An 83,905-nucleotide genomic window follows, 5' to 3' on the forward strand; every position below is an offset into this window, starting at 1 on the left:
CGCCACTGCCATTGCTGACCGTGCGACTTGCATGTGTTAAGCATGCCGCCAGCGTTCACTCTGAGCCAGGATCAAACTCTCAGGTTCATCAACCACTCAACACAGCAAGGCATCTCAGCCCTACCGCATCCAGCGATCCTTACCCGCCCAACTCATACACTGACCATAAACTTCCATCCGGCCACCCTTCCCCCCGTTCCACCACCACCCCGCACCGCTCTCGCGACACAAAGCAGAAGCAGCAGGAAGCCAAAAGGCAACCATACTATCTTCCCTCAACAGATACACAGCTTGAATGAACAAAATCTTATTCCTGGCCAGAACCCTGACCAGAAGCACCATCGCATCACTGCGTTGATGAAGATCGGCGCCTAACGGCGGGGCGCAGCATCTAGTGGCTTTCACCACCGTGTGCAACCCCGCTTTTCAGCGCCCCGTCCGGGAACCATCGGCTCCGTTCCGGTGAGACGGCTTTTACGGGCCGGGCCTGGGGGAGTCAACGACACCCCGTCACCAAACGGACATGGCAGCCATGAGCGACACGCCGTTGACACAAACCTCTTCTCGTCACGCAGCCGAAGCGGTCAACCCGTTGACTTCATTTGCCTTCACCGGGATGGTCCGCCCCCTCACTGCCCGGACAAGTCCACAGCATGACGCCTGCGACCCGCCTCGCCCTCTCGATCTGCGCCCTTCTCGCCGCCCCCATCGCGGATGTCGCAGCATCGGAACCACCGGCCGAGGCCCAGCGCGTCCTGACCGTCCGCCGCGGCGATACGCTGGGGGAACTGCTCACCAGCGCCGGCATCGGCCAGGCCGAGGCGCATGAGGCCATCGGCGCCCTGGCCACCGTCTTCCCGCCCCGCAGCCTCGCCGTCGGGCAGGAGGTCGGCCTCCGCCTCGCCCCCGACCGGGACAATGCCCTCCTCGCGCTGGAGATCGAGCCCGCCCCGGGCCGCACCATCGCGCTCCGCCGACAGGGCGATCGCTGGGTGGTGGAGGAGCAGGTCATCCCCCGCCAGCGCCACCTCGCGCGCATCGAGGCGCCCATCATCGGCGGCGTCTACCTGACCCTGACCCGCGCCGGCATGCCCGCGCCGCTCACCCATGCCCTGATCCGCGCGCTGTCCCATGAGGTGGACTTCCAGCGCGACATCCAGCCGGGCGATCGCATCGCCGTGGCCTTCGAACGGCTGCGCGCCCCGGATGGCGACCTGCTCGGCCATGGCCAGCTGCTCCACGCCTCCCTCACCCTGTCAGGGCGTGAACTCAGCGTCTGGCGCCATGTCGAAGCCGATGGCGATGCCGCCTGGTATTACGCGGATGGCCGCCCCCTGGCAGGCGGTTTCCTGCGCACGCCGCTCGATGGCGCACGGCTCACCTCCGGCTTCGGCATGCGCCGGCATCCCGTGCTCGGCTTCTCCCGCCGGCATGAGGGCCTGGACTTCGCCGCGCCCCCCGGCACACCGATCTATGCCGCGGCAGACGGCGTGGTCGCCGCCGCCCGGATGGAGCGCGGCTATGGCCGGACCGTTCGGCTGCGCCATCCCGGCGGCATCGAGACCGTCTACGCCCACATGTCCCGCTTCGCCCGGAACCTGAAGCCCGGCGATCGCGTGCGGCAGGGGGATGTGATCGGCGCGGTCGGGTCCTCCGGCATGTCCACCGGCCCGCACCTTCATTATGAGATCCGCCTGGCCGGCCGTGCCCAGGACCCGGCCCGCGCCGCCCTGCCGGCTGGGGAGAGGCTGCGGGGCACGGAACTGGCCGCCTTCCATGACCGTCGCCGGGAATTGAACCGCCAGATGGCGCAGATCGCCTCCGGCCGGACGGAGGTCGCCCTGGCCGGCGACTGAGCCGCGGGCGACTGATCACCCCCCGGCCAGGCTTTCCGCCAGGTTCGGCTCCGTCGCCAGCCGGCTCGGCAGCAATTCCCCCCGGCGTTCCAGCAGCGGGTGGGCGACCATCGCGAAATGCGCGCCGATGCGGCGCAGGTCCCGCACCGCATCCAGCAGCAGGCCCGCGGCCGCGCCCCCTTCCGCGGCGGACCGGTCGGCGGCCTCCGCCATCCGGTGCAGGGCCAGGCGCTCTGCCTCGCGCAGCGCCTCCTTCTCCCGCACCAGGCGGCGGGCGGCCTCCGCATCCTCCCGGATGAAGACCGCGACGGCCAGGCGCAGCTGCGCCTGGAGGCGAAGGTGCAGCCCCGTGATCTCCGCCGCGATATCGGCCGGCAGCGGAAGGCCGCGCCGTGCCCATTTCTGGGCAAGGCCCAGCAGGTCGCGCTCCAGCACATCCCCCGCATGTTCCAGGCTGACGGCGAAGGCGCGGATTTCCGCGAGCCGCCGCGCATCATCCTCGCCCAGCGTCTCCTGCGGGATGCGCGCCAGGTAGCCCTGGACCTGCCGGTGCAGCCGGTCCACCTGGTCATCCAGGCGCTTGGCCACCTTGGGCCGTTCCCGGTCCCCTTCCTGGAAGGCGGCGGTGGAGGCCGCGAGCATCGCCTCCACCGTATCGGCAATCCGCAGCACCTCCCGCGCTGCATTCGCCAGCGCGACGGGTGGCGTCTCCAGCACATCGGGGTCGAGGTAGCGGGCCGCCGCGGGGTCCTCCGCCGGCGGCCGGTCCGGCACCAGGCGTTCCATGCCGCGGGCCAGCAGGCCGAGCAGCGGCCAGGCGAGGATCGCCGTGCCGAGATTGAAGGCGAGATGCGCCTGCGCGGCGAAAAGCGCGCCCGCCTGGCTCTCCACCAGCGGCAGCAGCAGCGGCATGGCGCCGAGCACCAGCACCGCGCCCACCAGACGATTGGCGATGTTGCCCAGGGCGACGCGCAGCCGGGCGCGTTCCGGCCCGGCCTCCCCCAGCGCACCCAGCAGCGGGTTCACCGCGCTGCCGATATTGGCGCCCAGCACCATGGCGATGCAGGCCTCCGCCCCCAGCAGGCCGGAGGCCGCCAGCGAGGCGATGAACAGCATGGCCGCGACGGAGGAATGCGCCGCCCAGGCCAGCAGCCCCGCCACCACCAGATTGGGCAGCGGCATGTCGGCAAACACGCCGATCAGCGCCCGCAGGGTCGGCGATGCCTCCACCGGCGCCATGCTTGCGGAGAGCAGGTGCAGCGAGATCAGCATCAGGCCGACCCCGATGAACACCCGCCCGACATCCTTCCCCCGGCTGCCGCTGCTGCGCCGGAAGGCGATGACCCCCGCCAGCACCAAGGCCGGCGCCAGGGCGGACACCTCGAATGACAGCGCGAAGACGATCAGCGCGGTGCCGATATTGGCGCCCAGCATGGCCGCCAGCGCCGGCGCCAAGGCCACCCCGGCCCCGGCCGCGAAGCTGCCGACCATCAGCGCCGTCGCGGTGGAGGATTGCAGCGCCGCGGTGGCGAACAGCCCCGCCGCCACGGCGCGGACCCGGCTGCCCAGCGCGACACCCAGCACATGGCGAAGGCGCATGCCGAAGGCCCGCTGCACCCCGGACTGCACCATGTGCAGACCCCAGAGCAGCAACGCGGCCTCGCCAGCCAGTTCCACCAGCAGCAGCGCCTGGGACAAGGCCTCACCTCTCTGTGTCATAAAACTGAAACAGAGAGACTAGGCCCAGGGGGGAGTCTAGGGGAAGGCGTTGCCTTCCCCAAACCCCATCCACCAGGAGGCAGAGCCTCCTGGACCATCATCAGTTCAAATCCGACGGTCCAGGGGCGTCACGCCCCTGGCGTGGGGGGAATCGGGGGGAGCAGCGCTCCCCCCGGGCCGCGTCACGCCGCCTGCTTCAGCACCGGCCGCACTTCCAGCCCATCCGCGCTCGCCGTCACCAGCAGCACCGCCCCATCGCCGACCGTGCCTTCCAGCAGCAGCCCCGCCAGCTTGTCCTGCAGGCTCCGCTGGATCACCCGCTTCAGCGGCCGGGCGCCATAGGCCGGGTCGTAGCCCGCCTCCGCCAGCCATTCCCGCGCGCTGGCGTCCAACTCCAGCGTGATGTTCCGGTCCTCCAGCAGCTTGCGCAGCCGGATCAGCTGGATGTCGACGATGTGCGTCATGTCGCCCCGCGCCAGGCGGCGGAACAGCACCACCTCATCCAGCCGGTTCAGGAATTCGGGCCGGAAGCGTTCACGCACCGCCCGCATCACCGCCGGCCGCGCCGCCTCGATGTCCGAGGTCTCGGGCAGTTCGGCGATCGCCTGGCTGCCGAGGTTGCTGGTCAGCACGATGATGGTGTTGCGGAAATCGACCGTCCGCCCCTGGCCATCCGTCAGGCGGCCATCATCCAGCACCTGCAGCAGGATGTTGAAGACGTCCTCATGCGCCTTCTCCACCTCGTCGAACAGGATCACCTGGTAGGGGCGCCGCCGGATCGCCTCCGTCAGCGCGCCGCCCTCGTCATAGCCGACATAGCCCGGAGGGGCACCGACCAGGCGGCTGACGGCGTGCTTCTCCATGTATTCGGACATGTCGATCCGCGTCATCGCGCGTTCGTCGTCGAACAGGAAATTCGCCAGCGACTTCACGAGTTCGGTCTTGCCGACGCCGGTCGGGCCGAGGAACAGGAAGCTGCCGATCGGCCGGTTCGGGTCCTGCAACCCGGCCCGCGCCCGCCGCACGGCCTTGGAGACCGCTTCCAGCGCCTCCTCCTGCCCCACCACCCGCTGGCGCAACGCGTCTTCCATCTTGAGGAGCTTGGCGCGTTCCCCTTCCAGCATCTTCTCCACGGGGATGCCGGTCCAGCGGCTGACGACGCCGGCGATGCCTTCCTCCGTCACCGCCTCATTCACCAGCCGCGCATCGCCGTCGCCGGTCGCGGCGATCTTCTTCTCGAGGTCCGGGATCACGCCGTATTTCAGCTCGCCCGCCTTGGCGTAGTCGCCGCGCCGTTCCGCCAGTTCCAGCTCGGTCCTCGCCTTGTCGAGTTCCTCCTTGGCCTTCTGCGTCTCGACGACCTTGCCCTTCTCGGCCTCCCAGCGCTGGGTCAGGACCTGGCTCTCTTCCTCCAGATCGGCCAGCTCCTTCTCCAGCTTCACCAGCCGGTCGCGGCTCGCGGAATCCTGTTCCTTGCGCAGGGCCTCGCGCTCGATCTTCAGGCGCATCAGGTCGCGGTCGATCGCGTCCAGCTCCTCCGGCTTGCTGTCCACCTGCATCCGCAGGCGCGACGCAGCCTCATCCACCAGATCGATCGCCTTGTCCGGCAGGAAGCGGTCCGTGATGTAGCGGTTGGACAGCGTCGCGGCCGCCACCAGCGCGCCATCGGCGATGCGCACGCCGTGGTGCAGCTCATACTTCTCCTTGATCCCGCGCAGGATGGAGATGGTGTCGGCGACGCTGGGTTCGCCGACGAAGACCGGCTGGAAGCGCCGCGCCAGCGCCGCGTCCTTCTCCACATGCTTGCGATATTCGTCGAGCGTGGTGGCGCCGACGCAATGCAACTCGCCCCGGGCCAGTGCGGGCTTGATGAGGTTGGACGCGTCCATCGCCCCATCCGCCTTGCCCGCGCCGACCAGCGTGTGCATCTCGTCGATGAAGAGGATGACGTCGCCCGCGGCGTCCTCCACCTCCTTCAGCACACCCTTCAGGCGTTCCTCGAACTCGCCGCGATACTTGGCGCCCGCGACCATGGCGCCGAGGTCGAGCGCCATGACGCGCTTGTTCTTCAGCGCCTCCGGCACGTCGCCGCGGATGATACGCAGCGCGAGCCCTTCGACGATGGCGGTCTTGCCGACGCCGGGCTCGCCGATCAGCACGGGGTTGTTCTTGGTGCGGCGCGCCAGGACCTGGATGGTGCGACGGATCTCCTCGTCACGCCCGATGACGGGGTCGAGCTTTCCCTCGCGGGCCAGCGCCGTCAGGTCGCGCGCGTATTTCTTCAGCGCCTCGAACTGCTGTTCGGCGTTCTGGCTGTCCACGGTGCGGCCCTTGCGGAGGTCGGCGACCGCCTTCTCCAGCCGCTGCGCATCGGCGCCGGCGGCGCGCAGCGCGCGGCCGGCCTGCGTCTCGCTGGCGGCCAGCGCCTGCAACAGCCGGTCTTGCGCCACGAATTCGTCGCCGGCCTTGGTCGCCAGCTGTTGCGCGGAATCCAGCACGCGCACGATGTCCGGCATGAATTGCGGCTGCTGGCCGGCGGCCCCGCCACCCGTCACCTTGGGCTGCTTCGCCAGCTCGGCCTCCACCGACTGGCGCGCCACCTTGGCATCGCCCCCGGCAGCGGCGATCAGCCCGGCGGCAGCCCCCTGCTCGTCATCCAGCAGCGCCTTCAGCAGGTGCTCCGCCGTGACGCGCTGGTGGTAGTCGCGGATCGCGATGGTCTGCGCGGCCTGCAGGAAGCCGCGCGCGCGGTCGGTGAATTTCTCGATGTCCATTCGCTTGTCCCTCTCTGGAGCGGACCGGCACCCCAAGCCCCCGATCGGGCAGCAAGGGTTTGCCTTCGCGCCTGATGTGGTATGCGCCGCCGCGGCGCTTCAAGGGGATGACCTATGCGTGTCGAACGGATCACCCGCTATCCCGTCAAGGGTCTGACCGGGGAGTTGATGGATGTCGTTGACATCGCCGCGGGCGATGGCCTGCCGCATGACCGCCGCTTCGCCTTCGCCCAGGGCGACAGCCCCTTCGACCCCGCCGCGCCCGCCTGGATGCAGAAGCGCCATTTCGCCTGCCTGATGGCCAATGCCGGCATCGCCGCCATCCGATCGGCCTATGACCCCGTCACCGGCATGCTGCTGCTGATGGCCCCCGGTTTCCCCCACCTGGCCGTGGACCTGGCCCTGCCCGGCGACCGGGACCGGGCGGCGGCCTGGATGACGGCGTATCTGGGGCCGGAGGCCCGCGGGTCGCTCCGCCTGGCGGAGGCGCCGGGCCATGCCTTCACCGACATCGCCGCCAAGGCGGTCTCGATCATCGGGCTTTCCAGCGTGAAGGCGCTGTCGGAGAAGGTGGGGATGGAGCTCGACCCGGTCCGCTTCCGCGCCAACATCCTGTTTTCCGGCGCCGCCCCCTTCGCGGAGCTGGGCTGGGTCGGCCGGGAATTCCTCGTCGGCGGGACACGGATGAAGATCTTCAAGCGCACCCAGCGCTGCCCGGCGACCGAGGTGAACCCGGAAACGGCGGAGCGCGACGCCAAGCCCCAGAAATGGCTGCGGGACCATTACGGCCACGCCGATATGGGGGTCTATGCGGAGGTCCTGGAAGGCGGCCGGATCGCGGTGGGCGATGCGATGGAGCCGGTGCAGGCGGAGCTGCTCGGGTGATTCCGGGGGAACGCCGTTCCCCCGGACCCCCATGCCAAGGGGCAGCGGCCCCTTGTGACCCCGTCAGATGACGGTCCAGGAGGCTCTGCCTCCTGGCGGTAGGGGTTTGGGGAAGGCAGCGCCTTCCCCAACCTTCTCAGCTCAGCCGACGATCTCGGCGCCCGCGAAGAAATACGCGATCTCGATGGCGGCGTTCTCCGCGCTGTCGGACCCGTGCACGGAATTCGCCTCGATGCTCTCCGCGAACAGCTTGCGGATGGTGCCCTCGGCGGCGTTGGCCGGGTTGGTGGCACCCATCAGCTCACGGTTCTTGGCCACCGCGCCCTCGCCTTCCAGCACCTGCACCACGACCGGGCCGGAGATCATGAAGGACACCAGGTCGTTGAAGAAGCCGCGCTCCTTGTGCACGCCGTAGAAGCTCTCGGCCTGGGCCTTGGTCATCTGGATGCGCTTCTGGGCGACGATGCGCAGGCCGTTCTTCTCGAACACCGCATTGATGGCGCCGGTCAGGTTGCGGCGGGTCGCGTCGGGCTTGATGATGCTGAAGGTGCGCTCGATGGCCATGGGACTGGTTCCTGTTGCGTGTGCGAAAGCTGGCGGGCGGATAAGGGGGTAAGCCCGCCAAGGCAAGCCCCGGGGCCTTCCACCGGGCTACGCGCCGGGCTTTCCAGGCTGTAGAAGCCCCCCATGACCGTCATCGCCATCCGCAGCCTCACCATCCGCTTCGGCGGCCGCACCCTGCTCGACAATGCCGATTTGATGCTGGATGCCGGCCGCAAGATCGGCCTGGTCGGCCGCAACGGCGCCGGCAAATCCACCATGCTCAAGGCCATCACCGGCGAATTGCAGCCGGATGGCGGGGAGATCCGGCTGGCCCAGCGGGCCAAGCTGGGTGTCGTCGCCCAGGAAGCCCCGGGGGGCGCCACCTCCCTCCTCGACAGCGTGCTGGAAGCGGATACCGAGCGCCACAGCCTGCTCCAGGCGCTGGAGGACCCCGCCCAGGCCCATCGCGTCGCGGAAATTCACGAAAGACTCATCGATATCCGCGCGGACAGCGCCCCGGCGCGGGCCGCCATCATCCTCTCCGGCCTCGGCTTCGATGCCGCCGCCCAGGCCCGGCCGCTCGATTCCTTCTCCGGCGGCTGGCGCATGCGCGTGGCCCTGGCCCGCGCCCTGTTCCCGGAGCCCGACCTGCTGCTGCTGGACGAACCGACCAACCACCTCGACCTCGAAGCCACCATGTGGCTGGAAGGCTGGCTGGCGAAGTTCCCGGGTGCGGCCATCGTCGTCAGCCATGACCGCGGGCTGCTGGACCGGGCGGTGGACGGCATCGCCCATCTCGACCAGCAGAAGGTCACCTTCTACCCCGGCAATTACGAGAATTTCGTCCGGGTGCGCACCGAACGCGCCGCCCAGCAGGAAAGCCAGCGCACCAAGATCGCCGCCCAGCGCGCCCATATGCAGGCCTTCGTGGACCGTTTCCGCGCCAAGGCCACCAAGGCCCGCCAGGCCCAGTCCCGCCTCAAGGCCCTGGCCAAGCTGCCCGTCATCGACGCGGTGGTGGAGGATGCCGCGAGCAGCTTCGCCTTCCCGGAACCCGAGGAACTGGCGCCGCCCATCCTCTCCATCGAACAGGCTGATGCCGGCTATGGCGGCACCCCCATCCTGAAGGGCATCGACCTCCGACTGGACCAGGAGGACCGGATCGCCCTGCTGGGGGCCAACGGCAACGGCAAGTCCACACTGGCGAAGCTGATCGCCGGGCGCCTCGCCCCCATGCGCGGCACGGTCAGGCGATCCTCCAAGCTGCGCGTCGGCTTCTTCGCCCAGCACCAGTCGGAAGACCTGGACCATTCCGGCACGCCGCTGTCCCACATGCAGGCGGCGCTGCCCATGGCCACCATCCAGCAATGCCGCGCCCAGCTCGCCCGCTTCGGCCTGAATGTCGAGCGTGCCGAAACCCGGATCGAGCGCTGCTCGGGCGGCGAGAAGGCGCGGCTGCTGCTGGCGCTCTGCACGCGCGATGCCCCTCAGCTGCTGATCCTCGACGAGCCGACCAACCACCTCGACATCGATGCGCGTGAGGCCCTGGTCCGCGCGCTGGCGGAGTACAAGGGCGCCGTCCTCCTCATCAGCCACGACCCCCATCTGGTGGAGCTGGTCGCCGATCGCCTCTGGCTCGTCGCCGATGGCAAGGTGACGAGCTACGAGGGCGACATGGACGAATACCGCGCCCTGCTGGCCGACCGCGCCCGGGGCGGCGGCGGCGGTGGCGGCGGGGAGGCGCGCACGCCATCCGACCGCGCCGCCCGCGCCCAGACCCGCGCCCAGCTCGCGCCCCTCCGCGCCCGGCTGAAGGAGGTGGAGAAGCTGATCGAGCGCCATACGCTGGAAGGCAAGCTGATCGAGAAGAAGCTCGCCGACCCCGCCACCTATGCCGCGCGCAAGGCGCAGGACATCGCCTGGGCCACCACGCGCCAGGCCTTCCTCGCCCGCCAGATCGCCGCGCTGGAACAGGAATGGCTGGAGATCTCCGAACAGCTGGAGGCCGCCTGACCATGACAATCCCGTAGATCCGCGGGCGCGACCCTTCCCGCCCCGCGGTCAGATCGCGGACCCTGCCCTCAACGAGCAACCGGGAAACGTCCTTGTCCTTCCGCCGCGTCAGCGTCGCGATCCTGGCCATTGCCGGCGTCTTCCTGCTGTCGCTGGCCGGCGTGCGCATGGCCTTCCTGGAACAGGAACGCAGCGCGGCGCTGGAGCGGGCGGAGATCGGCACGCGCGAACTGGCCCGGCTGCTGGAACAATATGCCCGCCGGACCTTCGAGACGGCGGACCTCGTCTCCAACCGCGTCGCGGACCGCGTCGCCACCCTCGGCGGCACCGCGGCGGTGGCCAGCGACGAGGGCTTCCATCACTGGCTGCGCGACCTCTCCGCCCGATCAACGGGCGACTACATCATGGTGGTGGACGAAGGCGCGCGCCCGGTCGCGCTCAGCAACCTGTTCCCCGCCCCGGATTTCGATTTCCGCGACCGCCGATGGTTCCAGGCCCACCTCGCCGGCATCGACCGCCATGTGGGTGAGGCGATCTACAGCCGCGTGACGCGGGAGATCCTTTTCACCTATTCCATCGCCCTGCGTGATGCCGATGGGCGGCTTTCCGGCGCCGTGCAGATCGCCCAGCGCCTCGGCTTCTTCCAGCAGCAGGCGGAGGCCAGCGAGATCGGCCGCGGCGCCGTGCTCGGCATGTTCGATGCGGAGGGCCGGCTCCTCGCCCGCACCGGCATGACGACCGCCATGGTAGGCCGGACCATCGCCGGCACCGACTTGGCCCGCCGCAACATGGGGAGCACCAGCGGCACGATCCGCGCGACCACCGTCTTCGAGCCGGGGGAACGCATCATCTCCTTCCGCCGCCTGCCGGACTGGCCCGTGATCGTCGCCGCCAGCGTGCCGGTGGACAGCGCCCTGGCCCCCTTCCGCGCCGCCCTCATCTGGTCCGGCAGCATCGTCGGCGCCGTCGCCGTCGCGCTGATCTTCCTCACCGGCCTCGCCCTGCGCCTGGCGCGGCGGGAGGAACGGGCGCGGGAGGATCTGGCCTGCGCCAATGCCGCGCTGCGCGATGCGGCGACGGCGCTGGAGCAGCGGGTGGCGGAGCGCACCCGCGCCTTGGCTGCGGCCCGCGACCAGTTGGCGGACAGCGAGGACCGCTTCCGCGCCATCTTCAACAGCACCTTCCAGTTCATCGGCCTGCTCACGCCGGACGGCACGATGCTGGAGGTGAACGACACCGCGCTGGCCTTCGGCGGCGTCACGCGCGCGGAGGTCGTCGGCCGCAAGGTATGGGAAACTCGCTGGTTCGACATGGGCGCGGCCGCGCAGGACCGTGCCCGCGCCGCCGTCGCCGCCGCCGCCGCCGGCACGCCCCAGCGCTATGAGGAGGTGGTCCGCGGCGGCGACCGCCTGGCCGCCATCGACTTCTCCATCCGCCCCCTGCGGGACAAGGATGGCCGCATCACCCTGCTGGTCCCCGAGGGCCATGACCTGACGGAGCTGAAGGCCGCCGAGGCCCGGCTGCGGGAGGCGCAGAAGATGGAGACGCTCGGCCAGCTCACCGGCGGCGTCGCGCATGACTTCAACAACCTGCTGATGGCGGTGCTCGGCAACCTCGCGCTGCTGAAGAAGCGCCTGCCGGATGATCCGCGCCTGGCGCGGCTGCTGGATGGCGCGTTGCAGGGGGCGGAACGCGGCGCGGCGCTGACCCAGCGCCTGCTGGCCTTCGCCCGCCGCCAGGAACTGCGCCCCGCCCCGGTGGACCTGCCGGCGCTGGTGCGCGGCATGGCGGACCTGCTGGAACGCTCCGTCAGCCCCGGCGTGCGGATCGAGACCGACCTGCCGCCCGGGCTGCCGGCCGCGATGGTCGACGCCAACCAGCTGGAACTCGCCTTGCTGAACCTGGCCGTGAACGGGCGCGACGCCATGCCGGATGGCGGCGTGCTGGCGGTGACGCTGGGGGAGGCGCAGGCCCCCTCCCCGGCTGCGCCGCCCGGCCTGGCGCCGGGCGCCTATCTCTGCCTCGGCGTGCGGGATAACGGCATCGGGATGGAGGCGGCGACGCTGGCCCGCGCCGTGGAGCCCTTCTTCACCACCAAGGGCGCCGGCCGCGGCTCCGGCCTCGGCCTGTCCATGGTGCAGGGGCTGGCCCAGCAATCCGGCGGCGGCCTGGTGCTGAGGAGCACCCCCGGCGCCGGCACGCTGGCCGAGATCTGGCTGCCCCGCGCGAACGAAGCCGCCGCGCCCCCACGCCCGCCGGAGGCGAACGCCCTGCCCCGGATGGGTCCGCGCCGCGTGCTGGTGGTGGATGACGATCCGCTGGTGGCCGCCGGCACGGCCCTGATGCTGGAGGATCTGGGCCATGGCGCGCTGGTGGCGGGCTCGGCGCAGGAGGCGATCGCCATCATCGCCCAGGACCGCGCCATCGACCTGGTGCTGACGGATTACGCGATGCCCGGGATGAACGGGCTCGACCTCGCCGGGCTGCTGCGGCGCGACCATCCCGGGCTGAAGGTGGCGCTGGCGACCGGACATGCCGAATTGCCGGCGGCGGAGACATCGTGGCTGCCACGCATCAACAAGCCCTATGGGCAGCAGGACCTGGCCCGCCTGGTCGCGCGCCTGACGGCGGCCTGAGCGGGTGCGGCGACAGCCGCTACCCCGGGAGCGGCGATCGCCGCTACCCCGGGGGCGGCTATCGCCGCTACCCCGCTTGCTCCATCACGGGATGCGGCGGCCGCACCTCCTCCTCCGCCAGCGTCCGGCGCATGAAGGTCGGCCACAAGGCCCAGACCGTCCCGGGTTCCGTCGCCTCAGCCGTCGCCGGGCCGTCGCCGGGCGCCCGCGCCGGGGACGCTGCCGGCGCTGGCAGCGCGCCCTCGCCCGCTTTTGTCGCCGCCGCCCTTCTTATCCCCGCCCTTCTTGTCCCCGCCCTTCTTGTCATGGCGTTTTCCCCGCGGATGGTCCGCGGCCCCATCCTGGCGAAAACCACCGCGCCTCCGCAACCCGGCGACGAATTCCCTGCCGCAGCCGCGATCCGGCGCTGCATCGCTGTCACAGCCGGCCCCGCCGGTGAAACTTCCTGAAATATGGCGCCATGCCTCGCCGGCGGATTGGGGCCAGGATGGAACCGTGCCCCGCCGGCATGATTGCCTGCGGGGTGGAAGACCGGGACGGCCCCCGAACAGCCGGCGACGACAGGGGAAGGGGTCACGCAGGTCCGATGCAGCTTGCCACCGACATACCCGCCCCGCGCGGCGCGCCCAGCCTCCGGCTCCGCCTGCTGGCCCTGGTGGGGCTGCTGGTGGTGGCGCTGATCGGGCTCGGCGGCCTGGCGGTCTGGCAGGCGCATGGCGAAAGCCGCCGCCAGGCCGGGGAGAGGCTGCTGGCCGCCGCCCGCGCCATGGCCCATCGCATCGACCTGGAATTCGCGCGGGCGGAAGCGCTCCTCACCGGCTTCGCCGCCCAGCCCGGCCTGGCGGAGGGCGATGCGGATGCCTTCCTGGCGGCCGCCGCGCGGCTCGGCCCGCTGCTCGACCCCTTGGCGGATGGCCGCGTCCTCGGCATCGCCAGGCTGGATGAGGGCCAGATCGCCAACACCGCCCTGGGCATCCTGCCCACCCCGACGCCCATCCCCCAGGCCTTGGCGGAGGCCCTGGCCCGCGGCGGCACCGCCATCTCGAACCTGTATCGGGGGACGCTCAGCGGCCGCCCCACCGTGGCGGTCGCCATCCCGCTCCCCGCGGCCCCCGGCCAGCCGCGCCTGGCCATCGGCCTGTCCCTGCCGGGGGAGGCGATCGCCCCCGCGCTCGGCACCGCGCCGCTGCCGCAGGGTGCCGTGGCCGGGCTGATGGACCGCCTGGGCATCGTCGTCGCCCGCAGCCGCGACCCCGCCGCCGCCATCGGCCAGCCCGCGATCCCGGCGCTGGTCGCCGCCATGGCGCAGGCGCCGGAAGGCGTCCTGGACGGCATCGCCAACCGGGACGGGGTCGTTTCCGTCATCGCCTTCGCCCGCGCCCCCGTCTCCGGCTACGGCGCCGCGGTGGCGCAGCCCGAGGCAGTGTTCGAGGCCGGGCTGCGCGAGGCCCTGATCCGCTTGCTGCTCAGCACGCTGCCCGTCGCGCTCACCGGGCTCGGCATCGCGCTCCTGCTCGCGCTCCGCCTCCGCCGCGCGCTCGCCGCCCTGCCAGGCCTTCCGGACGGCCTGGCGCCCGCCGGCGGGCCGGCCGGCCCACCTTTGGCGGAGGTGCAGGACCTTGCCCGCGCGCTCGCCGCCGCCGATGCGGCGCGCAGCGCCACCGAAGCGGCGCTGCGCGAACGCACCGCCTGGCTGGAACAGGCGCAGCGCGCCGCCGCCGTCGGCACCTGGCGGCGTGACTTCACCACCGGGGAGCTGCGCTGGTCGGATGCGATGTTCCGCCTCTATGGCCTCGATCCCGAAACCCATGGCCCGGCCACCCTCGCGCTGTGGCGCAGCCACCTGCTGCCGGAGGACCGCGCCGCCGGGATCGCCGCGCTGGAGCGCGCCAGGCAGACCGGCCGGCATGAGGCGGAGGTGCGGATCCGCCGCGCTGACGGCGCCATCCGCTGGATCCGCGCCAGCGGCGCCGTGGAATACGCGCCGGACGGCACGCCGCTTCGCCTGGTCGGCGCCAGCCACGACGTCACCGAACAGCGCCTGCTGGCGCAGGAACGCGAAGCCCGCATCGCGGAGAAGGACCTGCTGGTGCAGGAGATGCACCACCGCGTGAAGAACAGCCTCCAGCTCGTCCAGGGGCTGCTGCTGCTCCAGGCCCGCGGCGCCGCCGACCCCGCGCTGGCCGAAAAGCTGCGGGAGGCTGCCGGCCGGATCGTCTCCATCGCCGCCGTCCACCGCCGGCTCTACGAAGGCGCGCCCGGCGTGGCGCAGGACGTGGCCGAGCATCTCGGCGCGCTGGTCGAGGATCTGGGCCGCTCGCTCGGCTCCTCCGGCCGCGCCATCGACCTCGCGGCGGAACCCGGCCTGCGCCTGCCCGCGGACCGGATGGCGGCGCTCGGCCTGCTGGTGACGGAACTGGTGACCAACGCGCTGAAGCATGGTGCCGGCCGCATCGCCATCCGCTTCCAGCCGGCGCCGGCGGAGGCGGTGCTGGCGGTGACGGATGAAGGCCCGGGCTTCGCCCCGGATTTCGACCCGACCCGATCCCGCGGCCTCGGCATGCGGGTGGCCCTCGCGATGACGCGGCAGTTGCACGGGGTCCTCTCCGTCATGCCGGGGCCGGGTGGGCGGGTGGTGGTCCGCCTGCCGGCCGTGCCGGAGGGGTCGCCCCCGGATTCCCCGCTCTCCGACGCCCTGCCAACGGACGTCCAAAAACCCGAATAAGTTGTGAATATTTCGTTTACCGCTTGTTGCCTTTTGCCGATTCATCTATGGGTTGGGCGGAGGGTTTCATGGTCGTCGCCGCGGTCATCCTGGTCGCCCTGCTGCTCCTGCCCGGCGTGATCGCGGGGCTCATCGCCCGGCCACTCTTCATCACCCCCATCTTCACCACCCCGCCGATGTCGACGCATGACCTGCGCTACGTGCTGAACCAGCACAGCGCGGGGCTGTTCGACATCGTCATGCGCGCCGTGGTCGCGGAATTCGCGCTCGGCTTCCTCGCCGGCAGCGTGGCGGTGACGCTGGCGCGCATGGTGCTGCGGCAGGAACGGCTGATGCCGGTGGCCTATGCCGTCAGCATGGCGCTGGCGGGGCTGCTGGTCTTCGACCAGGCGACGGCGGTGCTGCGCTACGGCGTCTCCGAAGCCACAGTCGCGATGGCGACCTACCTGATCGGCACCAGCATGGGCATGGTGATCGCCGCCCTCTTCGCGGACAACACGGCGCAGCGGGAGACGCGTTAACCCGGCCGTTCAGCTGCCCAGGCGGCGCAGGAAGGCGCCGTGGACGAAGCCGTCCTGCACGCCATCGCCCTGCAGATCCACCAGGCGCCAGTCGCCATCCTCCCGCAGCACGCGCAGCTTCGTGCCCGGCGCCAGCTTCGCCAGCACCGTGAAGGCCGGGCCCGGGCCGCCGCGCAGGTTCAGCTCGTCCCGCACCACCACCTCGAACTGGCCAAGGTCACGTTCCGCCAGCGTCCCCGACCCCGCCGCGCCGCCCAGCGACTGGAAGCGCCGCATCGGGAAAGCCGGGCCGGGGTCCACCTTCCGCCGGGGGGCGATGTCGTCATGCCCGACCACCTCCTGGATGGTCGGATAGGCCGCGCGGAGCGCCAGGGTGATGGCTTCCACCGCGCGAAGCTGCGCCTCCGGATAGGATTCCCACGCCATCTCCGGCCCGCCATTGCGATGCCGCGCCACCACCACCTGGTCGGCGGTGAAGACCCGGCCCAGCCCGTCCCGCGTCCAGCCATCGCCGGCCCGCTTGTCGAGGAAGCCGAGATTGGCGATCTCGATGCCGATGGAATGGCCGTTCAGCCCGTTGAAGCCGCGCCAGGATGAAGGGCCGGCGTGGAAGGCCTCCGTCGTGAAGTCGACGGTCTGGATGATGGACCCGTCGCGTTCCACGAAGAGATGCGCCGACAGGCCACGATCCTTGATAGCCCGCACCGAACCCAGCGCCGACCCGCCCGCGGTGTAGTGCATGACGATGAAGCGCGGCGTGATCGGGCCGCCGACATGCGGCGTGGCGTCGAAGGGCACGCCTTCCAGCCTGTTGCGCTTGACCTGCATCGCACGTCCCCGCGCCCTATGCGCGGTCGGAACGTTAACGCCTGCGCGGCAGCCTCCGCAACCCCGGCGCGCATTGTAACGCCTCGTTTCGCGTCAGGCTTTCTTCTCCCAGCCCCGCGGCCCCTGCTGCCAATAGGCCAGCGCATGCCCTTCGGCCTTGGCCGCCTTCCAGCGACCGCGGGCCGCGGCCACCGCCACGTCGTCCCCGCCATCGAATAGGTCGAGCACGCGGTCGAAGGCATCGAGCCGCGCGCTGGTCGTGCCCTCCAGCAGGAACAGGAAGCGCGCGCCATTCGGGGCCGCCCCATCCTCGGTCGTCAGCCAGATCGGCTGCAGGTCGGCATGCCCGCTGCGCGGCGTGCCATGCGGCAGCCAGTCCGGATCCGGGCAGGTCCAGAGCGACGCATCCAGCGCCTCCAGCCGTTCCTGCGACGCCAGCCGCACCATGGCCCGCCCGCCACCCGCCAGCACCCGGCCGAGCAGCTTCGGCAGCGCCTGTTCCAGCGGCGTGCGCGTCAGGTGATAGAAGCCGTATTCCGCCATCAGCCGCGCGCCCCCGGCGCGGGGTGGTGGTCCGCTTCCTCATGGTGCATCGCCACCCAGCGGTCCAGCAGCCGCACGCCGAAGCCGGTGGCGCCGGCCGGCCCCAGCGCATGCGGGGCGTCCTGCGTATCCACCCCCGCGATGTCCAGATGCGCCCAGGGGCCCTCCCCCGCGAAGTCGCGCAGGAAGGCCGCGGCGTGGCAGGCATCGGGCAGCAGCCGCCCCACCAGGCATTGCCGGATATCGGCGATGTCGGAGGCCAAATCCTCCCGGTGCGCATCCCCGATCGGCATGGGCCAGAGGTGTTCGCCCACCGCCTCCCCCGCCGCCGCCAGCGCGGCCGCCAGCGCGCCATCATTGCCGAACAGGCCCGCGCGATGATGGCCGAGCGCCGTCACGATCGCCCCCGTCAGCGTGGCCAGGTCCACCACCGCCCGCGGCGCGAAGCGGCTGACGGCGTGGTGCAGCGCATCCGCCAGCACCAGCCGGCCTTCCGCATCCGTGTCCACCACCTCCACCGTGCGGCCCGAGGCCGTGCGCAGCACGTCGCCGGGGCGGTAGGAGGCCGCGCCCGTCGCATTCTCCGCGATCGCCAGCACCGCGACGGCCGGGCAGGGCGACCCGCGCCGCGCCAGCGCCAGCATCGCCCCGGCACAGGCGGCGGCGCCCGCCATGTCGGCGCGCATCGCCTCCATCCCCGCCGCCCCCTTGATGGAGATGCCGCCGGTGTCGAAGACGATGCCCTTGCCCACGAAGGCCACCGGCGGCGCGTCCAGCGTGCCGCGCCAGCGCAGCGTCACCAGCCGGGGCGGGGAGGCACTGCCCTGCCCCACGGCCAGCAGCGCGCCATAGCCTTCCCGCGCCAGGCGCTTCCGGCCCCAGACCTCCACCTCGATCCCCTGCCGGGACAGCAGCCGCAGCCGGCGCACGAAATCCCGCGTGGTCAGGATATTGGCGGGCTCCGAGACCCAGTCCCGCGCCGCCAGGCAGGCCCGCGTCGCGGCCGAGGCGTCGCGCCACGCCGCCCGCGCCGCGCGGGCATCATCCACCAGCACGGTCAGCGCGCGGGGCGGGGCTTCCTCCGCCGGGATCCGGCGATAGGCGTCGAAGCGCCAGGCGCCGAGTGCCATGCCCGCGGCCATCGCCGCGGCCTCCGCCGCGCCCAGGCCGCGCGCATCCAGCAGCACGGCGGGCACGCCCTTCAGCGCCAGCGCGGCCGCCGCGCCGGCCTGTTCCCAATCCAGCAGCCGCGCCGGCGTGCCGATGCCGACCAGCAGGGGCCCGGGCGCCAGGTCCAGCACCACGCCGTGGCCCGCCGTGAACAGCGCGGCAGAGGCCGCATCGCGCAGTTCCTCCGGCAGCGCGGCGCCCGCCAGGGCCGGCAGGACGCGGCGCGCCCCGGCCGGCGCGGTCTTCCGGAAGCGGACGACCAGCATCGCCGGCCCTCAGCCCTCGCCCATCTCCGCCACCAGGCGGTCCAGCATCCGGACCCCATAGGCCGTCGCGCCCTTCGGCACCGTCGGCTGGTCCTTGCTGCTCCAGGCCGTGCCCGCGATGTCGAGGTGCGCCCAGGGCATCGGCCCGTCCTTGGTGTTCACGAAGCGCTGGATGAACTGCGCCGCGGTGATGGACCCGCCCGGCCGCCCGCCGACATTCTTCATATCCGCGATGTCGGACCGGATCTGCTTGTCATAGGCATCGCCGAGCGGCATGCGCCACGCCTTCTCCCCCACCGCCTGGCCGGCGGCCAGGATGCGGGCGGCGAGGTCGTCGTCGTTGCTGAACAGGCCGGCATGTTCGTGGCCGAGCGCGATGATGATGGCGCCCGTCAGCGTCGCGAGGTCGATCATGCAGCGGGGCTGGAAGCGTTCCTGCGCGTACCAGATGACGTCGGCCAGCACGAGCCGCCCCTCGGCATCGGTGTTGATCACCTCCACCGTCTGGCCGCTATAGGTCTTCACCACGTCGCCCGGCCGCTGCGCGGTGCCCGACGGCATGTTCTCCACCAGCCCGACCAGCCCGACCACGTCGCATTTGGCGCGCCGTCCCGCCAGCGCCGCCATCAGGCCGACGACGGTGCCCGCGCCCGCCATGTCCCACTTCATGTCCTCCATCCCGCCGGCCGGCTTGATGGAGATGCCGCCGGTGTCGAAGGTGACGCCCTTGCCGATGAAGGCCATGGGCTTCGTCCCCTTGCGGTTCTTCGGCGCGCCCTTCCACTGCATGACCACCAGGCGGGGTTCGTGCTGGCTGCCCTGCGCCACCCCGATCATCGCCCCGAAGCCGAGTTTCTGCAGATCCTTCAGCCCCATCACCTCGACCTCGACGCCGAGCTTTTCCAGCCCCTTGCAGCGTTCGGCGAATTCGATGGGGTGCAGGATGTTGGGCGGCTCGCTCACCAGCTCCCGCGTCAGGAAGACGCCATCGGCCACGGCGCGCATCGGCGCGAAGGCCTGCTTGGCGGCGTTGGGCTCCGCCGTCGCGATCGCCAGGCGTTCCAGCTTCGGCTTGTCCTCCTCCTTCTCCCGCGTCCGGTAGCGGTCGAAGCGCCAGGCGCGCAGCAGGGCACCCAGGCCGAGGCTCGCCGCCAGCGGGGCCGCCAGCGCATCGGCCACCACCGTCGCCTCCCGGTCCTGGGCCAGCGCCGGGATCAGCGCGCCGCCCGCGGCTTCCGCCGCCGCGCCGTCCAGTTCCGACTCCCGGCCGAGGCCGACCGCCACCACCTTGGTGAAGCCCCCGAGCGCCCAGAGCGTGGTCGCCTGGCCCTTGCGGCCCTTGAAGCCCGCGGCCTCCAGCGCGCGCGTCAGCGCCCCGCCCGCCTCCTTGTCCGCCTGCGCGAACAGACCCGCAGGCGCCGCCCCCTCCGCCAGCGGCACGACCAGCGCGCCGGACTTGGGAAGGGCGGCTTTGACGAAGGCGATGTCGGGCATGGGGTGCGGCGTCCGTCTGGTTTGCGCAGAGACTAACATCGCCGGCAGGCGCGGTCACAACGGGGCATGTCGCCGCCCGGCCGCACCGTCCAGAAACGCGCGAAACACGCCGCTTCTTCCCCGGCCGCCCCGCCGGCGCTACACGTCGCGCGATGCGGAACGAGGATCTTCTCGCTTTGGCCGTGCGTCTGACCGTGGCCGCTTCCGCCGCGATCAACGCCATCCGCGCCGCCGGCTTCGCCGTGGAACACAAGCGCGACCATTCCCCCGTCACCGTCGCCGACCGCATCGCGGAGGCCCTGATCGTGGAGGGGCTGCGCGACGCCACCCCCGGCATCCCCGTGGTGGCGGAGGAAGCGGTCGCCGCCGGCGACGCCGACGCGCCATCCCGCCGCTTCTGGCTGGTCGATCCCCTCGACGGCACGGCCGAATTCGCGGAGGGCCATGACAGCTTCGCCGTGAATATCGGCCTGGTGGAGGATGGCCGCCCCCTCCTCGGCGCCGTCGCCCTGCCCGCGAGCGGGGAGGTCTTCGCCGGCATCGTGGGTGTCGGCGCCTGGAAGCGGGACGCATCCGGCGAACGGCCCATCGCCGCCCGCCGCATCCCCGCCAGCGGCGCCACCGCCATGGTCAGCCGGCGGCACGACCATGATCCGCGCATCCTGGCCTTCCTGGCGGAACGCCGTGTCGTCGCCGTCACCAGCATCGGATCGGCCGAGAAATTCTGCCGCCTGGCGGAAGGCGCGGCGGACTACTACCCCCGCCGCGGCCCGACCAGCGAATGGGACACGGCGGCGCCGGAAGCCGTGCTGATCGCCGCCGGCGGCCGCATGGCGGACTGGTCCGGCGCGGCGCTGCGCTACGGCAAGCCCGGCTGGCGCAACCCGCCCTTCATCGCCGAGGGCCTCGGGGCGTGATAGATCGCGGCGCATGACGCGCCTGATCACCGATGTCGCCGAAGCCGCCGGCCTGCTGCGGGACGGTGCGCTGGTCGCCTTCGCGACCGAGACCGTCTACGGCCTGGGCGCCGATGCCCGGAACGCCCGCGCCGTGGCCGCGATCTTCGAGGCCAAGGGCCGCCCCCACTTCAACCCGCTGATCTCCCATTTCGACAGCGCCGAGGCCGCCTTCGCGGAGGTTGTCGCGGACCCCCGCGCGGCACTGCTGGCCCGCCATTTCTGGCCCGGGCCGCTGACCCTGGTGCTGCCCCGCCGCCCGGAATCGCGGATCGACCTGCTGGCCGGCGCGGGGCTCGACACCCTGGCCATCCGCGTGCCCTCCCACCCCCAGGCGCGCGACCTGCTGCGCCGGGCCGGCATCCCCATCGCCGCCCCCTCCGCCAACCGGTCCGGGGAGGTCAGCCCGACCACCGCCGCCCATGTGCTGGCCGGCCTGTCCGGCCGCATCGCCGCGGTGCTGGAAGGCGGCGCCTGCGATGTCGGCGTGGAGAGCACGGTGCTCGACCTTTCCTCCCCCACCGGCGCCGTGCTGCTGCGCCCCGGCGGCGTCACGGCGGCAGCGATCGAGACGCTGATCGGCCCCATCGGCCGCCCCATCCCCGCCTCGGCCGCCGCCGCCACCCGGACGCTGCGCAGCCCCGGCCTGATGCTGTCCCACTACGCGCCGCGCCTTCCCGTGCGGCTCGATGCCACGACGGTCGGCGGGGAGGAGGCGCTGCTCGCCTTCGGCCCCGCGCCCCTGCCCGGCGCGGGCGCGGTGTGGAACCTCTCCCCCTCCGGGGACATGGCGGAGGCCGCCGCGCGGCTTTTCGCCGGGCTGCGCTGGCTGGATGCGGAAGGGGCGCGCCTCGGCCTCACCGCCATCGCCGCCATGCCCATCCCCGCCACGGGGCTGGGCGAGGCGATCGGCGACCGCCTGGCCCGCGCCGCCGCGCCGCGGGAGTAGCCCGGACCACCGCGCCCATTTTGCGCGCAGCACGCTTGCCATTCGGGCATCGCCCCGGCGCCACCTGACGATTCGCCTGCGAATCGGGCTGGCCTCCGTTTTGCTTGAAGTCCCTCGGCGCCGCTTCCCGGCGCCGAGAGGGACACGCCATGACCCCCGTCATCCCGGCAGAACCCAGCCCCTTCGCCTTCGCCCCCGCGCGCAGCGCGCTGGTCGTCATCGACATGCAGCGCGATTTCCTCGAAGCTGGTGGCTTCGGCGAAAGCCTCGGCAACGACGTCTCCCTCCTCGCCTCCGCCATCGCCCCCTGCCAGGCCGTGCTCGCCGCCGCCCGCGCCGCTGACATGCTGGTGATCCACACGCGGGAAGGCCACCGCGCCGACCTGTCGGACGCCCCGCCCGCCAAGGTGCAGCGCGGCCCGCCCGGCCAGCGGATCGGCGATCCCGGCCCGATGGGCCGCATCCTCATCCGGGGCGAACCCGGCCACGGCATCATCGATGCCCTCGCCCCCATCGCCGGCGAACCCGTCATCGACAAGCCCGGCAAGGGCGCCTTCTACGCGACAGACCTCGAACCCATGCTCCGCAACGCGGGGATCGAGGCGCTGTTCGTCGCCGGCGTCACCACGGAAGTCTGCGTCCACACCACGGTGCGGGAGGCGAATGACCGGGGCTTCCGCTGCCTCGTCATCGCCGATGCCTGCGCCTCCTATTTTCCGGAATTCCACGCCACGGCGCTGCGCATGATCAGCGCGCAAGGGGGCCCAGGGGGAGGAATTTTCGGCTGGGTCGCCGACAGCACGCGCGTCGCCGCCGCGCTCCACCCGCATCGCGAAGGAAAAGCCGCATGAGCACGACTACGGCAAGGCCGCTGCTCTGGTCGCCCGGCGACTGGAACGCGCTGTTCGGCTTCGGCACCAACATCCTGGTGAACCTGCTGGTGCTGACGGGGCTGCTGCGCTTCGTGCTGCAGATGCCCGACGACATCGTCTTCGGCCGCATCCTGCCGGCGGCGGGGCTGATGATGGCGATGTCCACCATCTACTATGCCTGGCTCGCCTATCGCCTGGCGTTGCAGACCGGGCGGTCCGATGTCTGCGCGCTGCCCTCGGGCATCTCCGTCCCCCACATGTTCGTCGTTGTCTTCGTCATCATGCTGCCGATCTCGGCGCGCACGAACGACCCGATCAAGGGCTGGGAAGCGGGCCTCACCTGGGTCTTCGTGCAAAGCTTCATCCTGATGGCCGGCGCCTTCCTCGCGCCCTGGGTCAGGAAGGTCACGCCGCGGGCCGCGCTGCTCGGCACGCTGGCCGGCGTCTCCATCACCTTCATCTCCATGCGCCCGGCGCTGGAGATGTTCATGACGCCGGTGATCGGCATCGTCTGCTTCGCCATCGTCCTCGCCGCCTGGTTCGGCGCGCTGCGCTATCCCCGCGGCATCCCGGCGGGGCTCGTCGCCATCGCCTTCGGCATGCTCATCGCCTGGGGCGCGGCGGCCCTCGGCCTCGGCTTCGGCGGACGCAGCCTCGACAAGCTGCTGGGCGGGCTCACCAATATCGGCTTCTCCGTGCCGATCCCCGCCATCGACCACGTCTTCGGCGGGTTCGAGTTCATCGGCATCATCCTCGTCACCGCCATTCCCTTCGGGATCTATGACCTGGTGGAGGCGATGGACAATGTCGAAAGCGCGGAGGCGGCGGGCGACCATTTCCCGACCACGCGCGTGCTGACCGCCGATGGCGTGGTCTCCCTCGTCGGCTCGCTGATGGGCAACCCCTTCGTCAACGCCGTCTATATCGGCCACCCCGGCTGGAAATCGATGGGCGGGCGCATCGGCTATTCCGCCGCCACGGGTGTCGCGGTGCTGGCGGTGACGTGGCTCGGCATCATCTCCCTGCTGCTGGACCTCATCCCCGTCGTCGCGATCGCGCCCATCCTGCTCTACATCGGCATGCTGATCGGCGCGCAGGCCTTCCAGGAAACGCCGAAATCCCACGCCCCCGCCGTGGTGCTCGGCCTGGTGCCGCACCTCGCCGCCTGGGCGAAGACGCTGATCGATGGCGCGCTCGGCGCGGCGGGCACCAATGCGGCGACCGTCGGCATGGACAAGCTCGGCCAGGTCGGCGTGCTCTATCCCGGCCTGGAAGTGCTGGGCGAGGGTTCGATCCTGTCGGGCCTCATCCTCGCCGCCATCGCCGCCTTCATCATCGACAAGGAATGGCTGAAGGCGAGCTACTTCGCCGGCGCCGGCGCGGTGCTGACCTTCTTCGGCTTCATGCACGGCCCGGCCGTCGGCATCGCCGTCACGCCCGGCGTTGCGGTCGCCTATGCGCTGGTCGCCGGCTTCCTCTACGCCGTCAGTCGCCAGGCGGAGATCGAGGCCCTGCTGCGCGCGAAGCTCGACCGCAAGCCGGCGCCGGCGGAGTAGCCGCGCCCTACGGCGCCACCGCGGGCGTCGGCTCCCGCGGTGGCGCATGCAGCGGAAAGCTGAGGGACCAGGAAGTGCCAGGCCCCTCGCCCCGCGTCACCTCGCCCATCACCTGCTGCACCAGGCGCCGGACCAGCCCCACGCCATGGCGCTTGCTGCCGGTCTTCTCCACGAAGCCCACGCCGTCATCCGCCACCGTCAGCACGCCGTCCCGCCCATCCGCCGATCGCACCAGCACGACGGAGACGGTGCCGATGCCGTCGGGGAAGGCATGCTCGAAGCTGTTGGAGACGATCTCCGCCACCGCCATGCCCAACGCCGTCACCGTGTCCAGATCCACCAGCAGCGGCTCCGCCCGGCAGGCCAGCGCGATGCCGCCCCCGCCATTGCCCTGCAACCCCGGCAGCCGGCCGCAGAGGGAGCGCATGTATTCGCCGAGGTCGATGGTGCGATCCAGCCCGGTGCCCAGCAACTGCTCATAGACTTCCGACAGCGTCATCACGCGCCGGCTGATGGCGCGCACCGAGGCCTGCTCCTGCTCCCCGCCCCCGATCTTCATGTGGGTGAACAGCATGGCCTGGATGAGCTGGAGGTTGTTGCGCACGCGGTGCTTCAGCTCCTCCGCCATCATCGCCCGTTCGGCGAGGAGCTTGTCCTTCTCCTCCACCAGCGCCTCCATCAGGCGCACGGTGCGGCGCAGCATGTCGTTGCGATTGGCCGTCGCCACCGCCTCCGCCAGCACATTGGCGAAGCCGGTCAGGAAATCGATGTCGTGGCGATCGTAGGTGTGCTGCACGGGGCTGTCGATCTCCAGCACCCCATAGGCATCACCCTCCTTGCTCTTGATGATGACATCGATGGTGGAGATGATGCCGTGCTGCCCATAGAAGGCCGGCAGCACCACGTCATTCGCCTCCCGCAGATTGCCGAGGATGACGGGCTGGCCCGTGACATAGGCGCGCCCCTGGGGCGATGTCTCATTGGCGGCGGAGACGACGCGCCCCACCACCCCCTCATGCCACCCCCACCCCGCCTCGATCAGCAGGTCGTCCTCCGCCGCGCGATAGCGGCAGATCTTGCAGAAGGGCACGCCGAGGCCCTCGGCGCAGACCCGCGCCGCCTCGGTCAGGATCCTGCTGAGCTGCGGTTCGCTGAAGGCATAGCTGCCGAACTGCGCCAGCGACGCCTGCTGTCGCAGCAGCCGGTCGACATGCCGCTGCGTTACAGGCGCTGTCATGGCAATGGTTTCCATCATGCAATTCGCGGTTGAATCAATTCCGGCGGAGAAGTATACACTCGCCCTCAAGCCGCGGCCGTACCAGTCGTTCGCCCAGTACCGATCAGTTGATGATCTTGTCTCGCCAGAAGGATTCCCGGGCGATGCTGAAGATCATGATAGTCGAAAATGACGCGATGATCGCCGATTATTTGGAAGATGTGCTCAACGACGCGGGATACGAGGTCTGCGGGATCGCGCCGGATGTGGAATCGGCCATCGCCCTGGGGCGCGCCTGCCAGCCCGACCTCGGCATCATCGATTTGCGCCTGTCGGATGGGCGATTCGGGACGGAGGTGGCGGCCGCGCTGTGCCCGGGCAACGCGTTCGGCGCGCTCTATTCCACCGGCAATCCTGACCATCCCGTGCTGCAGGGCGCCATGGGCGTCGCCTGCCTGTCCAAGCCCTATACGCCGGATGCGCTGGTCGCGGCCCTCACCCTGGTCCGGGCGCGGATGATGGGGGAGGCGACGCCGGCCTCCCTGCCCAACGGCTTCCGCCTGCTCCACTGAACCGTCGGCGCGGCACCCAAGGGGCGCCGCGCCGACGCCACGCCTACTGGTACAGGCCCTTCGACGCCAGCCAGTCCTGGATCACGCCCGCGGCCTGGTCGCCGTTGCGGTCCATCATCACCATGTGGCTGTTGCCGCGGATGCCACGCTCCGGCAGGTCCACCACATCCACGCTGCCGCCCGCGGCGCGCACCGCCTCCGCGAAGCGGATGCCGTTGGCGCGGATCGCGGGCCAGCGGCTGTCCTGCGCGATGTAGTCGCCGAACACCATCAGCACGGGGATGTCGCGCAGCGCCGCCACCTTGGCGGGGTCGCCCACCGTCGCGGGTTCCACCAGCACCAGCGCGCGGACCTTGTCCGGCCTTTCCTGCGCCGCGCGCCAGCCGAACAGCCCGGCCTGGCTATGCGCCACCACCACGGAAGGCCCGACGCGGTCCAGCAGCGCCAGGTAGGCTTCCAGCGACAATTCATCCGTCGTGGTGAAGCGCGGCACGATCTGCCGCATGAAGTTCATGTAGCTCTCGCGGTCGGCCGGGAACTGGTTGCCCGGCAGCACCTCGCCCCGCGCGAAGCTGCCGGGGCCGTTGCCGATGCGGAAACGCTCGAAGGGATTGTCCACCGTCAGCAGCAGGTGGGACCCGCCAGTCTGCTCCGGGATCATCGTCCAGCCGGACCGCCCGCGCTCCACCGCATCGCTGACATAGACGGGCCAGCCGCGGCGCAGGAAGAAGTGCTGCCAGCCCTCCCGCCCGTCCGGCGTCGTCTCATAGGTCACGCCGGTCAGCCCGCCGCCATGCCACATCAGGATCGGCGCCCGGCCGCGCGGGTTCGCGGGGATCATGTACTGCGCATACATCGACCCCATCAGGTAGGTGCCGTTGGGATCGACGCGCGCGGGCACGCCGCCCGGGCTGAACAGCACCTCCCGCACCGGCTGGCCGGAGATCACGACCTCCCGCCCGCCGACATGGAAGCTGCCCCAGCTCTGCAACGACACGGGCGGCTGCTGCGTCCCCTGGGCCGCCGCGGCCCCCGCCATCCCGACGGCCATCGCCGCCGCCATCACGATCTTCTTCATGAAACGCTTCCCCCTCACTCGGCCGCGCAGACGAAGCTGGCGGCCCGGTTCACATCACCCTCCCCGCGATAGCGCGGGAAGGTCGGCGCGGCGCAGAGCGGCAGGCTCCGCCCCCGTGTCGGCGTCGCGGTGCCATCCACCACCACCTGTCCCTGCGGCGGCACGCCGTTCTCCACCCAATTGTCCAGCGCGGCCAGGCTGCCCCATTGCGGCGCGAAGCGCCCGCCGCCATGGGCAAGCCCCGGCAGCAGGAAGAAGCGGGCGAAGGCATCGGCGCGCTCCGCGCCCATTGCCTCCGTAATCCGCCGGTGGAAGCGCGCATTCTCCCAGGGGCTGACGGAGGGATCGTCATTCCCCTGCAGCAGGATCAGCTTGCCGCCACGTTGCGCGAAGGCGGAGAGATCGGCTTTCGACGCATCGAACAGCGCCGAGATCTCGAGGATCCGGTCGCGCTGCGGCCCGGGCGCCGTCACGTCGAGCGTCCGCATGTCGAGGTCCCGTCCGCCATTCACGAAGTAGCGGAAGAACTGGTAGGCGCGGTCCACGTGATGCGCGTTGGGCCCCGATCGCGGCGGCGATGTCAGCGCGGCCTGGCTGCCGAGCTGCATCGCGATCCCCTCCAGGCTGTTGTAGCCGAGGTAGTCGTTCAACCCGTTCACGAAGGCATAGGGCAGCGTGTAGCCCTGGTGGTAGACGCGCATGGTGCGGTCGATCTGCGGCCCTGTCAGGCAATGCGCGGGATGCCCCGCCTCGCCCCCCTTGCAGCGCAGCGCCTCCAGCGCCGCGGCGGAACCGGCGCGGCAGGCGGCGGGATTGCTGACCAGCCCATCCGCCACGCCATCCAGCCCGTCGCAGCGCGAAAGCGATTCCTGCGCGATCCGCGTCACCATCGCCGGCGGAATCCACCCCGCAGCGTCGTCGTCATAGACCGCGCGCGCCAGCATCGCGCCCCAGAGCCGCAGCCCCATATAGCTGCTGACGGGGTACCAGGAGATGATGCCGTCATAGGCTTCCGGCCAGCGCATCGCCGCCGTCAGCCCTTCCCGCCCGCCGGTCGATCCCCCGTTGAAATAGACCCGCGCCGGCGCCTGCCCGTATCGGGCGCTGGCCACTTCCCGCACCGCATCCAGCGTCTTGCGGATATGGGCGTAGCCGAAATTGTGCAGCGCCTCCGCATTCAGCGCGAAGGAGGCATCGTCCGCGCTTTCCGCCTGGTGGCCGCTATCGCCCGCGAAGGTCAGGAACCCCCGCGCCAGCGGCGTCGCCGCGCTGTCCAGCCCATGCACTTCCGGCCCCGTGGTGACGGGGATGCGGCCATTGTAGCCGCCGCCGCCGAATTGCAGCGCCTTGCGGTTCCAATGCGTCGGCAGGTTGGCCTGGAAGCGGATCTCTGGCGCCTGGGGGTCGACCGGCGCGATGGCGCCCATCACGCGGCAGTATTCGCCGTTCTGGTTGCCGGCCTCCCCCGCCGCCACCAGCCGCGCGGCGGTGACGCTGGCGCCGGAGGTCGGGAGCGTGATGGCGGAGGCCGCGATGCGCAGCCCCGTCAGCGCCGCGCAGGCCTCCGCCGGCGGGCGCGGCTGCGCCATGGCGGGCAGTGCGGTGGCGACAAGCGCCGCCACCACGAGGGCGTTCTTCATCGGCGTTCCTTCCCCTGCGCCCCGCCGTGCGTCGGGGTCGCACCGCGCCCGGCCTTGATGGCCGGGTCGCGACAATCACACCCCGGCGGGGTGCCTCAGTCCACCGTGATGTTGGCCTGCCGGACGACGGTTGCCCAGCGTTCCCTTTCCCAGCGGATCAGCTCGGCGAAGCCGCGGCCGTCCAGCGTGCTGGGCTCGGCCCCTTCCTCCCGCAGGCGGCGGATCACCTCCGGATTGCCCAGCGCGTCGCGCATCGCGGCGAAGAGTCGCGCCCGGACCGGCTCCGGCGTCCCCCGCGGCACCAGCAGCCCGTACCAGGCCGTCGCCTTGTAGCCCGGGATCGTCTCCGCCACCGTCGGGATGGCGGGCAGGATCGTCATGCGCGCATCGCCCGTCACCGCCAGCGGCCGCAGCGAATTGCTGGTCAGCAGGCCGACGACGGAAGGCAGCGTCGTGATCATGAAGTGCAGGTGGCCGGCGACCACGTCGGTCAGCGCCGGCGCGGCGCCGCGGAAGGGCACGTGCTCCGCCTCCAGCCCCGCCATCTGCAGCATCAGCGCCGCCGCCAGGTGGCTGGCCGACCCGTTGGAGGCGCTGCCATAGGTGATGTTGCCGCGCGCCGCGCGGATTTCCGCCAGCAGTTCCGGCAGGTTCGTCGCGCGCGACTTCGGCCCCACCACCACGATCAGCGGCGCATCCGCCACCAGCCCGATCGGCTCCAGCGCCGTCTCCGGGTTCACGCGCATGTTGCGGAAGAGCGAGACATTGACGCTCATCGGCCCGTGATTGCCCATCAGCATCGTGTAGCCGTCGGGCCGCGCGCTCGCCGCCGCCTCGGTCGCGATGTTGCCGCCCGCGCCGGGCCGGTTCTCCACCACCACGGGCTGGCCGAGCGAGGGGCTCATCGCATTGGCGACGGTGCGGGCGATGAGGTCCGTGCCGCCGCCGGGCGCGAAGGCCAGCAGGATGCGGATCGGGCGGCTGGGGAAGGGCCCTTCCTGCGCCAGCGCAGGCCCCGCGAAGGGGGCGGCCATCGCGGTGCCCAGCAGCGTGCGGCGATCGATCATGGTGACAGGTTTCCTTTTTCTTGTGTGTGAGGCGTCGAAATCGTCAATCGGCCGCAGCCGCCAGGCGGGCATGGCCCGGCCAGACCGCGGACGGGATCAGCAGCGTGCCCTCGAAGATGCGCCGCGCCGTGCGCAGCGTGCCGGCCCAGGCGACGGCGTCGCCCTCCATCCCGATCGGCACTTCCATGATGCCGGAGGGATGCGCGATCCGCACCACGTCGCCGGCACCCGGCACCGTCGCGACCGTGCCCGCCAGCCGCGCCGCGGCGGCCAGGGTGATGCCGCCCGTCACCGCCATGGCGCGGTGGCAGGCATGCGGCGTGAAGTAGCGCGCGGCGAGGTCCGCGCCCGCCGATGAAGGCCCGACCAGCGCCGGCTTCGGCACCACGCTGTCGGCGACGTCGCCAAGCCCCATGCGCCGCCCCGCTTCCAGCCGCAGCGCTTCGAGGCGCCCGCGCAGCACCGCGTCATCCTCCAGCGCCTCCGGCCGGTCATCGGCGGACACGCCCAGCGACGCCGCCGCCACCAGCATCATGGGCATGGCGCCATCGATCAGCGTGACGGGAACGCCCTCGATCACATCGGTGCGAGCCCCCGTCGGGAACATCGTGCCGGTCTTGCTGCCCGCCACGTCGCGGAAGCGCAGCACGATCGGCGCCGCCGTGCCGGCCACGCCGGGGATCGCGGCATCGCCCGCATAGGTCACGCGCCCGCCCGGCGTCTTCACCGCGGCATCCACCAGCGCGCCGGTATTGACGTTGCGGATGCGCACCACCGTCTCCTCGCCCGTCGCGCGCACCAGCCCGGCCTCGATCGCGAAGGGCCCGACGCCGGCCAGCATGTTCCCGCAATTGGGCTTCGTATCCACCAGCGCCCGGCCGACATCGACCTGCGCGAAGAGGTAGTCCACATCGATGCCCGGCAGGGTGGAACGGGCGATGATCGCGACCTTGCTCGTCAGCGTCTGCGCGCCGCCGATGCCGTCCACCTGCATCGGGTGCGGCGACCCCATGGCGGCCAGCAGCACCGCATCGCGCGTGGCGGCATCCGCCGGCAGGTCATCCGCCAGGAAGTAGGGGCCGCGGCTGGTGCCGCCGCGCATCAGGACGCAGGGGATGCGGGTCTGCATGGATGTTCCGGCCGTTTCCGCCGCGCGTGATACAGGCGCCGATCACCGCGGAGTAGTGCAAAGATCGGCAGTACTCTTGCGCGTGGCGCAACAACGGCACAGGCTGCCCCCACCATGGCCATCGCCCTCGACCAGCTCCGCACCTTCGTCGCCGTCGCGGAGGCCGGCGGCCTGACCCCCGCGGCGGAGACGCTGCATCTTTCCCTGCCCGCGATTTCCAGACGGTTGACGGCGCTGGAGGAGGAGCTGGGCGTCGCCCTCCTCACCCGCTCCACCCGCCGCGTCTCCCTCACCCAGACCGGGCGGGAATTCCTGCCCCGCGCCCGCCGCCTGCTCGACGAGTTGGAGGAAAGCCTCCTCGGCATCCGGGAAACCGCTGCCCAGCGGCGGGGGCTCGTCGTCCTCGCCTGCATCCCGACCGCCGCCTACTACTTCCTGCCCGCGACGCTCGCCGCCTTCGCCCGCCGCTTCCCCGCCGTCCGCGTCCGCGCCATGGACCTCTCGGCGGAAGGCGTGACCGATGCGGTCGCGACCGGCGCGGCGGAATTCGGCGTCGGCATGGAGGGTGCGGCCCATCCCGAGGTCGAGTTCCGCCCGATGCGGCGCGACCCCTTCGTCCTGGCCTGCCGCCGGGACCATCGCCTGGCCCGCCGCCGCGCCGTCCGCTGGGCCGACCTGGAGGGGGAGCGCCTGGTCGGCGTCTCCCGCCGTTCCGGCAACCGGCTGATCCTGGACCGCGCCCTGCTGCCGCGCGGTATCAGCCCCCACTGGCATTATGAGGCCGAGCACCTCTCCACCAGCCTCGGCCTGGTGGAGGCCGGCCTCGGCCTCGCCGTCGTCCCGCGCCTCGCCCTGCCACGGGACCCCCACCCCGTGCTGGTCGCCCGCACGCTGACCGACCCGACGGTGGACCGCGCCACGGGGCTGCTGCTGAAGCGCGGCGTGGAGCCGGGGCCGGCGGCGCGCGCCCTGATCGACCTGCTGGCGAAGGGCATGCGGGGGGGTTGATCCCGCGCCCCCCGCGCGCTCCCCTGGGCGTCATGCCGGATCACCGCCCCCAGACCCTGCGCCCCACCGTCGCGCAGCTCTTCCTCACCTATCTCAAGATCGGCCTGGTCGGCTTCGGCGGCGTCAATGCCTGGGCGCGCCGCGTGCTGGTGGAGGAGAAGCGCTGGCTGACGGAGCAGGAATATGCGGAGGTGCTGGGCCTCGGCCAGGTCCTGCCCGGCCCCAATGCGCTGAATGTCGCCATCCAGCTCGGCGACCGTTTCCGCGGCGGCGCCGGCGCCTTCGCCACCACGCTCGGCCTGTTCGGCGGCCCTATCCTCGTCCTCATGGGCCTCGCCGCGCTGCATGACCGCTACGGGGAGGTGCCGCTGGTGAAGGCGGTGCTGGCCGGCACGGCGGCGACGGCGGCGGGCATGATCCTCGGCACCGCGCTCAAGATGGCGACGAAGCTCAAGCCCGCCCTGCCCATCATCGCGGTCGGCCTTGCCGCCCTGGCAGGGGGCGCGGTCCTGCGGCTGCCGCTGCCCTATATCGTCCTCGGCCTCGCCCCCTTCGGCATCGCCGCCGCCTGGTGGACGCTCAGGGCGCGCGCATGAGCGACGATGGCGACGTCCTCCTCCAGCTCGCCATCGGCTTCGCCGCGATCTCCATGATCGCGGTGGGCGGCGGCATCGCCGTGGTGCCGGAGATGAACCGCCTGGTGGTGGATGTGCATGGGTGGATGAGCGACGCGCGCTTCGCCCAGCTCTTCGCCCTCGCCCAGGCGGCGCCGGGGCCGAATGTGCTGGTGGTGGGGCTGATCGGCTGGCAGGTGGCCGGGCTGCCGGGGATGCTGGTGGCGACCCTGGCCGTGACCGGCCCTTCGGGCTTCTTCGCCTTCGGCTTCTCCAAGCTGCGCGGGAAGCTCGCCGGCGCGCGCTGGCTCCGCATCATCGAGAAGGGGCTGGTCCCCATCGCGGTCGGCCTGATCTTCTCCTCCGGTATCATCCTCGCGCAGGGCGCGGCGCGGCCCGCGGGCCCGGGCACGGCGATCAGCCTGCTGACCTTGGGGCTGACGGTCTTCTCCACCCTCTTCGTCTGGCTGACCGATCGCAGCCCGCTCTGGGTGCTGGCGGTCGGCGCCGTGGCGGGCGCGCTGCTTCTGTAGCCGTCCCCACGGCGACAGCCCCGCGGCGCAGCGCTATACCGGGAAAATGCCCGACGCCCCCACCCCGGCCGGCCTGCTGGACCGGTTGCATGCCCTCCTCGGTCCGCGCGGCCTGCTGACCGACCCGGCCGACATCGCCCCGCATCTGTCGGACTGGCGCGCCCTGTACCAGGGCCGGGCGCTGGCCGTGGCGCGCCCCGCCGATACGGCGGAGGTCGCGGCGGTGGTGCGCCTGGCGCAGGAAACCGGCACGCCCATCACCGTCCAGGGGGGCAACACCTCCATGGTCGGCGGCGCGGTGCCGGATGAAAGCGGCCGCCATCTGGTGCTGTCGCTCGCCCGCCTCAACCGCATCCGGGATTGCGATCCCGTGGACATGACCATGACGGCGGAAGCCGGCGTGGTGCTGAAGACCGCGCAGAATGCCGCGCAGGAGGCAGGCTGCCTCTTCCCACTCAGCCTGGGCGCGGAAGGCACGGCCACGATCGGCGGCGTGCTCTCCACCAATGCCGGCGGCAACACCACGGTCCGCTACGGCAATGCCCGCGAATTGATGCTGGGGCTGGAGGTGGTGCTGCCCGACGGCCAGATCTGGAACGGGCTGCGCCGCCTGCGGAAGGACAATACCGGCTACGCGCTGCGGCATCTGTTCGTGGGGGCGGAGGGGACGCTCGGCATCGTCACCGCCGCCGTGCTGCGCATGTTCCCCCGCCCGCGCGACACCGCCCTTGCCTTGTGCGCGGTGGCGGATGAGGAAGCGGCGCTCGGCCTGTTCCGCCGCTTCCGGGACCGGGACGACAGCGCGGTGCGCGCCTTCGAATACATGTCCGGCTCCGGTGTCGATTTCTGCGTGAAGCACATCGAGGGCATCGCCCAGCCCCTGTCCGACCGCGCCGCCCACTACGTCCTGGTGGACCTCGCCTCCCCCCGCCCCGATGCGGGGCTGCGCGACATGGCGGAGGCGGTGCTGGCCGAGGCGATGGAGGAGGGCATCGTGCTGGACGCGGTGCTCGCCGAAAGCGAGGCCCAGGCCCAGAAGCTCTGGCGCATCCGGGAGGAGCATCCCGAGGCCCAGAAGCGGGAGGGCGCGTCGGTCAAGAACGACGTCTCCGTGCCCGTGTCCAAGGTGCCGGAGATGATCCGCCGCTGCTCCGCCGCCCTGGTGGAATTGATCCCCGGCAGCCGCCCGGTGCCCTTCGGCCATATCGGGGACGGCAACATCCACATGAACCTGGAACAGCCCCCGGGGATGGACCCGGCGGTCTTCCTGGCCCGCAGCCACGACATCATGGATTGCGTCAACGCCATCGTCCGCGACCTCGATGGCAGCTTCAGCGCGGAACACGGCATCGGCCGGCTGAAGACGGACATGATGGAGGAATGGCGCGGGGGGGCGGAGCTGGATGCGATGAAGCGCATCAAGGCGGCGCTGGACCCGGCCGGCTTGATGAATCCGGGGAAGGTGCTGCCCTGACGCTGGGGGCAGCGTGGGGCAGGTGGGGAAGGCGCTGCCTTCCCCACACCCCATCCGCCAGGGGGGAGACCCCCCTGGACCATCCTCCATTGATCCCGGTCCAGGGTCCGGCTGGACCCTGGTGGGGGGTGCAGGGGGGCGGAGCCCCCCTGCGTGCCACGATCGGTGCAGGGGGAGCAGCGCTCCCCCTGCTACTTCTGGCCGCCTGCGCCCCGCCCAGCCCCGCCCGCCCGCCGGAAGCCGGCCTCGCCGCCACCGCGACCGTCGCGGAAATCCGCTCCGGCCAGGCACCGAACTGCAACGCTTCCGGCGCCGCCATCCATCTCGGCGGCGGCCACTTCGTCACCGCGGCGCATGTCGTCGATGGCTCCGTCCAGCGCCTGCGCGGCTTCTGCCCGCCGGACCGGCAAGGCCAGCCTGCCATCACCCTCGGCGTCCGCGGCACGGAGGCCCCGGCCCGCATCCTCCGCGCCGGGCGGGACCGGATCGATGCCGGGATCGGCCAGCGCTATCTCGGGGGGGAGGACCTGGCCATCATCGCCCCCACGCGCCCTTTGCCAGCCCTGCCCGCCGCCACCCCCTGCGCCGCGCCGCCGCCGCCCGGCACGCCGGCCCTGCTGGTCACGCCCCGCCGGTCCATCCGCACCCGGCTGCTCGCCCCCTGGTCCGACCCCGACCGCGCCTTCGGCAGCTACCTGGAGATCCCGGAGACGCTGGCACCGGGCGAATCCGGCGGCGCGGTCTTCGTCGCGGCCTCCGGCTGCCTGGCCGGAATCGTCAGCCACCGGGATTCCGATGGCGGCCCGCCCAGCACGCGCCTGGTCCCCGCATCAACCATCGCGCGATTCATGCAGCCGTGAGGGGCCCCGCTTTGCCGCCGCCCCCGAAGGGCTGGTAGAAGGGGCGGGATGACCCGGATCGACCGCTACATCCTGCGCCAGTTGGTGGGCGGCCTCCTGGCCGTCACCATCGGCCTTGCCGCGCTGGTGTGGCTGACGCAGTCCTTGCGCTTCATCGAACTGGTGCTGGACCGGGGCCTGTCGCTCGGCGTCTTCATCCAGCTGACGGGGCTGATGCTGCCGGGCTTCTTCGCCGTGATCCTGCCCATCACCACCTTCGTCGTGGTGCTGTTCGTCTATGTGCGGATGAACAGCGACCGCGAACTGGTGGTGATGCGCGCCGCCGGCCTGTCCCAGCTTCGCCTGGCCAGGCCGGGCATCATGCTAGCGATGATGGCGGTGGGGGTCGGCTACCTGCTGAACCTCTGGCTGGTGCCGCTGTCCCACACCGCCTTCCGCATCTGGCAGTTCGAGATCCGCAACCAGATGGCCGCGATCCTGGTGCAGGAAGGCGTCTTCTCCTCCGTCGGCGGGGATTTGACCGTCTATGCGCGGCTGCGCGACCGGGACGGCACGCTGCGCGGCATCCTGGTGCATGATGCCCGCGAACGCGGCGCGCCCGTCACCATCCTGGCGGAACAGGGCCGCATCACCGTCGGCCCCAACGGCCCGCGCGTCACCTTGCAGAACGGCGTCCGCCAGCAGATGGAGCGCGTGCCCAACCCGGCGCCCGGCGCCCAGCCCATGCGGCTTTCCGTCCTGTCCTTCAACGAGAACAGCATCGACCTGGCCCGCGCCACGCGGCAGGAGGAAGCGCGCTTCCGCGACAGTCGCGAACGTAGCATCCCCGAATTGCTGAACCCCGACCCGGCGGAGGCCCTGCGCCCCCGCGATGTCGCCCGCTTCGTGGGGGAAGCGCATCAGCGCATGTCCGCCCCCCTCACGGCGCTGTCCTTCGCGCTGGTCGGCCTGTCGGTCGCGCTCACCGGCCAGTTCCGGCGCCATGGCGGCGGCCTGCGGCTGGCCACCGGCATCGGCCTGGTGGTCGGGCTGCTGGCGGTGGGGCTGACCATCGGCAACCTGGCGACGCGCGACAACAGCTTCGTCTGGCTGATCTGGGCGCACGCCACCGTGCCCGGCGTGGTCGCGCTGTGGTGGATGCTGGGCGCCCCCGGCCTGCCACGGCCCCGCGCCCTGCCCATGCCCCCGCAGGCCCAGGCGGCCGACTGACGCGATGATCCTGACGCCCACCCTGACGGGCTACGTCGCCCGCGCCTTCTTCGGCATGACGCTCGCGATGCTGGGCGCGCTGACCGGGCTGGTCGCGCTGTTCGACTTCATCGAATTGCTGCGCCGCGCCGCGACCCGCCCCGATGTCGGCTTCGGCATCGCGCTGGAGATCGCGAGCCTGCGGCTGCCCTTCGTCTCGCTCCAGATCCTGCCCTTCTCCATCCTGCTGGGCGGCATCGTCGCCTTCTGGCGGCTCACGCGCTCCTCGGAACTCATCGTGGCGCGCGCGGCCGGCATCTCCGCCTGGGGGTTCCTGACCGGGCCGCTGGTGGTGGCCCTGCTGCTCGGCATGGTCGCGACCGGCGCGATCTCCCCCATCTCCTCCGCCCTTCTGTCGCGGGCCGAAAGGCTGGACCAGACCTTCCTCCGCACCGGCGGCGGCATGACGGCGCTGGCCGGCGGGCGCCTCTGGCTGCGCCAGGCGGATCGGGAGCTGGAGGCGAATGGCGTCGCCATCATCTCCGGCCGCCCCGTCGCGATGCGGAACCCCGGGGAGCCCATTCCCCGCGCCGGCGCGCGGTTCGAGCTGCAGGAGGTCTCGGTCTGGCGCCTGACCGCCGGCGACCAGCCCCTGTCCCGCATCGAGGCCCCCCGCGCCCGCCTGACCAGCGGCGCCTGGGTGATCGAGGAGGCGGTGGCCTTCGGCGCCGATCGCATCGCCAAGCCCGTCGGCACCATCAGCCTGCCGACGGAACTGACCCCCGACCGGATCCAGGACAGCTTCGCCTCCCCGGAAACGCTGGATTTCTGGGCGCTCCCCGGTTTCATCGCGGTGCTGGAGGAGGCGGGCTTCTCCGCCGTGCGCCACCGCATCCAGTTCCAGTCGCTGCTCGCCCTGCCGGTGCTGGCGCTGGCCATGGCGCTGCTCGCCGCCGGCTTCTCCATGCGCCAGACGCGGCGCGGCGGCGTCGCGCAGATGATCGGCGGCGGCGTTGCCGCCGGATTCGCCCTGTTCGTCGTGGACAAGGTCAGCAATGAATTCGGGGAGGCAGGATCCCTGCCGGTGGTCCTCGCCGCCTGGGCGCCCACCGTCGCGGGATTGCTGCTGGCCCTGGCACTTCTGCTGCACCTGGAGGATGGTTGATGCGCCAGCCCGGCGGCCGATCGGGAAAGCTGCCCCCGCCGCTGCGGGCGCCCGGCGGGACGCCCGCGGGCCTGCGCCCGCGCCGCGCGCCCACCCTGGCGCCCGCCCCGCTGCCAGCCCCCGTCATGCCGGCACCCCCGCCGCGCACCCGCCCCCGCCTGCTGCTCGGCACCGCGCTCGCCAGCCTGTGTCTGCTGGTGCTGCCCGCCATCCCCGCCGCCCCCCAGGGCATGGGCAGCTTCGGACGGTCCGCCAACAGCAACGAACCCGTGACCTTCACGGCGGAGGAGGTCGAATACGACCAGGCCGCCAACACCGTCACCGCCCGCGGCCGGGTGGAAGCCTGGCAGGGCGACCGCGTGCTGCGGGCGGATGAATTCACCTACAACCGGGAAACCGGCGTCGCCGTCGCCACCGGCAATGTCGCGCTGATCGAGCCGGACGGGCAGACCCTCTTCGCCGACCGCGCGGAGCTGACCGGCGGGATGCGGGATGCCGCGATCGAGGGCATCCGCGGCCTGCTCGCCTCCAACGCCCGCCTGGCCGCCGCCGGCGCGCGGCGCACTGGCGGCACGGTCACGGATCTGGCGCGCGTGGTCTATTCCTCCTGCGATCTGTGCGCGGAGGACCCGACCCGCCCGCCGCTCTGGCAGCTCCGCGCCCGGGTCGCCACGCTGGACAGCGTGGACCAGCGCGTGCGCTACCGGGATGCGGCGGTGCAGTTCGCGGGCTGGCCGGTGCTCTACACCCCCTATTTCAGCCATGCCTCGCCGGATGCGCCCCGCGCCTCGGGCTTCCTCTCCCCCACGCTCGGCACCACAAGGCTGCTCGGCGCCTTCGCGGAGATCCCCTACTACTGGGCGATCGACGACCATTCCGACGCGACCATCACCGCGACGCTGTCCGAGAAGCAGGTCCCCAACCTCGGCGGCGCCTATCGCCGGCGCTTCAACAATGGCGACCTGACGGTGGAAGGCTCCATCGGCGCGCTGGATGGGACGGAGGCCGACGGCACCGGCGGGCACCTGTTCTCCCGCGGCCGCTTCTCGCTGGATGAGAACTGGCGCGCGGGCTTCGGCCTCAACCGCGCCTCGTCGCGCGAATACCTCCGCGCCTGGCGCTTCGGCGGCCCGCGGGTGCTGACCACCAGCGCCTATCTCGAAGGCTTCTGGGGCGCGGAGGGCTACGCCCGCATCGACAGCATGATCTACCAGGGCCTGGATTCGCAGACGACGACCAGCCAGGTGCCCATGGTGCTGCCGCGCGGCTATGCGGACTACGTCTTCCCGACCGACAACCTCGGCGGCAATTTCTCGGTCGATGCCTCCGCCTACAGCATCTTCCGCACCACGGGGACGGATACGCGCCGCATCGGCAGCCGCCTGTCCTACGAACTGCCCTTCACCGGGGAAGCCGGCGATCTCTGGACCTTCCGGACCCATGCCGATGTGCTCGGCGGCTGGGTGGATGGCCTGGCGCTGGCGCCGACCTATGGCGATGCCGGCAGCGATGGCTTCTATGGCCGCGGCCATGTCCGCAGCGCGGTCGACTGGCGCATGCCCTTCCTGCGCAGCGCCGGCGACTGGGGGTCGCAGTTGATCGAGCCGCGGGTGCAGGTCGTCACCGGCCCCTCCACCGGGTCGCAGACCAGCTTCCCGAACGAGGACAGCCTCGACCTCGAATTCACCGACGCCAACCTCTTCGCCCTGAACCGCTTCCCCGGCCGGGACCGGCTGGAAGGCGGCACCCGCGTGGATGCCGCGCTGCGCGGCGCCTGGTTCTTCCCGAATGGCGGGCAGCTCGAAGCCCTCGGCGGCCGGTCCTTCCGCGCCGCGACCGACGCGACCTTCCCGCAGGGCTCGGGGCTGGAGAACCGGTCCTCCGACTGGGTCGGCCGCGTGCGCCTGGCGCCGGTGCCCTGGCTGGAACTGGTCGGCCGGTCGCGCCTGGACCGGGAGACGACGGAACCCCGCCTCTGGGACGGCAGCGCCACGATCCTCGCCGGCCCCGCCTCCCTCACTGGCGGCTACCTGCTGACCAACCCCGCGCCCAACATCACGACAAGGAAGCGGGAGGAGGTGTCGATCGGCGGCACGCTCCGCGTGACCGAGAACTGGCGCATCGGCGCCTTCGGCCGCTACGACATCGGCCTCGACCGCGCCGTCAGCGGGTCCGCCAGCGCGATCTACGAGGATGAATGCCTGATCTTCGAGACCCGCTTCGTGCGCAACCGGGCACAGGACCCGAATACGGGGCGGGACTATGCCGGCGGCACGCTGCTGCTGTTCCGCATCAGCCTGAAGACGGTCGGCGATTTCGGGTTCCGCGCATTGTGACGAAGCGCTTCCCCCCGGCAGGACGCGTCCGCGCCCTTCCCATCACCCCCCCGCACGCCTAGGAAAGCGCCATGCGTTTCACCGCCCGCGCCCTGCTGCTGCTCCCAGCCCTCGCCCTGCCGGTCATGGCGGTGCCGGGGATGCCCGCCCAGGCCCAGGCCCCGGCTGCCCCGGCGCCGGCCGGCGTGTCCAATGGCATCATCGCCGTCATCAACGGGGATATCGTCACCCTCGGCGACGTGGATGGGCGCCGCCGCCTCTTCGCGCTGAATGCCGGCCTGCCGGCATCGCCGGAGGTGCTGGAACGCCTGACGCCCCAGGTCACGCGTCTGCTGGTGGATGAACGGCTCCGCCTGCAGGACGTGCAGCGCCGCCGCATCCCGGTGACGGATACCGACATCGCCCAGGCGGTGGCGGAGCTGGAACGCCGCAACAACCTGCCCGCCGGCGGCCTGGTGGCCCAGCTGCGCCGCGCCGGGGTCGAGCCCCGCGTGCTGTACGACCAGCTTCGCGTGCAGATCGGCTGGGCACGATTGCTGCGCCAGATCCTCGGCCCGCAGGCCCAGCCCACCGATGCGGAGGTGGCGGAGCAGATCGCCCTGCAGCGCGCCCGCACCGGCCAGCAGGAATTCCTGGTCAGCGAGATCTTCATCCCCGTCGACGACCCCGGGGAGGAAGCGGAGGTCCGCCGCTTCGTGGATGAGGTCGTGTCCCAGCTTCGCCGCGGCGTCCCCTTCCCCGTTGCCGCCACCCAGTTCAGCCAGGCCCAGACCGCGCTCCAGGGCGGCGACCTCGGCTGGGTGGGGCTGGAGGCGCTGGACGACTCCGTGGCCCGCATCGTCGGCCAGATGCCCCCCGGCGCCATCAGCAACGCCATCCCCGTCCCCGGCGGCTTCCAGATCGTGGCGCTGCGCCAGCGCCGCGAAGTCGGCCGCGACCTGGCGACGATGCTGACGCTGCGCCAGGCCTTCTTCCCCTTTGCGACGCCGCTCAACCCGCAGGCGCCCACGGAACAGCAGGTGGCCGTGGTGGAACGCGCCCGCGCGCTGGCCGCCAATGCCCGCAGTTGCGAAGCGGTGGAGCAGGCCGCCCGCGCCGCCGGCAGCGGCCGCGACCCCGATCCCGGCCCGGTGCGGCTGGAAGGGGTGCAGCCCCCGGCGCTCCGCCAGCTCATCGGCGGCCTCGCCCCCGGCCGCGCCAGCCAGCCCGTGATCGCGCCCGACGGCGTCGCCATCATCATGGTCTGCACGCGGGAGACCCGGAACCAGGCGGAGGTCACGCCCGACGTGGCCCGCCAGCAGCTGCTGCGCGACCGCGTGGAACTACTCTCCCGCCAGCTCCAGCGCGACCTCCGCCGCCGCGCCCAGATCGAGATGCGCAGCTGACGGGCAAGGCAGCGTCGGCGTGAGCACGGCGCTCCCCTCGCTGCGCGACACCATCGCGCGGCACGGGCTCGATGCCCGCAAGTCGCTCGGCCAGCATTTCCTGCTGGACCAGAACCTGTGCGACCGCATCGCCACCCTGGCCGGGGACCTGACGGGGCGCCATGTGCTGGAAGTCGGGCCTGGCCCGGGCGGGCTGACCCGCGCGCTGCTGGCCTCCCCGGCCGCCGATGTCCTTGCCGTGGAACTGGACCGCCGCGCCATCGCCGCCCTGGCGGAACTTTCCTCAGTGTTCCCCGGCCGCCTGACGGTGCTGGAGGCCGATGCCACGACCATCGACGCCGTGGCACTGCTGCCGGCACCGCGGAAGATCATCGCCAACCTGCCCTACAACGTGGCGACGCCCCTGCTGGTGGGCTGGCTGCGGAATGCGCGCCACTTCGAATCCATGGCGCTGATGTTCCAGCAGGAAGTGGCGGAACGCATCTGCGCCGCACCGGACAGCGACGCCTATGGCCGCCTCGGCGTCCTCGCCCAATGGCGCTGCCAGGCGCGGTTCCTCCTCAGCCTGCCGCCCGGCGCCTTCAGCCCACCACCGAAAGTCCATTCCGCCGTGGTCGGCCTGGTGCCCCACCCCGATGACCCGGGCCCCGAGCTTTTCGCCACCATGGAACGCCTGACCGCCGCCGCCTTCGGCCAGCGCCGCAAGATGCTGCGCGGATCGCTGAAGTCGCTCGGCCAGGCGGAGGCGCTGCTGGATGCCGCCGCCATCGCCGGCGACCGCCGGGCCGAGACGCTGACCATCCCCGAATTCGACCGCCTGGCCCGGGCCCTGTTTGCCCGCGGCTGAAAAGAGGACCGTCCATGCTGCCCCCCAAGCCAACCCTCTGCTTCGCCCATGTCGCCTACCGCTTCGCCGAACGCTACGCGCAGCGCGGCGGCACGCTGCCCCATTTCGAGGTCCGCAGCTTGGACGAGCTGGAAGCGCGCATCGCGGAGGCCGATGTCCTCCTCGTCTCCGGCATGTGGCGCAACCACCTGGCGGCCAAGGCGCCACGGCTGAAATTCATCCAGTCCATCAGCGCGGGCGTGGACCAGTATGACCGCGCCGTGCTGGCCGGCGCCGGCATCCGCCTCGCCTCCGCCCAGGGCGCCAATGCGAATGCCGTGTCGGAACACGCCATCTCCCTGATCCTCGCCATCGCCCGGCGCCTGCCGGAAGCCCGCGACAACCAGGCCCGCAAGCACTGGCGCGGCATGATCGGCGACCTGACGAAGCGAGAGGATGAACTCGGCGGCAAGACCCTGCTGGTGGTCGGCATCGGCCGCATCGGCGGCCGGCTGGCGCGACTGGCCAAGGCCTTCGGCATGAATGTCATCGGCCTGCGCCAGGACCCCGCCAAGGGATCGGAAGGCGCCGACGAGATCCATGGCATGGGCGCGCTGATGGCCCAGCTTCCCCGTGCCGACTATGTGGCGCTGACCTGCGCGCTGACGCCCGAGACGCGCGGCCTGATGGGCGCCGCGCAATTCGCCGCCATGAAGCCGGCCGCCATCCTGGTGAACGTCGCCCGTGGCGCCGTCTGCGTGGAACCCGACCTCGTCGCGGCGCTGGCCTCCGGTCATCTCGGCGCCGCCGCCCTCGACGTGACGGCGGAGGAACCGCTGGCCGAGGCCTCGCCCCTCTGGTCCATGCCCAATGTCTTCATCACGCCCCATACGGGCGGGGAGACGCGGGCCTATGAGGGCAATGTCCTCGACCTGATGGAGGAGAACCTCAAGCGCCTCCACGCCGGCGAGACCACGCTGAAGAACCAGGTGGTCTGACCGGCGGGCGGGACCGTCACCCGTTCACGACGGTCCCCCCATTCGGGTGGATCACCTGCCCGCTGATGTAGGAACTATCCAGGCTGCTCGCGAGGAAGATGTAGGCCGGCGCCACCTCATCCGGCTGGCCTGGCCGCCCCATCGGCGCGCTCGCCCCATGCTCCGCCGTGCGCGCCTCGGAAAAACTCGCGGGGATCAGCGGCGTCCAGATCGGCCCGGGCGCCACGCCATTCACCCGGATCTTCCGATGTTGCAGGGCCTTCGCCAGGCTGCGCGTGAAGGCCAGGATCGCGCCCTTGGTGCTGGCATAGTCGATCAGCGTCGGATTGCCCTGATAGGCCGTGATGCTGGTCGTGTTGATGATGGCCGAGCCCTCCGCCATGTGCGGCAGCACCGCCCTCGTCACCCACATCATGCCGAGGATGTTGGTGCGGAAGGTCCGCTCCACCTGCCCGGTCGGGATCCGGGAAAAATCCTCGCAGACATGCTGCTCGGCGGCGTTGTTCACCAGCACGTCGATCCGGCCGAGTTCACCGACCACGCGCTGCACCAGCACGTCGCAGACCTGCGCATCGCCGATGTCGCCGGCGATCGCCACCGCGCGCCGCCCCTCCGCCTCGATCAGCCGCTTCGTATCCGCCGCATCCTCGCCTTCATCGAGGTAGAGGATCGCGACATCCGCCCCCTCCTTCGCGAAGCCGATCGCGACCGCGCGGCCGATGCCGCTGTCGCCGCCCGTGATGAGCGCGACCTTGCCCGTCAGCTTCCCGGACGGCTTCCAGTTCCTCATCGCGGAGTCGGGCCGCGGCTCCATCTCGGCCTCGATGCCGGGCTGGTGGGACTGGCTCTGGCGGGGCTGCGGCGTGTCGGGCATGGGGATTCTCTCCGATTATCCCCCGGCAACGGCGCCCGAGGTCCCGGAGTTCAGACCCACCGCCGAAACGTCAGTCCCGCTTCACGCCCCCCTCCTTCACACCACCATGCCGCTCCGGCTCCAGCCGCGCCTTGAGATAGGCCAGCAGCGGAAAAGCCCCCGTGCAGAGCGCGAGCAGCACGCCCCAGCCGCCCTCCCGATACCCCTTCCGGGACACGTAGCTCTTCCACACCCGGGACAGGAATCGCCGCAGATTGTCGGGCAGCGACCCGATATCCCCCTTCGCGATCAGATCCGCCGCCTTGGCGGAGGAATACTTGTCCAGCCGCCGCAGCATGTCGGAGATATCCCGGTCCACCAGGTGGATCAGCGCGCCCTCCGTGATCTTCGGGCCCTCCTTCCCCACCCAGTCCAGCCCCGGATGCACCCGCTGCGCGCGCCAGCTCTTGGCACCCCGCCGGAACAGCCGCGGCACCGACGTCGTGCCGAAACTCCCCGCCCAGCCGTAGCGCACCAGCCGATCGCCGACATAATTATCCACCGGCACCTGGTGCCAGGCATGGGTCGAGGTCCCGATCACCCGCCTGACCGCGGCCGCCAGCGGCGGGCTCACCCGCTCATCCGCATCGACCTCCAGCACCCAATCGCTGGCACAGGCGGCAATGCCGGCATTCCGCCGCTCACCCTCCAGATGCCAGCCCCCCTCGATCACCCGCGCCCCCGCGGCGCGCGCAATCGCGGCACTGGCATCGGTCGTGCGATCCAGGACGACCACGACCTCATCCGCAAAGGCGACCGACGCCAGGCAATCCGGCAACCGCTCCGCCTCGTTGCGGGCGACGATGAGGGCGGAGAGAGTCGTCATGTGGCCGCAGGGGGGTGCTGCCCCCCTGCACCCCCTGCCAGGAGGCAGCGGCCTCCTGGACCACTATTCATGGGCGGAAAGGGAGGGGGCATCAGCGGCGCACCCTTCGAACGGAGACTGTCAGGCCCCCTCCCTTTCCGCCCATCAAAGCCTGGGTTCCAAGGGCCCGCTGGCCCTTGGCGGGAGGGGTGCGGGGAGGGCGGAGCCCTCCCTGCGGTCAACACGCGCTCACGCCGTCCTGTCGCCCCCGCCCGTTGCCAGTGCGGCCTGGGCGGCGGCGAGGCGTGCGACGGGGACGCGGTAGGGTGAGCAGGAGACGTAGTCGAGGCCGACCGAGCCGCAGAAGTGGATGGAGGCCGGGTCCCCGCCGTGTTCGCCGCAGATGCCGAGCTTGAGGTCCGGCTTGGCCTTGCGGCCCTTCTCGGCCGCGATCCGCACCAGGGCGCCGACGCCTTCGATGTCGATGGAGACGAAGGGGTCCTTCGGCAGGATGCCCTTCTCGACGTAGAAGGGCAGGAACTTGCCGGCGTCGTCGCGGGACAGGCCGAAGACGGTCTGTGTCAGGTCGTTGGTGCCGAAGCTGAAGAAGTCGGCGCTTTCGGCGATGGTGTCGGCGGTCAGGGCGGCGCGGGGCAGTTCGATCATCGTCCCCACCTGGTAGACGATGTGGTAGCCGCTTTCCGCGAAGACTTCCTGCGCGACCTTGTCCACCTGCGCGCGGGTGATTTCCAGCTCTCGCTTGGTCATCACCAGCGGGATCATGATCTCGGGCACCGGCGCCGCGCCGGTTTCCTTGCCGGTCTGCACGGCCGCTTCGAAGATCGCGCGGACCTGCATCTCGTAGATCTCGGGGTAGGTGACGCCGAGGCGGCAGCCGCGGTGGCCGAGCATCGGGTTCGCTTCCGAGAGGTCCGCCACGCGCCGCTTCATCAGCGCGACATCGGCGCCGAGGCTTTCGGCGACTTCCTCGATCTCGCTTTCCTTGTGCGGCAGGAATTCGTGCAGCGGCGGGTCGAGCAGCCGGATCGTCACGGGCAGGCCCGCCATGATCCGGAACAACTCGAGAAAGTCCTTGCGCTGGAAGGGCAGGAGGCGGGAGAGCGCGTCGCGCCGTCCTTCCTCCGTCTCCGCCATGATCATGTGCCGGACGGCGCCGATGCGCTCCGGGTCGAAGAACATGTGTTCGGTGCGGCAGAGGCCGATGCCTTCCGCGCCGAACTTCCGGGCGGTCTCGGCATCCAGCGGGGTTTCGGCGTTGGCGCGCACCTTCATGCGGCGGACGCCATCGGCCCATTCCATCAGCGTCGCGAAGTCGCCGGACAGCTTGGGTTCGATCATCGCGACGGTGCCGGCGAAGACTTCGCCGGTCGCGCCATCGAGGGTGATGGTATCCCCCGCCATAAGCCGCTTGCCGCCGGCGGACATGGTCTGCTGTGCGTAGTCCACGTTGATCGTGCCGGCGCCGGCCACGCAGGGCCGGCCCATGCCGCGGGCGACGACCGCCGCGTGGCTGGTCATGCCGCCGCGGGTGGTGAGGATGCCCTTGGCGGCGTGCATCCCGTGGATGTCCTCGGGCGACGTCTCGATTCGCACCAGGATCACGGCCTCGCCCTTGGCGGCGCGGGCCTCGGCCTCATCCGCCGAGAAGACGATGACGCCGCAGGCCGCACCCGGCGATGCCGGCAGGCCCTTGGCGAGCGCCTTGCGCGGCGCCTTGGGATCGAGTGTGGGGTGCAGCAGCTGGTCCAGCGCCTTGGGATCGACTCGCTTCACCGCTTCCGTGCGGTCGATCAGGCCCTCACGCGCCATGTCCACCGCGATCTTGAGCGACGCCGCCGCGGTGCGCTTCCCGTTGCGCGTCTGCAGCATGTAGAGCTTGTTCTGCTGGACCGTGAATTCGATGTCCTGCATGTCCGTGTAGTGCTTCTCGAGCTTCGCGCGGACCTCGACGAGTTCCGCGTAGGCCTTCGGCATCACGGTTTCCATGGACTTCTCGCCCGGCTTCGCGCGGGCCTCGGCCATGGGCTGCGGCGTGCGGATGCCGGCGACGACGTCCTCGCCCTGCGCATTCACCAGGTATTCGCCGTAGAAGAAGTTCTCCCCCGTGCTGGGGTCGCGCGTGAAGCAGACGCCGGTCGCGCAATCGCTGCCCATGTTGCCGAAGACCATCGCCTGCACGTTAACGGCGGTGCCCCATTGCGCGGGGATGTCGTGGAGGCGGCGATAGGTATTGGCGCGCGGGTTCATCCACGAACCGAAGACGGCGCCGATGGCGGCCCAGAGCTGCGCGTGGGGGTCCTGCGGGAAGGGCTTGCCGGTGACTTCCGCCACCATTTCCTTGTAGCCATCCACCACGCGGTGCCAGTCCTGCGCGGTCAGCTGCGTGTCCTCGTCCACGCCCTTGTCCATCTTCACATGTTCGATGATCTCCTCGAACCGGTGATGGTCCACGCCGAGCACGACGGAGCCGAACATCTGGATGAAGCGGCGGTAGCTGTCCCAGGCGAAGCGCGCATCGCCGGAGGCGACGGCCAGGCCATCGACGGTGGCGTCGTTCAGGCCGAGGTTCAGGACCGTGTCCATCATCCCCGGCATGGAGACCCGCGCGCCGGAGCGGACGGAGACCAGCAGCGGCTTGTGGTGGTCGCCGAACTTCGCGCCGACCGCGTCCTCGACCAGCGCCAGCGCCTTGTTGACGCTGTCCAGCAGTTCCGGCGGGTAGGACTGGCCGTGGTCGTAGTAGTAGGTGCAGACCTCGGTGGTGATGGTGAAGCCGGGGGGAACCGGCAGGCCGATGCTCGCCATCTCCGCGAGGTTGGCGCCCTTGCCACCCAGGAGGTTCCGCATGTCCGCGCGGCCCTCATTGTGACCGGCGCCGAAGCTGTACACCCACTTCGTCATTGGACGGCGTTCTCCTGCAAACTGCGTGGCTGTTCGCGAAGGACTGCCACCACGCCCCGGCCGAGGCAATCCTCGTGCCGGGGAAGCGGGGGCGCCTGGACGTCAGCCCTCGATCCGGGAAAAGTCGGCCACCGCATCCATGCTGGCGCGGAGCCGTGCGAGCAAGCGTAGACGGTTGCGTCGGAGTTCCGGAACGGGATCGTTCACGGTGACGCGGTCGAAGAAGGCATCAAGTGGCCCTCGCAGCGCTGCCAAGGCCGACATGGCAGAAATGTAATTTTCAGAAGCCAGTGACGCCGCGACGGCGGGCGCGGCCTGGTCGAGCGCGGTGGCCAGCGCCTGCTCCTCCGCCACCGCCAGCAGCCCAGCGTCGATGGCGCCCTGGTGGGGGCCGTCCTTCTTCTCCTCGATGCGGAGGATGTTGGCCGCGCGCTTGTAGGCGGCCAGCAGGTTGGGCCCATCCGCGCCTTCCACCAGCGCCTTCAGCGCATCGGCGCGGGCGAGGAGGCGGACGAGGTCATCCTCGCCGCCCGCCCCGAAGGCGGCGGCCAGCAGGTCATGCCGCGCACCCTCGGCCCGCAACTGCACGCGCAGCCGGTCGGCCAGGAAATCCACCAGCCCCGCCCCGAAGGCCGCGACCATCGGCGGATGCAGGCTGCCCTTCGGCGCCTGATAGCCCGCGCGCAGCTTCTCCTGCGCCACCGCCATGCCGAATTCGGGATTGGCCGTCATGCCGACCGCCTGCGGGAAGCCGAAGAAGGCCTCCCCGATCACATCGCCGAGGCGAAGGCGCAGCCCGTTCTCCCGCAGGATGCGGATCACACCGAGCGCCGCGCGCCGCAGCGCGAAGGGATCGCCGGAGCCGGTCGGCCGTTCATCGACGGCGAAGAAGCCCGCCAGCGTGTCCAGCTTGTCCGCCAGCGCCACCGCGATCGCCACCGGCTCGTTCGGCACCGCATCGCCGGGCCCCATCGGCCGGTAATGCGCGGCGATGGCTTCCGCGACGCGCGGGTCCTCGTTCTGATGCAGCGCGTAGTAGCGACCGATCACGCCCTGCAATTCCGGGAATTCACCGACGAGGCCCGACGCCAGATCCGCCTTGGCGAGTTCCGCCGCCCGCGCGGCAAGGCCGACATCGGCGCCCACCAGCGGCGCCAGGTAGCGCGCCAGCTTCACCAGGCGTTCGACGCGCTGCCCCTGCGTGCCGAGCTTCGCGTGGAACACGACCGTGGACAGCTTCGGCAGGAAGCTTTCCAGCCGCTGCTTGCGGTCCTGGTCCCAGAAGAAGCGGGCATCGGACAGGCGCGCGCGCAGCACCCGCTCATTCCCCGCAACCAGCGTGGCGCCGCCATCCAGCGCGGCGATATTCGCCACCAGCGCGAAGAAGGGCGCCGCGCCGCCATCCGGCTTCACCAGCGAGAAATAGCGCTGGTTCACCCGCATGGTCGTGCGCATCAGTTCCGGCGGCAGGTCCATGAAGGCGTCGTCGATGCGGCCCAGCAGCGGCACCGGCCATTCCACCAGCCCGGCCACTTCCTCCAGCAGCCCCTTGTCCGGCACGATCTTCACGCCCTGCGCGGCGGCGAGGCGGTTCATGCCCTCCTCGATGATCCGCATGCGCTCCTGCGCATCCGGCACCACGAAGCGCGCCCGCAGCCCGGCCTCGTAATCGGCCAGCCCCGTCACCGCGAAGGCGCCGCCGCTTCCGGCATGGGCGGCCATGATGCGGTGGCCCTCGGTCTCGTTCCCGCTGACCAGGCCCGGCAGTTCCTCGATCGCGAAGGGCACCACCTGGCCATCCAGCACGCACAGCACCCGGTGCAGCGGCCGCACCCAGGTGAAGGGCCCGTTCCAGCGCATGGATTTCGGCCAGCCGAAGCCCCGGATCAGCCCGGGCATGGCGGCGGCCACCAGCGACGCCGCCGTCACCGTCGCGCCCGGCTTCTGCAGCACCCAGAACCCGTTCTGCTCCGCCAGCATCTCCCGCGTCGCCCCATGCTTCTTCAGGAAGCCGTCCAGCGCCGCCGGCGGCGCGGCGGTGCGCGGGCCGCGTTCCTCCTTGCCATCGGTCGTCACCTCGGCCCGCAGGGTCGCGGACAGCCCGATGCGCCGCGGCCCGTAGAAGGGCCGGGGCGCGCCTTCCAGCACCGGCGCCACGGCAGCGGCAAAGGCCTTCGCCAGGTCATCCGCCCCCCGCGCCTGCATCCGCGCGGGGATTTCTTCCGAGAACAGTTCGAGCAGCAGTTCAGGCATGGCCTAGATGGCCCTCTTCACATCGGTCTGGGCGAAATCATCGCCCTTGAACAGCAACGGCTCGCCCCGTTCCTGCGCCAGGGCGTAGGAGAAGCAGTCGCCGAAATTCAGTCGCGCAGGGTGTCGGCCCCGGCCGTAGCGACGAAACGCCTGCCGCGCGCCACGCGCCAGCGTCATCGTAACCGGCTCGATCGTGATGCCGAGGTCCCGGATGAGGTCATCGAACCGGGCATCCGCCGCCCCCTCCGCCCGACCCTCGACCACCATCGCCGCCTCCACCCAGGTCGCCGCCGTCATGGCAGCCTTGCCGGACAGGACAATGGCACGGCTGAAGTCCGCCGCTTCCGGTTCCCCCCGCAGGATCGCGACGATGGCGGAACTGTCGACGATCACGCGGGCAGGCCCGTATCCGGGTCGTAGAGCTCGGCATCGAGTTCGGCCATCGTCGGCATCGGCTCCCCCATGAGGCGCCGTATGTCGGCCGCGGCATCGAGGATGCGCCGGACCCTTTCCTCGGCCCGCTGCTCGCGCTCCACCCGCGCCAGCCGTTCCTCCAGCGCCGCGACCACGGCCTGCGTCTTGTTCTCGCCGGTCAGCGCGACGAGGCGCGAGACCAGCGCATCCGCCTTGTCGCTCTTGATGTTCAGCTGACCCATGGCGCCACCCCGATGGTAGAAAACCCCCTCAGTATGGTAGAACGCCGATGGAGCAACAAGTTCAAACCCGCTCTCCCGCCACCCAGGCCTCGCAGCATGCCTTCGCCAGCGCCCGCACCCGGCCGATATAGGCGGCGCGCTCGGTCACGCTGATGGCGCCGCGGGCGTCCAGCAGGTTGAAGCGGTGGGACGCCTTGATGCACTGGTCATAGGCCGGCAGCGCCAGCGGCGGGTCATAGGCCAGCAGGGACAGGCACTCGCGCTCTGCGTCGGCAAAATGCTGGAACAGCATCGCCGTGTCGGCACCGGAGAAATTGTGGTGGGAGTATTCGACCTCCGCCCGGTGGAACACGTCCCGGTACTTCACGCCGCGCCCGTTGAAGTCCAGTTCATAGACGTCGTCCACGTCCTGGATGAACATCGCCAGTCGTTCCAGGCCGTAGGTCATCTCGAAGCTCGGCACTTCGCAGGTGATGCCGCCGACCTGCTGGAAGTAGGTGAACTGGCCGACCTCCATCCCGTCGCACCAGATCTCCCACCCCAGCCCCCAGGCGCCGAGCGTCGGGCTCTCCCAGTCATCCTCGACGAAGCGGAAGTCGTGCTTCATCGGATCCAGGCCGAGGTCCCGGTAGCTGGCCAGCAGCAGATCCTGCGCGTCGCGCGGGCTCGGCTTCATGATGACCTGGTACTGGTAGTAGTGCTGCAGCCGGTTGGGATTCTCCCCGAACCGCCCGTCGGACGGGCGGCGCGATGGCTGGACATAGGCCGCCGACCAGGGCTTCGGCCCCAGCGCGCGGAGCGTCGTCGCGGGGTGGAAGGTGCCCGCGCCCACTTCCATGTCGTAGGGCTGCAGGATCAGGCAGCCCTGCGCGCTCCAGAACCGGTGGAGGCGCAGGATGATTTCCTGGAAGGACGGCGCTGTGTCGGACATGCGGGGGCGGGTCTTGCCGGGGGAGGTTTCGCGCGTTCATTACCCCCCGCGCGGGGAGGCCGGCAAGCAACCCCGCCTGTCCCGACGGAGCCCAGCGCCATGCACCCCACCGAAGCCCTGATCCGCCGCTACTACGCCGCCTTCAATGCCGGCGACCGCGCGGCGATGCTGGCCCTGCTGCACGACCAGGTCGCGCATGACCCCAACCAGGGGACCCGCCGCATCGGCAAACCCGCCTTCACCGAATTCCTCGCCCGCATGGACGGCGCCTATGCCGAGCAGCTGGAGGATATCGTCGTGATGGTCGATGCCACCGGCACCCGCGCCGCGGCGGAGTTCACCGTGGTGGGGACGTATCTCCGCACCGATGAGGGCCTGCCCGAGGCCCGTGGCCAGGTCTACCGCATCCCCGCCGGCGCCTTCCTGGCGGTGGAAGGCGGCCTCATCACCCGCATCACCACCTACTACAACCTGGAAGACTGGGTCCGTCAGGTCTCCGCCTGATCCACGAAACCGAGGATCAGCCGCGCCAGTTCGCCCGGCGCCTCGATCGGCACCATGTGGCCGCTGCCCTCGATGATGTGGAGCCGCGCGCCGGGGATGCCCTGCGCGATCTCGCGCGCTTCCGCCACGCTGCGCAGCGCATCCTGCGCGGCGGCCACAACCAGCGTCGGGCAGGCGATCTCGCCCAGCCGGTCATCGAAGGCCGGGCGCGGCATCAGCGTCTGCCGCAGGAAGACCGCGCCGCCCAGCCGGTCCCCCATGGCGCGCAGCCGGTCCACCAGCGCGGCATCCCCGGCGCGGTCGGGGTGCAGGCCGCGGGCAATGGCGGCGCGGCTCATGCCCCGGAAGGCCTGGCCCTCCGGCCGCCCCGCGATCGCCTGGCGCCGCGCCTGCTGGGATGCGCTCTCGCCCCGCGCGGAGGTCGCGACCAGCACCAGCGCCCGGACGCGCCCCGGCGCCATCCGCGCCACTTCCCGCGCCACGAAGCCGCCCATCGAAAACCCCACCAGCACGAAGCTCTCGGGCGCGCCCGCCAGCACCCGCGCCGCCATGCCCTCGATGGTGTCATCCTGGAACAGGTCGCCGTGATGCACCGGACCGAACGGCGCCAGCAGCGGCGCCAATTCGTCCCACATCCCCGCATCCAGCATGAAGCCGGGCAGCAGCACTACGCCCATCGATAGACCACCCCTTGCGCCCCCCCGGCGCCGGGGCGGAGGCTACCCCGCCGCCCTCAAGGAATCACGCCCATGCCCGAGATCATGGTCTTCGCCGCCACCGGCCGCACCACCGAACAGAAGCGCGGCCTGGCGCGCGACCTGACCGACGCCATGGTGAAGAATTTCGGCGTGCCGGCCGAAAGCGTCACCGTCCAGATCATCGAATCGCCCCGGGATTCCAAGGCCAAGGGCGGAATCCTGTTCTGTGATCGATGATGGCTTCTACTCCGGCACCACCATGAAATTCTCGTTGGAGGGATAGCGCCGGAACGTGTCCCGCACCCCATAGCCCAGCCGCGCCAGCCATTGCCGGAAGGGCGCGGCGTTGCGGTTATGCACCTCGATGAACATGCGCGGGCGCCAGGTGGCGATCAGCCCCTCCAGCCCCGCCAGCACGCCGAGTTCCATCCCCTCCACATCCAGCTTGATGAAGTCGATCCGCCGCCCCGCCAGCAGATCGTCGCCGCGCCGCAGCGGGATGGTGGCACCGGCGGCATCCAGCACCAGGCCGGAGCCGCCCAGATTGTTCGGCGGCACCACGGCGCGCGCCATGCCTTCCGCCTCCGCCAGGCCGAAGCCCAGAAGGCTGGCATCCACCCGCGACGCCAGGTCGTTCAGCAGCAGGTTGAGGCGCAGGATCTCGATGGCCGGCGGGTTGGGCTCGATCACCACCACGCTGGCCGGCGCCAGGAACTTCGCGGCATAGACGGCGTGGTTGCCGACATTCGCGCCGATATCGACGTAATGCGCGCCGGCCGGGAAATGCCGGGCGATGATGGCGATCTCCTCCGCCTCGTAGAACTCGCCGGCGGCATGGTGCTTCTGGATCGCGTCCCGTTCATTGGCGACGAAGAAGCGGATCTCCTGCCCCCCGATGGGGGCGGTCACCACGGACCCGTTGATGCGCTTCATCGCTACAACCCCAGCCTCGCCCAGGCCGCCCGTTCCTCCACCGCCGCCATCGCCCCTTCCGCGATCGCCGCGCCGGACAGCAGGCGCAGCGGCCAGGGCGGGCGCCGGGCGCCGATCGGCACCAGGCGCGCCTTCTCCCCGAACCGGGCGCGGAGGTCGGACGACGCTTCCCCGATCCGGTCCGCCAGGCCCAACTCCACCCCGCGCGCCCCGGTCCAGAAGCGGCCGGTGAACAGCTCCTCCTCCGGCGCCTTCAGCGCGGCGCCGCGCCGTCCGCGCACCCAATCCTTGAAGGTGACGTGCAGATCGGCCAGCAGCGCCTCCAGCCGCGCCACATCCTCCGCTTTCTCCGGGCCGAAGGGGTCGAGGAAGCTCTTCTCGCCCCCCGCCGTGTGCATCCGACGGCGCACGCCGATCCGCCCGATCGCCTCCTCCAGCCCGAAGCCCGCGCTGATGACGCCGATCGACCCCACGATGGAAGCCGGGTCCACCACGATCTCATCCGCCGCGCAGGCCAGCCAATAGCCGCCAGACGCCGCCGCATCCTCGACATAGGCGGTCACGGGCACCTTCTTCTCGTCGCCCAGGCGCCGGATGCGCTGCGCCACCAGGCTGGACTGCACGGGCGACCCGCCGGGTGAATTGATCACCAGCGCCACCGCGGCCAGGCGCTTCAGGCTGAAGGCACGCTCGATGAGGGGGGCCATGCCCTCCGCGCTGATGCCGGGGCCGGCGAAGGGAGTGCCGCCGCGGGCCGCGATCACACCGGACAGGCGCAGCACCGCCACCACGGGCGGGCGATCCAGGAAGGGGATTTTCATGGCCGTATAGATGCGCCTTGGGGAATGGCAGACAAGCGGCGGGTGAGTCCGGTGGGGAAGGCGCTGCCTTCCCCACACCCCATCCGCCAGGAGGCAGAACCCCCTGGACCATCATCAGAACAAAACCCCGCCCTTTCCCGCACGCAGCATCAGCGCGATATTGTCCGGACGAATCCCGAGGGACAGCATGGCCAAGGACGATCGCGTCATCATCGCAGGGGCAGGCCCCGTCGGCATGGTCGCCGCCGCCTACCTGGCCGGGGAAGGCATCCCCGTCACCATCGTCGAACAGGCACAGGACCTGCCCGATGATCTCCGTGCCTCCACCTTCCACCCGCCCACCCTCGATATGCTCGGCCGCTTCGGCGTGGTGCAGTCCCTGATCGACCAGGGCCTGGTCTGCCCCTTCTGGCAGTTCCGCGACCGCCACCAGGGCGTGATCGCGACCTTCGAGATGGAGCGCCTGAAGGACGACACCGCCCACCCCTACCGCCTGCAATGCGAACAATGGCGCCTGACGCGCATGCTGCGCGAACAGATGGCGGGCAACCCCGACGTCCAGTTCATCTATGACGCGAAGGCCGACAGCGTCGCGCAGGACGCCGATGGCGTCACGCTGACCATTGAACGCGCGGACGGGTCGAAGGAACCGCTGCGCGGCCGCTACCTCATCGGCGCCGATGGCGCGCGCAGCGCGGTCAGGCGTTCGGTCGGCACGGAGTTCCGCGGCCAGACCATCCCGGAGATCTTCCTGTCACTGTCGACAACCTTCCCCTTCCACGACCACATCAACGATCTCTCCAACATCGCCTATATCAGCGATCCGCAGGAATGGTTCGTGCTGCTGCGCACGGCCAGCCTGTGGCGCGTGCTGTTCCCCACCGATCCCAACGAGACGGAGGAACAGATGACCGACCCCGCGCGGATGGATGCGCGCCTCCAGGCCGTGGTGCCCAATCCCGCCGGCTACACGGTGAAGCACCGCACCGCCTATCGGGTGCATGAGCGGGTGGTGGACGAATACGTTCATGGCCGCGTCTTCCTCGCCGGCGATGCCGCGCATATCAACAACCCGCTCGGCGGCATGGGCATGAATGGCGGCATCCACGATGCCTTCAACCTGGCCTCCAAGCTGACCGAGGTCTGGAAGGGCGCCGATGCGTCGCTGATGGGCCGCTATGGCCGCCAGCGGCGCAAGGTGGCGCTCGACGTCGTGCAGCAGCAGGCGCTGCGCAACCGCCAGATCCTGAACCAGCGGGACCCGGAGCAGCGCCGCGCCTATCACGACGAATTGCGCGCCACCGTCGCCGACCCCGCCAAGCACCGCGCCTACCTGCTGCGCAGCGCGATGATCCAGTCGCTGCGGGACCTGGAGGCCGTGGCGTGATCACCACCGCCACCCCCCCCGCCCCTTCGGCCGCCAAGGGCGGCCCGCGCACAGACCAGCATCAACGGATGGCGTGCCAGCGCGTAGGCGCGCAGCCAAGCGCGCGGAGCGCGCGCCTCACGCCGCAGGCGTGCCTTCGGCACGACGCGCTTGAGGGCACAAATCCATGAGCGGCCATCCGGAAGCCGACATCTACCACCGCCAGGGCATGGGCAACACGGCGGGGATGGGCCAGCGCCCGGCCCTCGTCATCGTCGACTACGTCAACGGCTTCGCCGATCCCGCGCATTTCGGCGGCGGCAATATCGGCCCCGCGATCGCGGAGACGGTGAAGCTCCTCGCCTTCGCGCGCGCCCATCGCTGGCCCGTCGCCCATACCCGCGTGGTCTATGCGGATGACGGGTCGGATGCCGGCGTCTTCACGCTGAAGGCGCCGTCCCTGCTGAAGCTGACGGAGCATTCGCCCCTGTCGCAGATCGTCGCGGAACTCACCCCCGTCGCCGGGGAGCATATCGTCCGCAAGCAGGGGGCGTCCGGCTTCTTCGACACCAACCTGGCGTCCTGGCTGCGCTACCAGGGGGCGGATACGGTGGTGGTCGCGGGCTGCACCACCTCCGGCTGCGTGCGTGCCACCGTGGTGGACAGCATGCAGCACAATTTCCGCACCATCGTCGCCACCGATTGCGTCGGCGACCGCGCCATCGGCCCGCATGAGGCCAACCTGTTCGACATGGGCCAGAAATACGCTGACCTGATGACCCGCGCGCAGATCCAGGCCGCTTCAGGCTGAAGAAGGGCCAGGGCCGGTTCGGCCCTGCCGGGGGGTACCAATGGGTGCAGGGGGGACGGAGCCCTCCTGCCTTCACCCCGCCGGCGTCTTCTCCGCCGGCAGATGCATCCATCCCGGCACGCGCGGCGTCAGCACCGCGCCCCCGGCCGACAGCACCACCCCTTCCGCCAGCGCGTCCAGCCGCAGCATGGCCAGCCCGTGGCCGGCGCGGGCGGAGCGCATCTCCCCCACCTCCACCCCGTCCCGCATCACCGGCGTGCCGGGCGGTGGCAGGCCGCCCTCGACCGAGACGGGGATGATCCGCCGCTTCAGCAGGCCGCGATACTTGGTCCGGGCCGTCAGTTCCTGGCCCATGTAGCAGCCCTTGGTCCAGGACACGCCGCCGAGTTCGTCGAAGCCGCCTTCCAGCAGCACCGACTTCTCCGGCTCCAGGTCCCGGCTGCCATCGGTCAGCCCCAGCGACAGGCGGTGCAGGTCCCACGCCGCCTCATCCGCATCGCCCACCGGCGTGCCGCCCAGGATGCGCCACCCCGCCTCCGGCAGGCGCGGGTCGGGCCCGGCGATGGAACGAGGCGGCGGCAGCGAACCGCCCCAGGCCGCCAGCACCACGAAATCGGCGGAGACGTCGCGCAGCGCCACCCGGTTGCGAAGCCGGAAGCGCGTCAGGCGCTGGACCAGGGATGCCGCCTGTTCCCGCTCCACATCCAGCAGCAGGCGTTCGCCATCGGACAGGATGAAGAAATCCGCCAGCCACTTGCCCTGCGGCGTCAGCAGCGCGGCCCAGATGGCGGTGCCGGGCACCGCCTTGGTCACGTCGTTGGAGACGAGTCCCTGCAGGAAGGGGATCCGGTCCTCCCCCGCCACTTCAACGACTCCACGGCCCGGCAATACGGCAATCGGCATGGGTCACAAGGTGGGCGGGCGGGGGCCTGGTTGCAACCGCCAGCCTTTCCGGGGGCGGGGTGGGGCCCCACCGCGCCGCGTGCTACGCCAGCATCCGATGCGCATCCTCTTCGTCACCTCCACCCGGATCGGCGATGCCGTGCTGTCCACCGGGCTGCTCGACCATCTGCTGCGCGCCCATCCCGGTGCCCGCATCACGGTGGCCTGCGGCCCGGCGGCGGAAGGCGTCTTCGCGCGCATGCCGGGGCTGGAACGGCTGATCGTGCTGCGCAAGCGCCGCTGGTCCCTGCATTGGCTGACGCTCTGGTCGGAGGTCGCCTTCACCTGGTGGGACCTGGTGATCGACCTCCGCGCCTCGGCGCTGGCCTGGATGGTGCCCGCCCGCCGCCGCGCCACCGCCCGCGGCGGCCGCCGGCCGGGCCATCGCCTGGTCCATCTCGGCGCGCTGCTCGGCCTCGATCCGCCCCCGCTGCCCGTCGCCTGGACGGCGGCGGCGGATGAGGCGAAGGCGGCCGCGCTCCTGCCCGGCGGGCCCTGGCTTGTCCTCGGCCCCACCGCGAACTGGGACCGCAAGGTCTGGCCCGCCGACCGTTTCGTTCAGGTGGCGCAGGCGCTGACCGCCCCCGGCGCCGCGCTGGACGGCGCCCGCATCGCCATCCTCGGCGGCCCGGGCAGCCCCGAACGTGCCATGGCCGCCCCCGTCCTGGCCGCCCTGCCCGGCGCGCTGGACCTGGTCGGCACGCTGTCCCTGCCGGAGGTCGCCTCGGTATTGAAGCGGGCCGCGCTGTTCATCGGCAATGACAGCGGGCTGATGCACCTCTCGGCCGCGGCCGGGGCGCCCACCATCGGCCTGTTCGGCCGCAGCAGCGCCGCGGAATACGGCCCCTCCGGCCCCCATGCCCGCGCGGTGGAGGCCGATGGCCCGCCCTATGAATCCCCCATGACCGACCTGCCCGTCCCCCGCGTGCTGGAAGCCGCCAACGCCCTGCTGTCGCCGCCATGACGCCGCTGCGGGTCATCATGGTGACGCAGAACTTCACCCCCGACCCCGGCGGCATCGAGACCACCATGGGCGGCCTGGCGCGGGAGATCGCGAAGGCCGGCCACCCCATCACCGTCTACGCGGAACGCATCCGGTCCGGCCGGGCGGAGGATACGCCGCCCGAGATCCCGCTCCGCCGCTTCGGCGGCCCGCGCCCGCTGCGCCGCCTGGCCCGGCGCCTCGCCCTGTGGCGGGCATGCCGCGCCGACCCGCCGGACGCCATCATCGCCGACAGCTGGAAAAGCGTGGAGGCCATCCCCGCCACCACCGCGCGGCTGCTGGTCCTGGCGCATGGCATGGAATTCCCGCCCGATGCCTCCCCGGCCAAGATCGCCCGCATCCGCGCGGCCCTGGCCCGCGCCGACGCGATCGCCGCCAATTCCGGCTACACCGCCGCCCTGGTGCGCCCCCATCTCCGCCCCGGCCAGCGGCTGGAGATCGTCCAGCCCGTCATCCAGCCGCAGCCCGACCCCAGCGCCGCCGACATCACCGCGGCGGCGGCGCTGTGCCGGGCCGCGAACCCCGTCCTGCTGAGCCTGGCGCGGCTGGAACCGCGCAAGGGCTTCGACCAGGTGATCCGCGCCCTGCCCGCCCTGGCCCATGCCTTCCCCGGCATCCGCCACATCATCGCCGGCGGCGGCCCGGACCGGGACCGGCTGGCGGCGCTGGCAGCCGAATGCGGCGTCGAGGATCGCGTGGTCTTCGCCGGCCGGGTGGAGGAAGGGCTGAAGGCCGCGCTGTATCGCCGCGCCACGCTCTTCGCCATGCCGGTGCGGCGCGAAGGCGCCTCCGTGGAGGGCTTCGGCCTCACCTATCTCGAAGCCGCCTGGCACGGCCTGGCCGCCCTGGCCGGGCGGGATGGCGGCGCGGTGGATGCGGTGGCGGAGGGCGAGACCGGCCTGGTCTGCGACGGCGCCGATCCTGATGCGGTGCGCGACGCCCTGGCCGCGATGCTCGCGGACGAACCCCGCCGCGCGGCGATGGGGCAGGCGGCGGCGGCGCGGGTGCGCCGCGACTTCGTGTGGGAGGCCGTGACGCCGCGCTACGTCGCGCTATTGCGCGCGGACTAGATCTCGCTGTTGCGCGGCCCCTGAATGGCCCGGATCGCCACGGCCAGCAGCAGCAGCATGCCGATCCACCATTCCTGCCAGATGCCGTAGCTCAGCATCCCCACCACCAGCGCCGCGCCATAGGCGCCGACCGCCCCCGGCCCCAGCCGGGCCGCCGCGAAGCCCAGCGCCGCCAGCATCGCCGCCGCCAGCACAGCCCCCACCGCGCCCAGTTCCAGCCAGACCTGCAGCGCGGCGTTGTGCGTGTGCAGCGGCAGGCGCTGCGCCGGCGGCCGGGCGAACCAGATGCGCGATGCCTCGGAGGTCAGGCCGAAGCGGTCCAGCGTCTCCCGGTCGAACACCGCCGTGCCGCCGGGAATGGCGCGCGCCGATTCGCCGCCCCAGCCCAGCAGCGGCCGTTCCGCGATCCGCTGGTTGGCGAAATCCCAGATCAGGATGCGATGCGCCGCCGATGGCTGGATCGCCTCCAGCCCCGGCAGGCGCGGCAGGATCGCCGCCGTCAGCAGCGGCGCCACCAGCACCACCCCCGCGGCACCCAGGCCGATCAGCCGCCCGCCCCAGCGCCCCAGCAGCCAGGCCGCGCCCATCGCCAGGATGCCCGCGAAGGCCGCGATCTTCGCGGATTCCGCCGGCAGCATGACGGAAGCCGCCAGCCCCGCCACCACCAGCAGCCCCCGCGCCCACCACCGCAGCCTCGGCCAGGCGGCCGCCACCGGCAGCAGCACCGCGATCACGGCAACCGCCGATTTCAGCCCGAAGAACAGCCAGGGCGGCGCCTCCCGCAGCCCGCGCACCGCGGCCCGGATGGCGTTGCCGCTCAGATGATCCGCCGCCGCCAGCGCGATCCCGATGGCGAGCCCCGCCGCCAGCGTCCGCCCCGCCAGCGCCAGCCTTTCCGCGGGTTCCTGGGCCATGGCCTGCGCCGCCGCCGCCGCCAGCAGCACGAAGCCGCCGAAGCGCAGCCCCGTGCCCAGCGCGCGCATCGGGTCCGGCGCCCAGGCCGCGCTCACCATCGTCCAGGCCGCGATCGCCAGCGCCGCCCCCACCACCGGGCCGATGGGTGGCCAGGGCCAGGCCCCCGTCACCCGCCGCCCCGCCACCACCATCGCCAGCAGGCCGAGGCTCGTCACCAGCGCGATGGCGCGGAACTGCAGCACCGCCACCAGCGGCACCGCCGCCAGCATGACGACCAGCGGCAATGTCGGCCCCTTGGACAAAGGACTGCGGGCAAAGGGGGCGGCAGGCGTCACGCGGGCATCCATCGGCCGGGGGGCCGGCACAGAGCCACAACGCCCCCCACCCCGCAAGCAAGCGCACCCACCCTGCCCCGCCGCGCGGAAACATGGCAGAAGCCCCCCACCGGATAGCGGCGGCAGGACAGGGGACGACGACGAGATGGCGCATTACGAACTGGTGCTGCGCGGCGGCACCTGCGTGCTGCCCTGGGGCGAGCAGGTCACCGATGTCGGGATCCGCGCCGGCCGCATCGCCACCATCGGCGACCTCTCCCAGGCCCATGCGGAGGAGGAGATCGATTGCCGCGGCCTCCACATCCTCCCCGGCCTGATCGACAGCCATGTCCATCTCCGCGAACCCGGCGACCCGGCGGTGGAGACGATCGAGACCGGCACCAAGGCCGCCATCCTCGGCGGGCTGGTCGCGGTGTTCGACATGCCCAACACCGCGCCCTCCATCACGACGCGGGAGAAGATCGACTGGAAGCGCGAATTCATTCATGGCCGCGCCTGGTGCGACATGGGCTTCTATGTCGGCGCGCTGAAGACCAACATCGCCTCGCTGGCGGAGCTGGAGGCCCAGCCGAACATCTGCGCCGTGAAGGTCTTCGCCGGCAGCTCCACCGGCGACCTGCTGATCGAGGATGATGCGAGCCTGGAGGCCGTGATGCGCAGCGGCCGGCGCCGCATCGCCTATCACAGCGAGGATGAGTACCGCCTCCAGTCCCGCCGCCCGAACTACACCACGGGGATGCCGCACCGCATGCACGCGGAATGGCGCGACGTGGAATGCGCCTTCCTCGGCACGCGGCGCCTGATGGCGATCGCGCGGAAGACCAACCGCCCCGCCCATATCCTGCATGTCTCGACGGCGGAGGAGCTGAACTACCTCAAGGACTATCGCGACCTCTGCACGGTGGAGGTGCTGCTGAACCACCTGACCCAGACGGATGAGGCCTATGACCGCCTCAAGGGCTATGCGGTGATGAACCCGCCGATCCGCGATGCGCGGCACATGGAGGCCGCCTGGGCCGCCGTCGCCGATGGCACGGTGGACACGGTGGGATCGGACCACGCCCCGCACAGCCGGGCGTCCAAGGAGAAGCCCTGGCCGGAATGCGGGTCGGGCCTGACGGGGGTGCAGACGCTGGTGCCGCTGATGCTGGACCATGTCTCCGCCGGGCGGCTGAGCCTCTCGCGCCTGGCGGACCTGATGGCGGCGGGTCCGGCGCGGGTCTATGGCATGGTGGGCAAGGGGCGCCTCGCCGCCGGCTACGACGCCGATTTCACCGTGGTGGACATGAAGCGCAGCCGCACCATCGAGGAAAGCTGGATCGTCTCCCCCTGCGGCTGGACGCCCTTTGCCGGGCATCGCTGCACGGGCTGGCCGGTGATGACCATCCTGCGCGGCCAGGCCGTGATGCGGGAGGATGAGGTGATCGGCACCCCCGCCGGCGCCCCGGTGCGATTCGCGCCCTGACGCACCAGGCTGCGCGGCGGCGCGGCGGCTTCTGCCCACGCATCGGGCAGTCGCCGGGAGGAGGCCGCCGCCCCGGGCGCGGGCGGCGCCTCGTCGCGGTTGAGGGCATGGCAGCGGGCTGGTAAGGCCCCGCCGGGGTTGCGGCGGAGGGTCTGGTCATGGCGGAACGAGGCAGTGGCTTTCCCGACTGGGCGGCGCGCCTGAAGACAGCGCTCTCGCAGCCCGTCGCGCCGAAGGCGTCGACCGTCGCGCCGCAGGCGCCGACCGTCGCGCCGCAGGCGCCGACCGTCGCGCCGCAGGCGCCGACCGTCGCGCCGCAGGCGCCGACCGTCGCGACCCAGGCGCCGGACATGCCGCCGCCGGTGCCGGACGCCGTGCCGTTGCCTGTCTCCCCTCCGTCGGTGGCGCCCGCGCCGGCCGCCTCGCCGGGCCTGCTCTCCTTCCTCGCCCCGCCACCCCATGGAGAGGCGCCCCTCGCCTCCCCGCTGCTGGGCTCGCTCGGCACCGCCCCGCCCCCCGCCACGGCCGGCCTCCTCTCCGCCCTGGTCTCCGAGGCCCCGGAGCCCCCGCTGCAGCGCCCCGCCGCGCCCCTGCCGCCGATGCCGACCCCGCCGGCGGCGGCCCACCCGGCCTCCCCGCTGCTGGGCTCGCTCGGCACCGCCCCATCCCCCGCCGCGCCGGGGCTACTCACGGCCCTGGCCCCGGCGCCCGAGGCCCCGCTGCCGCGCCCCGCCACGCCCGTCCCGCCGATGCCGACCCCGCCGGCGGCGGCCCACCCGGCCTCCCCGCTGCTGGGCTCGCTCGGCACCGCCCCGCCCCCGCCCGCGGCGGGGCTCTTCGCGGCCCTGGCGCCGGTGGCGGACCAGCCGGTGGCCGATGCGGGGACCAACGCGCCCCGGCCATCCCAGGCCGCGGCGCCGGGCCTGCCACGGGCAGAGGGCCCAGGCATCGCCGCCCCCCTGTCGCCCTTGCTGGGTTCCCTCGGCAGCGCGCCCGAGGCACCGCGCGGCACGACGGCGCCATCCCTCGCGGCGCCCGTGCCGGCACGCCCGGCGGCCCCGCCGCCGCCCCCGCCCCCGGCACCGCCCCCGGCACCGGCACCGCTGCCGCCGCTCACCACGCTGATGGCCTCGCTCGCCGCGGAACCGCCCGCCACAGCGCCGGACGCGCCGCCGGGGGGCGCCGAGCCCGCCGGGGCGGCCGCCCAACCCGACCTTGCCCAACCCGGCATCGCCCAACCCGGCATCGCCGAGGCGGACCGTGCCGAGGCGGACCTTGCCGAGGCGGACCCTGCCGTGGCCCAGGCGGCCGAGCCGCCTCCCCCGCCCGTGGCGTCCCCCGCACCGCCGGCCTTCACCGCCTTGCTGGCCGCCCTGGCGGAGGCCGCGCCACCGCCGGCCGCGGCGCCCGGCCCGCCACCCGCCAGCGCGCCCGCCGCGCCCGAGCCGCCGCGCGCCCCGGCGCCGACACCGCCGAGCACATCCGCGAACCCGCAGGCGATCCTCGCCCGCGTCCCGGCCCTGGGCGGCGCGCGCCCCGCCGCCAGGCCCGCCCCCGCCCCCGCGCCGGCACCGGCACCGGCGCCCGTGCCCGCCCCAGCGCCGGCCCCGGCGCCCGCGATCGAGACCTGGTCCTTCGGCGAGGCCCTCGCCCCGCCACCGCCCGCCGCCAGCGCCCCAGCGGCCGAGGCTGCCGCGCCGGACGCCCCACCCACCGCCGCCACCCCGGCGCCGCCCACCCTGGCCATGATCGCCGAGGCCTGGGCCACGGTCGTGCCCGCCGCGGCACCCGAGGCACCGCCGGTCGACGCGCCCAGGCCGCCACCCGTGGCTGGGCCGGCGGAACCCGCCGGGCAGCCACCCCAGGCCGCCAGCCCGCCCCTGCCGCCCATCGCGCCGGAGGCCTGGGCGATGCTCGCCCCCCTCGCGCCCCCCGTTCCGGCGCCCCCCGTTCCGGCGCCACGCGAAGCCGTCGCGGACGCGGCGCCGCCCGCGCTGCCGGCGCCCCCCATCCCCGCGCTTCCCCTCCCGCCGCTTCCGGTCGCCCAACCCCGCGATGCGATGATTCCTGCCCTGCCCACGCCGCCCACCGCGTCGCCCGACACCGCCGAGGTCGCCCCGGCAGCGGTGCCACTCGCCACGCCGCCGGCCGCGGCGCAGGAGGCGGCGACCGCCACCCCGCCAGACCCCATTCCCGTGGCGCTCGCCCCGCCGCCGGCCGCGGCGCGAGAGGCTGCGGCCGCCACCCCGCCAGACCCCATACCGATGCCGCTCGCCCCGCCGCCGGTCCCGGTTCCCCCACCTGCCGCCCTGCCTGTCCAGGCGGCGGGCGCCGCCGCGGGCGCCGAGGTCCGGCCCCTGCCAGCGCCGGCAACCCCGGCACGATCCACCCCGCCTCGCCCCGCCCAGGCCCCCCCGGCCGCCGCCTCGCCCGGCGCGGCAGCGCCGCGGGACACCGCCGCGGCAGCGCCGCGGGACACCGCCGCGGCAGCGCCGCGGGACACCGCCGCGGCAGCGCCGCGGGACATCGCCGCGGCAGCGCCGCGGGACAACACCTCGATCGCCTCGGCCTATGCGGCGCTCACGGGTTCAACCCTGCCGCCGGCATCGGGCGCGCATGGCGCCGAGTGGCTCGGCGTCGAGCACAGCCTGCGGGATGCGCGGAATGGCTGGGCAGGGATGCTGCTCGGCATCGGCGGCGACCAGGGGATGGAGATCGCGCTGACCGCCACGCGGGTCGCGCGCGCCCGGGGCCTGACGACCCGCCTGGTCGCGACCGAATCCGTCGCGGACCGGGTCCGGCACCTCCAGTCCAAGCTGCAGGCGGAGGGGCTGCCCCCCGGCGCCGCGCGCGTCATGGCCGGCAACACCACTGGCGATCCCGGCCGTGCCGGCGGCCCCGCGCCATTCGCGCAGCATCTGCTGGCGGAGGCGCCGGCCTGGGACCTGGTGCGGGTCGCGGTGCGTGGCCTCATCCCGCAGATGCTCAACCATGCCGGCGGGCTGCTGAACGATCGGGTGCGGTGGCTCGTGCTCAGCACCCATGCGCGGGGGGAGGAAGCGCTGGCCGTCCGCATCCTGGATGCGGCGGGGTGGCGGCTGGTGGCGGAGCGCCCGGCCATCCTCGACCTCGCCGCGCCCCGCCAGGCGCAGCGCAACGGCACCCAGGTCTGGCGCGGCCCGCTGGCCTGACGCTCAGGTCCGGATTTCGCGCCGCGCCGCCGGCGTTGCGGGGGGCCGCGCGGGCGTGCCGGCCGTCGGCTGCGCGGGCGGCGCCTCCGCGGGCTGCGCGGGGGGTGTCGCAGCGGGCTGCGCGGGGGGTGTCGCAGCGGGCTGCGCGGGCGGCGCCTCAGCGGGCTGCGCGGGGGGTGCCACGGCGGGCCGCGCGGGGGTTACCGCAGCGGGCGGCGGCGCGGTGGCCGGCGGGGCCGCGTCCGATGGCGGGGCGAAGGGCGCCAGGCTGAAGGCCGGCGCAGGCGCGGGCACCGGGGCCGCCGCCGGCACCGGTCCCGGCGGGTCGGCCACCTGCCGCCCAACGCCCGGCGGCGGGGTGGTCCAGCAATCCACCCGCCCGAGGCTCGGCGTGCAGAAAGCCTGCGGCGGCGGCGGCGCGGGCGGCGGTGCGCACCAGCTCTCCCGCCGTTCCAGCCGCACGATGGAGCAATCCTGGCCCGTCATCAGGCTGGCCACATGGTCCACCGGCGTCCGGCCGGTCAGCACCACGCTCGCCCCCCCGACCACCAGCGCCGGACCCATCGCCTGTTCCGCGAAACACCCCCCCAGCAGCAACGGCAGCGCCACCGCCAGGAGGGCCGGCTTGAGGCGGAAGGGCGGCGCTGGCGGGGTCTTGCGGGTCGGCATGACGCGAAGCTGCGCCGCCGGGCTTAACGTCACCTGAACACGCCGCTATGGTCCGCCCCCTGCCGGACCAATGAGGATCGCCCGTGCCCGATATCTTCGACGAGGTCGAAGAGGACCTTCGCGCCGACCGTGCCCGCCGCCTCGCGCGGCGCTGGGGTGGCGTCGCCGTGGGCGTCGCGCTGCTGGCGCTCGCCGCGACTGGCGGCTGGCAGGGCTGGCGCTGGCACCAGGCCAGCCAGGCCGCCACCGCCGCCAGCACCTACATGACCCTGCACCGCACGGCGGAGCGGGAGGGCGCCGACCTGCCCGCCACGGCGGATGGCTTCGCCGCCCTGTCCCGCGAAGCCCCCACGGGGTACCGGACCCTCGCCCGGCTGCGCGCCGCGGCGCTGAAGGCCGAGACCGGGGACGCCGCCGGCGCGCTCGCGCTGTGGGAAGCGGTCGCGGCGGATAACGACGCCGACCGCCTCTACCGCGACCTCGCCACCCTGCTCGCCGTCGGCCATGCGCTGGATGCCGGGGACCCCGCCCAGCTTGCCGCCCGCATCGGGCCGCTGACCGTCGCCGGCAATCCCTGGCAGGCCCCGGCGCGGGAGATCGCGGCCCTGGTCGCCATCCGCCGCGGCGATACCGCCGATGCCCGCGCCCGCCTGCAGGCGCTGGCGACGGATGCCACCGTGTCCCCCACCATGCGGGAACGCGCACAACGGGTTGCCGCGGGGCTCGGAAGCTGATGAACCATTCCCACACCCGCCGCGCGGCGCTGCTCGGCGCCGCGGGCCTGCTCGCGGGCTGCGATACGCTCGACGGCATCCTCGGCACCCGCAAGCAGCCCCTGCCCGGCGAACGCCGGACGGTGATGCGCGCGGACCCGCCGCTGGCCGCCGATAGCGGCCTGGAAGGCCGCGCCATCACCCTGCCGTCGGCCCAGCCCCTGGCGGATTGGCCGCAGGCTGGCGGCCTGCCCGGCCACGCCGCGCCCCATGCCGAGATCCCCGGCACGCTGCGCCAGGCCTGGCGCAGTTCCATCGGCTACGGCTCCGCCTACCGCCAGCGCATCACCACGGGCCCGGTCATCGCCGGCGGCACCGTCTATGCCGTGGACGCCTTTGGCGAGGTCACGGCCCATGCCCTGGACACCGGCGGCCGCCGCTGGCGCCGCGACACGGCGCCGGAGGAAGACCGGGATGGCGCGGTCGGCGGCGGCGTCGCCGTCGAGGGCGGCGTCGTCTACGTCGCCACCGGCCAGGCCGAGGTCCTGGCCCTTTCGCCGGAGGACGGCGCCGTCCGCTGGCGCGTCCGCGTGCCCGCGCCGACGCGCGGCGCCCCCACCGTCGCCAATGGCCGCATCTTCGTCGTCACGGTGGAGAACCACCTGATCGGCCTGTCCGCGGAGGACGGCCGACGGCTCTGGACGCATCGCGCCGGCGCCCAGGCGACCATCCCCCTCGGCCTGCCCGCCCCGGCGGTGGAGGGGGAGACCGTCGTCGCCGGCTTCGGCACCGGGGAGATGGCGGCCGTCCGCGTCACCGATGGCCGCCTGCTGTGGCAGGAGGGCCTAGGCAATGCGGGCGCGACCAGCCTGGCCGACATCGTCGGCATCACCGGCCTGCCGGTGATCGACCGTGGCCGCGTCTTCGCCGCCGGCCTGTCCAACACCACCATCGCGGTCGACCTCCGCAGCGGTCGGCGCCTCTGGGAACGGGCCTTCGGCGGCGGCAATGGCGTCGCCTCCGCCGGCGACTGGGTCTTCGCCGTGACGGGCGCGGGGGAAGCGGTCGCCGTCGGCCGCAATGATGGCCGCATCCGCTGGGTGCTGGAACTGGAGCCCACGCCGGATGGCGGCCGCCGGCGCGATGCCGCGCGCTTCGGCCCGCCGCTGGTCGCGGGCGGCCTGGTGCTGGTCCCCTCCAGCCGGGGCGAATTGCTGCAGATCGACCCCGCCGCCGGCACCATCGCCGGCCGCGTGCCCCTCTCCGCCGGCAGCACCCTGCCGGCGGCGGTGGCGTCCGGCACCGTCGTGGTGCTGGGCGATGACGGGACGCTGATGGCGCTGCGGTAGGGCGGTTACGCCGGAACGGGCCAGCGGAACGGGCCAGCGGAACGGGACAGCGGAACGGGACAGGGGCGCTGGCCGTGCTATAGGCGCGGCCAGCATTACCTGATCGAACCCCGTCCCCATGCAGACCGTTGCCATCCTCGGCCGCCCCAACGTGGGCAAATCCTCGATCTTCAACCGCCTCGCCGGCCGGAAGATCGCGATCGTGGACGACACCCCCGGCGTCACCCGCGACCGCAAGGAAGTCGAGGCCGAGATCGGCGGCATCCCCGTCACGCTGATCGACACAGCGGGGCTGGAGGAAGCGGCGCCGGAGACGCTGGCCGGCCGCATGACCGCTTCCAGCGACGCCGCGCTCCGCCAGGCGGACCTCGTGCTCTTCGTGATCGATTGCCGCACGGGCCTGACCGCCGCCGACCGCGCCTTCGCCAATTGGCTCCGCCGCGCCGATGTCCCCGTCCTGCTCCTGGCCAACAAGGCGGAAGGCCGCCTCGGCATCCAGAACGCCATGGAGGCCTATGAACTCGGCCTCGGCGATCCCATCCCCGTCAGCGCGGAGCATGGCGACGGCTTCGGCACCCTGCATGACGAGGTGCGCGACCACCTCCAGAAGGAACCGCGCGGCCAGCGCGGGGAGCGCGAGCGCCCGCTGCGCCTCGCCATCGTCGGCCGCCCGAACGCCGGCAAATCCACCCTGCTCAACACCCTGCTGGGGGAGGAGCGGATGATCACCGGCCCCGAGCCCGGCCTGACGCGCGACGCCATCGCCGTGCAGATCAGGGACGAGGTCGGCCCCATCCGCCTGGTCGATACCGCCGGCCTCCGCAAGCAGGCCCGGATCGAGAAGGATCTGGAAAAAATGTCCACCGGCGCCTCCATCGCCGCGCTGAAGGAGGCGGAGGTGGTGATCCTGGTGATCGACGCCCTGCTCGGCATGGAGGAGCAGGACCTCCGCATCGCCCGCCTGGCGGAGCGTGAGGGCCGCGCCTGCGTCATCGCCTTCAACAAATGGGATGCGGTGGAGGATCGCGCCGCCACCCGCAAGAAGCTGGACGATGTGCTGACCTTCAGCCTGGCGCAGATGAAGGGCATCATGGTCGTGCCGATCTCGGCCGCCAATGGCCGCGGCATCGACCGCCTGCTGCCCGCGGTGAGGGAGGTGCATGACCTCTGGAACCGCCGCATCGGCACGGGCGAGTTGAACCGCTGGTTCGAGGTGATGAAGGACCGCCACCAGCCGCCGCTGGTGGAGGGCAAGCGCATCAAGCTGCGCTACGCCACCATGCCCAAGGCGCGGCCGCCGACCATCGCCGTCTTCGGCACGCGGGCGGAGATGCTGCCGGAAGACTACCGCCGCTACCTCGTGAACAGCTTCCGGGAGAAGTTCGACATGCCGGGGGTGCCGATCCGGCTGAACCTGCGCGGGACGGACAATCCCTATGCCGAGGGTGACGAGGAGTAGCGCTGGATTGATGGGGAAGGCGCTGCCTTCCCCATACCCCATCCGCCCCTTTTTGAAGATTTGGGGGGCAGAGCCCCCTGGACCATCGTCAATTGATCCCGGTCCAGGGTCCGGTTGGACCCTGGCGGGGGTGCAGGGGGCAGCGCCCCCTGCGGGCTACCGCCCCAGCACCCTTCCCGCCACCACATCCAGCTTCGCCATCAGCACCGGGTCCCGCTTCTCCGGCGCCGTGATCAGCGCGTATTCCAGCGCCCGGTCGCACCCCGCCTCGCACGGCCCCCGCTTCGCCCCGAGGCGCGGCACCACATCCGCCACCAGCGCCCGTGCCTTGTCGGCGTTGGAGAACAGCACCTTCACCACCTGGTCCACCGTCACCGCCTCATGGTCCGGGTGCCAGCAGTCGAAGTCGGTCACCATGGCGACGGTCGCGTAGCAAAGCTCCGCCTCCCGGGCCAATTTCGCCTCCGGCATGTTGGTCATGCCGATCACGCTGCACCCCCATTGCCGGTACAGCAGGCTCTCCGCCTTGGTGGAGAATTGCGGCCCCTCCATCACCAGGTAGGTGCCGCCCCGCGTCACCGGCAGGCCGAGCGACACCGCCGAGGCTTCCAGCGCATCCCCCAGCCGCGAGCAGACGGGATGGGCGACGGAGACATGGCCCACGCAGCCCGTCTCGAAGAACGACTTCTCCCGCGCGAAGGTGCGGTCGATGAACTGGTCAACGATGACGAAATGGCCCGGCGGCAACTCCTCATTCAGCGACCCCACGGCGGAGAGGGAGAGGAGCTCCGTGCACCCCGCCCGCTTCATCGCATCGATATTGGCGCGGTAGTTGAGCGCGGAGGGCGGCGTCGGGTGCCCGCGGCCATGGCGCGGCAGGAAGCGCACCTGCACATCGCCAAGCCGCCCATGCAGGATCTCGTCGGACGCCTCCCCCCAGGGGCTCTCGACCCGCTTCCATTCCCGGTCCTGCAACCCGGGAATGTCATAGAGGCCGGAGCCGCCGATCAGGCCGATGACGGGGGTGATGAGGTCGGACATGCGAAGGCTCCGCGGCTGGAATGGCGCGGCGCGGTTGTAGAGCACAAGGCGCGGCGGCGTGAACGCCACCGCGCATCATTCCTCACGCCGCCTCCCGCGCATCCCCGGCCAGCAGGCGGGCCACTTCCCCCGCCGCCCCGGCCATCGCGGTGAACAGCACGCCGGTGGTGCCGTCCTGCTGCCGCGCGACCCGCGCGGACAGTGCCCGGCCGCCGGCGATGGCCAGGCGGATGTCGGTGCCGGGCGGCAGGTCCAGCGCGGCCGCGATGGCCGCCCCGCCTTCCGACAGGTCCCGCAGCCGCGCCGTCCGCGACCCGCCCTGCCATTCCACCCGGCAGGGCAGGTCGATCGGCTTGCGCCCATGGCGGCGCCGCTCCCCGGCCGTCCGCAACGCGGCGAGGAAGCCATCCACCTCCCCGCGCAGCGCCTCGGCCCGGCCGCCGACCTCGCGGGAGGCGTCGAGCACGCCCTCGGCGGCGGCGCCGCCGGCCATGGCCGCGTCGGACAGGGATGTCATGCGCGCCAGCACCGCCTCGTTGCCTCGGGTGGCATCGTCCAGCCGGCCGGCGATGGCGCCGATGGCGCTGGACTGCGCCTCGACCCCCGCCGCGATGGTGGCGGCGGCGGCGCGGACCTCGCCAACCACCTCGGCGATGCGGGCGATACTGCCCGCCGCGGCGGCGCTCGATGCCTGCACGGCGGTGATGCGCGTCGCGACCTGCTCCGTCGCCTTGGCGGTCTGCGCCGCCAGGGCCTTCACCTCCCCTGCCACCACGGCGAAGCCGCGGCCGGCTTCCCCGGCGCGGGCGGCCTCGATGGTCGCGTTCAGCGCCAGCAGGTTGGTCTGGGCGGCGATGCTGCGGATGGTCTCCATCACCGTGCTGATCTCCGCCGCGGCGGCCGACAGGCTGGTGACCAGGCGTTCGCTGTCGGCAGCCTGCTGGACGGCCGCGGCCACCTGATCGCCGGCCCGGCGCATCCCGACCGTCACGGCGTCGGCGCTGTCGCGCAGCCCCGCCGCGGCCAGGCGCGCTTCCTCCAGCCCCGCCGCGCCGCTCACGCTGGCCTGGCGCACCGTCGCCGCTTCCTCCCGCGTGGAGGTCGCAAGCTGCGCCATGGTGTCGGCGCTGCCCCGCATCCGGTCGGCGGATTGGCCGAGCCCGCCCAGCACGCCGCCGATCACCGCCGAGAAATCGGTGGCGAAGCGTTCCGTCGCCTCCTGCCGGCGCAGCCTCGCCTCCCGGTCGGCCTGGGCGCGCGCCTCCTCCGCCCGCGCCTCCGCCAGGCGGCCGCGCAGCGTCGCCACCGCCCCGGCGACGCGGGCGATCTCCGCCGGCGGGCGGCCGAGATCGACCTGCGCCGCCAGCTCGCCCTCCGCCAGCCGCTCCACCAGCACCGCCAGCCCGGCCGCGGGGCGGGACACGCGGCGGCGGACGAACCAGACCAGCATGGCCGCCGCGCCGATGGCGACCAGCGTCAGCAGCAGCACCAGCGCGACCTGGCGGGCCCGGGCGGCGCCGGTATCGGTCCAATAGGCCTTGTTGGCATCACCCGTCGCGACGGTGAGCGCGGTGGCGAGGTCGAGCACGCGGCTCGATTCCGCGAAATAGGCGTCGAAGGACAGGGGATAGGGCCGCCCGGCCTGGGACGCCTCGACCAGCGACTGGCGCAGCGCCTGGTAGCCGACGCGGTATTCCTGCAGCACGCGGCGCAGCAGCTGGCGGAGCGATTCGGACAGCGCCGGATGCCCCTCGATCGCCTCCAGCGATTCCAGCCGGCGCGCGACGGATCCATCGAAGGTGGCCATCCGGTCCAGCGCCGCGGGCGTCAGGGGCTGGCCCAGCGCCAGCGCGACGGCGAGGTAGGTGCGGTCCCGCCCGCCATACTCACGCACACTCCAGGCGAGGTGCTGGACCTCCTCCCGCAGCGCCACGCCCGCCGGCACCATCTCCGCCACGCCTCGGGCGGTGCCGCGGCGGTTCTCGATCTCCGCGATCAGGCGCGGGACACCAGCGGCCCAGCGGTCCAGCACGCCGGGGTCGCGGTTCGCCAGGGGCCGCAGCAGCTCCGCATCCGCCGCCCGGCGCAGCGCCTCCAGGCCCTGCAGGCGGATCGCGGTGGCATCGACCAGGCTTGCAGCCTCCGGCGTCCCCACGGTGCGAAGCCCGTCCATGGCACTGGCGAAGCCGGCGCCGGCCAGGCTCCGCTGGCGGTCGATCATGCCGCGGAAGCTGGGGGCCACCGGATCGGGCAGTTGCAGCGCCACCTGCACCAGGGAGCGTTCCAGCGACATCTCGACCAGCGCCGTGCCGAGGGTCGCGATGGCGGTGGCGATGCTGCGCTGGCGTTCGGCGTCCCGCCAGTCACGCAGCCGCTCCGGCATCAGGATCGCGGCCAGGGAGAGTGTGCTGGCTGCCAGCAGCACGGCGAGGCAGGTGGCAAGGACATTGATGGAGACGCGGCGTGGCATGGGACCCTGCGGGCGGTGGGGGTCTTCCGATATGGCTGGAAAGTGAATTGGAGATTACCAGTGCCCCATGATGTTCATGCGACGACCAAACACGACAAAAGGGCCGCCCCTTGCGGGAGCGGCCCCTTGATCGGATCGGTTCGCCGGTCCCCGCCCCGTGCCGGGGGCGGCGACGGTCAGTGCTTCACGTCGGCCCAGACCTTGCGCTTCACCGCATAGGTCAGCCCGCCGAGGATGATGAGGAACAGGATGATGCGGATGCCCATGGCACGCCGCTTCTCCGCTTCCGGCTCCGCCGCCCAGGCCATGAAGGTGGTCACGTCGCGCGCCATCTGGTCCACGGTGGCCTCGGTGCGGTCGGCGTATTCGACCTGCCCGGGGTTCAGCACGTTCGGCATCGCGATCTGATGGCCGGGGAAGTAGGCGTTGTAGTTCATCCCGTCCATCAGCTGGAAGCCGGCCGGCGGGTCGCGGTAGCCGGTCAGCAGCGCGTGCATGTAGTCGGCGCCGTTGAGGCGGGCCTTCACCATCACGGACAGGTCGGGCGGATAGGCGCCGTTATTCGCCGCGCGCGCCGCCTGTTCATTGGCGAAGGGGCGGCGGAAGCGGTCGGACAGGCGGGCCGGGCGCTCGAACATCTCGCCCTGGTCGTTCGGGCCGTCCACCACCTGGAAGGTGGCGGCGATGGCGCGGACCTGCGCCTCCGTCAGCCCGATCTCCAGCAGGTTGCGGTAGCTCAGCTGCCGCATGGCGTGGCAGGCCGAGCACACTTCCTTGTAGACCTGGAAGCCGCGCTGCAGCGACCCGCGGTCATAGACCCCGAAGAAGCCTTCGAAGCTGAAGCGCGTGTCGGGCAGGGTGATCGCCGGCCCGGCCGCCTGGGCCGGGGCTGCGCCCAGGATGGTCGCCGCGCCGAGCATCAGCGCGCCGACGAGGTTGCGGAAGCTGGACATCACGCCTTCTCCATCGGCTTGGCCATCGCACCGGCGGGCAGCGGTCCACCGCCGCGCAGGACGGGCAGGGCGATGCTTTCGGGCAGCGCCAGCGGCCGCTCCAGCCGGCCGAGCAGCGGCAGGATGATCAGGAAGTAGGCGAAGTAGTAGGCCGTCGCGATCTGGGAGATCAGGACGTAGGGCTGTTCCGCCGGCTTGCCGCCCGCCCAACCCAGGACGACGAAGGCAATGCCCCACAGGAACAGCGCCCACTTCGCGATCGGGCGGAACCGCATGGACCGAACCGGGGAGGTGTCGAGCCAGGGCAGGATGAACAGCACCGCGATGGAGCCGAACATCAGCAGCACGCCGCCCAGCTTGTCCGGCACCGCGCGCAGCACCGCGTAGAAGGGCAGGAAGTACCATTCCGGCACGATATGCGCGGGCGTCACCAGCGGGTTCGCCGGGATGTAGTTGTCCGGGTGGCCGAGCATGTTCGGCGTGAAGAACACCAGGAAGGCGAAGACGATGAAGTAGACCACCAGGCCCACGCTGTCCTTCGCCGTGTAGTACGGGTGGAAGGGCAGGGTGTCCTGCGGGCCCTTCGGGTCGATGCCCAGCGGGTTGTTGGAACCCGTGATGTGCAGCGCCGCCACGTGCAGGAACACGACGCCCGCGATCACGAAGGGCATCAGGTAGTGCAGGCTGAAGAAGCGGTTCAGCGTCGGGTTGTCGACGGAGAAGCCGCCCCACAGCCAGGTCACGATGTGCTCGCCCACGATCGGGAAGGCGGAGAACAGGTTGGTGATAACGGTGGCGCCCCAGAAGGACATCTGGCCCCAGGGCAGCACGTAGCCCATGAAGGCGGTGGCCATCATCAGCAGGAAGATGACGACGCCCAGGATCCACAGCAGTTCACGCGGCGCCTTGTAGGACCCGTAGTAGAGCCCGCGCCAGATGTGGATGTACACGACGATGAAGAACATCGACGCGCCGTTCATGTGCACGTAGCGGATCAGCCAGCCGTAGTTCACGTCGCGCATGATGCGCTCGACGCTGTCGAAGGCGTAGCTGGTGTGCGGCGTGTAGTTCATCGCCAGGAAGATGCCCGTCGCGATCATGATCATCAGCGTGACCATGGCGAGCGCGCCGAAATTCCAGAAGTAGTTGAAGTTCCGGGGCGTCGGAAACGTCCCGTACTCCTTCTGCATCATGGTGAAGATCGGCAGCCGCTGGTCGACCCAGCGGATGACGGGGTTGGAGATGGTGCTGTCGTGAAGGCCGATGGCCATCTTGCCTGGCTCCTCGGGGGTTGCGGGGCTCACGGGCGGGCGCGGACCATACCGCGCCCCGGCGCCGTCAGCCGATCCGGATCTGGGTGGGAGAGGTGAAGCTGTATTCGGGAACCGCAAGGTTCGTGGGCGCCGGCCCCTTACGAATGCGGCCCGAGGTGTCGTAGTGGCTGCCGTGGCAGGGGCAGAACCAGCCATTGTAGTCGCCGCGCGGGTCGGACGACTTCTGGCCCAGCGGCACGCAGCCGAGATGCGTGCACACCCCCACCACCACCAGCCACTGGTCCCGCTGTACGCGGCCCTGGTCGGGCGCCGGGTCTTTCAGCTCGGAAAGCGGGGTCGCGCGCGCGGCCTGCACTTCCTCCGCCGTGCGGTTGCGCACGAAGACGGGCTTGCCGCGCCACATCACCGTCACCGCCTGGCCGGCCGCGATCGGCGCCAGGTCCACTTCCGTGGAGGACAGGGCCAGCACGTCCCGCGCCGGGTTCATGGAATGGATGAACGGCCACACCACCACGCCCACGCCCACCGCGGCGAAAGCACCCGTCGTCAGCATCAGAAAGTCCCGTCGCGTCTCCCCGGAGCCCTCGGCTCCATGGGCCGCTTTGGCGGGCGCCATCGTCTCGGCCATGTCGTCGTCCCCTTTCGGTCTCCGCGCGCCAAGAACGCCCGGGCCAACCGCCATCGTCGCGCAGATTTCGCGCCAGGAGATGAACGCCAGCGACCGGCACCGCCCGAACAGGGGCGCGCGCAAGCCGGGGCTGCCACCAACGACGCTGCGCCGCATATAAAGGGTGGCTTGCGATGGTGTCCATCCGGCGGCACCCCTGAAATCGCAACAGCTTCACCGGGAAAGCGTCCGGCCGCGTCACTTCCGGGCCAGGATGGGCATCCTCTTCATCCCCTGCCAATCTTCCGGTCATGGCGCGCCCGATCGGCGCACCGATCGAGGATCGTCCCAGGATGACTGACAGCCCCGCCCCGCCCGCCGTGACACCCCCCACGCACCCCATGGTCACCCCCGCCCGTGCCTGGTTCGAAAACCTGCGCGACCGCATCTGCGCGGAATTCGAGGCGATCGAGGACGAACTCGCCGCCGGCCCCCACACCACCCTCCCCCCGGGCCGTTTCGTCCGCACCGCCTGGGACCGGCCGGAGGGCGGCGGCGGCGTCATGTCCGTCATGAAGGGTCGGGTGTTCGAGAAGGTGGGCGTCAACGTCTCCACCGTCTTCGGCGAATTCTCCCCGGATTTCCGCAAGCAGATCCCCGGGGCGGAGCAGGACCCGCGTTTCCTCGCCACCGGCATCTCCCTCGTGGCCCATATGCGCAGCCCCCGCGTGCCGGCCGTGCACATGAACACCCGCTTCATCCTCACGACGAAGGCCTGGTTCGGCGGCGGCGGTGACCTGACGCCGATGGACCACGCGGCGCCCCATTCGAAGGAGGACGCGGCCACCTTCCACGCCGCCTACCAGGCCGCCTGCGACCGCCACGACCCCACCTACTACCCCCGCTTCAAGCAGTGGTGCGACGAGTACTTCTTCCTGCCCCACCGCAACGAACCCCGCGGATTGGGCGGCATCTTCTACGACTGGCTCGGCGACCGCACGCCGGGCAAGGGGGTCGAGAACGACTTCGCCTTCACCCGCGATGTCGGCCAGGCCTTCCTCGACGCCTACCCCGCCATCGTCCGCCGCCGCATGCACGAACCCTGGACGGAGGCCGAGCGCGCGCACCAGTTGATGCGCCGCGGCCGTTACGTCGAATTCAACCTGCTCTACGACCGCGGCACCATCTTCGGCCTCAAGACCGGCGGCAATGTGGAGGCGATCCTGATGTCCCTGCCGCCGGAGACCGGCTGGCCGTAACAATCCTCGACATCGCGGCGCGCCACGGCAAGATGCCCGCCATTGCCCTGGGGAAGCCGCAATGGCCGAGATCACCGTCAACGGACAGGCGCGCCGCGTCGATGTCGAGGGCGACACCCCCCTGCTCTGGGTGCTGCGCGACACGCTCGGCCTGACCGGCACCAAATACGGCTGCGGCGTCGCGCAATGCGGCGCCTGCACCGTGCTGGTGGACGGCGTCGCCACCCGGTCCTGCCAGACCCCCCTCGATGCCATCGCCGGCCGCGCGGTGACGACCATCGAGGCGATCGAGGCCGATCCCGTCGGCGCCCGGCTGGTAGCGGCCTGGGTGGCGCTCGATGTCCCCCAATGCGGCTACTGCCAGTCCGGCCAGCTGATGGCGGCCACCGCCCTGCTGAAGGAAACGCCAAAGCCGGATGAGGCCGCGATCGCCGCCGCCATGACCAATCTCTGCCGCTGCGGCACCTACAACGCCATCGCCGCCGGCATCCGCCAGGCATCGGAGGCCGCGTGATGCCGGCCCCCCTCAACCTCTCCCGCCGCGGGGCGCTCGGCCTCGCCGGCGGCCTCATCCTCGCCCTCGGCCTGCCCCAGCGCCCCGCCCGCGCCCAGGCCATGGGCGGCACCCAGCACGCCCGCAAGGTCCCGGCCTACCTCACCATCGAACCTTCCGGCCGGATCACCCTGAAAAATCCCTTCGCGGAGGGCGGCCAGGGCATCCACACGGCCGTCGCCCAATTGGTGGCGGAGGAGCTGGACGCCGACCTCGCATCCTTCACGGTGGAAACCGCCCCCGCCGGCGCCGACTACCAGGTGCTGTTCAATGGCACGCGCCGCGTCACCGGCGGCAGCTTCTCCATCCGCCACACCTACGCGCATTTCCGCATCCTCGGCGCCACCGCCCGCGCCATGCTCCTCCAGGCCGCCGCGCAGCGCCTGGCGGTCCCGGTTGCCAGCCTCTCCACCGAACCGGGCTTCGTGATCCATCCCGGCGGCCGCATCCCCTATGGGGCGCTGGCGGAAGCCGCCGCGGCGCTGCCCATCCCCGCCGATGCCGAACCCAAGGCCGCGGGCACGGGTTTCCGCCTGATCGGCAAGCCGGCACCCCGCCTCGACACCCGCGCCAAATCCACCGGCCAGGCGCGCTACGGCATCGACATGCGCGTCGATGGCATGCTGCAGGCCGCCATCCTCCACGCCCCCCGCGCCGGCGCCGACCCCGGGGAGGTGCTGAACGATGCCGCGCTCCGCGCCATGCCGGGCGTCCATTCCGTCCATCGCCTGCCCGGCGCCGTCGCGGTCCTCGCCGACAACTTCTGGCGCGCCCGCAAGGCCGTCGAAGCCGCGCAGGTCGCCTGGACCGCGGTCGGCGGCCAGGCCGTGGTGCCCGAGGATTTCTCCAGTGCCTCGATGCTGGAGACACTGCGTTCCCAGGCCGATGCCCCGGGCAACCCGGCCAGCGACACCCAGGGCGACGCGCCCGCCATCCTCCGCGTCGCCACGAAGACGATCACCGCGGATTACGACGCCCCCTACCTCGCCCACGCGCAGCTCGAACCCCCCTCCGCCACCGTCCGCTTCAACGCCGATGGCACGCTGGATGTCTGGACGCCGAACCAGGCGCCGGAGCAGTTCCGCGCCATCGCCGCCCGCGAAGCCAGCCTGGCCGAGGACCGCATCCGCATCCACACGCCACTGCTGGGCGGCTTCTTCGGCCGGCACTTCACCTACGGCACCATCCATCCGATGAACCAGGCCATCCGCCTGGCCCGCGCCACCAACCGCCCGGTGAAGGTCATCTGGACGCGGGAGGAGGAGTTTGCCCGGGACGCCTACCGCCCCATGGGATTTGCCCGCCTCCGGGCCAGCCTCGGCCCGGATGGCCGCATCGCCGCGCTGCACGCCACCACCCCCGGCGAGGGCCCCGTGGCCAAGCATTTCGGCACCGCGCGCCTCGGCAACCCGCCCCTCGATACCTCCGCGGTGGAGGGCGTGGCCTTCAAGCCCTACGCCATCCCCAACCGCCGCATCGAATGGGTGCACGTCCCCCATCCCATCAATGTCGGCTTCTGGCGCTCCGTCGGCCATTCCATGAACGACTTCTTCCTGGAGGCCTTTCTCGACGAGGTCGCGGAGGTCGCGGGGCAGGACCCGCTGGCCTTCCGCCGCGCCCATCTCGCCCATTCCCCCCGCCACCTCGCCTTGCTCGACGCCGTGGTGGACCTCGCCGGCGGCTGGCGCCGCGGGCCCTTCGCGGCGCCGGACGGCACAAGCCGGGCGCGGGGCCTCGCCATGGCCTCCCCCTTCGGGACGGAGGTCGCGACCATCGCGGAAGTGTCGCTGCGGAACGGGGAGGTCGTGGTCCACGACCTCTTCATCGCCATCGACCCCGGCAGCATCGTCAACCCCGCCATCATCCGCGCCCAGGTCGAAAGCGCCGCCGCCATCGGGCTGTCCGCCGCCTGCTTCGAGGAGATGGGCTTCGAGGATGGCCGCCCCATCCCCCGCAACTTCGACACCTACCGCATCCTGTCCCGCGCCGAGATGCCGAAGGTCCATGTCCGCATCCTCGAATCCGGCGCCCCCATGGGCGGCGTCGGCGAACCCGGCACGCCGGGCGTCCCCCCCGCCGTCGCCAATGCCATCGCGGCCCTGACCGGCCGCCGCATCCGCAGCCTGCCCTTCGCCAAGGAACGCATCGGCGCGGCGTGAGGGCGCGGAGGTCCTCGCAAAGGATGCGAATAATATGTATCATTCGTATCCTAAGCCACCGAGGGAGGCCGCACCCATGCGAGTCACGACCGCCGACTTCATCAGGAACTTCGGCACCCTCGCCGACCGCGCCCTGGCGGAGCCCCTGACCATCACCAAGAACGGGCGGGACCGCCTGGTGGTGGTATCGGCCGCCGAATACGAACGCCTCAAGCGCCGCGACCGCCAGGCCATCGCGGCCGGCGAGGTGCCGGACGCGGACGCTGCCCTCATCGCCACCTCGGAAGTCCCGGCCGGCCATGAGCACCTCGATGCCGAGCTGAAGGACTGGCGCCCCTGACCTGGCCCGCGCCGCAACCGGGCCTCGTCATCCGCTACGCCTATCTCTGGCAGCGGGAGGCGTTGCAGGGCCGGGAGGAAGGCGCCAAGGACCGCCCCTGTGCCATCATTCTTGCCGTGCGCGACGATGCAGGCCAGCACCGCGTTCTGGCGCTGCCCATCACCCACAGCCCGCCCACCGATCCGGCGGACGCGATCGAGATTCCCCCGGCCACGAAGCAGCGCCTGGGCCTGGATGACGCACGATCCTGGGTGGTGGTGACGGAGGCCAACGCCTTCACCTGGCCCGGCCCGGATCTCCGCCCGCTACCCGGGAAGGACCCCGGCTCCGTCGCCTACGGCTTCCTGCCCCCGGCCTTCTTCCGGGTCCTGCGGGATCGCTTTCTGGAGGCGCGCCGGCGGCAGATCGCAGCCCTGGTGCAGCGGACAGGACAGAACCTACCGCCGCCGCTTCGTCAGGATGGGCGGCGGCACGCCGCCGATCTCCCGCAGCTCCGCCTCCATCGCATCATGCTGACGGCGCAGCTCGGCCACATGCGCGTCGCGCTGCGCCATCTCCCCGGGGGTCTTCATCTTCCAATCCTGCGCGCGCTGGATCTCCTCCCGCTTCGCCAGGATCATCTCCTTCAGCTGTTCCCGCCGCGCGATCCGTTCCGGCGGTTCGGGCTCGGGCTCCGGCCCGGGCGGGTCGGCGGTGATGCCGTGGCCGGGGCCCGCGGTCAGCACCATGGGTTCCTCCGGCCAGAAGGCGTCGGACGCCGCCAGCCCCTCGAACAGCCGGATCAGGCGGGACCAGCGCACCGGCTGGTCGGCGAAGCCCATGCCCGCCGCCTGCAGCCCGGCGCCGCGGCCGACGCGGACGCGCCGGTTGCCCCAGCGCAGCTCCCCCTGGTCCAGGAACAGCGCCGCCACGGCGGGGCCGTGGGTTTCCGCCAGGAACGCCTCCACATCCGCCATGCGGGGCGTGCGTGACAGGCCGCGCCGCCAGTCCCGCCAATGTGCCATCACGTCCCGCGCATCCAGCAGGATCTGCAGACGCTCGAAGGCCCGGTCGTTGAACGCCTCCGCCACCCACAGCCAGCCCCAGCGCAGCAGGTAGAACAGCCCGAAACCCGCTTCCGCCACCGCCACCCGGCCGCGATGGACGATCCCCCACAGCACGGCGCCGCCCAGGACGAAGGGCGCCATCTCCGGCGGCGGATCGGCCAGCACCAGCCCGGCGAGGGACGCCGCGCCGAGCATCGCCGCCACGCCATCCACCAGCAGCAGGATCAGGGAGACGACCTTGAGGCCCCGCCGCGCGCGCCGCCGCCGCGGCGGCCGTTCGGCGGGGGCCGCCACCGGGCGCTGCCGCGGCCGCCGGCCACCGGGGCGCGGGGCCTGGTAGGTGGCCAGCGTGGCACGGGACCGGTCCAGCAGTTCCGCCACATCCGCGCGCTGGCCCGCCAGGCCGGATTGCTCCAGCCTTGCCACCAGCCTCTGCAATTCGGAAAGCGACTGGACCTGGGCCGCCATGCCTACCTCCAACGTCCCTTGTCCCTGGTCGGGATGAGTCTTCCGTGAACGTCCATACCGGCAGTCGGCGGCATCCCATCCCGTGCCCCGTCTGGCACCGCCGCCGCCGAGCCCCTATCTTCGCCCCAACAAAAGGGGAGACATCCGGAATGACGACGCGCCGCATCCTGCTCGGCACCAGCCTCGCCGCGCCTTTCATCGCCACCACCGGCGCGCTGGCGCAGGGACAGTGGCCGAACCGGCCCGTCCGCGTGATCGTCCCCTGGCCGCCCGGCGGGTCCACCGACGTGCTCTGCCGCCTGCTCTGCGAACAGCTCCAGCAGAAGACCGGCCAGTCCTTCGTGCTGGAAAACCGCCCCGGCGCCGGCGGCAATATCGGCGCCGACGCGCTGGCGAAGTCGGCGCCCGATGGCTACTCGATGGCCCCGCTGACGCTCGGCGCCTGGCACATCAACAGCTTCCTCTATTCCCGCCTGCCCTATGACCCGCAGCGGGACTTCCAGCCGATCTCGATGCACTGGGAACTGCCCAACGTCCTGGTCGTCTCCGCCCAGCACAACCCCGCCAACAACTTCCGGGAATTCCTCGCCTGGGCGCGGGCGCAGCGGCAGGGCATCTCCTACGGCTCCCCCGGCGTCGGCACCACCGCCCACCTCTCCGGCGCGCTCTTCACCACCCGCCTGCAGATCGAGGGCACGCACGTCCCCTTCCGCGGCGCCGCCCAGATCATCCCCGCCATGCTGTCAGGCGACCTCAACTGCGCGCTCGACAACCTCGCGAGCTATGTGCCGGTCATCCAGGAAGGCCGCGCCAAGGCCTTCGCGGTCACCGGGGCGGAACGCTGGCCGACGCTGCCCGACGTGCCGACCATGGCGGAGGTCGGCGTGCCCGACTTCGTCATCACCTCCTGGTGCGCCATGGCCTTCCCGGCCGGCGTCCCCGCGCCGATCGTGGAACGCGCCTCCGCCCTGATCCGGGAGGTGACGGAGCCGCCGGCCATGCAGGAACGCTTCCTGCGCGCGGGCGCCAAGGGTGTGTTCAGCACGCCGGCGGAGGTCACGGCCCGCGTCGCCCGCGAACGCCCGGTCTGGCAGGAAGTGGTGCGGATTTCGGGGGCGAGGCTCGACTGAGTCCCGGGGAAGGCGCCGCCTTCCCCGGACCCCATCCGCCAGGGGGCAGAGCCCCCTGGACCATCGTCAATTGATCCCGGTCCAGGGTCCGGCCGGACCCTGGCGGGGGGTGCAGGGGGGCAGCGCCCCCCTGCGGCTAGACATCGAGTGCAGGGGGGCAGCGCCCATACGCGCTAAAATAGGTTTCTGACTGGGTAGCTGACGTGTGGTTTTCGGCGTCGTGGCGCATTGGCGAGGCTGCGATGGGCCTTGGGGCTGGCATGCAGGATGTCGGCGATGGTGACGGTGCCGATGACGGTGCCGAGCAGGACGATCAGCGCGATCTTCTGCACGGCCCAGAGCGAGGGCGTGTAGGCGTCGTCGAGCAACGCCTCAGGGGGAAGATTCCAGGACATCCTGGCTGAGGTCGTCGCAGAGCAGGGCCAGGACGAGGTGGGCGTAGAGCCAACTCTGCGATCCACGCTCGGTGCGGGTGGGCAATCGGTC

The 83,905-nt window shown here is 71.8% G+C and carries 70 protein-coding genes and 1 rRNA gene; 38 read left to right on the forward strand and 33 right to left on the reverse strand.

The features are described 5' to 3' along the window. Positions 1-87: ribosomal RNA gene (locus tag BM041_RS26560) — 16S ribosomal RNA — on the reverse strand; the annotation flags it as partial. 566 nt (positions 88-653) lie between these two features. On the opposite strand from BM041_RS26560, the gene BM041_RS26565 reads away from it, so the two are divergent. Beyond that, complete coding sequence (locus tag BM041_RS26565) at positions 654-1,856, forward strand: M23 family metallopeptidase (RefSeq protein WP_092962949.1); 1,203 nt, start codon at positions 654-656, stop codon at positions 1,854-1,856. 15 nt (positions 1,857-1,871) lie between these two features. Here the strand turns inward: BM041_RS26565 and BM041_RS26570 are convergent, their stop codons facing one another. Next, positions 1,872-3,575 carry a Na/Pi cotransporter family protein gene (locus BM041_RS26570; protein WP_217648855.1) on the reverse strand — a complete coding sequence of 568 codons (1,704 nt, stop codon included), beginning with the start codon at positions 3,573-3,575 and terminating at the stop codon, positions 1,872-1,874. Positions 3,576-3,757: 182 nt separating this feature from the next. Continuing rightward, positions 3,758-6,349: an ATP-dependent chaperone ClpB gene (gene clpB, locus BM041_RS26575; RefSeq protein ID WP_092962951.1), complete on the reverse strand. Its 2,592-nt coding sequence runs from the start codon at positions 6,347-6,349 to the stop codon at positions 3,758-3,760. Between the two features lie 114 nt (positions 6,350-6,463). Between clpB and BM041_RS26580 the strand changes: the two genes are divergently transcribed. Continuing rightward, the gene (locus tag BM041_RS26580) at positions 6,464-7,234 is read left to right on the forward strand and encodes an MOSC domain-containing protein (RefSeq protein WP_092962952.1); all 771 of its coding nucleotides are present in this window, start codon (positions 6,464-6,466) and stop codon (positions 7,232-7,234) included. A 141-nt stretch (positions 7,235-7,375) separates the two neighbouring features. Here BM041_RS26580 and ndk read toward each other — a convergent pair whose 3' ends face one another. Further along, positions 7,376-7,798 (reverse strand): nucleoside-diphosphate kinase, encoded by a 423-nt coding sequence (gene ndk / locus BM041_RS26585; RefSeq protein WP_092962953.1) that lies wholly within the window; start codon positions 7,796-7,798, stop codon positions 7,376-7,378. A gap of 123 nt (positions 7,799-7,921) precedes the next feature. On the opposite strand from ndk, the gene BM041_RS26590 reads away from it, so the two are divergent. The 4 genes from BM041_RS26590 (at position 7,922) to BM041_RS26605 (ending at position 15,672) form a co-directional block, all read left to right on the forward strand. Then, positions 7,922-9,790 (forward strand): ABC-F family ATP-binding cassette domain-containing protein, encoded by a 1,869-nt coding sequence (locus tag BM041_RS26590; RefSeq protein ID WP_092962954.1) that lies wholly within the window; start codon positions 7,922-7,924, stop codon positions 9,788-9,790. 92 nt (positions 9,791-9,882) lie between these two features. Then, positions 9,883-12,426 (forward strand): response regulator, encoded by a 2,544-nt coding sequence (locus BM041_RS30825; protein WP_092962955.1) that lies wholly within the window; start codon positions 9,883-9,885, stop codon positions 12,424-12,426. 586 nt (positions 12,427-13,012) lie between these two features. Beyond that, positions 13,013-15,151, forward strand: coding sequence for a sensor histidine kinase (locus BM041_RS26600; protein ID WP_092962956.1), 2,139 nt, complete (start codon positions 13,013-13,015; stop codon positions 15,149-15,151). A 68-nt stretch (positions 15,152-15,219) separates the two neighbouring features. Further along, positions 15,220-15,672 carry a hypothetical protein gene (locus BM041_RS26605; protein ID WP_139226197.1) on the forward strand — a complete coding sequence of 151 codons (453 nt, stop codon included), beginning with the start codon at positions 15,220-15,222 and terminating at the stop codon, positions 15,670-15,672. Positions 15,673-15,681: 9 nt separating this feature from the next. Here the strand turns inward: BM041_RS26605 and BM041_RS26610 are convergent, their stop codons facing one another. From BM041_RS26610 to BM041_RS26625, 4 genes are all read right to left on the reverse strand, one after another. Continuing rightward, on the reverse strand, positions 15,682-16,500 hold the full coding sequence (locus BM041_RS26610) for an N-acetylmuramoyl-L-alanine amidase (protein ID WP_092962958.1): 819 nt from the start codon (positions 16,498-16,500) through the stop codon (positions 15,682-15,684). Positions 16,501-16,593: 93 nt separating this feature from the next. Continuing rightward, positions 16,594-17,043: a DNA polymerase III subunit chi gene (locus BM041_RS26615; RefSeq protein WP_092962959.1), complete on the reverse strand. Its 450-nt coding sequence runs from the start codon at positions 17,041-17,043 to the stop codon at positions 16,594-16,596. Beyond that, the gene (locus BM041_RS26620; RefSeq protein WP_092962960.1) at positions 17,043-18,479 is read right to left on the reverse strand and encodes a leucyl aminopeptidase family protein; all 1,437 of its coding nucleotides are present in this window, start codon (positions 18,477-18,479) and stop codon (positions 17,043-17,045) included. Before BM041_RS26620 ends, BM041_RS26615 begins: the two co-directional genes overlap by 1 nt. Before the next feature lie 9 nt (positions 18,480-18,488). Continuing rightward, the gene (locus BM041_RS26625) at positions 18,489-19,973 is read right to left on the reverse strand and encodes a leucyl aminopeptidase (protein ID WP_092962961.1); all 1,485 of its coding nucleotides are present in this window, start codon (positions 19,971-19,973) and stop codon (positions 18,489-18,491) included. Positions 19,974-20,125: 152 nt separating this feature from the next. On the opposite strand from BM041_RS26625, the gene cysQ reads away from it, so the two are divergent. The 4 genes from cysQ to BM041_RS26645 all read left to right on the forward strand — a co-directional run bounded on the left by cysQ (position 20,126) and on the right by BM041_RS26645 (position 24,306). After that, positions 20,126-20,890, forward strand: a complete 765-nt coding sequence (cysQ, locus tag BM041_RS26630; protein ID WP_092962962.1) for a 3'(2'),5'-bisphosphate nucleotidase CysQ — start codon at positions 20,126-20,128, stop codon at positions 20,888-20,890. 13 nt (positions 20,891-20,903) lie between these two features. Beyond that, positions 20,904-21,878 carry an L-threonylcarbamoyladenylate synthase gene (locus tag BM041_RS26635; RefSeq protein WP_092962963.1) on the forward strand — a complete coding sequence of 325 codons (975 nt, stop codon included), beginning with the start codon at positions 20,904-20,906 and terminating at the stop codon, positions 21,876-21,878. Positions 21,879-22,027: 149 nt separating this feature from the next. Then, positions 22,028-22,729, forward strand: coding sequence for a cysteine hydrolase family protein (locus BM041_RS26640; protein WP_092962964.1), 702 nt, complete (start codon positions 22,028-22,030; stop codon positions 22,727-22,729). Further along, a complete protein-coding gene (locus BM041_RS26645) occupies positions 22,726-24,306 on the forward strand; it encodes a regulator (protein ID WP_092962965.1) in 1,581 nt (526 codons plus the stop codon). Before BM041_RS26640 ends, BM041_RS26645 begins: the two co-directional genes overlap by 4 nt. Positions 24,307-24,313: 7 nt before the next feature. Here the strand turns inward: BM041_RS26645 and BM041_RS26650 are convergent, their stop codons facing one another. Then, positions 24,314-25,543: a histidine kinase dimerization/phosphoacceptor domain -containing protein gene (locus tag BM041_RS26650; RefSeq protein WP_092963011.1), complete on the reverse strand. Its 1,230-nt coding sequence runs from the start codon at positions 25,541-25,543 to the stop codon at positions 24,314-24,316. A gap of 143 nt (positions 25,544-25,686) precedes the next feature. On the opposite strand from BM041_RS26650, the gene BM041_RS26655 reads away from it, so the two are divergent. Further along, a complete protein-coding gene (locus tag BM041_RS26655) occupies positions 25,687-26,094 on the forward strand; it encodes a response regulator (RefSeq protein WP_175534191.1) in 408 nt (135 codons plus the stop codon). A gap of 43 nt (positions 26,095-26,137) precedes the next feature. On the opposite strand, the gene BM041_RS26660 is transcribed toward BM041_RS26655, so the two are convergent. The 4 genes from BM041_RS26660 to BM041_RS26675 form a co-directional block, all read right to left on the reverse strand. Beyond that, positions 26,138-27,172, reverse strand: coding sequence for an alpha/beta hydrolase family protein (locus tag BM041_RS26660; RefSeq protein ID WP_092962967.1), 1,035 nt, complete (start codon positions 27,170-27,172; stop codon positions 26,138-26,140). A 14-nt stretch (positions 27,173-27,186) separates the two neighbouring features. Next, positions 27,187-28,812 (reverse strand): tannase/feruloyl esterase family alpha/beta hydrolase, encoded by a 1,626-nt coding sequence (locus BM041_RS26665; protein WP_092962968.1) that lies wholly within the window; start codon positions 28,810-28,812, stop codon positions 27,187-27,189. Positions 28,813-28,907: 95 nt separating this feature from the next. Beyond that, positions 28,908-29,879, reverse strand: coding sequence for a Bug family tripartite tricarboxylate transporter substrate binding protein (locus BM041_RS26670; RefSeq protein ID WP_092962969.1), 972 nt, complete (start codon positions 29,877-29,879; stop codon positions 28,908-28,910). A 43-nt stretch (positions 29,880-29,922) separates the two neighbouring features. Next, the gene (locus BM041_RS26675) at positions 29,923-31,008 is read right to left on the reverse strand and encodes a 4-oxalomesaconate tautomerase (RefSeq protein ID WP_092962970.1); all 1,086 of its coding nucleotides are present in this window, start codon (positions 31,006-31,008) and stop codon (positions 29,923-29,925) included. A gap of 114 nt (positions 31,009-31,122) precedes the next feature. On the opposite strand from BM041_RS26675, the gene BM041_RS26680 reads away from it, so the two are divergent. The 11 genes from BM041_RS26680 (at position 31,123) to BM041_RS26730 (ending at position 43,395) form a co-directional block, all read left to right on the forward strand. Further along, complete coding sequence (locus tag BM041_RS26680) at positions 31,123-32,016, forward strand: LysR family transcriptional regulator (protein ID WP_092962971.1); 894 nt, start codon at positions 31,123-31,125, stop codon at positions 32,014-32,016. Positions 32,017-32,048: 32 nt separating this feature from the next. Next, on the forward strand, positions 32,049-32,612 hold the full coding sequence (locus tag BM041_RS26685) for a chromate transporter (RefSeq protein WP_092962972.1): 564 nt from the start codon (positions 32,049-32,051) through the stop codon (positions 32,610-32,612). Then, positions 32,609-33,163, forward strand: a complete 555-nt coding sequence (locus BM041_RS26690) for a chromate transporter (RefSeq protein ID WP_092962973.1) — start codon at positions 32,609-32,611, stop codon at positions 33,161-33,163. Before BM041_RS26685 ends, BM041_RS26690 begins: the two co-directional genes overlap by 4 nt. A 46-nt stretch (positions 33,164-33,209) precedes the next feature. Next, positions 33,210-34,637: an FAD-binding oxidoreductase gene (locus tag BM041_RS26695; protein WP_092962974.1), complete on the forward strand. Its 1,428-nt coding sequence runs from the start codon at positions 33,210-33,212 to the stop codon at positions 34,635-34,637. 128 nt (positions 34,638-34,765) lie between these two features. Then, entirely contained in the window at positions 34,766-35,497 is a 732-nt protein-coding gene (locus tag BM041_RS26700; RefSeq protein WP_092962975.1) for a trypsin-like peptidase domain-containing protein, read from the forward strand. 48 nt (positions 35,498-35,545) lie between these two features. Further along, positions 35,546-36,706 carry an LPS export ABC transporter permease LptF gene (gene lptF, locus BM041_RS26705; protein WP_092962976.1) on the forward strand — a complete coding sequence of 387 codons (1,161 nt, stop codon included), beginning with the start codon at positions 35,546-35,548 and terminating at the stop codon, positions 36,704-36,706. A gap of 4 nt (positions 36,707-36,710) precedes the next feature. Beyond that, the gene (lptG, locus tag BM041_RS26710) at positions 36,711-37,850 is read left to right on the forward strand and encodes an LPS export ABC transporter permease LptG (RefSeq protein WP_092962977.1); all 1,140 of its coding nucleotides are present in this window, start codon (positions 36,711-36,713) and stop codon (positions 37,848-37,850) included. Between the two features lie 125 nt (positions 37,851-37,975). Beyond that, a complete protein-coding gene (locus BM041_RS26715) occupies positions 37,976-40,186 on the forward strand; it encodes an LPS-assembly protein LptD (RefSeq protein WP_245762284.1) in 2,211 nt (736 codons plus the stop codon). Positions 40,187-40,257: 71 nt separating this feature from the next. Beyond that, positions 40,258-41,571, forward strand: a complete 1,314-nt coding sequence (locus BM041_RS26720) for a peptidylprolyl isomerase (RefSeq protein WP_092962978.1) — start codon at positions 40,258-40,260, stop codon at positions 41,569-41,571. Positions 41,572-41,590: 19 nt separating this feature from the next. Continuing rightward, entirely contained in the window at positions 41,591-42,418 is an 828-nt protein-coding gene (rsmA, locus tag BM041_RS26725) for a 16S rRNA (adenine(1518)-N(6)/adenine(1519)-N(6))-dimethyltransferase RsmA (protein WP_092962979.1), read from the forward strand. Positions 42,419-42,432: 14 nt separating this feature from the next. Continuing rightward, positions 42,433-43,395, forward strand: coding sequence for a D-2-hydroxyacid dehydrogenase (locus BM041_RS26730; protein WP_092962980.1), 963 nt, complete (start codon positions 42,433-42,435; stop codon positions 43,393-43,395). Between the two features lie 16 nt (positions 43,396-43,411). On the opposite strand, the gene BM041_RS26735 is transcribed toward BM041_RS26730, so the two are convergent. The 7 genes from BM041_RS26735 to BM041_RS26765 all read right to left on the reverse strand — a co-directional run bounded on the left by BM041_RS26735 (position 43,412) and on the right by BM041_RS26765 (position 51,875). Next, the gene (locus tag BM041_RS26735; protein ID WP_092962981.1) at positions 43,412-44,269 is read right to left on the reverse strand and encodes an SDR family oxidoreductase; all 858 of its coding nucleotides are present in this window, start codon (positions 44,267-44,269) and stop codon (positions 43,412-43,414) included. A gap of 70 nt (positions 44,270-44,339) precedes the next feature. Next, positions 44,340-45,134: a glycosyltransferase family 2 protein gene (locus BM041_RS26740; protein WP_092962982.1), complete on the reverse strand. Its 795-nt coding sequence runs from the start codon at positions 45,132-45,134 to the stop codon at positions 44,340-44,342. Positions 45,135-45,362: 228 nt separating this feature from the next. Then, on the reverse strand, positions 45,363-48,035 hold the full coding sequence (ppdK, locus tag BM041_RS26745; protein ID WP_092962983.1) for a pyruvate, phosphate dikinase: 2,673 nt from the start codon (positions 48,033-48,035) through the stop codon (positions 45,363-45,365). A 102-nt stretch (positions 48,036-48,137) separates the two neighbouring features. Further along, entirely contained in the window at positions 48,138-50,288 is a 2,151-nt protein-coding gene (glyS, locus tag BM041_RS26750) for a glycine--tRNA ligase subunit beta (protein ID WP_092962984.1), read from the reverse strand. A gap of 3 nt (positions 50,289-50,291) precedes the next feature. Further along, on the reverse strand, positions 50,292-50,681 hold the full coding sequence (locus BM041_RS26755; protein WP_092962985.1) for a type II toxin-antitoxin system VapC family toxin: 390 nt from the start codon (positions 50,679-50,681) through the stop codon (positions 50,292-50,294). Then, complete coding sequence (locus BM041_RS26760) at positions 50,678-50,944, reverse strand: type II toxin-antitoxin system VapB family antitoxin (RefSeq protein WP_092962986.1); 267 nt, start codon at positions 50,942-50,944, stop codon at positions 50,678-50,680. The genes BM041_RS26755 and BM041_RS26760 overlap by 4 nt, the downstream gene beginning before the upstream one ends. A gap of 61 nt (positions 50,945-51,005) precedes the next feature. Next, complete coding sequence (locus tag BM041_RS26765; protein WP_092962987.1) at positions 51,006-51,875, reverse strand: glycine--tRNA ligase subunit alpha; 870 nt, start codon at positions 51,873-51,875, stop codon at positions 51,006-51,008. 99 nt (positions 51,876-51,974) lie between these two features. On the opposite strand from BM041_RS26765, the gene BM041_RS26770 reads away from it, so the two are divergent. Then, positions 51,975-52,379: a ketosteroid isomerase-related protein gene (locus tag BM041_RS26770; protein WP_092962988.1), complete on the forward strand. Its 405-nt coding sequence runs from the start codon at positions 51,975-51,977 to the stop codon at positions 52,377-52,379. On the opposite strand, the gene BM041_RS26775 is transcribed toward BM041_RS26770, so the two are convergent. Continuing rightward, positions 52,364-53,056, reverse strand: coding sequence for an alpha/beta fold hydrolase (locus BM041_RS26775; protein WP_139226198.1), 693 nt, complete (start codon positions 53,054-53,056; stop codon positions 52,364-52,366). The two genes, BM041_RS26770 and BM041_RS26775, sit on opposite strands and share 16 nt — an antisense overlap. 72 nt (positions 53,057-53,128) lie before the next feature. On the opposite strand from BM041_RS26775, the gene BM041_RS26780 reads away from it, so the two are divergent. Next, positions 53,129-53,314 (forward strand): tautomerase family protein, encoded by a 186-nt coding sequence (locus BM041_RS26780; protein ID WP_092962989.1) that lies wholly within the window; start codon positions 53,129-53,131, stop codon positions 53,312-53,314. 6 nt (positions 53,315-53,320) lie between these two features. On the opposite strand, the gene BM041_RS26785 is transcribed toward BM041_RS26780, so the two are convergent. Both BM041_RS26785 and BM041_RS26790 read right to left on the reverse strand, forming a co-directional pair. After that, positions 53,321-54,010: an FkbM family methyltransferase gene (locus BM041_RS26785; RefSeq protein ID WP_092962990.1), complete on the reverse strand. Its 690-nt coding sequence runs from the start codon at positions 54,008-54,010 to the stop codon at positions 53,321-53,323. A gap of 2 nt (positions 54,011-54,012) precedes the next feature. Then, positions 54,013-54,831, reverse strand: a complete 819-nt coding sequence (locus tag BM041_RS26790) for a S49 family peptidase (protein ID WP_092962991.1) — start codon at positions 54,829-54,831, stop codon at positions 54,013-54,015. Positions 54,832-55,018: 187 nt separating this feature from the next. On the opposite strand from BM041_RS26790, the gene BM041_RS26795 reads away from it, so the two are divergent. Further along, positions 55,019-56,218: an FAD-dependent oxidoreductase gene (locus BM041_RS26795; protein ID WP_092962992.1), complete on the forward strand. Its 1,200-nt coding sequence runs from the start codon at positions 55,019-55,021 to the stop codon at positions 56,216-56,218. Positions 56,219-56,384: 166 nt separating this feature from the next. Further along, positions 56,385-57,008, forward strand: coding sequence for an isochorismatase family protein (locus BM041_RS26800; protein ID WP_092962993.1), 624 nt, complete (start codon positions 56,385-56,387; stop codon positions 57,006-57,008). A 72-nt stretch (positions 57,009-57,080) separates the two neighbouring features. On the opposite strand, the gene ygfZ is transcribed toward BM041_RS26800, so the two are convergent. Beyond that, complete coding sequence (ygfZ, locus tag BM041_RS26805; protein WP_092962994.1) at positions 57,081-57,911, reverse strand: CAF17-like 4Fe-4S cluster assembly/insertion protein YgfZ; 831 nt, start codon at positions 57,909-57,911, stop codon at positions 57,081-57,083. Positions 57,912-58,008: 97 nt separating this feature from the next. Here ygfZ and BM041_RS26810 point away from each other — a divergent pair, with 97 nt between their 5' ends. Together BM041_RS26810 and BM041_RS26815 are read left to right on the forward strand one after the other, a co-directional pair. Next, positions 58,009-58,914 carry a glycosyltransferase family 9 protein gene (locus tag BM041_RS26810; RefSeq protein ID WP_092962995.1) on the forward strand — a complete coding sequence of 302 codons (906 nt, stop codon included), beginning with the start codon at positions 58,009-58,011 and terminating at the stop codon, positions 58,912-58,914. Further along, complete coding sequence (locus tag BM041_RS26815) at positions 58,911-60,023, forward strand: glycosyltransferase family 4 protein (RefSeq protein ID WP_092962996.1); 1,113 nt, start codon at positions 58,911-58,913, stop codon at positions 60,021-60,023. The genes BM041_RS26810 and BM041_RS26815 overlap by 4 nt, the downstream gene beginning before the upstream one ends. Here BM041_RS26815 and BM041_RS26820 read toward each other — a convergent pair. Next, on the reverse strand, positions 60,020-61,273 hold the full coding sequence (locus tag BM041_RS26820; RefSeq protein ID WP_139226199.1) for an O-antigen ligase family protein: 1,254 nt from the start codon (positions 61,271-61,273) through the stop codon (positions 60,020-60,022). The genes BM041_RS26815 and BM041_RS26820 overlap by 4 nt on opposite strands. Positions 61,274-61,418: 145 nt before the next feature. On the opposite strand from BM041_RS26820, the gene BM041_RS26825 reads away from it, so the two are divergent. Then, complete coding sequence (locus BM041_RS26825) at positions 61,419-62,738, forward strand: dihydroorotase (protein ID WP_092962998.1); 1,320 nt, start codon at positions 61,419-61,421, stop codon at positions 62,736-62,738. Between the two features lie 158 nt (positions 62,739-62,896). Next, a complete protein-coding gene (locus tag BM041_RS26830; RefSeq protein ID WP_092962999.1) occupies positions 62,897-65,929 on the forward strand; it encodes a hypothetical protein in 3,033 nt (1,010 codons plus the stop codon). A 3-nt stretch (positions 65,930-65,932) separates the two neighbouring features. Here BM041_RS26830 and BM041_RS26835 read toward each other — a convergent pair whose 3' ends face one another. Continuing rightward, positions 65,933-66,598: a hypothetical protein gene (locus BM041_RS26835; RefSeq protein WP_092963000.1), complete on the reverse strand. Its 666-nt coding sequence runs from the start codon at positions 66,596-66,598 to the stop codon at positions 65,933-65,935. An 83-nt stretch (positions 66,599-66,681) separates the two neighbouring features. On the opposite strand from BM041_RS26835, the gene BM041_RS26840 reads away from it, so the two are divergent. The 3 genes from BM041_RS26840 (at position 66,682) to der (ending at position 70,119) form a co-directional block, all read left to right on the forward strand. Next, positions 66,682-67,332: a tetratricopeptide repeat protein gene (locus tag BM041_RS26840; RefSeq protein WP_092963001.1), complete on the forward strand. Its 651-nt coding sequence runs from the start codon at positions 66,682-66,684 to the stop codon at positions 67,330-67,332. Next, complete coding sequence (locus BM041_RS26845) at positions 67,332-68,660, forward strand: outer membrane protein assembly factor BamB family protein (RefSeq protein ID WP_092963002.1); 1,329 nt, start codon at positions 67,332-67,334, stop codon at positions 68,658-68,660. Before BM041_RS26840 ends, BM041_RS26845 begins: the two co-directional genes overlap by 1 nt. A gap of 118 nt (positions 68,661-68,778) precedes the next feature. Continuing rightward, the gene (gene der / locus BM041_RS26850; protein WP_092963003.1) at positions 68,779-70,119 is read left to right on the forward strand and encodes a ribosome biogenesis GTPase Der; all 1,341 of its coding nucleotides are present in this window, start codon (positions 68,779-68,781) and stop codon (positions 70,117-70,119) included. A gap of 156 nt (positions 70,120-70,275) precedes the next feature. Here der and BM041_RS26855 read toward each other — a convergent pair whose 3' ends face one another. From BM041_RS26855 to petA, 5 genes are all read right to left on the reverse strand, one after another. Then, on the reverse strand, positions 70,276-71,160 hold the full coding sequence (locus tag BM041_RS26855) for an S-methyl-5'-thioadenosine phosphorylase (protein ID WP_092963013.1): 885 nt from the start codon (positions 71,158-71,160) through the stop codon (positions 70,276-70,278). Positions 71,161-71,242: 82 nt separating this feature from the next. Next, positions 71,243-73,630, reverse strand: coding sequence for a methyl-accepting chemotaxis protein (locus tag BM041_RS26860; RefSeq protein ID WP_092963004.1), 2,388 nt, complete (start codon positions 73,628-73,630; stop codon positions 71,243-71,245). Positions 73,631-73,806: 176 nt separating this feature from the next. Then, positions 73,807-74,583 carry a cytochrome c1 gene (locus BM041_RS26865; RefSeq protein WP_175534192.1) on the reverse strand — a complete coding sequence of 259 codons (777 nt, stop codon included), beginning with the start codon at positions 74,581-74,583 and terminating at the stop codon, positions 73,807-73,809. Beyond that, a complete protein-coding gene (locus BM041_RS26870) occupies positions 74,583-75,854 on the reverse strand; it encodes a cytochrome b (RefSeq protein WP_092963005.1) in 1,272 nt (423 codons plus the stop codon). Before BM041_RS26870 ends, BM041_RS26865 begins: the two co-directional genes overlap by 1 nt. A 67-nt stretch (positions 75,855-75,921) precedes the next feature. Then, a complete protein-coding gene (gene petA, locus BM041_RS26875) occupies positions 75,922-76,539 on the reverse strand; it encodes a ubiquinol-cytochrome c reductase iron-sulfur subunit (RefSeq protein WP_456303972.1) in 618 nt (205 codons plus the stop codon). A gap of 278 nt (positions 76,540-76,817) precedes the next feature. Between petA and hemF the strand changes: the two genes are divergently transcribed. The 4 genes from hemF (at position 76,818) to BM041_RS26895 (ending at position 80,775) form a co-directional block, all read left to right on the forward strand. Next, the gene (gene hemF / locus BM041_RS26880; protein WP_092963016.1) at positions 76,818-77,723 is read left to right on the forward strand and encodes an oxygen-dependent coproporphyrinogen oxidase; all 906 of its coding nucleotides are present in this window, start codon (positions 76,818-76,820) and stop codon (positions 77,721-77,723) included. 61 nt (positions 77,724-77,784) lie between these two features. After that, complete coding sequence (locus BM041_RS26885) at positions 77,785-78,237, forward strand: (2Fe-2S)-binding protein (RefSeq protein WP_092963006.1); 453 nt, start codon at positions 77,785-77,787, stop codon at positions 78,235-78,237. Further along, the gene (locus BM041_RS26890; protein WP_092963007.1) at positions 78,237-80,435 is read left to right on the forward strand and encodes a xanthine dehydrogenase family protein molybdopterin-binding subunit; all 2,199 of its coding nucleotides are present in this window, start codon (positions 78,237-78,239) and stop codon (positions 80,433-80,435) included. The genes BM041_RS26885 and BM041_RS26890 overlap by 1 nt, the downstream gene beginning before the upstream one ends. Positions 80,436-80,511: 76 nt before the next feature. Continuing rightward, positions 80,512-80,775 (forward strand): type II toxin-antitoxin system prevent-host-death family antitoxin, encoded by a 264-nt coding sequence (locus BM041_RS26895; protein ID WP_092963008.1) that lies wholly within the window; start codon positions 80,512-80,514, stop codon positions 80,773-80,775. A 437-nt stretch (positions 80,776-81,212) separates the two neighbouring features. Here BM041_RS26895 and BM041_RS26905 read toward each other — a convergent pair whose 3' ends face one another. After that, complete coding sequence (locus BM041_RS26905) at positions 81,213-82,289, reverse strand: hypothetical protein (RefSeq protein WP_092963009.1); 1,077 nt, start codon at positions 82,287-82,289, stop codon at positions 81,213-81,215. Positions 82,290-82,438: 149 nt separating this feature from the next. On the opposite strand from BM041_RS26905, the gene BM041_RS26910 reads away from it, so the two are divergent. Then, complete coding sequence (locus BM041_RS26910) at positions 82,439-83,419, forward strand: Bug family tripartite tricarboxylate transporter substrate binding protein (protein ID WP_092963010.1); 981 nt, start codon at positions 82,439-82,441, stop codon at positions 83,417-83,419. Between the two features lie 173 nt (positions 83,420-83,592). On the opposite strand, the gene BM041_RS26915 is transcribed toward BM041_RS26910, so the two are convergent. Beyond that, complete coding sequence (locus BM041_RS26915) at positions 83,593-83,814, reverse strand: hypothetical protein (protein WP_139226097.1); 222 nt, start codon at positions 83,812-83,814, stop codon at positions 83,593-83,595. Between the last annotated feature and the right edge of the window lie 91 nt (positions 83,815-83,905).

Origin of the sequence: Falsiroseomonas stagni DSM 19981, assembly GCF_900114315.1 — a bacterium.
GTDB classification, from domain to species: Bacteria; Pseudomonadota; Alphaproteobacteria; order Acetobacterales; family Acetobacteraceae; genus Falsiroseomonas; species Falsiroseomonas stagni.

Bases quoted from the DNA above. Each gene is read 5' to 3' on its own strand.
- BM041_RS26675 (WP_092962970.1), bottom strand. From the start codon at position 31,008: ATGCAGACCCGCATCCCCTGCGTCCTGATGCGCGGCGGCACCAGCCGC.
- ndk (WP_092962953.1), bottom strand. From the start codon at position 7,798: ATGGCCATCGAGCGCACCTTCAGCATCATCAAGCCCGACGCGACCCGC.
- BM041_RS26765 (WP_092962987.1), bottom strand. From the start codon at position 51,875: ATGTCCGACACAGCGCCGTCCTTCCAGGAAATCATCCTGCGCCTCCAC.
- BM041_RS26715 (WP_245762284.1), top strand. From the start codon at position 37,976: ATGCCGGCACCCCCGCCGCGCACCCGCCCCCGCCTGCTGCTCGGCACC.
- BM041_RS26780 (WP_092962989.1), top strand. From the start codon at position 53,129: ATGCCCGAGATCATGGTCTTCGCCGCCACCGGCCGCACCACCGAACAG.
- BM041_RS26580 (WP_092962952.1), top strand. From the start codon at position 6,464: ATGCGTGTCGAACGGATCACCCGCTATCCCGTCAAGGGTCTGACCGGG.
- BM041_RS26870 (WP_092963005.1), bottom strand. From the start codon at position 75,854: ATGGCCATCGGCCTTCACGACAGCACCATCTCCAACCCCGTCATCCGC.
- BM041_RS26680 (WP_092962971.1), top strand. From the start codon at position 31,123: ATGGCCATCGCCCTCGACCAGCTCCGCACCTTCGTCGCCGTCGCGGAG.
- glyS (WP_092962984.1), bottom strand. From the start codon at position 50,288: ATGCCTGAACTGCTGCTCGAACTGTTCTCGGAAGAAATCCCCGCGCGG.
- BM041_RS26910 (WP_092963010.1), top strand. From the start codon at position 82,439: ATGACGACGCGCCGCATCCTGCTCGGCACCAGCCTCGCCGCGCCTTTC.
- BM041_RS26665 (WP_092962968.1), bottom strand. From the start codon at position 28,812: ATGAAGAACGCCCTCGTGGTGGCGGCGCTTGTCGCCACCGCACTGCCC.
- BM041_RS26895 (WP_092963008.1), top strand. From the start codon at position 80,512: ATGCGAGTCACGACCGCCGACTTCATCAGGAACTTCGGCACCCTCGCC.
- BM041_RS26600 (WP_092962956.1), top strand. From the start codon at position 13,013: ATGCAGCTTGCCACCGACATACCCGCCCCGCGCGGCGCGCCCAGCCTC.
- BM041_RS26640 (WP_092962964.1), top strand. From the start codon at position 22,028: ATGACCCCCGTCATCCCGGCAGAACCCAGCCCCTTCGCCTTCGCCCCC.
- BM041_RS26810 (WP_092962995.1), top strand. From the start codon at position 58,009: ATGCGCATCCTCTTCGTCACCTCCACCCGGATCGGCGATGCCGTGCTG.
- BM041_RS26660 (WP_092962967.1), bottom strand. From the start codon at position 27,172: ATGAAGAAGATCGTGATGGCGGCGGCGATGGCCGTCGGGATGGCGGGG.
- BM041_RS26605 (WP_139226197.1), top strand. From the start codon at position 15,220: ATGGTCGTCGCCGCGGTCATCCTGGTCGCCCTGCTGCTCCTGCCCGGC.
- BM041_RS26625 (WP_092962961.1), bottom strand. From the start codon at position 19,973: ATGCCCGACATCGCCTTCGTCAAAGCCGCCCTTCCCAAGTCCGGCGCG.
- BM041_RS26830 (WP_092962999.1), top strand. From the start codon at position 62,897: ATGGCGGAACGAGGCAGTGGCTTTCCCGACTGGGCGGCGCGCCTGAAG.
- hemF (WP_092963016.1), top strand. From the start codon at position 76,818: ATGACTGACAGCCCCGCCCCGCCCGCCGTGACACCCCCCACGCACCCC.
- BM041_RS26645 (WP_092962965.1), top strand. From the start codon at position 22,726: ATGAGCACGACTACGGCAAGGCCGCTGCTCTGGTCGCCCGGCGACTGG.
- BM041_RS26885 (WP_092963006.1), top strand. From the start codon at position 77,785: ATGGCCGAGATCACCGTCAACGGACAGGCGCGCCGCGTCGATGTCGAG.
- BM041_RS26890 (WP_092963007.1), top strand. From the start codon at position 78,237: ATGCCGGCCCCCCTCAACCTCTCCCGCCGCGGGGCGCTCGGCCTCGCC.
- BM041_RS26740 (WP_092962982.1), bottom strand. From the start codon at position 45,134: ATGACGACTCTCTCCGCCCTCATCGTCGCCCGCAACGAGGCGGAGCGG.
- BM041_RS26790 (WP_092962991.1), bottom strand. From the start codon at position 54,831: ATGAAAATCCCCTTCCTGGATCGCCCGCCCGTGGTGGCGGTGCTGCGC.
- BM041_RS26620 (WP_092962960.1), bottom strand. From the start codon at position 18,479: ATGCTGGTCGTCCGCTTCCGGAAGACCGCGCCGGCCGGGGCGCGCCGC.
- BM041_RS26685 (WP_092962972.1), top strand. From the start codon at position 32,049: ATGCCGGATCACCGCCCCCAGACCCTGCGCCCCACCGTCGCGCAGCTC.
- lptF (WP_092962976.1), top strand. From the start codon at position 35,546: ATGACCCGGATCGACCGCTACATCCTGCGCCAGTTGGTGGGCGGCCTC.
- BM041_RS26825 (WP_092962998.1), top strand. From the start codon at position 61,419: ATGGCGCATTACGAACTGGTGCTGCGCGGCGGCACCTGCGTGCTGCCC.
- BM041_RS26855 (WP_092963013.1), bottom strand. From the start codon at position 71,160: ATGTCCGACCTCATCACCCCCGTCATCGGCCTGATCGGCGGCTCCGGC.
- BM041_RS26615 (WP_092962959.1), bottom strand. From the start codon at position 17,043: ATGGCGGAATACGGCTTCTATCACCTGACGCGCACGCCGCTGGAACAG.
- BM041_RS26860 (WP_092963004.1), bottom strand. From the start codon at position 73,630: ATGCCACGCCGCGTCTCCATCAATGTCCTTGCCACCTGCCTCGCCGTG.
- BM041_RS26785 (WP_092962990.1), bottom strand. From the start codon at position 54,010: ATGAAGCGCATCAACGGGTCCGTGGTGACCGCCCCCATCGGGGGGCAG.
- der (WP_092963003.1), top strand. From the start codon at position 68,779: ATGCAGACCGTTGCCATCCTCGGCCGCCCCAACGTGGGCAAATCCTCG.
- BM041_RS26635 (WP_092962963.1), top strand. From the start codon at position 20,904: ATGACGCGCCTGATCACCGATGTCGCCGAAGCCGCCGGCCTGCTGCGG.
- BM041_RS26570 (WP_217648855.1), bottom strand. From the start codon at position 3,575: ATGACACAGAGAGGTGAGGCCTTGTCCCAGGCGCTGCTGCTGGTGGAA.
- BM041_RS26760 (WP_092962986.1), bottom strand. From the start codon at position 50,944: ATGGGTCAGCTGAACATCAAGAGCGACAAGGCGGATGCGCTGGTCTCG.
- ppdK (WP_092962983.1), bottom strand. From the start codon at position 48,035: ATGACGAAGTGGGTGTACAGCTTCGGCGCCGGTCACAATGAGGGCCGC.
- BM041_RS26695 (WP_092962974.1), top strand. From the start codon at position 33,210: ATGCCCGACGCCCCCACCCCGGCCGGCCTGCTGGACCGGTTGCATGCC.
- BM041_RS26795 (WP_092962992.1), top strand. From the start codon at position 55,019: ATGGCCAAGGACGATCGCGTCATCATCGCAGGGGCAGGCCCCGTCGGC.
- BM041_RS26835 (WP_092963000.1), bottom strand. From the start codon at position 66,598: ATGCCGACCCGCAAGACCCCGCCAGCGCCGCCCTTCCGCCTCAAGCCG.
- ygfZ (WP_092962994.1), bottom strand. From the start codon at position 57,911: ATGCCGATTGCCGTATTGCCGGGCCGTGGAGTCGTTGAAGTGGCGGGG.
- clpB (WP_092962951.1), bottom strand. From the start codon at position 6,349: ATGGACATCGAGAAATTCACCGACCGCGCGCGCGGCTTCCTGCAGGCC.
- lptG (WP_092962977.1), top strand. From the start codon at position 36,711: ATGATCCTGACGCCCACCCTGACGGGCTACGTCGCCCGCGCCTTCTTC.
- BM041_RS26915 (WP_139226097.1), bottom strand. From the start codon at position 83,814: ATGTCCTGGAATCTTCCCCCTGAGGCGTTGCTCGACGACGCCTACACG.
- cysQ (WP_092962962.1), top strand. From the start codon at position 20,126: ATGCGGAACGAGGATCTTCTCGCTTTGGCCGTGCGTCTGACCGTGGCC.
- BM041_RS26655 (WP_175534191.1), top strand. From the start codon at position 25,687: ATGCTGAAGATCATGATAGTCGAAAATGACGCGATGATCGCCGATTAT.
- BM041_RS26770 (WP_092962988.1), top strand. From the start codon at position 51,975: ATGCACCCCACCGAAGCCCTGATCCGCCGCTACTACGCCGCCTTCAAT.
- BM041_RS26610 (WP_092962958.1), bottom strand. From the start codon at position 16,500: ATGCAGGTCAAGCGCAACAGGCTGGAAGGCGTGCCCTTCGACGCCACG.
- BM041_RS26775 (WP_139226198.1), bottom strand. From the start codon at position 53,056: ATGGGCGTAGTGCTGCTGCCCGGCTTCATGCTGGATGCGGGGATGTGG.
- BM041_RS26845 (WP_092963002.1), top strand. From the start codon at position 67,332: ATGAACCATTCCCACACCCGCCGCGCGGCGCTGCTCGGCGCCGCGGGC.
- BM041_RS26670 (WP_092962969.1), bottom strand. From the start codon at position 29,879: ATGATCGATCGCCGCACGCTGCTGGGCACCGCGATGGCCGCCCCCTTC.
- BM041_RS26815 (WP_092962996.1), top strand. From the start codon at position 58,911: ATGACGCCGCTGCGGGTCATCATGGTGACGCAGAACTTCACCCCCGAC.
- BM041_RS26720 (WP_092962978.1), top strand. From the start codon at position 40,258: ATGCGTTTCACCGCCCGCGCCCTGCTGCTGCTCCCAGCCCTCGCCCTG.
- BM041_RS26650 (WP_092963011.1), bottom strand. From the start codon at position 25,543: ATGACAGCGCCTGTAACGCAGCGGCATGTCGACCGGCTGCTGCGACAG.
- BM041_RS26865 (WP_175534192.1), bottom strand. From the start codon at position 74,583: ATGTCCAGCTTCCGCAACCTCGTCGGCGCGCTGATGCTCGGCGCGGCG.
- BM041_RS26800 (WP_092962993.1), top strand. From the start codon at position 56,385: ATGAGCGGCCATCCGGAAGCCGACATCTACCACCGCCAGGGCATGGGC.
- BM041_RS26730 (WP_092962980.1), top strand. From the start codon at position 42,433: ATGCTGCCCCCCAAGCCAACCCTCTGCTTCGCCCATGTCGCCTACCGC.
- BM041_RS26905 (WP_092963009.1), bottom strand. From the start codon at position 82,289: ATGGCGGCCCAGGTCCAGTCGCTTTCCGAATTGCAGAGGCTGGTGGCA.
- BM041_RS26690 (WP_092962973.1), top strand. From the start codon at position 32,609: ATGAGCGACGATGGCGACGTCCTCCTCCAGCTCGCCATCGGCTTCGCC.
- BM041_RS26590 (WP_092962954.1), top strand. From the start codon at position 7,922: ATGACCGTCATCGCCATCCGCAGCCTCACCATCCGCTTCGGCGGCCGC.
- BM041_RS26735 (WP_092962981.1), bottom strand. From the start codon at position 44,269: ATGCCCGACACGCCGCAGCCCCGCCAGAGCCAGTCCCACCAGCCCGGC.
- BM041_RS26565 (WP_092962949.1), top strand. From the start codon at position 654: ATGACGCCTGCGACCCGCCTCGCCCTCTCGATCTGCGCCCTTCTCGCC.
- petA (WP_456303972.1), bottom strand. From the start codon at position 76,539: ATGGCGGTTGGCCCGGGCGTTCTTGGCGCGCGGAGACCGAAAGGGGAC.